The sequence below is a fragment of the Stenotrophomonas beteli genome, assembly GCF_001431665.1.
Lineage (GTDB): Bacteria > Pseudomonadota > Gammaproteobacteria > Xanthomonadales > Xanthomonadaceae > Stenotrophomonas > Stenotrophomonas beteli.
The window spans coordinates 1-114,706 of sequence record NZ_LLXV01000055.1 but is presented as its reverse complement, the minus strand read 5'-3'; the positions used below and the strand labels follow the sequence as shown (position 1 = coordinate 114,706).

Annotated in this window: 96 protein-coding genes and 1 riboswitch (1 of these 97 cut by a window edge); of the genes, 30 read left to right on the top strand and 66 right to left on the bottom strand. The window is 68.2% G+C overall.

Annotation, left to right across the window (positions count from 1 at the left end; all coding sequences use genetic code 11):
- On the top strand, positions 1-2,045 hold the 3' portion of the coding sequence (locus ARC23_RS14510; RefSeq protein WP_057497848.1) for a methyl-accepting chemotaxis protein. 76 nt of this gene lie to the left of the window's left edge; the window shows 2,045 of its 2,121 coding nt (coding positions 77-2,121); the start codon falls outside the window, past its left edge; its stop codon occupies positions 2,043-2,045.
- 85 nt (positions 2,046-2,130) lie between these two features.
- On the opposite strand, the gene ARC23_RS14505 is transcribed toward ARC23_RS14510, so the two are convergent.
- Positions 2,131-3,033, bottom strand: a complete 903-nt coding sequence (locus ARC23_RS14505) for a LysR family transcriptional regulator (protein WP_057497847.1) — start codon at positions 3,031-3,033, stop codon at positions 2,131-2,133.
- Between the two features lie 105 nt (positions 3,034-3,138).
- On the opposite strand from ARC23_RS14505, the gene ARC23_RS14500 reads away from it, so the two are divergent.
- Both ARC23_RS14500 and dkgB read left to right on the top strand, forming a co-directional pair.
- Positions 3,139-4,353: an MFS transporter gene (locus ARC23_RS14500; RefSeq protein WP_057497846.1), complete on the top strand. Its 1,215-nt coding sequence runs from the start codon at positions 3,139-3,141 to the stop codon at positions 4,351-4,353.
- A 103-nt stretch (positions 4,354-4,456) separates the two neighbouring features.
- Positions 4,457-5,266: a 2,5-didehydrogluconate reductase DkgB gene (gene dkgB / locus ARC23_RS14495; protein WP_057497845.1), complete on the top strand. Its 810-nt coding sequence runs from the start codon at positions 4,457-4,459 to the stop codon at positions 5,264-5,266.
- Between the two features lie 109 nt (positions 5,267-5,375).
- On the opposite strand, the gene ARC23_RS14490 is transcribed toward dkgB, so the two are convergent.
- A complete protein-coding gene (locus ARC23_RS14490; RefSeq protein ID WP_057497844.1) occupies positions 5,376-6,089 on the bottom strand; it encodes an alpha/beta fold hydrolase in 714 nt (237 codons plus the stop codon).
- A gap of 139 nt (positions 6,090-6,228) precedes the next feature.
- On the opposite strand from ARC23_RS14490, the gene ARC23_RS14485 reads away from it, so the two are divergent.
- Positions 6,229-6,609, top strand: a complete 381-nt coding sequence (locus ARC23_RS14485) for a YbjQ family protein (RefSeq protein WP_057497843.1) — start codon at positions 6,229-6,231, stop codon at positions 6,607-6,609.
- Between the two features lie 72 nt (positions 6,610-6,681).
- Here the strand turns inward: ARC23_RS14485 and ARC23_RS14480 are convergent, their stop codons facing one another.
- Together ARC23_RS14480 and mgtE are read right to left on the bottom strand one after the other, a co-directional pair.
- Complete coding sequence (locus tag ARC23_RS14480; protein ID WP_057497842.1) at positions 6,682-9,402, bottom strand: bifunctional acetate--CoA ligase family protein/GNAT family N-acetyltransferase; 2,721 nt, start codon at positions 9,400-9,402, stop codon at positions 6,682-6,684.
- Between the two features lie 143 nt (positions 9,403-9,545).
- Positions 9,546-10,916 (bottom strand): magnesium transporter, encoded by a 1,371-nt coding sequence (mgtE, locus tag ARC23_RS14475; RefSeq protein WP_057497841.1) that lies wholly within the window; start codon positions 10,914-10,916, stop codon positions 9,546-9,548.
- 334 nt (positions 10,917-11,250) lie between these two features.
- Between mgtE and ARC23_RS14470 the strand changes: the two genes are divergently transcribed.
- Positions 11,251-13,029 carry a monovalent cation:proton antiporter-2 (CPA2) family protein gene (locus tag ARC23_RS14470; RefSeq protein WP_057497840.1) on the top strand — a complete coding sequence of 593 codons (1,779 nt, stop codon included), beginning with the start codon at positions 11,251-11,253 and terminating at the stop codon, positions 13,027-13,029.
- A 120-nt stretch (positions 13,030-13,149) separates the two neighbouring features.
- Here the strand turns inward: ARC23_RS14470 and ARC23_RS14465 are convergent, their stop codons facing one another.
- The 26 genes from ARC23_RS14465 to ARC23_RS14340 form a co-directional block, all read right to left on the bottom strand.
- Entirely contained in the window at positions 13,150-16,488 is a 3,339-nt protein-coding gene (locus ARC23_RS14465) for an ankyrin repeat domain-containing protein (protein WP_057497839.1), read from the bottom strand.
- Positions 16,481-16,741, bottom strand: coding sequence for a YcgL domain-containing protein (locus ARC23_RS14460; RefSeq protein WP_057497838.1), 261 nt, complete (start codon positions 16,739-16,741; stop codon positions 16,481-16,483). The genes ARC23_RS14465 and ARC23_RS14460 overlap by 8 nt, the downstream gene beginning before the upstream one ends.
- Positions 16,742-16,901: 160 nt before the next feature.
- A complete protein-coding gene (locus ARC23_RS14455; RefSeq protein ID WP_057497837.1) occupies positions 16,902-17,342 on the bottom strand; it encodes a hypothetical protein in 441 nt (146 codons plus the stop codon).
- 62 nt (positions 17,343-17,404) lie between these two features.
- On the bottom strand, positions 17,405-18,643 hold the full coding sequence (locus ARC23_RS14450; protein ID WP_057497836.1) for a beta-ketoacyl-ACP synthase: 1,239 nt from the start codon (positions 18,641-18,643) through the stop codon (positions 17,405-17,407).
- Positions 18,643-19,374, bottom strand: a complete 732-nt coding sequence (locus ARC23_RS14445) for a 3-ketoacyl-ACP reductase FabG2 (protein ID WP_057497835.1) — start codon at positions 19,372-19,374, stop codon at positions 18,643-18,645. The genes ARC23_RS14450 and ARC23_RS14445 overlap by 1 nt, the downstream gene beginning before the upstream one ends.
- Entirely contained in the window at positions 19,371-19,826 is a 456-nt protein-coding gene (locus ARC23_RS14440; RefSeq protein WP_057497834.1) for an ApeP family dehydratase, read from the bottom strand. The genes ARC23_RS14445 and ARC23_RS14440 overlap by 4 nt, the downstream gene beginning before the upstream one ends.
- A complete protein-coding gene (locus tag ARC23_RS14435) occupies positions 19,823-21,007 on the bottom strand; it encodes a beta-ketoacyl-[acyl-carrier-protein] synthase family protein (protein ID WP_057497833.1) in 1,185 nt (394 codons plus the stop codon). The genes ARC23_RS14440 and ARC23_RS14435 overlap by 4 nt, the downstream gene beginning before the upstream one ends.
- Positions 21,004-21,561, bottom strand: coding sequence for a DUF3261 domain-containing protein (locus tag ARC23_RS14430; RefSeq protein ID WP_057497832.1), 558 nt, complete (start codon positions 21,559-21,561; stop codon positions 21,004-21,006). The genes ARC23_RS14435 and ARC23_RS14430 overlap by 4 nt, the downstream gene beginning before the upstream one ends.
- Positions 21,549-22,799: an NAD(P)/FAD-dependent oxidoreductase gene (locus tag ARC23_RS14425; RefSeq protein WP_057497831.1), complete on the bottom strand. Its 1,251-nt coding sequence runs from the start codon at positions 22,797-22,799 to the stop codon at positions 21,549-21,551. The genes ARC23_RS14430 and ARC23_RS14425 overlap by 13 nt, the downstream gene beginning before the upstream one ends.
- Positions 22,800-22,850: 51 nt before the next feature.
- Positions 22,851-25,205, bottom strand: a complete 2,355-nt coding sequence (locus ARC23_RS14420; RefSeq protein ID WP_057497830.1) for an MMPL family transporter — start codon at positions 25,203-25,205, stop codon at positions 22,851-22,853.
- Positions 25,198-25,827, bottom strand: a complete 630-nt coding sequence (locus tag ARC23_RS14415) for an outer membrane lipoprotein carrier protein LolA (protein ID WP_057497829.1) — start codon at positions 25,825-25,827, stop codon at positions 25,198-25,200. Before ARC23_RS14415 ends, ARC23_RS14420 begins: the two co-directional genes overlap by 8 nt.
- Complete coding sequence (locus ARC23_RS14410) at positions 25,824-26,255, bottom strand: acyl-CoA thioesterase (protein WP_057497974.1); 432 nt, start codon at positions 26,253-26,255, stop codon at positions 25,824-25,826. The genes ARC23_RS14415 and ARC23_RS14410 overlap by 4 nt, the downstream gene beginning before the upstream one ends.
- The gene (locus tag ARC23_RS14405; RefSeq protein ID WP_057497828.1) at positions 26,242-27,792 is read right to left on the bottom strand and encodes an HAL/PAL/TAL family ammonia-lyase; all 1,551 of its coding nucleotides are present in this window, start codon (positions 27,790-27,792) and stop codon (positions 26,242-26,244) included. Before ARC23_RS14405 ends, ARC23_RS14410 begins: the two co-directional genes overlap by 14 nt.
- Positions 27,782-28,723: an LpxL/LpxP family acyltransferase gene (locus ARC23_RS14400; protein WP_057497827.1), complete on the bottom strand. Its 942-nt coding sequence runs from the start codon at positions 28,721-28,723 to the stop codon at positions 27,782-27,784. The genes ARC23_RS14405 and ARC23_RS14400 overlap by 11 nt, the downstream gene beginning before the upstream one ends.
- Position 28,724: 1 nt before the next feature.
- On the bottom strand, positions 28,725-29,495 hold the full coding sequence (locus ARC23_RS14395; RefSeq protein WP_057497826.1) for a glycosyltransferase family 2 protein: 771 nt from the start codon (positions 29,493-29,495) through the stop codon (positions 28,725-28,727).
- A complete protein-coding gene (locus ARC23_RS14390) occupies positions 29,485-31,170 on the bottom strand; it encodes an AMP-binding protein (protein ID WP_057497825.1) in 1,686 nt (561 codons plus the stop codon). Before ARC23_RS14390 ends, ARC23_RS14395 begins: the two co-directional genes overlap by 11 nt.
- Positions 31,163-31,714: a COG4648 family protein gene (locus ARC23_RS14385; protein ID WP_057497824.1), complete on the bottom strand. Its 552-nt coding sequence runs from the start codon at positions 31,712-31,714 to the stop codon at positions 31,163-31,165. Before ARC23_RS14385 ends, ARC23_RS14390 begins: the two co-directional genes overlap by 8 nt.
- Before the next feature lie 22 nt (positions 31,715-31,736).
- A complete protein-coding gene (locus ARC23_RS14380; RefSeq protein WP_057497823.1) occupies positions 31,737-31,994 on the bottom strand; it encodes an acyl carrier protein in 258 nt (85 codons plus the stop codon).
- 17 nt (positions 31,995-32,011) lie between these two features.
- Positions 32,012-32,269: a phosphopantetheine-binding protein gene (locus tag ARC23_RS14375; protein WP_057497822.1), complete on the bottom strand. Its 258-nt coding sequence runs from the start codon at positions 32,267-32,269 to the stop codon at positions 32,012-32,014.
- Positions 32,256-33,053, bottom strand: coding sequence for a lysophospholipid acyltransferase family protein (locus ARC23_RS14370; protein ID WP_057497821.1), 798 nt, complete (start codon positions 33,051-33,053; stop codon positions 32,256-32,258). The genes ARC23_RS14375 and ARC23_RS14370 overlap by 14 nt, the downstream gene beginning before the upstream one ends.
- The gene (locus ARC23_RS14365; protein WP_057497820.1) at positions 33,046-33,789 is read right to left on the bottom strand and encodes a beta-ketoacyl synthase chain length factor; all 744 of its coding nucleotides are present in this window, start codon (positions 33,787-33,789) and stop codon (positions 33,046-33,048) included. Before ARC23_RS14365 ends, ARC23_RS14370 begins: the two co-directional genes overlap by 8 nt.
- Positions 33,790-34,005: 216 nt before the next feature.
- On the bottom strand, positions 34,006-35,019 hold the full coding sequence (cydB, locus tag ARC23_RS14360; RefSeq protein WP_057497819.1) for a cytochrome d ubiquinol oxidase subunit II: 1,014 nt from the start codon (positions 35,017-35,019) through the stop codon (positions 34,006-34,008).
- A gap of 1 nt (position 35,020) precedes the next feature.
- The gene (locus ARC23_RS14355; RefSeq protein ID WP_057497818.1) at positions 35,021-36,418 is read right to left on the bottom strand and encodes a cytochrome ubiquinol oxidase subunit I; all 1,398 of its coding nucleotides are present in this window, start codon (positions 36,416-36,418) and stop codon (positions 35,021-35,023) included.
- Between the two features lie 248 nt (positions 36,419-36,666).
- Positions 36,667-36,882 (bottom strand): hypothetical protein, encoded by a 216-nt coding sequence (locus ARC23_RS14350; RefSeq protein WP_057497817.1) that lies wholly within the window; start codon positions 36,880-36,882, stop codon positions 36,667-36,669.
- Entirely contained in the window at positions 36,879-37,523 is a 645-nt protein-coding gene (locus tag ARC23_RS14345) for an RNA polymerase sigma factor (protein ID WP_057497816.1), read from the bottom strand. Before ARC23_RS14345 ends, ARC23_RS14350 begins: the two co-directional genes overlap by 4 nt.
- Before the next feature lie 37 nt (positions 37,524-37,560).
- Positions 37,561-37,890, bottom strand: a complete 330-nt coding sequence (locus tag ARC23_RS14340) for a hypothetical protein (protein ID WP_005414880.1) — start codon at positions 37,888-37,890, stop codon at positions 37,561-37,563.
- A gap of 167 nt (positions 37,891-38,057) precedes the next feature.
- Here ARC23_RS14340 and ARC23_RS14335 point away from each other — a divergent pair, with 167 nt between their 5' ends.
- Genes ARC23_RS14335 through hemF form a run of 6 tightly spaced genes read left to right on the top strand, consistent with a single transcriptional unit; the run spans position 38,058 to position 44,545 of the window.
- Positions 38,058-40,427, top strand: coding sequence for a S9 family peptidase (locus tag ARC23_RS14335; RefSeq protein WP_057497815.1), 2,370 nt, complete (start codon positions 38,058-38,060; stop codon positions 40,425-40,427).
- The gene (locus ARC23_RS14330; RefSeq protein WP_057497814.1) at positions 40,424-40,843 is read left to right on the top strand and encodes an NUDIX hydrolase; all 420 of its coding nucleotides are present in this window, start codon (positions 40,424-40,426) and stop codon (positions 40,841-40,843) included. Before ARC23_RS14335 ends, ARC23_RS14330 begins: the two co-directional genes overlap by 4 nt.
- Positions 40,844-40,870: 27 nt before the next feature.
- Positions 40,871-41,431, top strand: coding sequence for a hypothetical protein (locus tag ARC23_RS14325; protein ID WP_057497813.1), 561 nt, complete (start codon positions 40,871-40,873; stop codon positions 41,429-41,431).
- Positions 41,432-41,463: 32 nt separating this feature from the next.
- Entirely contained in the window at positions 41,464-42,426 is a 963-nt protein-coding gene (locus ARC23_RS14320; protein ID WP_057497812.1) for a hypothetical protein, read from the top strand.
- A gap of 33 nt (positions 42,427-42,459) precedes the next feature.
- Positions 42,460-43,644: a hypothetical protein gene (locus tag ARC23_RS14315; RefSeq protein ID WP_057497811.1), complete on the top strand. Its 1,185-nt coding sequence runs from the start codon at positions 42,460-42,462 to the stop codon at positions 43,642-43,644.
- A gap of 4 nt (positions 43,645-43,648) precedes the next feature.
- The gene (gene hemF, locus ARC23_RS14310; protein ID WP_057497810.1) at positions 43,649-44,545 is read left to right on the top strand and encodes an oxygen-dependent coproporphyrinogen oxidase; all 897 of its coding nucleotides are present in this window, start codon (positions 43,649-43,651) and stop codon (positions 44,543-44,545) included.
- Positions 44,546-44,587: 42 nt separating this feature from the next.
- Here the strand turns inward: hemF and ARC23_RS14305 are convergent, their stop codons facing one another.
- Positions 44,588-45,067, bottom strand: coding sequence for a DUF421 domain-containing protein (locus ARC23_RS14305; RefSeq protein ID WP_057497809.1), 480 nt, complete (start codon positions 45,065-45,067; stop codon positions 44,588-44,590).
- A gap of 372 nt (positions 45,068-45,439) precedes the next feature.
- The gene (gene polA / locus ARC23_RS14300) at positions 45,440-48,214 is read right to left on the bottom strand and encodes a DNA polymerase I (protein ID WP_057497808.1); all 2,775 of its coding nucleotides are present in this window, start codon (positions 48,212-48,214) and stop codon (positions 45,440-45,442) included.
- A gap of 98 nt (positions 48,215-48,312) precedes the next feature.
- Between polA and ARC23_RS14295 the strand changes: the two genes are divergently transcribed.
- Positions 48,313-48,597 (top strand): DUF2782 domain-containing protein, encoded by a 285-nt coding sequence (locus ARC23_RS14295; RefSeq protein WP_014038952.1) that lies wholly within the window; start codon positions 48,313-48,315, stop codon positions 48,595-48,597.
- Between the two features lie 172 nt (positions 48,598-48,769).
- Here ARC23_RS14295 and ARC23_RS14290 read toward each other — a convergent pair whose 3' ends face one another.
- From ARC23_RS14290 to rpmB, 8 genes are all read right to left on the bottom strand, one after another.
- Positions 48,770-49,216, bottom strand: a complete 447-nt coding sequence (locus tag ARC23_RS14290) for a universal stress protein (protein ID WP_005420335.1) — start codon at positions 49,214-49,216, stop codon at positions 48,770-48,772.
- A gap of 222 nt (positions 49,217-49,438) precedes the next feature.
- Positions 49,439-49,993 (bottom strand): hypothetical protein, encoded by a 555-nt coding sequence (locus tag ARC23_RS14285; protein WP_057497807.1) that lies wholly within the window; start codon positions 49,991-49,993, stop codon positions 49,439-49,441.
- Between the two features lie 124 nt (positions 49,994-50,117).
- Entirely contained in the window at positions 50,118-52,310 is a 2,193-nt protein-coding gene (uvrD, locus tag ARC23_RS14280) for a DNA helicase II (protein ID WP_057497806.1), read from the bottom strand.
- A gap of 9 nt (positions 52,311-52,319) precedes the next feature.
- Positions 52,320-53,741, bottom strand: a complete 1,422-nt coding sequence (locus tag ARC23_RS14275) for an FAD/NAD(P)-binding protein (RefSeq protein WP_057497805.1) — start codon at positions 53,739-53,741, stop codon at positions 52,320-52,322.
- Between the two features lie 112 nt (positions 53,742-53,853).
- Complete coding sequence (cls, locus tag ARC23_RS14270; RefSeq protein WP_057497804.1) at positions 53,854-55,272, bottom strand: cardiolipin synthase; 1,419 nt, start codon at positions 55,270-55,272, stop codon at positions 53,854-53,856.
- A gap of 125 nt (positions 55,273-55,397) precedes the next feature.
- Complete coding sequence (locus ARC23_RS14265) at positions 55,398-55,646, bottom strand: hypothetical protein (protein ID WP_032960654.1); 249 nt, start codon at positions 55,644-55,646, stop codon at positions 55,398-55,400.
- Between the two features lie 451 nt (positions 55,647-56,097).
- Complete coding sequence (gene rpmG, locus ARC23_RS14260) at positions 56,098-56,265, bottom strand: 50S ribosomal protein L33 (protein ID WP_169411268.1); 168 nt, start codon at positions 56,263-56,265, stop codon at positions 56,098-56,100.
- Positions 56,266-56,275: 10 nt separating this feature from the next.
- The gene (gene rpmB, locus ARC23_RS14255; RefSeq protein ID WP_005411638.1) at positions 56,276-56,512 is read right to left on the bottom strand and encodes a 50S ribosomal protein L28; all 237 of its coding nucleotides are present in this window, start codon (positions 56,510-56,512) and stop codon (positions 56,276-56,278) included.
- Between the two features lie 278 nt (positions 56,513-56,790).
- Between rpmB and ARC23_RS14250 the strand changes: the two genes are divergently transcribed.
- Complete coding sequence (locus tag ARC23_RS14250; protein ID WP_057497803.1) at positions 56,791-58,005, top strand: glycosyltransferase; 1,215 nt, start codon at positions 56,791-56,793, stop codon at positions 58,003-58,005.
- Positions 58,006-58,018: 13 nt separating this feature from the next.
- Here ARC23_RS14250 and dnaQ read toward each other — a convergent pair whose 3' ends face one another.
- Positions 58,019-58,528, bottom strand: coding sequence for a DNA polymerase III subunit epsilon (dnaQ, locus tag ARC23_RS14245; RefSeq protein ID WP_014648871.1), 510 nt, complete (start codon positions 58,526-58,528; stop codon positions 58,019-58,021).
- Positions 58,529-58,674: 146 nt separating this feature from the next.
- Positions 58,675-59,568 carry a LysR family transcriptional regulator gene (locus tag ARC23_RS14240; RefSeq protein ID WP_057497802.1) on the bottom strand — a complete coding sequence of 298 codons (894 nt, stop codon included), beginning with the start codon at positions 59,566-59,568 and terminating at the stop codon, positions 58,675-58,677.
- Positions 59,569-59,676: 108 nt separating this feature from the next.
- On the opposite strand from ARC23_RS14240, the gene ARC23_RS14235 reads away from it, so the two are divergent.
- From ARC23_RS14235 to ARC23_RS14215, 5 genes are all read left to right on the top strand, one after another.
- Positions 59,677-60,066, top strand: coding sequence for a RidA family protein (locus tag ARC23_RS14235; RefSeq protein ID WP_057497801.1), 390 nt, complete (start codon positions 59,677-59,679; stop codon positions 60,064-60,066).
- Between the two features lie 291 nt (positions 60,067-60,357).
- Positions 60,358-60,690, top strand: a complete 333-nt coding sequence (locus tag ARC23_RS14230; protein ID WP_057497800.1) for a hypothetical protein — start codon at positions 60,358-60,360, stop codon at positions 60,688-60,690.
- Between the two features lie 56 nt (positions 60,691-60,746).
- Positions 60,747-62,000: a TolC family protein gene (locus ARC23_RS14225; protein ID WP_057497799.1), complete on the top strand. Its 1,254-nt coding sequence runs from the start codon at positions 60,747-60,749 to the stop codon at positions 61,998-62,000.
- On the top strand, positions 61,997-63,202 hold the full coding sequence (locus ARC23_RS14220) for an efflux RND transporter periplasmic adaptor subunit (RefSeq protein WP_057497798.1): 1,206 nt from the start codon (positions 61,997-61,999) through the stop codon (positions 63,200-63,202). The genes ARC23_RS14225 and ARC23_RS14220 overlap by 4 nt, the downstream gene beginning before the upstream one ends.
- A gap of 10 nt (positions 63,203-63,212) precedes the next feature.
- Positions 63,213-66,422, top strand: a complete 3,210-nt coding sequence (locus ARC23_RS14215) for an efflux RND transporter permease subunit (protein ID WP_057497797.1) — start codon at positions 63,213-63,215, stop codon at positions 66,420-66,422.
- Between the two features lie 95 nt (positions 66,423-66,517).
- Here the strand turns inward: ARC23_RS14215 and ARC23_RS14210 are convergent, their stop codons facing one another.
- The 8 genes from ARC23_RS14210 to ARC23_RS14175 form a co-directional block, all read right to left on the bottom strand.
- A complete protein-coding gene (locus ARC23_RS14210; protein ID WP_057497796.1) occupies positions 66,518-68,293 on the bottom strand; it encodes a DUF885 domain-containing protein in 1,776 nt (591 codons plus the stop codon).
- A gap of 325 nt (positions 68,294-68,618) precedes the next feature.
- Positions 68,619-68,966: a lipid-A-disaccharide synthase N-terminal domain-containing protein gene (locus ARC23_RS14205; protein WP_014648879.1), complete on the bottom strand. Its 348-nt coding sequence runs from the start codon at positions 68,964-68,966 to the stop codon at positions 68,619-68,621.
- Positions 68,966-69,688, bottom strand: coding sequence for a glycosyltransferase family 2 protein (locus ARC23_RS14200; RefSeq protein ID WP_005420380.1), 723 nt, complete (start codon positions 69,686-69,688; stop codon positions 68,966-68,968). Before ARC23_RS14200 ends, ARC23_RS14205 begins: the two co-directional genes overlap by 1 nt.
- 90 nt (positions 69,689-69,778) lie before the next feature.
- Complete coding sequence (locus tag ARC23_RS14195) at positions 69,779-70,744, bottom strand: NAD-dependent epimerase/dehydratase family protein (RefSeq protein WP_057497795.1); 966 nt, start codon at positions 70,742-70,744, stop codon at positions 69,779-69,781.
- A gap of 85 nt (positions 70,745-70,829) precedes the next feature.
- Positions 70,830-71,753, bottom strand: a complete 924-nt coding sequence (locus ARC23_RS14190) for a ParB/RepB/Spo0J family partition protein (RefSeq protein ID WP_005411652.1) — start codon at positions 71,751-71,753, stop codon at positions 70,830-70,832.
- Entirely contained in the window at positions 71,753-72,550 is a 798-nt protein-coding gene (locus tag ARC23_RS14185) for a ParA family protein (protein ID WP_057497794.1), read from the bottom strand. Before ARC23_RS14185 ends, ARC23_RS14190 begins: the two co-directional genes overlap by 1 nt.
- Positions 72,551-72,662: 112 nt before the next feature.
- Complete coding sequence (gene rsmG, locus ARC23_RS14180) at positions 72,663-73,301, bottom strand: 16S rRNA (guanine(527)-N(7))-methyltransferase RsmG (protein ID WP_005420388.1); 639 nt, start codon at positions 73,299-73,301, stop codon at positions 72,663-72,665.
- 39 nt (positions 73,302-73,340) lie between these two features.
- Positions 73,341-73,940 (bottom strand): 4'-phosphopantetheinyl transferase family protein, encoded by a 600-nt coding sequence (locus ARC23_RS14175; protein ID WP_057497793.1) that lies wholly within the window; start codon positions 73,938-73,940, stop codon positions 73,341-73,343.
- A gap of 84 nt (positions 73,941-74,024) precedes the next feature.
- Between ARC23_RS14175 and ARC23_RS14170 the strand changes: the two genes are divergently transcribed.
- The gene (locus ARC23_RS14170; protein WP_014648887.1) at positions 74,025-74,276 is read left to right on the top strand and encodes a GlsB/YeaQ/YmgE family stress response membrane protein; all 252 of its coding nucleotides are present in this window, start codon (positions 74,025-74,027) and stop codon (positions 74,274-74,276) included.
- A 71-nt stretch (positions 74,277-74,347) separates the two neighbouring features.
- On the opposite strand, the gene xth is transcribed toward ARC23_RS14170, so the two are convergent.
- The 4 genes from xth to ARC23_RS14150 all read right to left on the bottom strand — a co-directional run bounded on the left by xth (position 74,348) and on the right by ARC23_RS14150 (position 79,996).
- Entirely contained in the window at positions 74,348-75,115 is a 768-nt protein-coding gene (xth, locus tag ARC23_RS14165) for an exodeoxyribonuclease III (RefSeq protein WP_057497792.1), read from the bottom strand.
- A 130-nt stretch (positions 75,116-75,245) separates the two neighbouring features.
- The gene (locus ARC23_RS14160) at positions 75,246-76,655 is read right to left on the bottom strand and encodes a coniferyl aldehyde dehydrogenase (RefSeq protein WP_057497791.1); all 1,410 of its coding nucleotides are present in this window, start codon (positions 76,653-76,655) and stop codon (positions 75,246-75,248) included.
- Positions 76,656-76,796: 141 nt separating this feature from the next.
- Positions 76,797-78,458: an MFS transporter gene (locus ARC23_RS14155; protein ID WP_057497790.1), complete on the bottom strand. Its 1,662-nt coding sequence runs from the start codon at positions 78,456-78,458 to the stop codon at positions 76,797-76,799.
- A 110-nt stretch (positions 78,459-78,568) separates the two neighbouring features.
- On the bottom strand, positions 78,569-79,996 hold the full coding sequence (locus tag ARC23_RS14150) for a DcaP family trimeric outer membrane transporter (protein WP_057497789.1): 1,428 nt from the start codon (positions 79,994-79,996) through the stop codon (positions 78,569-78,571).
- A gap of 245 nt (positions 79,997-80,241) precedes the next feature.
- Here ARC23_RS14150 and acs point away from each other — a divergent pair, with 245 nt between their 5' ends.
- Together acs and ARC23_RS14140 are read left to right on the top strand one after the other, a co-directional pair.
- Positions 80,242-82,185: an acetate--CoA ligase gene (gene acs / locus ARC23_RS14145; RefSeq protein ID WP_057497788.1), complete on the top strand. Its 1,944-nt coding sequence runs from the start codon at positions 80,242-80,244 to the stop codon at positions 82,183-82,185.
- A 110-nt stretch (positions 82,186-82,295) separates the two neighbouring features.
- Positions 82,296-82,961 carry a response regulator transcription factor gene (locus ARC23_RS14140; protein WP_006477308.1) on the top strand — a complete coding sequence of 222 codons (666 nt, stop codon included), beginning with the start codon at positions 82,296-82,298 and terminating at the stop codon, positions 82,959-82,961.
- Positions 82,962-83,116: 155 nt separating this feature from the next.
- Here the strand turns inward: ARC23_RS14140 and ARC23_RS14135 are convergent, their stop codons facing one another.
- The 4 genes from ARC23_RS14135 to ARC23_RS14120 form a co-directional block, all read right to left on the bottom strand.
- Positions 83,117-83,572 carry an REP-associated tyrosine transposase gene (locus tag ARC23_RS14135; protein WP_057497787.1) on the bottom strand — a complete coding sequence of 152 codons (456 nt, stop codon included), beginning with the start codon at positions 83,570-83,572 and terminating at the stop codon, positions 83,117-83,119.
- 146 nt (positions 83,573-83,718) lie between these two features.
- Complete coding sequence (locus ARC23_RS14130) at positions 83,719-84,294, bottom strand: manganese efflux pump MntP (RefSeq protein ID WP_057497786.1); 576 nt, start codon at positions 84,292-84,294, stop codon at positions 83,719-83,721.
- A gap of 88 nt (positions 84,295-84,382) precedes the next feature.
- Positions 84,383-84,472: riboswitch (yybP-ykoY riboswitch) on the bottom strand.
- A 140-nt stretch (positions 84,473-84,612) separates the two neighbouring features.
- The gene (locus tag ARC23_RS14125) at positions 84,613-88,071 is read right to left on the bottom strand and encodes a hybrid sensor histidine kinase/response regulator (protein ID WP_057497785.1); all 3,459 of its coding nucleotides are present in this window, start codon (positions 88,069-88,071) and stop codon (positions 84,613-84,615) included.
- A gap of 135 nt (positions 88,072-88,206) precedes the next feature.
- The gene (locus tag ARC23_RS14120; RefSeq protein WP_057497784.1) at positions 88,207-90,354 is read right to left on the bottom strand and encodes a S46 family peptidase; all 2,148 of its coding nucleotides are present in this window, start codon (positions 90,352-90,354) and stop codon (positions 88,207-88,209) included.
- Between the two features lie 144 nt (positions 90,355-90,498).
- On the opposite strand from ARC23_RS14120, the gene ARC23_RS14115 reads away from it, so the two are divergent.
- The 3 genes from ARC23_RS14115 to ARC23_RS14105 are packed head-to-tail and all read left to right on the top strand — an operon-like array spanning position 90,499 to position 94,888.
- Positions 90,499-92,187: a molecular chaperone HscC gene (locus ARC23_RS14115; protein WP_057497783.1), complete on the top strand. Its 1,689-nt coding sequence runs from the start codon at positions 90,499-90,501 to the stop codon at positions 92,185-92,187.
- On the top strand, positions 92,184-93,569 hold the full coding sequence (locus tag ARC23_RS14110) for a J domain-containing protein (RefSeq protein WP_057497782.1): 1,386 nt from the start codon (positions 92,184-92,186) through the stop codon (positions 93,567-93,569). The genes ARC23_RS14115 and ARC23_RS14110 overlap by 4 nt, the downstream gene beginning before the upstream one ends.
- The gene (locus ARC23_RS14105) at positions 93,566-94,888 is read left to right on the top strand and encodes a J domain-containing protein (RefSeq protein ID WP_152985272.1); all 1,323 of its coding nucleotides are present in this window, start codon (positions 93,566-93,568) and stop codon (positions 94,886-94,888) included. The genes ARC23_RS14110 and ARC23_RS14105 overlap by 4 nt, the downstream gene beginning before the upstream one ends.
- Positions 94,889-94,944: 56 nt before the next feature.
- On the opposite strand, the gene ARC23_RS14100 is transcribed toward ARC23_RS14105, so the two are convergent.
- The 4 genes from ARC23_RS14100 to glyQ form a co-directional block, all read right to left on the bottom strand.
- The gene (locus tag ARC23_RS14100; RefSeq protein WP_057497780.1) at positions 94,945-98,805 is read right to left on the bottom strand and encodes a translocation/assembly module TamB domain-containing protein; all 3,861 of its coding nucleotides are present in this window, start codon (positions 98,803-98,805) and stop codon (positions 94,945-94,947) included.
- A complete protein-coding gene (locus tag ARC23_RS14095) occupies positions 98,802-100,598 on the bottom strand; it encodes an autotransporter assembly complex protein TamA (RefSeq protein ID WP_057497779.1) in 1,797 nt (598 codons plus the stop codon). Before ARC23_RS14095 ends, ARC23_RS14100 begins: the two co-directional genes overlap by 4 nt.
- Before the next feature lie 244 nt (positions 100,599-100,842).
- Positions 100,843-102,918 (bottom strand): glycine--tRNA ligase subunit beta, encoded by a 2,076-nt coding sequence (glyS, locus tag ARC23_RS14090; protein WP_057497778.1) that lies wholly within the window; start codon positions 102,916-102,918, stop codon positions 100,843-100,845.
- Between the two features lie 88 nt (positions 102,919-103,006).
- Positions 103,007-103,918, bottom strand: a complete 912-nt coding sequence (glyQ, locus tag ARC23_RS14085; RefSeq protein ID WP_057497777.1) for a glycine--tRNA ligase subunit alpha — start codon at positions 103,916-103,918, stop codon at positions 103,007-103,009.
- 83 nt (positions 103,919-104,001) lie between these two features.
- Here glyQ and ARC23_RS14080 point away from each other — a divergent pair, with 83 nt between their 5' ends.
- From ARC23_RS14080 to ARC23_RS14070, 3 genes are read left to right on the top strand one after another with little or no spacing between them, the layout of a single operon-like run.
- Positions 104,002-105,837 carry a GspE/PulE family protein gene (locus tag ARC23_RS14080; protein ID WP_057497776.1) on the top strand — a complete coding sequence of 612 codons (1,836 nt, stop codon included), beginning with the start codon at positions 104,002-104,004 and terminating at the stop codon, positions 105,835-105,837.
- Complete coding sequence (locus ARC23_RS14075) at positions 105,809-106,555, top strand: glutamine amidotransferase (protein ID WP_057497775.1); 747 nt, start codon at positions 105,809-105,811, stop codon at positions 106,553-106,555. The genes ARC23_RS14080 and ARC23_RS14075 overlap by 29 nt, the downstream gene beginning before the upstream one ends.
- 50 nt (positions 106,556-106,605) lie before the next feature.
- On the top strand, positions 106,606-107,517 hold the full coding sequence (locus ARC23_RS14070) for a BPSS1780 family membrane protein (RefSeq protein WP_057497774.1): 912 nt from the start codon (positions 106,606-106,608) through the stop codon (positions 107,515-107,517).
- Between the two features lie 74 nt (positions 107,518-107,591).
- On the opposite strand, the gene tatC is transcribed toward ARC23_RS14070, so the two are convergent.
- From tatC to ARC23_RS14050, 4 genes are all read right to left on the bottom strand, one after another.
- On the bottom strand, positions 107,592-108,341 hold the full coding sequence (gene tatC / locus ARC23_RS14065) for a twin-arginine translocase subunit TatC (protein ID WP_057497773.1): 750 nt from the start codon (positions 108,339-108,341) through the stop codon (positions 107,592-107,594).
- Positions 108,338-108,796 (bottom strand): Sec-independent protein translocase protein TatB, encoded by a 459-nt coding sequence (tatB, locus tag ARC23_RS14060; RefSeq protein WP_057497772.1) that lies wholly within the window; start codon positions 108,794-108,796, stop codon positions 108,338-108,340. Before tatB ends, tatC begins: the two co-directional genes overlap by 4 nt.
- A gap of 15 nt (positions 108,797-108,811) precedes the next feature.
- The gene (tatA, locus tag ARC23_RS14055) at positions 108,812-109,039 is read right to left on the bottom strand and encodes a Sec-independent protein translocase subunit TatA (protein ID WP_014648907.1); all 228 of its coding nucleotides are present in this window, start codon (positions 109,037-109,039) and stop codon (positions 108,812-108,814) included.
- 75 nt (positions 109,040-109,114) lie between these two features.
- Positions 109,115-109,999 (bottom strand): lipid-binding SYLF domain-containing protein, encoded by an 885-nt coding sequence (locus ARC23_RS14050; protein WP_057497771.1) that lies wholly within the window; start codon positions 109,997-109,999, stop codon positions 109,115-109,117.
- Between the two features lie 164 nt (positions 110,000-110,163).
- Between ARC23_RS14050 and hemH the strand changes: the two genes are divergently transcribed.
- The 3 genes from hemH (at position 110,164) to ARC23_RS14035 (ending at position 114,373) form a co-directional block, all read left to right on the top strand.
- The gene (gene hemH, locus ARC23_RS14045) at positions 110,164-111,126 is read left to right on the top strand and encodes a ferrochelatase (protein ID WP_057497770.1); all 963 of its coding nucleotides are present in this window, start codon (positions 110,164-110,166) and stop codon (positions 111,124-111,126) included.
- Positions 111,123-111,977, top strand: a complete 855-nt coding sequence (locus ARC23_RS14040; RefSeq protein WP_057497769.1) for an alpha/beta fold hydrolase — start codon at positions 111,123-111,125, stop codon at positions 111,975-111,977. Before hemH ends, ARC23_RS14040 begins: the two co-directional genes overlap by 4 nt.
- 290 nt (positions 111,978-112,267) lie before the next feature.
- Positions 112,268-114,373: a methyl-accepting chemotaxis protein gene (locus ARC23_RS14035; protein WP_057497768.1), complete on the top strand. Its 2,106-nt coding sequence runs from the start codon at positions 112,268-112,270 to the stop codon at positions 114,371-114,373.
- Positions 114,374-114,706 lie beyond the last annotated feature (333 nt).

The window sequence follows — 114,706 nt, the reverse complement described above, 5'->3', positions numbered from 1 at the left end:
TGCTGTGCGCCCTGGCCGGCCTGGCGTCTGCCTGGTTGAAACTGTCCACCGAGGTTCCGCCCGAAGTCGCGCACAGCCGCGACGCCGAACGCCTGCAGCGCGAGTTCCGCGGCCAGGTGCAGGAATGGAAGAATGTGCTGCTGCGCGGCCACGATGACGCGCTGCGCAAGCGGCACCTGGACGCCTTCGACAGCGAAGGCCGCCTGGTCCAGCAGTTGGCCAAGGGCCTGGCCAGCAGCCCCGATGCACGCACGCGAGAGCAGGCGCAGACGTTCGTCGGCCTGCATGCGCAGCTGCAGCAGGACTACCACGGCGCGCTGCAGGCCTTCGCCGAGGCCGGCTACGCGCCTGCCGCGGGCGACACCCTGGTGCGCGGCAAGGATCGCCCGGCGGCGTCGGCACTGGATGCGCTGAGCACGCACGCCGCGCAGGTGGCCGAAGCAGCCGTGGCCGCGCGTTCGCAACAGGCGCGGCAGACCCTGCTGCTGTGCGCGGCACTGACCGTACTGGCTGCGGTGCTGCTGCTGATGGGCCTGGCCTGGTGGCTGCGGCGTGCGGTGGTGCAGCCGGTGCTGGCGGTGGAAGCCGCTGCGCGCGCCGTGGCTGTCGGCGACCTGCAGCACGTGGTGCAGGTGCGCAGCCGCGACGAGATCGGCCGCCTCGCGCAGGCCATGCAGGCAGTGCAATCGACACTGCGCGGTGTGCTGGATGCCCAGGCCGCGATGGCACAGGCGCATGAAGCCGGCAGCATCAGCCACCGCATGGATGCCAGCGCCTTCCCCGGTGCGTTCGGCGCGATGGTGGCCGACAGCAATGCTCTGGTCGATGCGCATATCCAGGTCAAGATGCGCGCGATCGCGATCATGGGCCGCTATGCGATCGGCGACCTCAGCCAGGACATGGAACGCCTGCCCGGCGAGAAGGCAGTGATCACCGAGGCGCTGGACATGGCCAAGCGCAACCTCGGCATGATCAATGGTGAGATCCGCCGCCTGGCCGAAGCGGCCGCCGCCGGTGACTTCAGCCAGCGCGGCGACAGCGCGCGCTTCGAGCATGATTTCCGCGCGATGGTCGACGGTCTGAACCGTCTGATGCAGACCACCGAACTGAACCTTGGCGAGGTCTCCAGCATGTTGCGCGCAATTGCCGATGGCCGCCTCGGCGCGCGCATGCACGGCGATTTCCAGGGCGTGTTCGCACGTATTGCCGGCGACGCCAACACCACCGCCGCGCAACTGGCGACCATCGTCACTGACATCAAGCACGCCTCCGGCAGCATCCACAGCGCGGCGGCAGAGATTGCCGCAGGCAACAACGACCTGTCGCGCCGTACCGAGCAGCAGGCGGCCAACCTGGAAGAGACCGCCGCGTCGATGGAGGAACTGACCTCCACCGTGCGCCAGAACGCCGAACATGCGCGCCAGGCCAACCAGCTGGCGATCGGCGCGCATGCGGTCGCCTCGCAGGGCGGCAGCGTGGTCGGCCAGGTGGTGGCGACAATGGGCGCCATCGAGACCTCGTCGCGGCAGATCGCCGAGATCATCAGCGTGATCGATGGCATCGCCTTCCAGACCAACATCCTGGCATTGAACGCGGCGGTGGAAGCGGCACGCGCCGGCGAACAGGGCCGTGGCTTCGCGGTGGTCGCCAGTGAAGTGCGCACGCTGGCGCAGCGCTCGGCCGCAGCCGCCAAGGAGATCAAGGCGCTGATCGAAGCCTCGGTGGAACAGGTGGGGCACGGTGCACAGCGCGTGCGCGAGGCCGGTGACACCATGGCCGAGATCGTGGCGTCGGTGCAGCGCGTGACCGACATCATGGCCGAGATCTCCGCCGCCTCGCAGGAGCAGAGCGCGGGCATCGAACAGGTCAGCCAGACCGTGATCCAGATGGACGGCACCACCCAGCAGAATGCCGCGTTGGTGGAGGAAGCCAGCGCCGCCGCGCGCAGTCTGGAACAGCAGGCGAACCGGCTGATCGATGCGGTGGATGTGTTCGACCTGTCGACCACGGCGGCAGCGAGGGATGCGTTGGCGCGCGCGGCCTGATTGATCCGGTTGCCGGCGAGCGGCCGGCACTACCCTCGTGATGAACGGTAGTGCCGGCCGCTGGCCGGCAACCCGGCTGCAACCCTCAGCGCAGGTAATCGCTCTTCGCCATCGCATCACCCAGGTAATCCAGGAACGAGCTGATCCGCGCCGATACCGCGGTGTTGCGGTAATACACCGCATGGATCGGCTGGTACACATCCAGCGTCTGCGCCGCCAGCACCGGTACCAGGGTGCCCGCGGCACGGTCGCGATCGGTGACGAAATCGGACAGGCAGCTGATGCCCACGCCTTCCACCGCCAGCCGGCGCAGGGTTTCGCCGCTGGATACGGCGATATCCGGGCGTACCAGCAACTGACCCTCGGCATCGCCCGGCAACGGCCAGCGGTTCAGCGACTCCGGCTCATTGAAGCCCAGCAGGGTGTGCTGACCCAGCGCCGCCACGCTGGCTGGCTCACCGTGCGTGGCCAGATAGGCCGGGCTGGCGACCAGCTGCAGCCGGCAGCGTCCCAGCGAGCGCGCATGCAGCGTCGAGTCGGCCAGCGGACCGATGCGGATGGCCAGGTCCGTGCGCCGTTCCAGCAGGTCGATATAGCGTTCGGAGCTGTTCAACTCCAGCTGCACCTCCGGGTAGCGCGCGCGGTAGCCGGCCACCAGCGGTGCGATCACGTGCAGCACGAAGGGCATCGCCGCGTCCACGCGCAGGCGCCCGGCCGGGCGCTCGCGACGCGCCGCCATCTGTTCCTCGGCCGATTCCACCGCGTCGATGATCGCCCGCGCATGGCGCAGGTAGGCCTCACCCTCGGCGGTCAGGTGCAGGCGGCGCGTGGTGCGGGTCAGCAGGGTGGTGCCCAGCTTTTCCTCCAGCCGGCCCAGTGCGCGGCTGACGCCGGAGGGGGTCTGCCCCAGCTGTTCGGCGGCGGCGCTGATCGAGCCGCTGTCGATGACGGCCAGGAAGGCCTGCATTTCGTCGAGGGTGGTCTTCATGCCGCCATTATTGACCACCAGGCAAGAGTGATTGGCGTGAAGGCCGGTTTTTCGGCAAAGGTGCGCCGCGCACACTGCGCGCCTTCCTTCCCTTCGGAGCCTGCCATGATCCGTGGCATTCCCCTTGCACTGCTGGCCTTGACCCTGGGTGCTTTCGCCATCGGCACCACCGAGTTCGTCATCGTCGGCCTGATCCCGACCATTGCCGCCGACCTGCACGTCAGCCTGCCTTCGGCCGGCCTGCTGGTCTCGCTGTACGCGCTGGGCGTGGCTATCGGCGCGCCGGTACTGACCGCGCTGACCGGCCGCGTGCCGCGCAAGCAGCTGCTGGTGGCGCTGATGGTGCTGTTCACCGTCGGCAACGTCATCGCATTCATGGCGCCGGGTTACACCTCGCTGATCGCCGCGCGCATCCTCACCGGCCTCGCCCACGGCGTGTTCTTCTCGATCGGCTCGATCATCGCCACCGCGGTGGTGCCGAAGGAGAAGGCGGCCAGCGCGATCGCCATCATGTTCACCGGCCTGACCGTGGCGCTGGTGACCGGTGTGCCGCTGGGCACCTTCATCGGCCAGCACCTGGGCTGGCGCGCCACCTTCCTGGCCGTGGCCGCGCTGGGCCTGGTCGCACTGCTGGGAGCACTGCTGTTCGTGCCGCGCCACCTGCCGCAGAGCGTGCCGGCCAGTTTCCGCCAGCAGCTGGCCGTGCTGGCGCAGCCGCGCCTGTTGCTGGTCTATGCGATGACCGCGCTGGGCTACGGCGGCACGTTCCTGGCCTTCACCTACCTGGCGCCGATCCTGCAGGACGTCACCGGCTTCTCCGCCAATGCGGTCAGCCTGGTGCTGCTGGTGTACGGCGTGTCGGTGGCGATCGGCAACCTGTGGGGCGGCCGCCTGGCCGACCGGATGGGTCCGGTGCCGGCACTGAAGCGCATCTTCGCCCTGTTGGCCGTCGTGCTGTTCGTGCTCACCTTCACCGCCTACAACACCTGGCTGATGCTGCTGACGGTGCTGGCACTGGGTGCGGTGGCGTTCGGCAACGTGCCCGGCCTGCAGGTCTACGTGGTCAAGCAGGCCCAGCGCTATGCGCCGCAGGCCACCGACGTGGCCTCGGGCCTGAACATCGCCGCGTTCAACATCGGCATCGCGCTGGGCGCTTCGCTGGGTGGCCTGGTAGTGGAGCACATCGGCCTGATGCATACGCCCTGGCTGGGCGCGCTGGTGGTGGTGGGCGCCTACGCGCTGACCGTGCTCAGCGGCCGCCTGGACCGCCGCGATGGCATCGACGACCGAGCCGAGGGCATCGCCGCGGCGGGGCATTGAGCGGCGGTCGTGCCGGTCGCGCAATGCACCGTTGCCGGCATGCCGACATCGCCTGCCCTACCCTTTCCCTTCATCGCCTTTTCCTTCCCCAGTGGAGTCCCCCATGACTGTCCCCGCTTTTGGCCTCGGCACCTTCCGCCTGAAGGGCCAGACCGTGATCGACTCGGTGCGCGACGCGCTGGACGTCGGCTACCGCGCCATCGATACCGCGCAGATCTATGGCAACGAAGCCGAAGTCGGCCAGGCCATCGCCGAGTCCGGCGTAGCGCGTGATGATCTTTACCTGACCACCAAGGTGTGGATCACCGAGTTCAAGCGCGATGCGCTGCTGGCCAGCCTGCGTACCAGCCTGGAAAAGCTGCGCACCGACCGGGTCGACCTGGCACTGATCCACTGGCCCTCGCCGAACGACAAGGTCGACGTGCCGATGGAGGAGTACCTGCCGGCGCTGGCCGAGGCCAAGGCGCAGGGCTTGGCCCGCGAGATCGGCATCTCCAACTTCACCATCGCGCAGACCCGCAAGGTGATCGAGATCCTCGGTGCCGAGGCCATCGCCACCAACCAGATCGAGATCCACCCCTACCTGCAGAACCGCCTGCTGGTGAAGTTCCTGCAGGACAACGGCATCCACATCACCGCCTACATGAGCCTGGCCTATGGTGAGGTGATCAAGGACCCGGTGATCCAGGCCATCGCCGGCCGCCATCAGGCCACGCCGGCGCAGATCGCGCTGGCCTGGGCGCTGCAGCAGGGCTTCTCGGTCATTCCGTCTTCGACCCGGCGCGAGAACCTGGCCAGCAACCTGGAAGCGGCGGCCATCCGCCTGACTGACGAAGACATGGCGCAGATCGCCAAGCTGGATCGTGGGCACCGCCTGGCCAACCCGGAAGGCATCGCGCCGGCCTGGGATTGATTCCAACGACGGCGCGCAACTGCTCTGGTAGACGCCGACCTTGGTCGGCGCAGACGTCGGATAGATCGATGGAACACCGTGCCGACCAAGGTCGGCACCTACCGGACGGTCAGCGCGACCTCCCGCCCTGCAGCAACCACCCACGCATCGCCGCACTCACTTCGTCCGGTTTCTCCATCGGTGCCAGGTGCCCGCAGTCGGGCACTACCACCAGCTGCGAGTGCGGCACCATCGCGTGCATCTCCTCGCTCACCGCCAGCGGCGTGATGCGATCGTTGGCACCGCACACGATCAGCAGCGGATCGCGGTAACCGGCCAGCACGTCATGGCCGTCGCGGCGCTCCAGCGCACTCTGGCGCAGGAACACGTCTGCGCCCAGGCGAGCGGTCATGTCGCGCACGCGCTGCACCAGCACGTAGTCGTCCAGCCGCGAGGCATCGATGTAGCTGCGCATCAGCACATCGCCGAAGCCGTGGAATTTTCCTGGCAGGCGCACGCTGGCACGTTGGCTGCGGCGCTGCTCGGCACGTTCCGGCGAATCGGCATGGATCGAGGTGTCGATCAGCGCCAGCTGCAGCACGCGTTCCGGTGCGATGCGCAGGATCTGCTGCGCGACGAAACCGCCCAGCGAGAAACCGGCCAGGGCGAAGCGCTCCGGCGCCTGCGCCAGCACGTCCTCGGCCACCGCCTGCAGGGTCTCGCCACGGGTCTGGTCGCCCACCGTGCAATCGGCGATGTCGGCCAGGTCAGCCAGCTGCGCGCGCCAGAGCTCGGCATCGTTGAGCAGGCCGGGCAGCAGCAACAGGGGGATGCGATCGGTCATGGGGGTATTGTCGCGCCATCACGGTGACGGAGCCATGCCGCAACGGGTGGTTGCATTGTAGAGTCCAGCCATGCTCGACGGCTGCACAGCCCGTCGAGCATGGCTCGACTCTACAGAAGGCAGCGATACGGACGCGACCATGGCAGACCCCTACAACAGCGGCTCACCTTCCCCGCCCACACTGCGCTTCGACGACGCGCTGGTTACCACGGCCTTCGAGCTGCCCGGGCACCGCGTCGTGCGCAACCTGGGCGTGGTGCGCGGCATCACCGTGCGCTCGCGCTCGATCGTCGGCAACTTCCTCGGCGGCATCCAGACCCTCTTCGGCGGCAACATCACCATCTACACCGAGCTGTGCGAACAGGCCCGTGAGGAAACCTCCCGCGACATGGTCAAGCACGCGCGGCAGCTGGGCGCCAACGCGATCATCGGCATGCGCTACGACGCCACCGATGTGATGACCGGGCTGACCGAGGTGCTGTGCTATGGCACGGCGGTGGTGGTGGAACCGTTGCGGTGAGCTGTAGAGCCGAGCCCATGCTCGGCTCAGGCGTGCCCGTGTGATGCAGGGCAACCGAGCGTGGGCTCGGCTCTACAGAGGGGTTTCGGGCACCTCGACCTGCTGCACCGGCAGGGTCACCACCATTACCGTCGGATCGTCCGGGTCGAGCCGGGTCTTGAAGCCCAGGCTCTGGCACATCGCCAGCATGGTGCTGTTCTCGCGCAGCACCTGGCCTTCGACCACGTCCAGGCCCAGCCACTTGGCGTACTCGATCATGATCGCCATCAGCCGCCAGCCGATGCCGTGGCCCTTCAGGTCCGAGCGGATCAGGATGCCGTACTCGCCGCGGTGGTAATCGGCATCGGCGTGCAGGCGCACCGCGCCGAGCATTTCGCCGCTGCGTGGTTCGATCGCCACCAGTGCGATGGAGCGCGCGTAGTCGAGCTGGGTCAGGCGCGCGATGAACTCATGGCTGAAGTGCTTCACTGACTGGAAAAAGCGCAGGCGCAGATCCTCGTCGCTGACGCGGGCGAAGAACGCACGGAACAGCGCATCGTCTTCCGGCCGCACCGGGCGAACAAAGGCGCGGCCGCCATCGGACAGTTCGATCGTGCGCTCCCACTCCTTCGGGTACGGGAACACCGAGAAGCGCGGATGGCCACGGCCCTTGTGCAGGATGCGCGACGGCGCCACCGCCACGCGTGCGTCGAGGGCGAGGATGCCCTTGCCGTCGACCAGCAACGGATTGATGTCCAGCGTACGCACTTCGGGGATGTCGGCGGCCAGCTGTGCCAGCTTGACCAGCGCCAATGCCAGTGCGCGCTCGTCGGCGGCAGGCACATCCCCGTAGGCCTTGAGGATGCGCGAGGCACGGGTCTGGCCGATCAGCTCATGGGCCAGGCGCAGATCCAGCGGTGGCAGCGCCAGCGCCTTGTCGTTGATCACTTCGACCGCAGTACCACCGCGACCGACCACGATCACCGGGCCGAACGTTGCGTCGTCAGCGATGCCGACGATCAGTTCGCGCGCTTTCGGGCGGACGATGGTCGGCTGCACCAGCAGGCCATCGATGCGCGCGTCTGGACGCAGTTGGCGCGCGCGCGACAGGATCGCGTTGGCCGCACTCTGCACCGCCGGCAGCGTGGACAGGTTCAGGCGCACGCCGTCCACTTCGGACTTGTGCGGGATGTCCGGCGACAGGATCTTCAGCGCCACGCTGGCGCCACGCTCCAGCAGTGGCTGCGCCAGGTCCATCGCCTCGTGCGCATCGCGCGCATGCATCACCGGCGCGGACGGAATGCCATAGGCCTTGAGCAGTTCATGCGTGGCCAGCGGGTCCAGCCACTGCTGGCCGTTGGCCAGCGCGGCATCGACCAGCGCGCGTGCGGCCGCCGCGTCGACATTGAAGTCCTGCGGCAGGCTCGGTGGCGTTTCCATCAGCGCGTTCTGCGCTTCGCGGTAACGCACCATATGCTGGAAGCCACGTACCGCTTCGGCCTCGGTCGGGTAGGTCGGCACGCGTGCCGCGTTCAGCGTGGCGGTGGCCCGGTCATCGTTGCCCAGCCACACCGCGAACACCGGCTTGTCGCGGTGGTGACGCGGACGCAGGCCGAGCGTACGGGTCAGCGCCTGCGCAGCGTCTGCAGACGAGGTGAATGCGGTGGGCACATTGACCACCATCACCGCGTCGTTCTCGTTGTCGGCCAGCAGCGCCTCGATGGCCGCGGCGTAACGCTCGCCATCGGCATCGACCACGATGTCGACCGGATTGCTGCGCGACCAGCCCTGCGGCAGCACCTTGTCCAGGGTTTCCACGGTGCTGTCGGAGAGCTGTGCCAGGGTGCCGCGCAACGCCACCAGCTGGTCGACGGCCAGCCGGCCGACACCACCACCATTGCTGAGAATGGCCAGGCGGCGGCCAGGGAACGTCCCCAACCGGCCCAGCGATTCGGCAGCAGTGAACAGCTCGTCCAGCGCGCCCACGCGCAGCAGGCCGGCACGGTTGAACGCGGCGCCATACACGTCGTCGGCGCGCGCCAACGCCTGCACATGGGTATCACGGCTGCCCGGCTGCACCCGCTCGGCGCGGCCGGATTTCACCACTACCACCGGCTTGGCGCGCGCGGCGGCACGCGCGGCCGACATGAACTTGCGCGCGTCCTTGATCTGCTCGACATAGAGCAGGATGGCGCGGGTGCGGTAGTCGGTGGCGAAGTAATCGAGCAGGTCACCGAAGTCGACATCCATCGTGTCGCCCAGCGAGACCACTGCCGAGAAGCCCACCGAACGGGCCACGCCCCACTCCACCAGCGCAGCGGCAATGGCCGAGGATTCGGAGATCAGCGCGAGGTCGCCGGCCTGCGGGAAATGCGCGGCGATGCTGGCGTTGAGCCGCGCATGCGGCGCGATCACGCCCAGGCAGTGCGGGCCGAGGATGCGCAGGCCATGCTTGCGTGCCACCGCTTCCACCTGCGCCGACAGCGAGCCCGGGCCTTCGCCCAGGTGCGCGGTGAGGATGATCGCGGCCTGCACACCACGCTCGGCGGCGGTGCGCACCACCTGCGGCACGATTGCCGCTGGTGCCGTGACCACCACCAGGTCAGGCACCCAGTCCAGGTCCTTCAGCCGCTTGACCGTGCGGATGCCGTCGATCTCGGCGTGCCGCGGATTGATCCACGCCACCTTGCCGGGGAAGCCGGTGCCGCGCAGGTTGCGCATCACCGCACGGCCGGCCGATCGCTCACGCGGGCTGCCGCCGATCACCGCGACCGACTGCGGACGGAACACGGACTGCAGGTGGTAGGTACTCATGCGCCTACGGTACCCAAAAAAGGGGACGGAGGGGATCAAGTCGTTTCCACCTCATGTGCCTTAAACGGCTTAATCCCCTCCGTCCCCTTTTTGTTCTGCGTGCCGACCAAGGTCGGCACCTACCGGAGCACGATGGTTCCGGCTTACAGCAAGGTGCCGTGCAGGATCAGCGCGGCGATGCTGAAATAGATCACCAGTCCGGTCACGTCCACCAGGGTAGCCACGAACGGGGCGGAGGCGCTGGCCGGATCGAAGCCGAGGCGCTTGAGTATGAACGGCAGCATCGAGCCGGACAGCGAACCGAAGGTGACGATGCCCACCAGGGCGGCGCCGATGGTGAGCGCCAGCAGGATCCAGTGCTCACCGTAGTCATGCAGGCCGCCCAGCTGCCAGATCACGATGCGCACGATCGCCAGGCAGCCGAGGATGGCGCCCAGCACCATGCCGGTGGGGATCTCGCGGATGGCCACCTTCCACCAGTCGCGCAGGCGCAGTTCGCGCAGCGCCAGGCTGCGGATCAGCAGCGAGGTGGCCTGCGAGCCGGAGTTGCCGCCCGAACTCATGATCAACGGGATGAACAGGGTCAGCACCACCGCGCGTGCCAGCTCATCCTCGTAGTGCTGCATCGCGCTGGCGGTCAGCATCTCGCCCACGAACAGCACGCTCAGCCAGCCGGCACGCTTGCGCAGCATCTCGAAGAAGCCGATCTGCATGTACGGCTTGTCCAGCGCTTCCATGCCGCCGAACTTGTGCGCGTCTTCGGTGGATTCCTCGATCAGTGCATCGAGCACGTCGTCGACGGTGACGATGCCGAGCATCTGCTGCTGCGCATCGACCACCGGAATCGCCAGCAGGTCGTGGCGGCGGATCAGCCGCGCCACTTCTTCCTGGTCCATCAGCGCATCCACCGTCACCGGTGGGTTGACCTGGGCCACGTCCAGGATCGATTCCTCCGGCAGGCCGGTGATCAGCCGGCGCATGGTCACCACCTGCTGCAGCTGCTGGCTGGCCGGCTCCAGCACGTAGATCGCGTACACCGTTTCGCGCGTGCGCTCGACCTGGCGGATGTGCTGCAGGGTCTGCGCCACCGTCCAGCTGGCGGGCACCGCCACGTATTCGGTGGTCATCAGCGCGCCGGCGGTGTTGGGCGGGTAGCTGAGCAGCTTCTGGATGGCCTGGCGGGCATCGGTGCCCAGCAGCGGAATCAGCCGCGCGCGCTCTTCCTCGTCCAGTTCGTGGACGATATCGGTGGCGCGGTCGTCGGCCATCAGCCCGAGCAGGGCAGCGGCGCGGGCCGGCGGCAGCGCCGCCACCAGCTCGCCGCTGCGCTGCAGTTCGGGCGCTTCGAGCATCTTCACCGCGCGCGGCAACGGCAGCGCCGCCAGCGTTTCCGCGGCGCGGGTCAGTTCCAGCGTGTTGAGGAACTCAACCGCATCGGCCGTGTTGTAGTTCGCCAGTGGCGCGGCCAGTGCGGCGGCATCTGCCACCGGGCGCAGCAATTGCTTCTGGTTCATCGGTTCTGCCTTGTGGGGTGCGACCTCGCGCAACGCCAACGCAGGCGAACCATCCCGATGTCAGGCGGTGGCCATCGCTGGCGTCGAACGAGGTCGACTTCTACTGTCGCTGGACATGGGTTGGGGACTCCGGGATGCGTGTACTGGCGGACGCGCCGCCAGCGGCGGGCAGTCTGGACCTGCGCGCCATGCAGGTCAACCCGGGGGAGCCTGGTGCCCGGCGGGTTGTTCTCGTCCGTACACGGGGCGGCGCGCATAATGGCGCGGTGGCGTCCGCCACGCCTTCCCCTCCGGATCGACACACGACGGGCTTCAGCCATGACCAGGTATTCCCATGCATAGCGGTGGTCTGGAACTGGCGCTGGTGCTGCTGCTGGCGGCGGTCATCGCCGTGCCGGTGTTCAAGAAGTTCGGCTTCGGCGCGGTGCTGGGCTACCTGGCCGCCGGCGTGGTGCTCGGGCCGGACGGGCTGGGCTTCGTGCAGGACGCCGACCGCATCCTCGGCGCCGCCGAGATCGGCGTGGTGATGCTGCTGTTCGTGATCGGCCTGGAACTGTCGCCGGCACGCCTGAAGGTGATGCGGCGCTCGGTGTTCGGTGCCGGCGCGGCGCAGGTAGCGCTGTCCGGGCTGGTGCTGGGCGGCCTGCTGCTGCTCGACCATTTCCAGTGGAAAAGCGCGCTGGTGGTGGGCGTGGCGCTGGCGCTGTCATCCACGGCCGTCGGCCTGCAGCTGCTGTCCGAGCACAAGGCGATCAACAGCGACCATGGCCGGCTGGGCTTTGCCATCCTGCTGTTCCAGGACCTGATCGCGATTCCGCTGCTGGCCGCCATCCCCCTGCTGGGCGGGGTGAAGAACGAGACCCTGCGCTGGGAGGACGCGGCGGTGGCGCTGGGCGCGCTGGCGGTGGTGATCCTGTGCGGGCGGCCGGTACTGCGCCGGGTGTTCAGCACCATCGCGCGTACCCGCAGCCCCGAAGTGTTCACCGCCACTGCGCTGCTGGTGGTGCTGGGCACCGCCTGGTTCATGCAGGAGGCCGGCCTCAGCCCCAGCCTGGGCGCCTTCCTGGCCGGCGTGCTGCTGTCCGATTCGGAGTTCCGGCACGAGCTGGAATCGCAGATCGAGCCGTTCAAGGGCCTGCTGCTCGGCCTGTTCTTCATTGCGGTGGGGATGGGCATCGATCTGGACCGCATCGCCGCCGAACCGTGGATGATCGCCGGCGGCGTCGGCATCCTGCTGGTGGTCAAGTTCAGCCTGCTGTACGCGGTCGGTCGTATCGCCAGGCTCAGTTCGCGGCAGTCATTGCTGCTGGGCAGCGTGCTGTGGCTGGGCGGCGAGTTCGCCTTCGTGGTCTTCAACGAGGCGCAGCGCGCGCACCTGCTGGGCAACGCCAACCACGACCGGCTGGTGGCGATCGTCGGCCTGTCGATGGCGATCACCCCCCTGCTGATGATCGCGCTGCTGAAGCTGCTCGGGCAGGAAAAGGCCGCGCCGCGCGAGGCCGCCGACGCCGACAAGGTGGCACCGGACAACCGGCCGAAGGTGCTGATTGCCGGCATGGGCCGCTTCGGCCAGGTGATCGCGCGCCTGCTGACCGCGCAGAAGGTGCCGTTCGTGGCGTTGGAGGCGAACCCGGACACCGTGGCCGACCTGCGCCGATTCGGCAACCAGCTGTACTACGGCGACCCGACCCGGCCGGAGATGCTGCGCGCGGCCGGCGGCGAGCACATCGATGTGTTCGTGATCACCGTCGATGACCCGGAAACCAACCTGCGCGCGGTACGCATGGTGCGCCGGCTGTACCCGGACGCGACGGTACTGGCGCGTGCGCGCAACCGCCAGCATGCGTGGCGGTTGATGGACATGTCGGCCGAACCGTTCCGTGAAGTATTCGGCACCAGCCTGGAGATGAGCGGGCGCGTGCTGACCGCACTGGGCGTGGCGGCGAGCGTGGCCGAACGCCACGTGCAGCGCTTCCGCGAGCATGACGAACAGCTGCTGCGCGACCAGTACCTGGTCTACGACGACGAGGCCGCCGTGATCCAGACCTCGCGTGATGCACGCAACGATCTGATGCACCTGTTCGAAGCTGACGCGGAAAGCGACGGCGAGTAGGCGTGCCGACCACGGATTGCGGTAGAGCCGGCCGCTGGCAGGCACCACCCACTGCAGAATCCGGCAGCGCGGTGTTGGGGTCAGAGCCCTTTCCTTCGGAAAGGGATCCGACCCCGACTCTCAGCCGTTGTCGCGCAGGAACCGTGCCATCGACGAGACGCCCGGCACGCGGGGTTCGAACTCGCCAGCCACATCGATGAAGCCGCGCATCACTGCGATCTCGCGCGGGCTGCGGTTGAGGCTGTCACGCGCCTCCGGATCGGCACCGGCGCGCAACAGGCGCTGCACCAGCAACGGCAGGCCATGCAGCGCGGCCAGGTGCAGCGGGCCGAAGCCGCGCGGGTCACGCACCTCCAGGCTCACCTCTTCATCGAGCAGGCGCTCCACCGCCGCCATCACCACCTGCTCATCGCAGGCGGTGCCCGGTTCGGCGCGCGCGCCCAGCAGCAGCAGCAGCGGCGTGACCGAACCGGCCGCAGCCTGGTCCGGTTCGGCACCGGCCAGCAGCAGGGTGTCGAGCAGGGCCAGCAGGCGCGAGCGGTCACGCGCACTGAAGCCGTACAGCGCGGCACAATGCAGCGGCCCCAGCTGCTGCGCGTCACCGGCATGGACGTCGGCACCGGCGGTCAGCAGGCGCGCCACGATGTCCGGCAGGCCGAGCGCCGAGGCCAGCATCAGCACGGTCACCCCGCCCGGCAGGCGATGTTCCAGCTTGGCGCCGGCATCCAGCAGGGCCGAGACGATATCCACCTGGCGCATGCTGACCGCCGCCGACAGCGGCGTGGCACCACTGGCCGCCGCGTGCTGCGGATCGGCACCGCGCGCCAGCAGCAGGTCGGTCACCGCCAGATGGCCACCACCAGCCGCGCGCAACAGCGCGGTGCAGCCCTGCGCATCGACGGCATCGACGGCGAAGCCCAGATCGATCAGGCGGCGTACCGCATCCACGTCACCGGCCATTGCGGCGGCCGGCAGATCGGCCTCGCGCAGCGTACGGCGCGGCAACGGCCACACCCGCCAATCGAGCCAGTCGGCCAGATCGCGGCGGCCGATCGACAACGCCACGCCCAGTGGTGTCTGGCCATCGGCGGCGCGTGCTTCCGGCGAGGCGCCGTGCTGCACCAGCAGCTTCAGCGCGCCTTCGCGGGCCAGCGCGGTGGCCAGGTGCAACGCGGTCATGCCGTGGCTGTCGCGCGCTTCGCGATCGACGCCCGCTTTTAGCAGGGCCTGCTGCAGGCGCAGCCAGCCCAGGCGCACCGCCAGCGACAGCGGCGGATCACCGGCCGGGGACGCGGCGAACGGGTCGGCGCCGCGTTCCAGCAGTTCCAGCGCCAGCTGCTCCAGGCCACGGGCGGCCTGGTCGTGCTGCGCACAGGCGGCCAGGAAGCGTGCCAGCCCACCGCGACCGGCGGGCGACAGGCCCCGCTGCAGCATCACCTGCAGCGCCGGTACCGCATCGATGCCGCGCGACAGCAGCGCGAACATCGGCGTGTCCGCGCAGGCATCACGTACGTAGGGATCAGCGCCGTGCGCCAGCAGCCAATCGACCGCGTCCGGCTCAAGCGCAAGTTCCGGATCGAGCAGCAGGCTGCCCAGTTCTTCGGGCTGGCACAGCCTGGCCAGTGCCGCCATGCCGTCGGTGTTGCCGAAGCCCAGCGCTTCGCGCAGCAGGGTCAGCGGCGGGCGATCCGGCAGCAGGCCGCTGGCCGCGGCCGCTTCGCCGCGCTCGGCCAGGCCGTCGCTGACCGCAGCCGGCAACGGATAGGACGGATCCAGCAGCGCCACGATCGCCCAGCGGCCGGCTTCGGCAGCGTAATCCACCGCCCGGCGACCCAGCGGATCGGTCGCGTCGGCGGCGATGCCCAGTTCCACCAGGCGCTTGATCAGCAACGGCGAGACATCCTCGGCCATCACCGCCAGCTGCACCGCGTTGCGGCCTTCGCCGTCAACGGCAACCAGGTCTGGCTTGTGCGGCAGCAGGTGTTCGACCACGGCGGCGCGGCCGGCGCGGGCGGCTTCCAGCCAGGGCGTGCGGCCCAGTGCATCGCGTGCTTCCAGGTTGGCACCGGCAGCCAGCAGCACGCCGATGATTTCAACGTGGCCGGCCAGCGCCGCCTCGTGCAGCGCGCTGCGGCGCTGGCGATCACGCGCGTCGGCGCGCGCCTTGTGCTTGAGCAGCAGCTGCACGCCAGCCGGGTCGTCGTCTTCGGTGGCGGCGGCGGCGAGCAGCACCGGGGTGCCCTCGGCCGGTTCGCTGCGTGCACCGCGTTCGAGCAGGAAGCGGGCCAGGCGCCAGTTGCCGACCTGGCAGGCCACGGCCAGGGGTGACCAGCCCTCGTTGTTCAACGCGTCGACTTCGGCGGCGGCGTCGCGCAGCAGCGCCGCCACGCCCGGGTCGGAACTGCGCGCGGCATGGTGCAGCGGGGTGTTGCCATCGCTGTCGGTCGCACGCGAATCAGCACCGTTGGCGAGCAGGGTCATCACCGCTTCGGGGCGGCCATGCCAGCTGTCGCGGGTCGCTGCCAGCAGCGGCGTCATGCCGCGATGCGGCGCATTCACGTCGACGCCACGGGCAATCAGTTCGCGCAGCAGGCGCAGGTCCGGCAGCACCGCAGCCAGCACCGCCAGGCTGCGCTGGTCGCGCCAGTTCGGGTCGGGCAGCGCGTAAGGATCGGCACCGGCCTGCAGCAGCTGCAGGCCGCGATCGATGCGGCCGTGGCGGGCGGCTTCATACAGCGCCGGTGTCAGCTCCTGCGGTGCCAGTGCTTCCAGCGGCGCCGCTTCGGCTGCTGCGGTGAACAGCGGCTCCTGCTCGTTGCTGGCTGAGGCCAGCGCGCCCGGGCGCAGCGAGACCAGCGGCGCAGGCGCCACCCGCTGCAACAGCAGATGGAGCAGCGGCGACAGCAGCACCACCGCCAGCGTGGCCGGCCAACGCGCGCCTTCCGGCAGCAGGCCCGGCCAGGCCGGCAGCACCACCAGCGCGGCCAGCGTGATCACCAGCGCCGCCACACCGAGGCCGCGCCAGGCCGTCAGGTCGCGCCCGGCCAGCGCCTGCCAATGCTGGCCCAGGCTGCCATCCAGGCGTTCAACATCGTTCCACAGCGGCCAGGTGCGCCAGGCTGCCAGCAGGCCGGCGCTGACCAGCACGCTCAGGCCCAGCACCGCCGCCAGGCTGCCGCTGTCACGCAGCGCCGCCAGCGGCCAGGCCAGCAGCAGTGCCAGCAGCGACGGTGCCGCCGCCCACAACGCCAGCAACGCCGGCAGGTCCTGGCGTGCCACCACCTTCAGCGGCAGCAGCGCGCGGCTGCGCCGCCACCACGACACGCCCAGCGCGAACGCCGGTTGCGCCAGGGCGGCGAGGATGGCACCGGCAACGCCGCCCACGGCAGCACCCAGCGCCAGCACGGCGCCCACCGCGAAGGCGATCGACAGGGCGCGCGGACGGGAGGCGTCAGTCATAGTGGCGCGGCATCAGGCTGGCCACCGACGGCGGCACCTGCAGATAGAACCCGCGCTCGCTCATTTCGCTGCGGACCTTGTCCGGATCGGCCTGGGCCAGGCGGCGCTGGGCATCCAGGGCCACGTCCAGGACGAAAGTGAGCGCCCCCAGCGATTTGAGCAGCGGCGCAGGCAGCGCGCTGAAATCTTCGCGTCGGGGAACGTAGACGTAGGTGTCCGGCTTGAGTTGGCTTTTATAGACGTAGGCGTGCATGTCCGCGGGACAATAACCCGGGAAGAGCCATGATTGTGTCGGAAAGCCGACACCGGGGAAAGCCGTCAGCCGACGATGGCGGCGCGATCGACGGTGTTTCCCCGGTAGGGTTCAGCAATGTGGCGGCGGCGTTCAGGCAACGGCCGCCGCTACCGGTGACTCACTTGACCTTGGCGTAGGTGCCCTTCAACGCCACACCGGCGACGAAGGTGCCGGCCCAGCACTCATAGTTGGTGCTGCTCTTGAATTCGTTCTTCTTGTAGTAGCTGACGATGTCGACCACGGCGTTGGCCCCGCGCGACCGCGCACCATCCTGCAGCGCGCGCAGCGCCGACAGCGCGACCCAGCGGCAGGCCTCGGCGTCGCTCTTGTTGGCGGCATTGGTCTTCTTGTTGGTCACATCCTCACCCAGGCGCTGCTGCACGCTGACCGGCTGGCCGGCCAGGTAGAAGCGCACGCTGCCGTCGATGCCGGCGTCCTTGGCGGCCTGCGAACTGACCAGTTCCTGCAGGGACTGCTCGACGCGGGTATCGCGCGCGGAGGCGGTGGAACTCAGGGCCAGCAGCGTGGTGGCAGCGGCGATCATCAGGGTACGGCGCATCGAAACATCTCCTTGTCGAGGGTGCGGGTAGGTTGCGGGAACAACGGCGGTGGGGCGGTGGATCATTCGCGCCAGCGGCGGAACACCAGCGAGGTGTTGATGCCGCCGAAGGCGAAATTGTTGCTCATCACGTACTCGGCCTGCAGTTCGCGGCCCTGCCCGGTGATGAAGTCCAGCTGGCCGCAGCGCGGGTCGACCTCGGCCAGGTTCAGCGTCGGCGCGAACCAGCCGGCCCGCATCATCTCGATGCTCAGCCAAGCCTCGAACGCACCGCAGGCGCCGAGCATGTGGCCGACATAGCTCTTCAGCGAGCTGATCGGCACACGGCTGCCGAACACCTGCGCGGTGGCCTGGGTCTCTGCGATGTCGCCGTGGTCGGTGGCGGTACCGTGGGCGTTGACGTAGTCGATCTGCGCCGCGTCCAGGCCGGCATCCTCCAGCGCCAGGCGCATGGCCTGGGCCATGGTATCGGCGCTGGGCTGGGTGACGTGCTGGCCGTCGCTGTTGGTGCCGTAGCCGACCACCTCGGCGAGGATGGTGGCGCCACGCGCCTGCGCGTGTTCCAGGTCTTCCAGGATCAGCGTGCAGGCACCTTCGCCCAGCACCAGGCCATCGCGGCCGGCATCGAACGGGCGCGGCGTGCTCTGCGGCGCATCGTTGCGCACGCTGGTGGCGAACAGGGTGTCGAACACCGCTGCGGCGGTGGCATCGAGCTGCTCGGCGCCACCGGCCACCATCACTGTCTGCTTGCCGCTGCGGATCGCTTCATAGGCTGCGCCCACGCCCTGGCTGCCCGAAGTGCAGGCGCTGGAGGTGGTGTAGACGCGCCCGGACAAGCCGAAGAACACGCCGATGTTGACCGGCGCGGTATGGCTCATCATCTTCAGGTAGGTGGTGGCGCTGATGCCCTCGGTGGTGAATTCGTTGAGCATGCGTCCGAATTCGCCGGTGGCCTCGTGGCTGCCGGACGAGGACCCGTAGGCCACGCCCGTCCGTCCGCTGCGCAGCACCGGGTGTTCATGCAGGCCGGCTTCGCGCAGCGCCACTTCGGTGGCGCGCACCGACATGATCGCGACCTTGCCCATCGAGCGGGTGGTCTTGCGGTTGTAGTTCGGCGGCAGCTCGAAGTCCTGCGCCGGCGCGGCCAGCTTGGTGTTCAGTCCGGCGTAGACATCCCACTCGGGCATCCCGCGCACCGCGTTGCGGCAGCTGCGCAGGTGCGCCTCGATGGTCGGCCAGTCATGGCCGAGCGGACTGATCGCGGCCGCACCGGTGACCACCACGCGACGATCGGCGGCCATCAGAGCATGCCTCCGTTGACCGAGATCACCTGGCGGGTGATGTAGCCGGCCGGTTCGGACAGCAGGAAGGCCACGGTGGCCGCCACTTCGTCGGGACGGCCGACACGCCCGGCGGGAATCAGCTTGAGCGCGTGTTCGATCACTTCGTCGTTGAGCATTTCGGTCTCGATCAGGCCCGGGGCCACGCAGTTGACGGTGATCTGGCGGCTGGCCAGTTCCAGCGCCAGCGCCTTGGTGGCACCGATGATGCCGGCCTTGGCGGCGCTGTAGTTGACCTGCCCGCGGTTGCCGGCCAGGCCGGACACCGACGACAGGGTGACGATGCGGCCGGGCTTGCGCCGCCGCACCATCGGCATGATCAGCGGATGCAGCACGTTGTAGAAGCCATCCAGGTTGGTGTGGATGACCTGGTCCCAATCCTCCGCCGACAGTGCCGGGAAGGCGCCATCACGGGCGATGCCGGCATTGCAGACCACGCCGTAGTACGCGCCGTGCGCTTCGACATCGGCCTCCAGCGCGGCGCGTGCGGCCTCGCGGTCGGCCACGTCGAACGCCAGCACGCGGGCCTGCTGGCCCAAGGCCTGGATCTCGGCCACCACGGCCTGTGCTTCTTCCAGGCGGCTGCGGCAATGCACCACCACGTCGAAGCCATCACGCGCGATGCGCAGCGCGATGGCCCGGCCAATGCCCCGGCTGGCGCCGGTCACCAGCACGCTTCGATTTCCTGTCATGCCTGTCCACTCTCCAGATAGGCCATCGCGTCGGTCGGTTCGAACACCGAGACGTTGGCTGTCGCCCATTCGTCCTCGCCTGCCAGGATGCGGCAGGCGAACATCCCCAATCCATTGTCGCCCAACAGCTCGCAGCGCGCCTGTACGCGCAGGCGGGTGCCACTGGGGAAGCCACTGCGCGGACTGCTGTAGCGACGGCTGCCGAGCAGGAAGCCCAGCTGCGGTGGCTTGCCGGCCGCGCGCGCGCGGCAGCCGGCCCACGCGGCGATGGCCTGCGCCATGTATTCGATGCCGACCCAGGCCGGCACCTGGCCGTTGTCGACGAACAGGCCGGCCTCGGGCACCACCAGTTCGGCCTCGACGGTATCCTGGTCCCAGCGGGTGATGCGCTCCAGCAGGCACATGTCCTGGCGGTGCGGCACCACTTCTTCGATCGCGTACAGCGTGTTCATCGACGCTCCAGCGCCAGCACGGCATTGCTGCCGCCGAAGGCGAACGAGTTGCTCAGCACCCGCCGCGCTGGCTGCGCCAGGCGGGTGCCCGGCGCCACCAGCGGCAGCACCGGCAGCGCCGGATCGGCCACGCCATCCCACCAGTGCGGCGGCAGCTGCTGCTGCGGATTCTCGGCCAGCAGGATCCAGCACAACGCGGCCTCGATTGCGCCAGACGCGCCCAGCGTGTGACCGGTCAGCGGCTTGGTCGAGCTGGCCGGCACGCCATGGCCCAGTACCTGCGAGACCGCCAGGCTTTCCATCGCATCGTTGTGCCCGGTCGCGGTGCCGTGCAGATTCACGTAATCCACTTCATCGGCGGCCCAGCCGGCGCGCTGCAGCGCCTGCTGCAGGGCCTCGATGGCGCCCAGCCCCTGCGGGTCGGGGGCGGACATGTGGTGAGCGTCGGCCGATTCGCCCCACCCGGCCAGGCATACCGGGCCGGGCTCGCGGGTGAGCAGGAACAGCGCGGCACCTTCGCCGATGTTGATGCCGGCGCGATGCTGCGAAAACGGGTTGCAGCGCGACGCCGACACCGATTCGAGCGCGCTGAAACCGGCCACGGTGAAGCGGCACAGCGAATCGGCGCCACCGGCGATCACCGCATCGACAATGCCGGCGCGCAGCATGCGCGCGGCCGACATCAGCGCCTTGGCGCTGGATGAGCAGGCAGTGGACAGCGTCCAGGCCGGGCCCTGGGCGCCGCTGCGCTGGCGCACGAACTGCGCGGCGGTGCCCATTTCCTGCTGGGCGTAGTCGAAGCCCTGCGGCCACTGGCCCTGTTCGGCGTGGCTGCGCAGCGCCTGTTCGGATTCACCAATGCCCGAGGTGCTGGTGCCCAGCACCACCGCCACGCGCTCGGCACCGTGGCGGGCGATGGTGGCAGCCACCGCCGGTGCGATCTGCGCCAGTGCCACCTCCAGCAGCGCATTGTTGCGCCCGCGCAGGGCGACCGGCAGGTTCTCCAGCGCTGGCAGTGGCGTGCGCACTTCGCCCAGCGCCAGGGTGCGCCCCGGCAGCAGGCGATCATTGTCGCTGAGCCCACCCGGCGCATCGGCAAACAACGCCGACGCCACTGCGGCACGGCCCTCGCCGAGCGCGCAGACCACGCCGAGGTCGTTCAGGTAGATCGGTGCACTCATCGGTCCTGCCCGGCCATGTCGATCGACTCAATGCGCAGCGCATAGCCTTCGGCGCGGTTTTCCAGCTGCACGCTGCCGTCGTCCAGGCGCTGCAGCTGCAGCCACACCACGCCATCGCGCGACAGGCGGCGCTGCTGGCCATCATCGCTGACCTGCCAGCCGGCTGGCAGCGCCGCGGCGATCGCAGCGGTCGGCCATAGTGCGAACTGCAGGTCATCCAGCACGCGCTCGGCGCGCACCTGCGGCGGCAGCCACGGCGCACGCTGCTGGGTCAGCTGCTGGCCATCCCACTGCAGGCGTACGCCGGTCTGGCCCATCGCCTGCACGGCCAGCTGCACCCGCTGTGCGTCGGCTTCCAGCAGCGCATCGAGGTCGCGCTCATGGCTGCCGAAACGGAAATGCAGCTGCTGCTGCAACGCCAGCGGCGCCGGCAGGCTGGCCGGCGACAGGCGCAGCGGCGGCAGTTCCACCTGCGGCTTCGGCATGCGGCCGGCGCAGGCCGTCACCAGCACGCACAGCAGCAGCGCCGCGATCGGGGCAATCAGACGCTGCACAATTCCTCCAGCACGCGCATGCGGCGGCCACTTTCGTCAGCCACATACGGGTTGTTGGTGTCCCAGGCGTATCCGGCCAGGATGGAACTGATCATGTTGCGCACTTCCGGCTGCTGCTGCGGGTGGTAGATGATCTTCTGGAAGCCGCCCTGGTACCAGCTTTCCACGAAACGACGGAAGGTCTTCACGCCGGCGCGCAGCGGAATCGAGAATTCAGCTTCCCAGTCGACGGTTTCACCGGCATAGCGGCGCGCCAGGCACTCGCTGGCCAGCTGCGCGGACTTGAAGGCGATGGTGACGCCGGAGGAGAACACCGGGTCGAGGAACTCGCCAGCGTTGCCCAGCAGGGCGTAGCCCGGGCCCCACAACGAACTGACATTGGCCGAGTAGCCGGTGATGCGGCGCACCGGCAGCACCGCCCATTCGGCATTGGCCAGCAGCGCGGTCAGGTTCGGGTCCTCGCCGACGATGGCCTGCAGCTTCTGCAGGTCGTCGCCCTCGTAGCGTTCGAAGAACGACGGTTCGGCCACCACGCCCAGCGAGCAGCAGCCGTTGGAGAACGGGATCGTCCAGTACCAGACGTCGATGTGCTCGGGGTGGGTGGTGATCAGGATCTTGTTGCGGTCGAAGTCCGCTTCGGCCGGAATGTTGTCGCGCACGTGGCAGAAGATCGCACCACGCACCGGGAAGTTGGACGGCGATTCCAGCTGCAGCAGGCGCGGCAGCAGGCGCGCGAAGCCGGAGGCATCAAGGATGAAGTCAGCTTCGATGCGGTAGTGGCTGCCGTCCGGGCGGCGCACGTTCACCGCCGGCTGTTCACCGGGTTCGACCGACAGTACTTCGTCGCCGAAGCGCAGCGTGGCGCCCATGCGCTCGGCGCCGCGTGCCAGTACGTTGTCGAAGTCGGCACGCTGCACCTGGTAGGTGGTGCCCCAGCCCGGAGAGAACTTCTCCCTGAAATCGAACGCGGTGCGTGCCTCGCCGTGCACGAAGGCAGCACCGTTCTTGTACTGGAATCCGGCCTCGACCACGTCCTGCAACAGCCCCGCCGCCTCGATGTACTCCATGCTCTGCGGCAGCAGGCTTTCGCCGATGGAGAAGCGCGGGAACTGCTGGCGCTCCAGCATCAGCACCTGGCGGCCCTGCTGGCGCAGCATCGCCGCGGCCACCGAGCCGGCCGGACCGGCGCCGATGATCAGGATTTCAGTGCGTTCGACAGCATCCACAGCAGTAGTCATCGGTGCGTCCTTGTTGCTCGATCAGGTGGAAAGAAGAAACCGGAAGATGGGTCAGGCCGGTGGCACGTCATGCGGCGGTGGCCGGAACAGCGGCGAGATCAGCCAGACCAGGCCGATACCGAACAGCAGGGTCAGGCCGAAGGCGCGCAGCGCCGGGGTCTGCGACAGCCCCAGCAGGCCGAACGACAGCCAGGTGCTGGCCGCCCCCACGCACACCGCCAGCCACGCGCTGGCATCACCACGGTGCTCGATCAGGAAGATGCCGTAGTCGATGCCCATGCCCAGCAGCAGCATCAGCGCCAGCACGTTGAACAGCTGCAATGGCTGGCCGAACAGGCCCAGCAGGCCCAGGGTCAGCGCACCGGCGATCAGGGTCGGGGCGAACACGCGCCAGGCCTGGCGGCGGTAGCGCAGCCACAGCGCGCCGAACACCAGGGCAATGCCGACCAGCAGCAGCCCGCCCATCAGCTTGCGATAGTGGCCCAGCAGCTTGGAGAAATCGGAGGTACGGTCTACCCAACGCACGCCGGGCAGGCCTTCGGCGGCACCTTCCAGCGTGGCCAGCGCATCGGCGCGTGACAGGTCATCGACCATCACCACGCTGATCATCTGCCCGCCCACGGCCCCCACCCACAGATGGCGGAACGGCTGCGATGCCGGCGAGGCCAGGAACGCCTCGGCGGTCAGCGGCGTGGTGGCGAAGTGCGGGCGCTGCAGTGGCTCGCCCACCGCCTCGGACACGGCCGCCAGCACGCCGGGCTCCACCTTCGCGGTCAACGCCGCATCGGCCTGCTGGCGTGCCGGCGACGGCAACCAGTCGCTGATCGCGCGGTAGCCGCCAATGCGCTTGTCATCAGCCAGCGCGCGCAGTCGTTCGGTCAACGCCTCTTCGCGTTGCAGCAGCTGTGCGGCGTCGCTGCCCTGCACCAGGTAGAACTGCGCCGGGCTGGGCATGCCCAGCAGCTGGCTCAGGCGGATCTGCTGGGCCATCAAGGCCGGCGGTGAAGACTGCAGGCTGCGCAGATCGTCGTTGCTCTGCAGGCGCGCGATGCCGATGGCCGACAGCGCCACTGTGGCCACGATGAACATGCTGATCGCGCGCGTCCCGTGCAGCCGCGGGAAACGCTCCAGCGTGTTGCCCAGCCACTGCGAGAAGCGGGTCGGGCGGATCTCGCCACCATCCAGCCACGGGAACCAGAAGATCACCGTGAGGAACGCGGCCGCCAGGCCGACCACCGAGAACAGCGCCATCTGGCGCAGGCCCGGGAACGGAGCCAGGCCCAGGGCCAGGTAGGCCAGCGCGCTGGTCAGCAGGGCCAGCCACAGGCCCGGCAGCAGATGACGCAGCAGTTTCCAGCGGCGATCGGCCGGCTCGGCCTGGCGCGAGGCGAACCAGTGGATGCCGTAATCCTCGGCCACGCCCACCAGCGATGCGCCGAACACCAGGGTCAGCACGTGCACCTTGCCGAATACCAGCACGGTCACCGCCAGCGCCACGCCGCAACCGATCAGCAGCGACGCGGCGACCAGCAGGATCGGGCGCAACGAACGGAATGCCAGCCACACCAGCAGCAGCACCGCCGCCAGCGAGCCCCAGCCGATGGTGTTGATCTCCCGGTTGGCCTGTACGGCAGCGGCTTCAGCATGCAGCGGCACGCCGGCATGCAGGATTTCCAGCTCCGGCGCTGCCGCCCTGGCGGCCTGCCCGGCACGTTCCAGCAGGCCATCAAGATGGCGCTCGCCATCGAGCTGGAATGCCGAGCCGGGGGTATCGAACTGCAGCGCCGCCCAATGCCTGCCCTCGGCTTCGAGCAGGCCATCATCACCCAGCCGCAAGCCCGAACCCTGCGCCTGCTGCTGCCACCATTGCGGCCACAGCGACAACGGGTCCTGCCGCCAGTCGGTCAGGCGCGGGGCGCCCATCGGGCCGTACAGCGCGGCCAGCGCCTGCTCGGCCAGCGCGCCCGGTTCGCTGCCCTGCAGCTGCTCGCGCTGGGCCGGCGTCAGCAGGCGGTCGCGGTACGGCGCGTAGAACGCACGCGCCTGATCGAACCAGCCCTCGATGGACCCGCTGGGTACCAGCAACGCATGGTCAGCGTCGTTGGCCATGGCCGCAGCGAACGCCACCTGCGCGCGCTTGGCGGCGGCGCCATCCTTGCTGCCCAGCAACACCACCACCTGCCGCGAACTGCCATCGGCAATACGCCGAGTCACATCGCTCAACAGACGGTCATGGGCGTCCTGCGGCAGCAGCGCAAGGATGTCGGTGTCGATCCGCGACTGCTGGCTCCACAAGTGCCATTGCTGCGCACCCAACGCCAGCAGCAGCACCAACCAGGCAATGCCCAGCCAATGCCACCAGCGCTGCAACCGGTCCGGTGCGTTCGATGCCACGGCCTCACTCAAGGCGGCGGGCCTCGTCGGCGTTGAGCGCGGCCGGTGCCTCGCTCAACGCGCTGAACTGGATCTGCGTGCGGTCCTTGTTGGCCTCGACGATCTCGACCTGGCGCACGTAACGGTCACCCTGCAGGGTCAGCGATTCGAAGGCCTTGGCCAGCATTGCCGACTTCGGTGTCAGGCGCAGGCGCCAGCCCTGCCCTTCACGGCTGGCGGCAACGTTGAACTGGCTGGACAGCGCCTGCACGTCGCCACTCATCAGCGCGAACATGATCGCGTTGACCGAACGCATCGCCGGCTGCTGCCGCGCGTCGAGCTCGACGCGGGTGCTGCCATCACGCTGGCGGCTGAGGATGCGGTCGGCGGTGACCACCACCTCGGAGGGGAACGGCTTGAGCGTGGTCCAGATCACGCCGTGCTGGCGTGCGACCACGAACCGGCCCTGCGAGCGCAGCGGGTTCTTGAAGCCGCTGACCTGCTTTTCCTGGCTGAACTGGCCGCGCAGCACCTCCGGACGCGCCACCGCCTGGGTGATCGCATCGATGGCGGGGTCGGCCGCCTGTACACGCGGTACGGCCACCAGCAGCAGCGCGCACAGCAGCACGCTCGAAACACGGGCAAGCAGGCTCATGGCGCGGGCACTCCCAGTCGTTCCCACAGTACCGGCGGGCACTGGTACTGCATTTCCTTGCTGGCCGCGTCCACCGCGACCTGGATGGTCATCGCGCGCGTCAGCACCTGGCCGCTTTCCGCATCAAGAATCTCGTACTCGATCTTCAGCCGGTTCTCCCATTCCACGATGCGCGCGACCACGCGCAGGGCCTGGTTGAACAGCAGCGGCCGCACGTACTTCACCCGCGCATCGACCACCGGCCAGAGGTAGCCCGATTCGAGCATCTGCGGATAGTCGTAGTCGTAGCGCCCGAGCAGCGCGCAGCGCGCGATCTCGAAGTACTTGAAGTAGTGGCCATGCCAGACCACGTTCATCGGATCGCAGTCATGGAAGGCGGGGGTCAGCGTGATCTCGCCGACCCGTTCGAGGGCCTCATTCACCGGCATACAGCTCCCAACGTTGCGCGCGGATCTCCACCAGCAGTTCCCGCAGTTCGCGATCCAGCGCGCGGTCTTCTTCGACCAGGGCGATGCGCTGCCCCAGGTCGGCGTACATGCCGGCCAGACTGCCATGCAGCTGCGCATTCATGCCAACCCGCTCGCGCAGCGCCAGGCCCTGGCGTGCGGCGATCAGCATCGCGGCCACCACCTGTTCGGTCAGCTCGATCACGCGCAGGCAGTCGCGCGCGGCGATGGTGCCCATGCTGACCTTGTCCTGGTTGTGGCATTCGGTTGAGCGCGAGAACACCGAGGCCGGCATGGTCTGCTTCAGTGCTTCGGCGGTCCAGGCCGAAACGCTGATCTGCAGCGCCTTCAGGCCGTGGTTGATCGCCGCGCGCGGACCGGTGGCCGCCGACAGGTTGGCCGGCAGGCCGTGGTTGTAGCGGGCATCGACCACCAATGCCAGCTGCCGGTCGAGCAGGTCGGCGACGTTGGCCACGGTGTTTTTCAGGGTGTCCATCGCCAGCGCGATGTGGCCCCCGTAGAAATGGCCGCCGTGCAGGATGCGCTCGCCGTCGGCATCGATCAGCGGATTGTCGTTGGCGCTGTTCAGCTCGGTTTCGATCAGCTGGCGCAGGAACGGCAGGCTGTCCTCCAGCACGCCGATCACGTGCGGTGCGCAGCGCAGCGAGTAGCGGTCCTGCAGGCGCTGCTCATTGCGCGGCGGGCGTTCGCTGTGCAGGTCGCTGCGCAGGCGCGCGGCGATGCGGCCCTGGCCCGGGTGCGGCTTGGCCGCGAACAGGGTTTCGTCGAAGTGGTGCGCGTTGCCGTCGCTGGCGAGCACGTTGAATGCGGTCAGGCGCGTGGCCATGCGGGCCAGGTAGTCGGCGCGCTGCCAGGCCAGGCAGGCCAGGCCGGTCATCACCGCGGTGCCGTTCATGATCGCCAGGCCTTCCTTCGGCCGCAGCTTCAGCGGGGTCATGCCGATCTTCGCCAGCACTTCGGCCGCCGGCTGCACGCGGCCGTCGTGCAGCACCTCGCGCTCGCCGCACAGCACCGCCGCCACGTACGACAGCGGGGTCAGGTCGCCGCTGGCACCGACCGAGCCTTCGGCCGGGATCATCGGCAGCACGTCGTGCTGCAGCAGCGTGGCCAGGCCTTCCAGCAGCGGCACGCTGACGCCGGACATGCCGCGCACCAGCGACGCCAGGCGCGCGGCCAGCACCGCGCGGGTCTCGACCGGGTCCAGGTAACGGCCCAGGCCGCAGCCGTGGTAGGTGTACAGGTGGTGCGGCAGTTCCGCCACCAGCACCGGCGGGATGTTCACCGTGCACGAGTCGCCGTAGCCGGTGGTCACGCCGTAGATCACGCCGTCCTCGCGCAGCAGGCGGTCGAGGAAGTCGGCACCACGCTGGATGTGCGCGCGGAACGCCGGCGCGTCGCTCAGTGCGGCCTCGCACTGGCGCTGGGCCAGGGCAACCACATCTTCGATGGTCAACGGTGCCTCGCCAAAGCGGCACACGGGTACGGCGTCAGTCGTCATGCGGAGCCTGATCCCAGAAGGGGAAGAAATTGAACCAGTCCAACGGCGACTGGATGACCTGGAGTTCGAGCCAGCGCGCGAAGCGCTGGGCCTGTTCGGCCAGTGCGGCATCGCGTGAACCGCGAGGCAGCACGATGCGCTCGGCGAACTGTTCAAACGCCACGCGGTAGCCCTCGCCCTGGTGCAGGCAGGCCATGGTATAGACCGGGCAGGCCAGCGCGGCGGCCAGCACATAGGCGCCGATCGGGAACGGCGCGCGATGGCCGAGGAAGTCGGCGGTGACGCTGCGCCCGCCCTGTACCGGCGTGCGGTCGCCAACGATGGCGACGAAGCCACCGGCCGCCACGCGCTCGGCCAGCATCATTGCGGTGGCCGGGCCCATTTCGGTGACCTGCACCAGCTCCACCGCCGCCAGCGGGTCAAGACGCTGCAGCAGGCGGTTGAAGCGCTGCGCGTGGGCGGTGTGCACCAGCACGGTGATGTGGAACCCCGGCACCTGCTCGGCCAGCACCTGGCACAGCTCCAGGCAGCCGATATGCGCGGTCAGGATCAACCCGCCTTCGCGGCGCGCGATCTTCTGCAGCACCAGGTCGCGGTGCAGGTGGATGCGCTCGGGCGGGTAGCGCCCGCCCAGGCCGAGGATCTTGTCCAGCATCGTGTCGGCGAAGGCGAAGAAGTGGCGCAGGCTGTCGCGCCGGGTCGGTACGCGGCCGAGCACGCCACTGTGCGCCTGCAGGCGTTGCAGGTACTGCATCGAGGCCTGGCGGCCGACGCGGTTGCCGAGCCAGTGGCAGGTCACCACTGGCCATACGCACAGGCGGAACGGCCAGCGCCCGAACCAGCGGTGCACCCAGCACAGGAACAGCACGCCGGCCACCGAGGTGGATTCGCCGATGTCGGCCCAGTGCGGGGCGTGCGGTGCGTCTGCCATCTCAGCCCTGTCCGCGCAGGCGGCGCCACAGCAGGCGCGGTGCGCGCCAGAGCATGCCGAAGAACAGGCGGGTGTGCATGCGGCTGATGCGCACGTTGTCGCGCCACACATCGAAGTGCGACACCCCATCGGACGGATAGGTCACGCGCGTGGCCAGGTGCTCGACCGGCAACTGCCGCCAGTACAGGCGCACCATGATCTCGGTGTCGAAATCCATGCGCCGGCCGATGGTCTCTTCGCCGATCAGGTGCAGCACCGGTGGCAGCGGATACACGCGGAAGCCACACATGGTGTCGCGCAGGTGCAGCGACAGCGTGTTGATCCAGACCCAGATGTGGGTGGCGTAACGGCCGTACAGGCGCGCCTTCGGCACGCTGGCGTCGTAGGCCGGAATGCCGCAGATCACCGCCTCGGGATGGGCGCGCGCGGCTTCGATGAAGCGCGGCAGGTCGGCAGTATCGTGCTGGCCGTCGGCATCGATCTGCAGCACATGGCTGTAGCCACGCGCACCGGCCTCGGCGAATCCGGCCAGCATCGCCCCGCCCTTGCCCTGGTTGATGTCCAGGCGCAGCAGGTCGACGCCCTGGCGCTGTGCCAATGCACGCAGCGCTGCCGCGCAGGACGCGTGCGAGCCGTCATCGACCAGCAGGCACGGCAGGCCGGCGGCCTGCACGCCATCGACCACCGCGGCAATGGCGTGCTCGTGGTCGTAGACGGGAATCACCACCAGTGGCGCGAATGCGGCACCGGCAACAGCCGGGTCAGTCCACATCGGCGAACACCACCTTGCCGCTGGCATGCACACCGTGGCGGGAGGTATAGCGGAAGGCGAGCACGCCGCGCGCAGCATCCCAGTCCAGCTGCAGGGTCAGCTCATCACCCGGACGCGCCACGTGCTGGAACTTCACCGCGTCCATGCGCAGGAATCCCGCCGGCATCGCGAACGCCTGGCGGCCGAAGCGCACCGCCCAGTCCAGCTGGGCCACGCCGGGCAGGATCGCCGCCTGTGGAAAGTGGCCCTGGAACGGCCGCAGCGCCGGGTCGAGCGTCATGCGCAGGGTAGCGCTGTCCGCGCTGCGCTGGTCCCAGACCGGTTCGGGCATCAACGGCTGGAACAGCGCTGCCAGGGCGGCCTGGGTGACCTTGCCCTGCGCGTTGATCGGCAAGGCCTGCACCAGGCGCCAGCGGCGCGGCCGGGTGACCGCGTCGTGGGCGGAGGCCAGGCGCGCGCCCAGGCGCTGGCCCAGCGCGCGGCGCGCCGTATCGCCGCCCTCCAGCAGCGCGCGGTCGGCTGGCACCACCACCGCAGCCAGCTGCTCGCGCTGGCCCGGCAGCACCAGCACGCGCACGTCATCGACCTCGGCGTCTTCGCGCAGCGCGCGCTCCAGCGCATCCAGCGATACTCGGCGCTCTTCGATCTTGACGATGCGGTCGGCGCGGCCCAGCAGGCGGAAACGGCCATCGGCCAATGCTTCCACGCGATCCTGGGTGCGCCACCAGCCGGCGTCCTGCAGATGCGCCGAGGCCACCGCCAGGCAGCCATCGTCGATCCGCCACTGCACGCCCGGCAGCGGCTGCCAGGGCGGCAGATCGGTGTCCCAGCGGCGCCAGGCGATGCCGCCGGTCTCGCTGCTGCCGTACACCTCGGTAGGGGCCACGCCCAGCCACTGGCGCACCTGCCGCGCGGCCTCTTCCGGCAGCGGGCCACCGGAGGAAAACACCGCGCGCAGGCGGCCGTGCAGGCTGGCCCAGTCGAGCTGTCCGGGCAGGCGCTTGAGATGGGCCGGGGTGGCCACCAGCACCGTATCGGTGGCGGCCAGCGCGCCCACCAGGTCTTCGTGGAAGAACCGGCGCGGGTGGATCAGGCGGCCCGCGGCCAGCGGCCACAGCACGCGGAACAGCAGGCCGTAGATGTGCTGGTGGGAGACCGTGCCATGCACCTGCGCGCCGTCCAGCTGCGCGCCGAAGGCGGCCTGCAGCGCGTCCACTTCGCGCGCCAGCTGGTCCATGCGCTTGCTGATCGCGCTGGGCTGGCCGGTGCTGCCGGAGGTGAACACGCACAGTTCGCAGGCGCGCTCGTCCAGCGCCTGCAGTTCGCCGTCCACGCCAACGGTGGGGGCAACCAGCGGCCGGTAGTCGGTGGAAACATCACCGGCGAAACCGCTCACCTGCGGCTGCAGCGCCTGCAGCGTGGCCGGCAGGTTGTCGGCGGCCAGGAACACCCGCTTGCCGGCATGCCAGGCGCCGAACAGCGCCGCCGCAAAGGCCACCGCGTCATCGAAGTACAGGGCCCAGTCGCGGCCATCGGCTGCGGCAAAGGCCGCGCGCCAGGCCAGCACCCGCTGGCGGAAACGAGCGTGATCGATCACCTCGCCCTCGCAGAGGCCGATGCTGCGTTGCGGCTGCGGGTCCACCAGCAGCCGGTCCAGGGCGATCCACTCAGCCATGCGCGTGCGCTGCCTTGACCCGCCGCCGCACCAGCCACTCACCTGCAAACAACACGCCCATCATCACGTACGCCAACAATCCGTTGTAGAGCATCCAGACCCGGTCCGACGCGTACAGCGCAGTCAGCAGGGCCAGGCTGCCATTGAGAACGAAGAAGCCGCACCACACCTGGGTGACGCGGCGGGTATAGGCCACCGCGAACGGTGGCAGGTCCGGCTCCTGCAGGCGCGCCAGGCGTTCCACCAGCGGCGGGCCGAAGCGCAGGCTGGTGCTGAACACCGCCAGCATCACCACGTTGACCAGCGCCGGGTACAGCTTCAGCGGCAGGGCCTGGTTGAGCACGGTGGCCAGCACCGCCAGCAGGCCGGTGCCCGCTGCGGCGGCCCACCACAGTGGCTGGCGCGTGCTCAGGGCACGCAGCAGGGCCAGGGTGAACAGCAGCAGCGACAGCCAGCGCGGCTCGAAACGGCCCATCGCCAGGTACACCAGCAGCGGGTAGGCCAGCGAAATCGCGGCCACCACGACGGTGCGTGCGCGTGCCATGGCGAAGCCGCCGGCGCTGCGGTCAGGCGGCTGCCTGGTCCGGCAACAGCCCGTGCACGACATCGACGATGTCCTGCACGGTGCGCACGGCCTTGAACGCTTCCGGCTGCAGGTTGCGGCCGAGCAGCGGCTTGAGCTGCACGATCAGGTCCACCGCATCGATGCTGTCGATGTCCAGGTCGTCGTACAGGCGCGCCTCGGGGGTGATCCGCGCAGGCTCGATCTCGAAGCTGTCGGTCAGGATGCTGACGATGCGTTCAAACAGTTCATTCTTGGTCATGGCAGTTCCTGGCGCCGTTACGACTGGCGGGCGGCGACGAACTCGCCGAGCGCGCGCACGCTGGAGAAATGGCGACGGGTTTCGTCCGAATCGGCCGAGAGGCTGACACCGTACTTCTTCTGCAGCGCCAGGCCCAGCTCCAGCGCATCGATCGAATCCAGGCCGAGGCCTTCGACGAACAACGGCGCGGTCGGATCGATGTCCTCCGGCGTGATGTCCTCCAGCGAAAGGGAGGAAATGATCAGTTCCTTGATCTCGTGCTCAAGTGCTTGCACGGGGCGGCTCTCCAGACAGGTCGAAATAACGAGAAAGGTGCTCGGTAACGCGGCGTGCCGCCAAGGCATCCCCCCTTGGCGAGTCGTCTTCGGCCAGGAAAGGCGCGATCGGGATATCTTCGCCGATCTGCAGCCGAACGTGAAAGCGACGTGAGGGTACACGATACCACTTCTGTCCCTTGGTCAGCGTTGGGGGGGTACAGGTGATCCGCACCGGGGTGATGTCCAGCCGGCCGCGCACGGCGATGTTGGCCGCGCCCCGCTGCAACCGCGGCGGCTGCCCGGGCACGCTGCGGGTGCCCTCGGGGAAGATGACCAGGGTGCCGCCGGCGCGCACCGCCGCGACGCAGTCGTCCACCAGCCCGGCGCCATCATCGTTGGAGATGTAGCCGGCCGCCCGCACCGGGCCGCGCATGAACGGGTTGCAGGCCACGGCCCGCTTGACCACGCAATCGGCGTTGGGCAGCAGCGCGATCAGGCAGACCACGTCGATCAGGGTCGGATGATTGGCCAGAACCAGCAGGCCGTCGCGCTGCAGGCGCTCGCGGCCCTCGATCTGGAGGGTCATTACCCCCAGCCGGCACATCAGCCGGACATGGCTGGCAAAGGCCACCTGCACCACCCGGCGGGCCCGGCGACGGCGGGCCATCGGGTCACGCATCAGCATCAGCACCGGCATCACCAGCAGGCCCAGCAGCAGGCCGCCCACGCCGAACGCGGCAAAGCTCAGGCCGGTGCCGACCACCCGCCAGGCATGGTCCAGGCGTCGCCGCAGCTCAGCCACGGCGCCCCCAGCGCCACTGCTGGCCCTGGGTCACGTGCTCCAGCGCCGGCGCACCGGACAGCAGGAAGCGGTGCAGGTCCAGCGCGTGCGGCAGCGTGCCCGGCGCGGTGTTGGCCTGGCCTTCGGCCGGTTGCCACTGCAACGACAGGGTCGGATGGCCGGCCGCAGGGGCCGTGAGCCGCCAGCACCAGGCAAAGAACGGGTCGGGTTCGTCGGCGAACGTCGCGTAAACTTCAGGAAGTGGCGATTCATACACCACCACCCGCACCTCGCGCGCGCCGTCGGCCAGCAGTCCGGCGGCCTCCAGGCAGGCGGCCTCGACGGTGGACTGCCCTGCGGCCAGTGCCAGGTAGTTGCCGCGATGACCACGGGCGATCGAGTACAGCGCGGCGATCGCGTTGTGCACCGACAGGCCGAAGCCGGTGGGCGACAACGGTTGTTCGCCGATCAGCGCGGACAGCAGGTCCATGGATCGGGCGACGTCGCCGTGGCGGCTGGCGAACACCAGCGGCACCTGGCTGTCAGCGCCCTGCCCGTCCTCGCACCAGCACGCGGCCTGGATCGCCATCCGGCCCAGCCGCTCGATGCGGCGGCGCTGCATTGCCGGGATCTCGGCCAGCGCCGGGGTGTCCTCGCCCTGCGGCAGGTACGGCGCATCGGCCCAGCGCAGCCACTGGCTGCGCTCGCTCAGGCCGGGCGCCCAGGCGGCCCAGTCGACGATGGAGAATTCGATCATTTAGCGGTGGTGCTTCAATGGGAGAACGATAGGCACGAGCCATTACGGCGACGCGCGGCGGCCCCCCATTCCTGCAGCCGTGCGTCCGTCCAGGACGTCGCCGGCTGCCCCCCTGGCCGCCGGAAAGGAGCGCACGCTAGCACGTCCTGCACGGGGTGTGCAGGTTTCACATTCCCCAACGCGGGCCCGCCACCGCCGGGTCCGCGCTTGGATCGATCAGTGGTAACCGGTATCGGCGTGCACCTTGCCGCGGAATACCCGGTACGACCACGCGGTATAGCCGAGGATGACCGGCAGCAGAACGACCAGCCCGACCAGGGTGAAGCCCAGCGACGACGCTGGCGCGGCAGCCTGCCATAGCGTCATCGACGGTGGCAGCAGGTACGGCCACATGCCCAGCACCAGGCCGAGGAAGCCGAGCACGAACAGCGCCAGGCTGAGCAGGAACGGCGGCAGGTCGCGGCGCGGATGGGTGGCGCTGCGCCACAGCGCGGCCGCCACCGCCAGGGTCAGCAGCGGCACCGGTGACAGCCACCAGAAGTTGCCATCGCTGAACCAGCGTTCCATCAACCGCGAATCGAGGAACGGCAGCCAGCTGCTGACCAGGCCCATCGCCGCGATCACCGCCACCACCAGCGGGCGGGTCATCTGCCGCGCCAGCGCCTGCACGCGCCCTTCGGTCTTCAGGATCAGCCAGGTGCTGCCCAGCAACGCGTAACCGGCCACCAGCGCCGCACCGGTCAGCATCGCAAACGGGCTGAACCAGGCGAACGCACCGCCCTGGTACGCACCGTCCACCAGCGGGATGCCCTGCACCAGGGTGCCCAGGATCACGCCTTGGGCAAAGGTCGCCAGCAGCGAGCCGAGGCCGAACGCCACGCTCCACAGCCGGCGCGACCGGTGCGCCTTGAAGCGGAACTCGAAGGCCACGCCGCGGAACACCAGTGCCACCACCAGCAGCAGCACCGGCAGGTACAGCGCCGACAGCAGCACCGCATAGGCCTTGGGGAACGCCGCCAGCAGGCCGGCGCCGCCCAGCACCAGCCAGGTCTCGTTGCCGTCCCAGATCGGCGCGGCCGTGTTCATCATCAGGTCCAGCTGCTCCTCGTCCTCGGCGAACGGGGCGAGGATGCCGATACCGAGCACGAAGCCGTCCAGCACCACGTACATCAGCACGCCGAAGCCGATCACCGCGAACCACGCCACCGGCAGCCAGGTCATCAGGTCCATGTCAGCGCTCCTCCAGCGGTTCGTCGGCCGCCGACAGCGGGCGTGCCGGGGTGTGGCTGCCGTGGTCCAGCGACGGCCCTTCGGCGTAGGGCTGCGGCCCGTGGCGCAGGATCTTCACCAGGTACCAGATGCCCCAGCCGAACACGAAGGCGTAGCCGACCACGTACACGCCCAGCGACAGCGCGGTCATCCACGCACTCTGCGGGCCCACGGCATCGGCGGTGCGCAGCAGGCCATACACCACCCACGGCTGGCGGCCCATCTCGGTGACGAACCAGCCCGACAGCAGCGCGATGAAGCCGCTGGGCAGCATCCAGTTCCAGCCGCGCAGCAGCCACGGCGAATCCAGCAGCTTCCTGCGCCACAGCTGGAACGCTGACACCCAGGCCAGCAGCAGCATCAGCGTGCCCAGCCCGACCATGATGCGGAAGGCGAAGAACACCGGCGTCACCGGCGGCCGCTCGCTGGCCGGCACCGAGGTCAGCGGATCGAAGGTGCCGTCCAGGCTGTGGGTGAGGATCACGCTGCCCAGCTTCGGGATGGCCACTTCGAAGTCGTTGCGTTCTTCCTTTTCGTTGGGCAGCGCGAACACCACCAGCGGTACGCCCTCGCCCTCCTTCGTTTCATGCCAGTGCGCTTCCATCGCCGCGATCTTCATCGGCTGGTGCTTGAGCGTGTTCAGGCCATGCATGTCGCCGACGAAGATCTGCACCGGCACGGTCAGTGCGGCGAACGCCACCGCCGCGATCAGCATGCGCCGGCCCGCTTCCACGTGCGTGCCCTTGCGCAGGTACCACGCGCCGACGCCACCGATCACGAAGCAGGTGGTGATGAACGAGCCCAGCGCCATGTGCGCCAGGCGGTACGGGAACGAGGGGTTGAACACCACCTGCCACCAGTCCACCGGATGCACCACGCCGTTGACCATCTCGTAGCCGGCCGGGGTATGCAGCCAGCTGTTGGACGACAGGATCCAGAACGTGGAGAACAGCGTGCCCAGCGCCACCATGCAGGTGGACAGGAAATGCAGGCGCGGCGAGACCCGGCCCCAGCCGAACATCATCACGCCGAGGAAGCTGGCTTCCAGGAAGAACGCGGTCAGCACTTCGTAGGTCAGCAGCGGGCCGATGACCGTGCCGGCCACCTCGCTCAGCCGCGGCCAGTTGGTTCCGAACTGGAAGGCCATGACGATGCCGCTGACCACGCCCATGCCGAACGACACCGCGAAGATCTTCTGCCAGAAGAAATACAGCTCGCGCCACACAGGCAACTTCGTGCGCAGCCAGCGCCACTCGATGAAGGCCAGCCAGCTGGCCGTACCGATGGTGAAGGCGGGGAACAGCACGTGGAAACTGATGACGAATCCGAACTGGATCCGGGACAACAACAACGCGTCCAAGGGACGCCTCCTGCCTGCGACCGGTGGGATACCGGACCACTTTAGGAGGATTTCGTTAAGGCGGGATGCGACCGGGTGACGCGCTGCTTCACTTTGTCGCAGGGCGGCGTGAAGGCCGCAGGGCATCGCCCGGCGCTACCGATTGACCGCTCTGGTAGCTGCCAACCTTGGTTGGCACACACCCGGGCGCCGACCAGGGTCGGCCTCTACCCACAGCGATTGGCGCGGCCCATCACCCGGCGGGTGCTTCAGTGCCAGAAATACCAGGCCGCTGCAGCCAGCAGTGCGCCAAACAACAGCACCTGCACCACCACATAGCCCACGCCACTGTCGCGCGACTCGGCGTTGATGCGCTGCTGCAGCGCCTCACTCACATCCGGCGTTTCTTCCCGCTGCACCTGCTCACGCAACGCCTGTGCCAGCGCGCGCGCTTCCGCATCGCGGGGGTCGGTCGGTGGGTTCACAGCAGTTCTCCGGCGGTGGCGTGCCGCGTCAGTTCCTGTTTCAGGACCTGGCGCGCGCGGAACAGGTGGCTCTTGATGGTACCGCGTGCCAGCCCGGTCACCTGTTCGATCTCGGCCAGATCGAAGTCTTCCAGATAATGCAGCCCGACCATCAAGCGCTGCGGCGGGCTCAGCCGTTCCAGCGCCGCGCCGAGCTGGCGCCCGGCCTGCAGCGCCTCGCTCAACTCCACCGGGCCCGGGCCTTCATCGCCGACACCCAGTTCCTCCGGCACCTCCACCGCCACCATCCATTGCGCCTCCAGCCGCCGCCGGCGCAGGTGCTGCAGCGCCGTGGTGTAAGCGACCCGGGAAACCCAGGTGCGCAGCGAGGATTCAAAACGAAACCGGTGCAGCTGGCGGAACGCCGCCAGGAAGGTCTCCTGCAGCAGATCGGGCACTTGGTCGCGGTCGCCGACCATGCGCCCGATCACATGCGCGCAGGTGCGCTGGTGGGTTTCAACCAATTGCGCGAAGGCCGGTTGCGAGCCATCGATGATCGCGCTGACCAGCGCGCGGTCGTCGTCCACGGCCGGTGCGGGCTCGACCGGCACGTCGCGGCGACGCCCCCGCAATGCGGCCAGTGCTCCGCCCAGCAGGCTCATGCGCGGGGCGCCCCCTGTGCCCGCGGCATGTTCCGGCTCAGCCCTTGCGTGCCGCAGGGCGGGTGAAGTGCCAGGCCAGCAGCTGGCCGAGGCCGGCACTACCGACCAGCGCGGCAGCGGCACCAAAGGTCAGGTCACGGGCACCGATGGCTTCCAGCAGGGCCATGGCCAGGGCCAGGCAGACCAGGCTGATGCCCCAGCGCAGCGCACCCTGGCGGCGGCGCTCTTCTTCCAGCACGGCCAGCGAGCGGATCACTTCCTCCGGCACGTGTGGCGCCACCAGCTTGCTGCGGGCGCGGGCATCGGCAATGGCATGGATCGCATAGGCGATGCAGATGAAGAGGGTGATCGGGATCAGTTCCTGCATGGTCGGGCTCCTGTTCGGTGGATGATGCGGGTTCAGGAGAATGGATGCGCGGCCACGGCAACCGGTTGCACCACTTTGCCAATCCCGCTGCCATGACCTGTGGCCCCTGCCCCGGGCCGGGGCGGCTGGTACCCTTGGCCGGTTTCCTCTTCTGGTGCCGTCCGCCCATGTCCCGAGTGCTGCCCCTGTCCCTCCTGCTGTCGGCCGTGCTGGCCGCACCGGCTGCGCATGCTGCGCCGACGCCGATCACCATCGAACAGGCCATGGCCGACCCGGACTGGATCGGTCCGCCGGTCGAAAAGGCCTGGTGGTCGTGGAACAGCCAGCAGGTGGAGTACCAGCTCAAGCGCAACGGCAGTCCGGTACGCGATACCTTCCGCCAGCCGGTGGCCGGTGGCGTGGCCGCGCAGGTGGCCGATGACCAGCGCGGCACCCTGGATGTGGCCGAGCCGGTCTATGACCGCAGCCGCAGCCGCAGCGCCTTCGTCCGCAATGGCGATGTGTTCGTGCGCGACCTGCGCAGCGGCGCACTGACCCAGCTGACCCGCAGCAACGAGCGCGCGGGCAACGTGAACTTCGCTGCCGACAATGGCGTGATCTGGCGCGTCGGCCAGAACTGGTTCCACTGGACCGCCGCCAGCGGCGTGCAGCAGGTGGCCAGCCTGAAGGCCGAGAAGGACCCGCGCACGCCGCCCAAGGCCGACGTGCTGCGCGACCAGCAGCTGCGCACGCTGGAAACCCTGCGCCGCGACCGCGAGCAGCGCGAGGCATTGAAGGACCAGGACCAGCGCTGGCGCCAGGCCGATCCGACCCGCGCACCGGGCCCGGTGTACCTGGGCGCCGACGTCGAGATCGGTGACAGCGTGCTGTCGCCGGACCTGACCCACCTGATCGTGGTGACCAAGCCGAAGGACTTCGACGACGGCCGTACCAGCAAGATGCCGTTGTACGTGACCGAATCGGGTTACGAGGAAACCGAAGACACCCGCACCCGCGTCGGCCGCAACGGCTTCGAACCGCACACCCTGTGGTACGTGGACGTGCGCACCGGCAAGGCTGAAAAGGTCTCGCTGGCCAGCCTGCCGGGCATCAGCACCGACCCGCTGGCCGAACTGCGCCGCAAGGCCGGCAAGGACGCGCTGAAGGGCGAGCGCAGCGTGCAGGTGATGAGCGACTTCATGGGCGGCGGCATCCGCTGGAGCGCCGACGGCCAGCAGGCCGCGGTGATGCTGCGTGCCAACGACAACAAGGACCGCTGGATCATCAGCGTCAACGCCGCCGACGGCCGCGTGCAGAACCGCCACCGCCTGACCGACAACGCCTGGATCAACTGGGGCTTCAACGATTTCGGCTGGATGGCCGATGGCCGCACGCTGTGGCTGCTGTCCGAGGAGTCGGGCTTCTCGCACCTGTACACCCAGGCCGGCACCGCCAAGCCACAGGCGCTGACCAGCGGCAAGTGGGAAACCTCGGCGCCGGTGCCGTCGGCCGATGGCAAGGGCTTCTACTTCCTGTGCAACCCGCAGGCGCCGCATGACTACGAAGTCTGCGCGGTCGACACCGGCAGCCGCCAGGTGCGCGAGCTGACCAGCCTCAACGGCGTGGAGGATTTCTCGCTGTCGCCCGATGGCCAGCAGCTGCTGGTGCGCTACTCCGGTGCCTACCTGCCGCCGCAGCTGGCGGTGCTGCCCAGTGCCGGTGGCCAGGCACGCGTGCTGACCGACACCCGCACCGCCGACTACAAGGCCCGCCAGTGGATCCAGCCGAAGCTGGTCGCGGTACCGTCCAGGCACGGTGCCGGCGTGGTCTGGGCCAAGTACTACGAGCCGGAAAACAAGGAACCGGGGAAGAAGTACCCGATCGTGATGTTCGTGCACGGCGCCGGCTACCTGCAGAACGTGCACCAGCGCTACCCGGCCTACTTCCGCGAGCAGATGTTCCACAACCTGCTGGTGCAGAAGGGCTACATCGTGCTGGACATGGATTACCGCGGCAGCGAGGGCTACGGCCGCGACTGGCGCACGGCGATCTACCGCAACATGGGCCATCCGGAACTGGAAGACTACAAGGACGGCCTGGACTGGCTGGTCGACACCCAGCAGGGCGACCGTGACCACGCAGGTATCTACGGTGGTTCCTACGGCGGTTTCATGACCTTCATGGCGCTGTTCCGTGCACCGGGCACGTTCAAGGCCGGCGCCGCGCTGCGCCCGGTGGTCGACTGGCACAACTACAACCACGGCTACACCAGCAACATCCTCAACACGCCGGACATCGACCCGGAGGCGTACCGCGTGTCCTCGCCGATCGAGTACGCGCAGAACCTGCAGGACAACCTGCTGATCGCCCACGGCATGATGGATGACAACGTGTTCTTCCAGGACTCGGTGAACCTGACCCAGCGCCTGATCGAGCTGCACAAGGACAACTGGTCGATCGCACCGTACCCGCTGGAGCGCCACGGCTACGTGCGTGCCGATTCGTGGCTGGACCAGTACAAGCGCATCCTCAAGCTGTTCGAGCAGAACCTGAAGTGAGCAACGCCGCGGCCACGATCCGGATCGTGGCCGCGGTCATCCTGGATGACCGCGGCCGGGCGCTGGTGGTGCGCAAGCACGGCGCCACCCGCTTCATCCAGCCGGGCGGCAAGCCCGAGCCCGGTGAAGCACCGCTGCAGGCGCTGGCCCGCGAGCTGGACGAAGAACTGGGCGTGCAGCTGCGCGCCGATGCCGCCATCGCGCTGGGCACGTTCGAAGACTGGGCAGTGAACGAGCCCGGCCATCGCGTGCAGGCCCAGGCGTGGTGGGTGCAGGTGGACGGTACACCGCAGCCGCGCGCCGAGATCGCCGAACTGGCCTGGGTGCCGCTGCAACCGCCGCATGGGCGGCCCTTGGCACCCCTGAGCGAACACCATATCCTGCCGGCGGTCGCCACCCGGGTGACGGCCCGCTGATCACCCCACTGCTGCCCAGGACATCGGATGTCGCTTCAATCGCCCCAAGGCCGGCCTCACAGCGCAGTCGCAGCCCAGGATTTCATCCGGCCGCTGGGCTTGGCGTCGCTGCTGGTCTGCGCAGGTTTCTGCGTACTCATTGCACTTCAAGCGGTGTTGCTTGGGTGGCTGGCTGACAGTCCGCTCTGGCAGGGAATGACCCTGACAGCCACTGAGCAGGGGTTTCCACGCAGCGTGCTGTGGATGCTGAAGGCCCCGGTCGCCGCCACTTTGTGGCTGGCGCTACCCTGGATCCCTGCCGTGCTTTCAAGCTGGGGCTTCTACCGGCAGCGTCGCTGGGGCCTCTGGAGCTATGTGGTGTTTCTGTGGTTGTCCGCCGTGGCTAATTTCGCATTCGTGTGGTGGCTGGACAGCATTTTCGCTGACCTCATGACGCATATCGTCGATCCACAGACGCTGCGCGAAGCCCAGGTCCAGCGAGTCCTGGTGTCACTGACCTTGTTCGGGGGCGCTGTGGCCATACTCGTTGCACAGGGCTGGCTGGCCTGGCGCCTGCTGCGGCCGGACATCCGCGCGCGGTTCCACTAGGCCCCCCACTTCCGCACGACAGGGACTGTCGCATGCGCCTGCTGACGCTGCTCCCCGCGCTGCTGTTGTTTGCCGCGCTGCCTGCCACTGCCGCCGCCGATGCACCGCGCTGCGGTGAGTATCGCAGCGCCGATGGCGGCATCACGCTGGTGTTTGAATCACCCACTCGCGGTTATCGGACCCTGGAAGGTCAGGAACGCGCACCGCTGCGCATCGACCGCAGCGCCGGCGACCTGCAGCTGGTGTTGCTCGACGACGGCGTAGCCACCGCCATCGGCGTGGCTGCCGACGGGACGCATGTCGACGACAGTGTGGCCAGCTACACGCTGCATCGTCCCCAGGCCTGCCAGCGCACCCCCACCGGCCGCACCGATGGCTGCCTGGCACACCCTGCGCGGTGCATTGCGCGGCTCGCTGGGGCGCCTCCGGAACAGGCGCAGCGCGCGTGCGAGGAAGGCGTCGGCGCCGGCTGCTCGGCACTGCTGCGTCATTTCCTCGCCGCAGCCGCCAGCGGGGCCGTGCAGCAGGAGGCGCCCTTGCCGGCCACACAGCGCGCCATCCTGCAGCGCCTTTGCCTGCAACAGCGTAGTGGCCGCTTCTGCACCGGGGTGGCCGAACAGCAGCTGATCGCACTGGAGCCTGCGCTGGCGGTACAGGCCCTGCAGGTGGTCTGCGATGCGGGCCGCGCCAGTGCCTGCGAGCGCACGGCACCCTTGCTTGAGCTCGGCGCGGATCTGCGCCTGGTGCCGGCCCGGCGGCTCCCGTGTGGCCGCTACCGGGCGGATGGGGGCGTTGTCGACACGCTCGACTTCGGTGATGGCGCGCAGGCCGGTCTGCATGAAGGCGCCATCCACCTGCAGCAGAACGGCCAAACCCTTGTCCTGCGGCAGCTGGGTAACGGCGATCTGCTCGGCATGGACACGCAGACCGGCTACCAGCGATATCGGCCCTTTTCCAACGCACGATGCCGGACTGCGCCCGGCCATGATCACTGACCTTTCCGCTTTCGTTCTGCCAGGAGCTGCCGCATGCCCTCCGTCACCGTCATCCGCCGCCTGTCACGAGGGTGGGCGGCTGCGCTTCTGTTGCTGCTGAGCCCGGTCGTGTCCGCGCAGTCCCTGCTGTGCGGCACCTTCAAGGACGCCGGCAGCGGCGCCCGCCTGCAGGTGGAAAGCCCTGTACAGGGCCGCCTGCTCGCGCCCGGCGTGGCGCCGGAGCCTTACAACCTGGAGCGGCTGGGCGAGTCGCTGGTGATGGCCAGCCTGGCCACCGGCAACGTCAGTGCACTGCAGATCGCCAGCGACGGCCGCATTCTGGCCAGCGAGGACCATCACTACACGCTGGAAAGCGCTGCCGAGTGCCGCCCACCGCCGGTGTTCGCCGCAGGAAGTTGCCGCGCGGACATCGCCCAATGCATCGATGACATGGCACTCGCCGGTCCCGATCGCTGGCGGCAATGGTGCCGCGAAGATGTTCCCTTCGCCTGCAATCTGCTGATCGAAGACTACCGCAGCGATGCCCGCAACGACCTGCTGGTCGAGATGGCCCTTGCCAGCGACCGCCAAGCGCCACCCACGCCAGCAGCCTGTGAACAAGGCACCGCCAGCTACGACCAGGCCGCGTGCGAGCAGGCCGAGATGGCCAGCCGTGCACGCGATATCGGCTGGGCGTTCTCACTGGCAGGCAGTACGCCGCATCAGGTGCCGCTGCCCGCTGCGCAGCTGGACGAGGTCAGCACCTTGTGCCGCGAACATCCCAGCGCCAGCTTCTGCCATGCAACCGCCGTTGCGTTGTGGGCCTCCAAGCGCCTGCTGCCCGCACGCGACGCGCTGCAACTGGCGTGCAGGGTCGGCCAGGATCCGCAGGCCTGCAGCGCGGCCACGCCGCTGGCGTCGCTGTCACCGGCCGACATGGCCGTAGCGCCTCTGGATGCGCTGCCCTGTGGTCGCTTCCAGGCGCAGGCCGGCGACCTGGTGTTCGGCGAGGATGGCCGGGTCCGGATGGCCGGGCAGGAGCCGCAACCTGCCGCCCTGCGCGAGGGAGCCGTACACGTTCGCAGCGGGAAAGGCGAGGACCGGGTGTTCTGGCAGCTGGCCAACGGCGATCTGGTGGCCAACGACCGCGACAACCGCTTTACCCGTTACCTCCGCGATGGGTCGGCATCCCACTGCGCCGCGCGCGCGGGTACCGGCACGGGCCCTGCGGTAAAGTAGCGCCATGAACGAATTCGAGCGCGTGCGTGCCTACCTCACCGAGCTGCAGGACCGTATCTGTGCGGCGATCGAGGCCGTCGATGGCCAGGCCCGCTTCCAGGAAGACCTGTGGCAGCGTGCCGAGGGCGGTGGCGGGCGCACGCGCGTGCTGCGCGACGGCGCGGTGTTCGAGCAGGCCGGCATCGGCTTCTCCGACGTGGCCGGCAGCCGCCTGCCGCCGTCGGCCTCGGCCAACCGCCCGGAGCTGGCCGGCGCCTCCTGGCGCGCCACCGGCGTGTCGCTGGTGTTCCACCCGCTCAATCCCTACGTGCCGACCACCCATGCCAACGTGCGCTTCTTCCAGGCGCAGCGCGACGGCGAAGTGGTGGCCAGCTGGTTCGGCGGCGGCTTCGACCTGACCCCGTTCTATCCGTTCGACGAGGACGTGCAGCACTGGCACCGGGTCGCACGCGACCTGTGCACACCGTTCGGCGAAGAACGCTATGCCGCGCACAAGCGCTGGTGCGACGAATACTTCTTCCTGCGCCACCGCAATGAAACGCGCGGCGTCGGCGGCCTGTTCTTCGATGACCTGCACGGCGACTTCGAGCGCGATTTCGATTACCTGCGTGCGGTCGGCGATGGCTTCCTCGATGCGTACCTGCCGATCGTGCAGCAGCGCAAGGACGCCGCCTACGGCGAGCGCGAACGCGAGTTCCAGCTGTACCGCCGCGGCCGCTACGTGGAATTCAACCTGGTCTACGACCGCGGCACCCTGTTCGGGCTGCAGAGCGGTGGCCGCAGCGAAAGCATCCTGATGAGCCTGCCGCCACGGGTGCGCTGGGAGTACGGCTTCTCGCCTGAACCCGGCAGCGCAGAATCGCGACTGGCCGACTACCTGGTGCCGCGCGACTGGCTCTGAGGGGCGGCCTGGTCGCGCCGGGCCTGGGCTCGGTGCTGCACGTCAGGTGCCCTTCCGCGCGATGATCGTGATGTGCCCGGTCGTCTCCAGCAGCGCGATCTGCACGTCCTCGATCCGCAGACTGCCCTGCTGGCGCAGTGCGGCGTCGAAGTCGGCCCGGCTGATCAGTTCACGGCGGAGAACGCCCTCCAACAGCCGGCCATCGCGCGCGATCACGGTGGGCTCTCCTTCGATCATCCGTTCCATGCGCCGATTCCGGGTGGTCAGCCAGCCCACCCCGTAGTTCAGCACGATCAGGGTGGCCGCCAGCAACAGGCCCCCGCCGAGCGAGGTGTCGGTGCCCAGCAGCGCGTTCTGCACTGCGTTGCCCAGCAGCACGATCAGCAGCACGTCGAAGGGCGTGATCTGCCCCAGAGCCCGCTTGCCGCCCAGCCGGACCATGCCCAGCACCACGACGTAGACCACCACCGCGCGCAGGATGAACTCCCACCACGGCATCGCCAGTGCGAACAGGTCGGGCATGGTCTTCCCCTGCGGAGCGATGGCCCAGCCTAGCATCCGGATGGGGTCAGATCCCTTTGCCCGACGGGCAAAGGGATCTGACCCCATCCGAGGTTCCGGCGGCGCAAATAAAAAGCCCCGCTGACCAGGGGGAGGTCAACGGGGCCGGGGAACGGGCACTTGGGGAGGAGTCCCCGTTCCGAGATCTGCTCCAGGGGATGGGAGAGATCCACAACAGGCGTTGCGCCTGTCGGGAGTTATAGAAGCACTCCGAACACTAACGGTTCGTGAAGGGGCCCAATTTAATGAACGTCAATCAGGGACACATTCATGGACGAGTCAGAAACACCTGACATCTGAACCAATTCACGTCGTTTTCGGCCTGAAACTCCGTCAGTGCGCTTCGTCCCAGTTGTTGCCAACGCCGGTATCGACCACCAGCGGCACCCGCAATTGGGCCGCTTGCGACATACGTTCCACCACCTGCAAACGCAAGTCGTCGACGAAACTGCTTTCGGTTTCGAAGACCAGTTCGTCGTGCACCTGCAGGATCATCCGTGCCGGTGCACCGCTGTCGCGCAGCCACTGATCCACGTCCACCATCGCCCGCTTGATGATGTCGGCGGCAGTGCCCTGCATCGGCGCGTTGATCGCGGCACGCTCGGCACCGGCGCGCAGGCCCTGGTTGCGCGCATGAATGTCGTTCAGGTACAGGCGGCGGCCGAACAGGGTCTCCACGTAGCCCTGGTCGCGGGCCTGCTGGCGCATGCGTTCCATGAAGTCGCGCACGCCGGGGTAGCGGCTGAAATACAGCGCCACGTAGTCCTGTGCCTGGCCCCGGTCGATGCCCAGGTTGCGGGCCAGGCCGAAGGCGCTCATGCCGTACATCAGGCCGAAGTTGATGGCCTTGGCGGCACGACGCTCGTTCGGGGTCACCTCCTCCAGCGTGCGCCCGAACACCTCGGCGGCGGTGGCACGGTGCACGTCGGCGCCCTGCTCGAAGGCGCGCACCAGGCCCGGATCCTCGGACAGGTGGGCCATGATCCGCAGTTCGATCTGCGAATAGTCGGCGGCCAGCAGCTGGAAGCCTTCCGGGGCGATGAACGCGCGGCGGATGCGGCGGCCGTCCTCGGTGCGGATCGGGATGTTCTGCAGGTTCGGGTCCGACGAGGACAGGCGGCCGGTGGCGGCACCGGACTGGTGGTAGCTGGTATGCACCCGGCCGGTATCCGGGTTGACCATCTCCGGCAGCTTGTCGGTGTAGGTGCTGCGCAGCTTGGCCAACCCACGGTAGTCCAGGATCACCCGCGGCAGCTCATGCTGGTCGGCAATCGCCTCCAGCGCCTCTTCATTGGTGCTGGGCTGGCCCTTCGGGGTCTTCACCACCGCCGGCAGCTTCAGCTCGTCGAACAGCACCGCCTGCAGCTGCTTGGGCGAATCCAGGTTGAAGCTGCGCCCGGCCAGCCCGGTGGCCTTCTGCTGCGCGGCCAGCATGCGCGAGGACAGGTCCTGGCTCTGCCGGCGCAGTTCGTCGGTGTCGATCCGAACGCCATTGGCTTCAATGCTGGCCAGCACCGGCACCAGCGGCATCTCGATGGTGCGGTACACACTGTCCAGCGCCGGCTCGGCCAGCAGCTGCGGCTGCAAGGCATGGTGCAGGCGCAGGGTGACGTCGGCGTCTTCGGCGGCGTAGCGGCTGGCTTCGTCGATGCCCACCTGCGAGAACGGGATCTGCTTGGCGCCCTTGCCGGCCACGTCCTCGAACTTGATGGTGCTGTAGCCCAGGTAACGCAGGGCCAGCGAATCCATGTCGTGGCGGGTGGCGGTGGAGTTGAGCACGAAGCTCTCGAGCATGGTGTCGTCGTGGTAACCCTGCACCGCCACGCCGTGGCGGCGCAGCACGTGCAGGTCGTACTTGCCATGCTGGCCCAGCTTCTTCTTCGCCGGGTCCTGCAACACCGGGCGCAGTGCGTCCAGCACCTGCTGCATCGGCAGCTGGGCCGGTGCACCCGGGTAATCGTGGCCGACCGGAATGTACGCCGCCCTGCCCGGCTCGACGGCCAGGCTGATGCCCACCAGGCGCGCGCGCATCGCGTCCAGTGCATCGGTCTCGGTATCGAAGCTGATCAGGTCGGCCTGCTGCAGGCGTTCGACCCAGGCCTGCAGCTGCTCGGCGGTCAGCACGGTCTCGTATTCACCCGGCGCGGACAGTGCCGGATCCAGCGTGCCGGCGGCGGGCGCCTCGATGCTGCCACGCGCGAAGCCGGCCGCAGTGCCACGCAGGCTCGGGGTCGCCTCGCTGGCGGCCACCGGTGCCGGCACCGGCGCGCCCAGCTCCTTCAGCGCCTGGGTGAAGCCATAGCGCGTATACAGCTCGGTCAGCTCCGGCACATCCTGCTCGCGCAGGGCCAGCGTGGTCGGGCTGGCGTCCAGTTCCACGTCGGTACGGATGGTCACCAGCTCGCGGTTCAGCGGCAGCCGCTCCAGGGCGGCACGCAGGTTCTCGCCGATCTTGCCCTTCATGGCCGGCGCGGCCGCCATCACGCCGTCAAGGTGCTGGTACTCGGCCAGCCACTTGGCGGCGGTCTTCGGGCCGCACTTCTCCACGCCCGGCACGTTGTCGACCGCGTCGCCCATCAGCGCCAGCAGGTCGATGATCTGGTCGGCGCGCACGCCGAACTTCTCCATCACCGCCGCGTCCGAATCCATGCGGCTGCCGGTCATGGTGTTGACCAGCTCGATGCCCGGGCGCACCAGCTGGGCGAAGTCCTTGTCGCCGGTGGAAATGGTCACCTTCAGGTCCTGCGCCACGCCCTGCAGGGCCAGCGTGCCGATCACATCGTCGGCTTCCACGCCGGGAATGCGCAGGATGCTGATGCCCAGCGCCTCGACGATGCGGCACATCGGCTCGACCTGGCTGCGCAGCTCATCGGGCATCGGCGGGCGGTTGGCCTTGTACTGGTCGTACAGGTCGTCACGGAAGGTCTTGCCCGGTGCGTCGACCACGAACGCGACGTAGGCCGGGCGCTCCTTCAGCGTCGAACGCAGCATGTTGACCACGCCGAACAGCGCGCCGGTGGGTTCACCCTGTGCATTGGACAGGGGCGGCAGCGCGTGGAACGCGCGGTACAGGTAACTGGACCCGTCGATCAGGACTAATCTGCTCATGCGCCGATTCTACGCGCCCGTGCCTGCACCGCGGCGACACGGCCCGTACACCGCGATGGGGCATAATCAGGGTTCTTTCCAGGCAAAGGCCCCCGCCGATGAAGACCCTGATGCTGGCTTCCCTGCTCCTGCTCGCTGGCTGCGCCAGCATGGGTGGCGCGGGCGCTCCCCCGGTGGACGTCAAGGGCGCGGATGTATCCAAGCGCACCATGGACAACGGTGACACCATCGAGGAATACCGGGTGTCCGGCCAGCTGCGCATGGTCAAGGTGACCCCGTCGCGCGGTGCCCCGTTCTACATGTATGACAAGAACGGCGACGGCCGCATGGACAACGACAAGGACGGCGTCTCGCCGGTGTACTGGAAGCTGTACAGCTGGTGATGTGACCGGGGACGTGACCGGGGTCGGATCCCTTTCCACAGGAAAGGGCTCTGACCCCCTCAAAGCCATCGGCACGGCCCGCAATCCCCCCACAAAAAACAACGCCGGCGCGCATCCTGCGCACCGGCGTCGGGCCCCCTCCCCGGGGAACGCTTGAATCAGCGGGTATGGATCAGCGGATGACCAGCACCGGCAGCGTGCTGCGCGCCAGTACCTCGGCGGTCTGGCTGCCCAGCAGTACACGGGTCACGCCACGGCGGCCATGCGAGGTCATCACGATCAGGTCGCTGTTGCGCTCGGCCGCCGTCTCGATGATGCCGTCGGCCGCGTAGCGGTCGAGCACGTGCACCGGGTTGGCGGTGATGCCCTGCTCGGCGGCCTTGGCCAGCGCCGGCTGCAACACCTTCTGCGCGCCCTCCTCGCGGTCAGCCTTGTATTCCGGGCTGTTCATGTAGCCCACGCTCCAGCCCATGGCGTCGTACATGCCGACGGCCCACGGCTCGGACACGGTCACGATATCGACCTCGGCATTGAGGTCCTTGGCCAGTTCCAGGCCCTTGGCCAGGCCCTTGTCGGCCAGCTCGGACCCGTCGGTGGCAATCAGGATGCGCTTGTACATGGTGGGGCTCCGTGGCGGTCTGCCAGATGGGAACAACACCATTGCACACCGGATGTGCAGGCCGCGCCTTGAGCAGGATCAATCCGGCGCCGCGCATTGGCCCGTGCGCATCGTCACGTGTTACCGGGGACAGGCTCCGCCCGCCCTCTTCTGTAGAGCCGAGCCCATGCTCGGCTTCGGATGCATGAGCCGAGCATGGGCTCGGCCCTACAACAATGTCGCTCAGGCGATCTGCACCACGCGTGCGTTCTGGCACAGCGGGTAGCTGGCTACGAATCCGGCAATCGCATCACGCATCGCCTCGAACGATTCGCCGTACATGTACAGCGCGGTCTCGCTCGGGCCCTGCCACCAGCTGCAGATCTCGCCCAGGCCTTCGATGCGCTCGGACAGCTGCTCGAACACGTGGTTGGAATCGCACTGCTCGTAGACTTCATCCGGCAGGTTCAGGCCATCCAGGTAGATGCCCAGGCCCTCGGTCACGCCGAAGTGGCGATCAGCCTCGCCCGCGCCCTGCAGCTGCGAGCCCTTCGGCGCACCCAGCTGCTCCAGCAGGTCGATCAGCTTGGGCACGCCGGCGGCGTCCACCAGTGCAACCTCGATGTCGCCGTACAGGACCTCGCCCTCGTCGGAGGTCGCGGTGCCACCGCCGACGATCTCGCCGATCCCGGCGGCCTGCATCAACGCGTCGAGCGGATCCTCGAACAGTTCATGACGATGCGCGGGCTGCAGCTTGGCGTTCAACGTCACGGTAACGTGCAGGGTCGGTTCGGTCATCGGGGGCGTTCCTGGTGGATGTGACCGCTATTGTAGAGCCGAGCCTGTGCTCGGCTGATTTCCCCGCCAACAGCAGCCGAGCGTGGGCTCGGCTCTACAGCAATTCCCGATCCCTCGATGGTGATCAGATCACCGTCAGGTTGGCGTACGCCATCACCAGCCACTTGCTGCCGGCATCAGCAAACTCGACCTGCACGCGGGCGTGGGCGCCGCTGCCTTCGTAGTCGGTCACCATGCCTTCGCCGAACTTGGGATGGGTAACCAGCGCGCCGAGCTTGACTGGCGGCGCCTCGATCGAGGCATGGCCCATCACCCGGCTGGCACCCATCGAGGCCGGCCGCGAGACCTGCACCTTCGGGCGCACTTCGTGCAGCAGCTCGCGCGGGATCTCGCGCAGGAAGCGCGACGGCAGGCTGTAGTTGTCCTGCCCATGGATGCGGCGCGATTCGGCGTAGCTCAGCACCAGCTTCTGGCGCGCGCGGGTGATGCCGACGTAGGCCAGGCGGCGCTCTTCCTCCAGCCGCCCGCTTTCTTCCAGCGAACGTGCGCTGGGGAACAGGCCGTCTTCCATGCCCGCCAGGAACACCAGCGGGAATTCCAGGCCCTTGGCCGAATGCAGGGTCATCAGCTGCACGCCGTCCTCGCCGGCCTGCGCCTGGCCTTCACCGGCCTCCAGCGCGGCATAGGCCAGGAACGCGACCAGCTCGTCCATGTCCTCGCCCACTTCCTCAATGTCGTCGGCCCGGCGCACGAAGCGCGAGGCGACCGAGACCAGTTCGTCGAGGTTGTCGGTGCGCGATTCCGAATCCAGCGAATTGCGGCTTTCCTTGCTCCAGTGCTCGCGCAGCTGCGAGCGGGCCAGCACGTGGTCCACGCGCTCGGCCAGGGTCATGTGCACGGTCTGCGCCTGCAGCTCGTTGACCAGCCCCAGGAAGCCGGCCAGTGCATTGCGCGCACGTGCGGCCAGCGCACTGCCCTGGGTGACCAGCATGGTCGCTTCCCACAACGAGATGCCCTGCGCGCGTGCCTCGCGGCGCACTTCGTCCAGCGTGCGGTCGCCGATGCCCCGGGTGGGCGTGTTGACCGCTCGCTCGAAGGCGGCGTCATCGTTGCGGTTGGACAGCAGGCGCAGGTAGGCCAGCGCGTCCTTGATTTCGGCACGCTCGAAGAAGCGCATGCCGCCATACACGCGGTAGGGCACCTGCTCGCTCAGCAGCGCTTCTTCCAGCGCGCGCGACTGCGCGTTGCTGCGGTAGAGCACGGCCACTTCGGTGTAGCTGCCACCATCGCGCACCCACTGGCGGGCACGCTCGACGATGTAGCGCGCCTCGTCCATCTCGTTGTACGCCGCGTACAGGTCGATCGGTTCACCGTCGCCACTGTCGGTCCACAGCTGCTTGCCGATGCGGTCCGGGTTGTGCGCGATCACCGCATTGGCGGCGCCGAGGATGTTGGCGGTGGAGCGGTAGTTCTGCTCCAGGCGGATGGTCTGCGCGCCGGGGAAATCGCGCAGGAAGCCCTGCACGTTCTCGACCTTGGCACCACGCCAGCCATAGATGGCCTGGTCATCGTCGCCGACCACGAACACGTGGCCGGAATCACCGGCCAGCACGCGCACGAAGGCGTACTGGATGGCGTTGGTGTCCTGGAACTCGTCCACCAGGATCTCGCGGAAGCGGGCGCGGTAGTGCGCCAGCAGCGCCGGGTTGTCGCGGAGCAGTTCATGCGCGCGCAGCAGCAGCTCGGCGAAGTCGACCAGGCCGGCGCGGTCGCAGCGCGCCTGGTATTCGATGTAGGCCTGGCGCATGGTTTCCAGCCACGCGTCGTGCGGTTCGGGCTGGATGTGCTGCGGGCGGCGGCCTTCGTCCTTCTGTTCGTTGATCCACCACGCGATCTGCTTGGGCGGGTACTTGCCGTCGTCCAGTTCCAGCGCCTGCACCACGCGCTTGACCAGCCGCAGCTGGTCGTCCGAATCCATCACCTGGAAGCCTTCGGGCAGCTTCGCATCCTGCCAGTGCAGGCGCAGCAGGCGGTTGGCCAGGCCGTGGAAGGTACCGATCCACATGCCACGGCTGCCATGGGGCAGCTGGGCATCGATGCGGTGGCGCATTTCGCCGGCCGCCTTGTTGGTGAAGGTCACCGCGAAAATGCCGTGGGTCGGCACGCCGTCGACTTCATGCAGCCAGGCGATGCGGTGGGTGAGTACGCGGGTCTTGCCGGAACCGGCACCGGCCAGCACCAGGTGGTGGCCGGGGGGAGCGGAGACGGCTTCGCGCTGGGCCGGGTTCAGGCCATCAAGCAGGTGGGAGACATCCATGCCCCCATTTTACGGCATCACCGTCGCGGCTCCTGCGACCACCTGGGTGGCCAGCGCCTGCGCTTGCTGACGCAGTTCAGGCACCGCCAGGCTTTCCCACAGGCTGCCGATGCGCAGGCTGCCGAGTACGCCCAGCCGTGCCTGCGGCTGGCCTCCCTCGGTGCGCAGGCGGTCGCCCGGCACCGTGCTGTCCAGGCCCAGCCCATGCGGGCCGGGGCGGGCCAGGCCATCGGCCTGCAACTGCTGCAGCAACGGATTGCGCAGCGCGCTGGCACGGGTTTCCACGCCGGTGGCGTTGATCACCCCGCCAATCGTCCACTGCTGTTCATTGCCGGTGGCATCGTGGCCAGAGAGCCGCAGGGCATCGCCTTCGCGGCCGATGCGTTGCAGGCGCGACCGGTGAATACGCAGTTGGCCGCTTTCGATCAGCGCCTGCAGCTGTGCGTCGACCTCTTCGGCGATGCGGTGGCGATGCACATCCCAGTAGCGCACCACATGGCGCAGGAAGCGGCGCTGGTCGGCCGCGTCGAGGCTGCACCACAGCGCCTGCCCGTGCGGACGGATGCGGTCCATCACACCCTGCCACGGCAGGCCGTCGGCCTGCGCCTGGCGCGCGAACCCGCGCAATGCGCGCAGGCGCTGGCGCAGGCTCATCGGCAGCAGCGTGGCCGGGTCGAACGTGGGCAGGCCGCCATGCGCATGCGGCAGCGGCAGCAGGCCGTGGCGCGAGATCACATGCAGCGGGCCGGTGTGGCCGGCCGCAACCAGCGCCAGCACGGTGTCGGCCATGCTCAGGCCGGAGCCGACGATGGCCACGGCCTGCTCACCGGCCAGGGTGCGTACGCCGTCGTAGTCCCAGGCCTCGATCACGTCATCGGCAGGCAGCGCCTCGGCACCGGCTACCGGCAGCGGCCGCATGCTGTTGCCGGTGGCCAGCACGGCCTGTGCGGCGTGCAGCGTCTGGCCATCGCCGAGTGTCAGCTGGTAGCCGTGGTCATCCGGCTGCAGGCCCAGCACCGGCTGCGCGATCACCTGCAGCTGCGCCGGGCTGGCCGCGGCGGCCTCCTGCAGGCGCTGCTGCAGGTACGCTGCAAAGTAGTGGCGGCACACGTAGCGCTCGCCCAGCACCTCGCGCGCCTCGCCCGGGTAGGCATTGGCGGCCATCAGGTAGTCGAGGAAATCGCCGGGCTGGTCGGCAAACGCACTCATCTTCGCCGCCGGCACGTTCAGCAGGTGCTCCGGCCACGGCGTGGCATAGGCGATGCCCTGGGCCAGCTGCGAGGCCGGTTCGAAAATGGCCAGCGCCAGCGGCGCCTGGGCCTGGCGCAACACCTGGATCGCCACCAGCACCCCGGCCGCACCACCACCGATGATTGCCAGGTCCAGTTCGCCATTACGCGGTGAATCAGTCATGCGCCGATTGTAGGCCATCGGCGATGACGGGAATGACGGGGTAGAGTCGACTGTTAGTCGACTATCGCGCGCAGCGCGGGATTTTTTATCGCAAGAGCAGTCGACTGACAGTCGACTCTACCCCGCCGTTTCACATCAACGCATCGGCCAGCCGTGCGATGCCTTCGCGGCTGCGCCGCCACGTGGGACGGCTGCGCCACTGCTGCAGGTCCAGCTGCCGCGACTCGCGCAGGTAGCCATCCTCGATCGCGCACAGCTGCTGCACCAGCGCACGGTCGTAGCAGATCAGGCCGATTTCGGCATTCAGCGCGAACGAGCGGATATCCATGTTGATCGAGCCCAGCACGGCGATGTCCTCGTCCACGCTCATGTGCTTGGCGTGCAGGAACTGCGGTTCATACAGCGCGATCCGCACGCCACAACGCAGCAGCTCGTCGTAGTAGGCCTCCTGCGCCCACGAGGTCAGCCGCTGGTTGTTGCTGGCCGAGAGGATCAGCTGCACCTGCACGCCGGACAACGCCGCAATGCGCAAGGCGCTGAGCGTGGCTTCGTCGGGCACGAAGTACGGGGTGACCATCACCAGCCGTCGTCGCGCCAGATGGATCAGCGCCGCCACCGCGTCGCGTGCGTTGCTGTACGGATAAGCCGGGCCGCTGGGCAGCAGCTGGGTGGCGATGTCGTCGCTGCACTCGGGCACATCGGCGATCACGTCCAGGCGCTGGCCGGTTTCCATGTACCAGTCGCTGGCGAACACCGCTTCCAGATGCGCCACCGCCGGGCCACGCACGCGCGCCACCAGCTCGCGGTTCGGGTGGCCGGGCACGAACTGCGGGCCGGCCAGGTTCTGCGAACCGACATAGGCCACTTCGTTGTCGATCACCGCGATCTTGCGATGGTTGCGCAGGTCCATGCGGCCGCTGCGGCGCCAGCGCAGGCCACCGGGCAGCATCGCGCGCACCTCGATGTCGCGCGCTTCCAGGCGCTTGCGATAGGCGCGCAGGCCGCGCTTGGCGCCTACTGCGTCGAGCAGCACGCGGCACTGCACGCCACGCGCAGCCGCACGCTGCAGGGCCTCGACGATCGCCTCGCCCACCGCGTCGTCGAACATCAGGTAGTACAGCAGGTGCACGCGGTCTTCGGCCTGGTCGATGTCGGCGATCAGCGCCTGCAGCGATTCGTCGTAGTCGGTCAGCAGTTCGACCGCGTTGCCGTGCACCGGCATGAAATCGCCCTGGCGCTGCACCAGCGGCACGATCTCGGCGCTGGCGGTGTCGGGCTGTGGGGTCCAGCGCAGGCGATGCTGCAGCGCCTGCTCCTCACGGATCACCTGCGAGGCCTCGGCCTGGCGGCGGATGCGCTCGCGCGACAGCCACGGGTGGCCGAACAGCAGGTACAGCGGCAGGCCCAGCAGCGGCACGAAGCCGACCAGCAGCAGCCAGCTGCGCGCCGCCCCCGGCGTGGTGCGGGTGGGAATCCAGCACAGCGCGACCAGCCGGATCAGCCAGTCGATCAGCAGCAGGTACGAACCCAGCAACCACTCGAACAGCATCGTGTCGCCCGTCGGGAGGTGATGGGCCATTCTGCCCACCGGCCCTTGTAGAGTCGAGCCGCGCTCGACTGCCTTTCGGTCCGGCGGCAGAGCAGCCGAGCGTGGGCTCGGCTCTACAGGATGGATCAATGCCGCACCGGCACCTCGCACAGCTGCCGCACCGCGTCGGCATGGCGGCGGCCGTTGAGCGCCATGCAGGCAATGGCCTGTGCGGCCCGCTCCAGCTGCGCCTCCGGCAGCGGCGACGGCGCGCCGTTGGCCAGTGCCAGATGGTGGTCGCACAGCAGCAGCGCCATGCCCTCGATGCCTTGCAGCATGCGCTGCAGGCGCAGCCAGCCCAGTTCCAGGTCCTGCCGGTGTGATGGGGTGTTCATGCAACCTCCTTCAACGGATCTGGCCACCGGTGAAGGTGGCGGACGATGCGTGGTTGCAATACCGGGAAGCAATCAATCAGCAAACGAACCGGCGGGCGCAAGGCCCCCTCGCACCGTCCGCCATAGAGGCGGATAGGTCACCAACCGTCGCCGGAGGGATCTCCGGCGACGGCGGGCGAGTCTACTGATTGATTGACTTCACGGGATTGCAAGCCCGACCGCTGCAACCGCAGCGGCTCGCCATCATGGGCGCGGCCACGCCTGTGATTCCAATTGATTTGGAGCGCGCGAAGAGCCGGAACCGGTAGGAACAATCACTTATCGCATTCGGCCCATCATTCCGCGCAGGGCGTCATTGGCGACAGTGTGCGCAGGGAGTAGGGAAATGCCAGGCATGAAAAAACCCGCCACAAGGGCGGGTTTCTTCGCGGGGACCAGCAATCCTTGCGGATTACTTGATCTTGCCTTCCTTGTACAGGACGTGCTTGCGCACGACCGGATCGTACTTCAGGAATTCCATCTTCCCCGGGGTGTTCTTCTTGTTCTTGTCGGTCGTGTAGAAGTGGCCGGTACCGGCCGAGGAAATCATACGGACCTTATCGCGCTTGCCTGCCATGATGCTTTACTCCTCAGACCTTTTCGCCGCGCGCACGCAGCTCAGCCAGAACGGAATCGATGCCGTTCTTGTCGATGGTGCGCAGTGCATGCGCGGAAACACGAAGCTTGACCCAGCGGTTCTCGCTGGCCACCCAGAAACGGCGCTCGTGCAGATTCGGCAGGAAACGACGACGGGTCTTGTTGTTGGCGTGCGAGACGTTGTTACCCGTCTGCACTCGCTTGCCGGAAACCTGGCATACGCGGGACATTGCGCACCTCGATAGTAGTAGTTGTCAGCCCGTAGCCCGGGCGACGGCGGCCTCGATGGTTGCCCACCACACGTCAAGAGAATCAAAGGGTTACGCTGGCGTTGGGCGGCCGGGGACGTGCTCCCGGGGGCGCCGCCCGGTAGAAAACCGGACACAGCGAGCCGCGCATTATGCACGTGTTCAAGCACTTGCGCAAGTTACCCACAGGCGGGGACTGAACCGGCAGGGCCGGGCACCCGGCAACCGGCATACTGGCCCGGATCACTGCGGAGCTTTCCATGCGGCTGCTGGCCCTGACCTACGGAACTGAAGGCGATACGCGTCCGCTGGCCATGCTTTGCCATGGGCTGATCGGCGCAGGCCACGCGGTGACACTGCTGGCCGATGGCGGCACCCTGGGCAGCGCGCAGGCCCTGGATGTGCCCCACGCGGCCCTTGAGGGTGACATCCATGGCGAAGTGGTCGCCCTGGTGTCGCGTGGGAACGGTGTTGCCGCCGCCAGTTCCGGTCTGGCACGGATGGCGCTGCAGCATGTCAGCGGCTGGATGCGCCAGGCCGATGCCGCTGCCGAAGGCTGCGATGCGATTCTGACCGGTGGCCTGGCGGCCTTCGTCGGCATGAGCGTGGGCGAGCGCCGGGGTCTGCCGGTCATCGGCACCGGCATGATTCCGCTGACCCCGACGCGAGCCTTCCGCTCTCCGTTCCTGCCGCCCGGACGCTCGCCGGGCTGGTTGAACCGGGCCAGCTACGGGTGGGTCAACGGCCTGATCTGGCGCCAGTTCCGCCGGCCGATCAACGCGGCACGCCAGCAACTGGGGCAATCGCCGCGTCGCGCGCTGTGGTCCGGCCTGCCGATGCTCTATGGCATCTCGCCGCAGCTGCTGCCGCCACCGGCGGACTGGCCGGCCGACCACATCGCCTGTGGCCAATGGCGGCTTCCTGATGCGCCCTGGACGCCGCCAGCGGATCTGCAGGCCTTCCTCGATGCCGGACCGCCGCCGGTCTATCTGGGCTTTGGCAGCATGACCGGATTCGATCGCGAGCGCGTACTGTCGGCCCTGCTGCAGGCGCTGGCACCGCGCCGGGTGCTGCTGTTTCCAGGCTGGGCCGGGCTGCCGACGGGTGCGCTGCCAGCAGATGTGTTCGTGCTCGGCCCGACGCCACACGAAGCACTGTTCCCGCATTGCGCACTCGCCATCCACCATGGTGGCAGCGGCACCACGCATTCGGCCTGCCGCGCCGGCATTCCCTCGCTGGTGATGCCGTTCGCCGCGGATCAGTTCTTCTGGGCCGATCGCCTGTATCGGTTGGGCGTGGCACCGGCACCGTTGTCACCGAAGCGACTGGATGCAGCAACGCTGGCGGCAGCCATCACTTTCGTTGAAACCGGCGCAACACGCGCACGCGCGGCGGCCCTGGGCGCGGCGATGAGCCATGAGGACGGGGTGGCCTGTGGCGTGGCAATGATCGAGCGCTGGTTGCGGCCGGTGTAACCGCGGCCAGGCCTCAGCGCAGGTGCGGAATCACCTGCGCCAGCAGGTGCGCATCCTTGAGCGCGCCGTGCAGGCCGCGCTGGCTGGGAATGCGCAGGCGCTGCAGCACATCATCCAGCTTGTTGCCTTGGCCCGGCCAGCGTCCCCGCGCAAGCTTCAGGCTGCAGGTGATGCGGCAGTGCTGGGCCAGCGTGCCGGGAATACCGGACAGACGCAGCTCGTTGTCCAGGAAGCCCACATCGAAGGTGGCGTTGTGCGCGACCATCTCGCTGCCGCGCAGGAAGTCCAGCAGTTCGGCGGCCTTGCTGGAAAACAGTGGCTTGCCCACCAGCATCGCGTCGCTGATGCCGTGCACGCGCTGTGCGCCCCAGTCGACCCTGCGCTGCGGCTGCAGGTAGGTGTGGAACTGGCGGCCGGTGAGCTGGCCATCGATCAGTTCGACGGCACCGATTTCGATCACCCGATGCCCCAGGCGGTGGGAGATGCCTGTGGTTTCGGTATCCAGTGCGACGATGCGACTCATGCGTGAGGCTGTTTCCTGTTACGTGCTGTGGTGATTTTCGCATGCCGGTAGAGCCAGGCCCACGCTCGGCTGGCGCGCGTAGCGCGGGCTTGGTGATATCGGAAGCAGCCGAGCGTGGGCTCGGCTCTACAGATGCGCGCGCGCGATCAGCCCAGCGCTTCCACCACCCAATCGATGAACACCCGCAGCCGCTGGCTCATGTGCCGGTTCGGCGGGAACATCACGTGCATCGGCATCGGCGGCAGCTGCCAGTCCTCCAGTACCGGCAGCAGCTCGCCACGTGCTACATGCGATTCGGCCATGTAGCTGGGCAGCGCCACCACGCCCAGGCCCGCCAGCGCTGCGGCCAGATAGGCATTGCCGTCGTCGAAACCGACCGTGTAGCGGCCCTGCACTTCGATGCGCTCATCGCCGCGCTGTGCAACGAACACGCGTGCGCGGCCACTGCGCGGGCTGAGGAAGCCGACCATGTGGTGATCAGGGCCTTCCAGCGCGCGCGGATCGGTCGGCAGGCCGAAACGCTGCACATAGCCGGGGCTGGCGTGGAAGCCGATCGGCAGCGCCGCCAGCGGCCGCGCTACCAGCGCCGGGTCGGCCGGGGGGCCACCCCGGATCACACAGTCGACGTTGTCGGCGATGACATCGACTTCGCGGTCGCTGACGCCGATGTCCAGCTGGATGTCCGGATAGCGCGCCTGGAAGTCCGGCAGCGCCGGCACCAGCCGCAGCCGTGCGTACGGCCCGGGCACATCCACGCGCAGGCGGCCGCGCGGTTGGCTGGCCGCGTCACCCAGCCCGCCCTCCACCTCTTCCAGCTCGGCCAGCAGGCGGGCGATGCGCGGGTAGTAGGCCGCGCCGTCGGCGGTGACGCTGACCCGGCGCGTGGTGCGGTTGAGCAGGCGCAGCCGCAGGTGTGCCTCCAGCTGCTGCACCAGCTGGGTGACCGTGGTGCGGCTGATCTGCAGCGTGTGCGCGGCGCGGGTGAAGCTGCCGGTTTCCACCACGCGGGCAAACGCCCGCATCGCCTCGAAACGGTCCATGGCGGGCCATGATTGTTTGGAATTGACAATCAATCTAGGCCGATCATCGCGGTTTATCCAGACAGCGCTGGCGCGGAGGATGGCGCTCTCTCCCACGGGATCTTCCCCATGTCACAGCGCGATGTCGTTTTCCCCGCCGGCCGCCAGGCCCTGTACGAGCGCAACCGCTACTCGCCGGCGATCCGATCCAACGGTTTCCTGTTCGTCTCCGGCCAGGTCGGCAGCCGCGAGGACGGCTCACCCGAACCGGACTTCGAAACCCAGGTGCGCCGCGCCTTCGAGAATCTCAATGCGGTGTTGGCTGCTGCCGGCTGCACGTTCGATGACGTGATCGACGTGATCGTGTTCCTGGTCGATCCGGAAACCAACTTCGAAAAGGCCTGGGCGATCGTGCCCGAGTACTGGGGCGAGGCACCGCACCCGACCCTGACCGGTATCGGCGTGACCTGGTTGTATGGCTTCCAGTTCGAGATCAAGGTGATCGCGAGGCTGCCATAACCTTCGCTGTAGAGCCGAGCCCACGCTCGGCTGAGCGCGCAAGAGCAGCCGAGCGTCGGCTCGGCTCTACAGAAGCGCAGCCCGGTGAGCCCAAAGGCCTGTCGACCAAGGTCGACACCTACCAGAGCACATGTGCGCGGCGCTCCCGAACGATGTGGTGGGGTCAGAGCCCTTTCCGGAGGAAAGGGATCCGACCCCGCGCCCGGCCCAGCTGAACGGGAGATTCCGACGAATTCCCGAAGCGTCCATTGATATTGTATCCGGCGAAAACCGCTTGCTAGCCTCCCGTCCATGCGCTGGATCACCCGCCACCTCCGTTCGACCCTGCTGATGCTGCTGATGGCGGCATTCGTGGTCGTGCCGGTGGCCGACGCGCTGGCCTGCACGGTGGAACCGCATGCCAGCACGGTGCATGTGGAGTCCGCACCGGATGCCGATGGCGATACCGACGGCAAGCATGTCGGTGCGTGTGGTCACAACCACTGCCACCACTCCAATCTGAGCCTTCCGGCCAGCACCCTCGCCGCCTTTGGTGCGCCACTGCCGGCGCGCTGGATGAATGCCGGCGACGCGGCGACCTATGCGGTCGCCCAGGATGAATTGACGCGTCCCCCCCGGGCGTGAGTTGAGCGCGTCCCGCGATTGCGGGCTCCCGTTTCACTTACAACCGGAAACCCCCTATGTCGATCCTGACACCTCGGTCGCTGCGTGCGGCCGGGCGGGTCGTCGCCGTGTTGCTGGGCCTGGCCCCGGCGGCATCGGTGATGGCGCAAGCCGCCCCTTCCTACGACACCCTGCTTGAACGCCTGGACCAGCTGCCCGGCACCCGCGTCGGCACGGCGCTGGCCGAGGCCGCCGACGCGCGCGCCGACCAGGCCCGTGCGTTGCCCAACCCTTCCCTCTCTTACTCCGCCGAAAACGCCTGGGGCACCGGCTCCTATGGCGGCATGGGCAGGGCCGATACCGTGCTCACCCTGTCCCAGCCGCTGGAGGTCTGGGGCCAGCGTAGCGCGCGCGTCCGTGCCGCCCGCGCCGAGGCACAGGCGGCCAACCTGCGTGGCGCGCAGAGCCGCAGCGAGGTGGCCAGCCAGCTGGCGGTGGTCTACGCACAGGCGGAAAGTGCACTGCGCCGCTACACCCTGGCCGAAGAGGCACTGAGCCTCACCCGTGATGACGCCAACGCGGTCAACGCCTTGGTCAAGCAGGGCCGCGAACCACAGCTGCGCGCGGTGCAGGCGCAGAGCGAGGTGGCCAACGCCAGCGCGGCGCTGGATGAAGCGCAGGCGTTCCGCGATGCCGCGCTGGCACGCCTGGCTGGCACTGCGCTGCTGGATGCGCCGGTGCAGTCGATCGACGACAGCCTGCTCGACCGTGCGCCGCCGTTACCACGCGGCGCCACCGATACCGCGCTGGCGGTGCGCATCGCCGAAGCCGAAGCGGATGCGGCGGGCAAGCGGGTCGACGTGGAGCGCAAGCGCGCCCTGCCCGACCTCAGTGTCACCGCCGCGCAGACCCGCTTCCGCGAAGGCGGCGAGCGTGCCTACAACCTCGGGGTCAGCCTCAGCATCCCGCTGTTCGACCGCAACCGCGGCGGCATCCGCGCGGCCAATGCCGACCAGCGCGCGGCCGAAGCACGCCTGGACCAGCAGCGCCGCGACAGCGAGGCGGCACGCCTCTCCGCCGTAGCAGGACTGAAAGCCGCCGGCAGCCGTACCCGCGCCGCCGATGAAAGCGTGATCGCCGCCGAAGAGGCGTATCGCCTGGCCCGCATCGGCTTCGACGCCGGACGCATCTCGCAGCTGGAACTGCGCAGCACGCGCAGCGCCCTCATCACCGCCCGCGGCACCGCCGTGGATGCGCGCCTGTCGCGCGTCGCTGCGGAAATCGATCTTGCCCGCCTAGAAGGGCGCGTACCCTTTGTGGAGGCCCCATGACTCTCTCCCGTACTTTCCCGCTGATCGGCGGCGTGCTGCTGGCCGTGCTGCTGGCCGGCTGCGCTGGCAATGCGCAGACGCCTGCAAATGAAGACCCGGCTGCGGCCAAGGCCGGCACCGACGACGGCCATGGCCACGCGTCCGACAGCAAGGAAGCCAGGGCCGAATCCGCAAAGGCGCCCGCCGATGCCGATGAGGGTGTCGTGCAGCTGACCCCTGAGCAGATCAAGGCGTCCGGTATCGAAGTGGTCGCGATCGGTCGCGGTGGCGGTGGCTCCACGCGCCTGTCCGGCCGCGTCGAACCGTCGGTCGGTGCACGCGCCTCGGTGGCCTCGACCGTGACCGGCCGCGTCGAACGCGTGCTGGTCGCACCGGGCACCGCGGTGAAGCAGAACCAGGCGCTGGCCATCGTGGTCAGTGGCGAAGCGGCGGTGTTCCGCGCCAATGCGCTGGCCGCATCCGCCGAAGCCGAGGCCGCGCGCCTGGCCTATGGTCGCGACAAGGCGCTGGTCGACCAGGGCGTGGTCGCCCGCCAGGAGATGGAAGCCTCGCGTGCTCGTTCGCTGGCGGCACAGGCCCAGGCCGCTGCCGCGCAGGCCCAGGCCGCCGCCAACGGTGCGCCCGATGCCAGTGGCCGCGTGCGCATCACCAGTCCGGTGGCCGGCATCGTCGGCAACGTGCAGGTCACGCCGGGCGGTGTGGTCGCCGCCGGCAGCGCGGTGGCCGACGTCGCCGACCCGTCGATGAACGAGCTGGTGTTCATCGCACCGCCGGCGCTGGCGGCACAGGTCACGCCCGGCATGACGCTGGAAGTGAGCGTGCCGGGTGGCAGCTTCACCGCCACCGTCACCGGTTCGGCCGCCGATGTGCGGCAGCAGGGCGGCGTCGCGGTGATCCGCGCCACGCCGGTGGATGCGTCGCTGCCGCCGGCCGGTTCGCCGGTGTCGGCCGTGGTCGTCACCGAAAGCCAGGACGGCTCGCTCAGCGTGCCGGCCGATGCGGTGCAGAACGTCGATGGCAGCAGCGCGGTATTCGTCGCTGTCGAAGGTGGCTTCAAGGCGCAACCGGTGTTGGCCGGGCGCCGTGCCGGTGACCGCGTCGAGATCCTCGGTGGCTTGACCGGCAGCGAGCGCATCGTCGGTGCCAATGCCTTCCTGCTCAAGGCCGAACTGGCCAAGGGCGAAGCCGAGCACGGCCACTGAGGAGGCGACCATGTTCAAGCTGATCATTGAAACAGCGGTGCGCCACCGCTGGCTGGTGGTGTTCATGGCCGCGCTGATCGCCGCGGTGGGCCTGTTCCAGCTGGGCAAGCTGCCGATCGACGCGGTGCCGGACATCACCAACCGCCAGGTGCAGATCAACACGGTGGCACCGGCGCTGACACCGGAGCAGATCGAGCGGCAGGTGACCTATCCGCTGGAAACCGCGCTGGCCGGCATTCCCGGCCTGACCACCACGCGTTCGCTGTCGCGCAATGGCTTCTCGCAGGTCACCGCGATCTTCACCGATGCCACCGACATCTACTTCGCCCGCCAGCAGGTGGCCGAGCGCATGCGCGAGGCGTCCGAAGACCTGCCCGACGGTGCATCGCCGATGCTGTCGCCGGTCACCACCGGGCTTGGCGAGGTGCTGATGTGGACGGTGGACTTCACCGCGTTCGACCCGGCCAAGCTGGCCAAGCCCGGTGAAGCGGGCTGGCAGGCCGGCGAGGTCTACCGCACGCCGGAAGGCAACCTGCTGCGTACGCCCGAAGAACGTGCGACCTACCTGCGCACCGTGCAGGACTGGATCATCGCGCCGCAGATGCGTTCCAGCCCGGGGCTGGCCGGCGTCGATACGGTTGGCGGCTACGTCAAGGAGTACGGCGTGCATCCGGACAGCGCCAAACTGGCCGCGCATGGCCTCGGCCTGGCCGACCTGGTCACTGCCCTGCAGCGTTCCAACGTGCAGGCCGGTGCCGGCTTCGTACAGCGTGCCGGCGAGGGCCTGGTGGTACGTGCAGACGGCCTGGCGCTGACCACCGACGACCTGGCACAGGCCCCGGTGGCGACCCGCAACGGCGTGGTGGTACGCGTAGCCGATGTGGCCACGGTGGAACTGAGCCGCGCGCCGCGGCTGGGTGCGGCCAGCCGCAACGGCCATGAAGCCGTGCTGGGCACCGCGCTGATGATTGCCGGTGGCAACAGCCGCACCGTGGCCCAGGCAGCGGCCGCGCGCCTGGAACAGGTAAACACGTCGCTGCCGGCCGACATCGTGGCGGCACCGGTGCTGGACCGCAGCGTGCTGGTCAATTCCACCATCAAGACCGTGGCCCGGAACCTCACCGAGGGCGCGCTGCTGGTGGTGGTGGTGCTGTTCCTGCTGCTGGGCAACCTGCGTGCGGCCACCATCACCGCGCTGGTGATTCCGCTGTCGTTCCTGTTCGCAGTGATCGGCATGAACCGCTTCGGCATCAGCGGCAACCTGATGAGCCTGGGTGCGCTGGACTTCGGCATCCTGGTGGACGGTGCGGTGATCGTGGTCGAGTCGACACTGCTGATGCTGGGCCAGCGCCGTGCCGAACTGGGCCGTGCGCTGACCGCGATGGAGCGCCTGCGCGTGGCCGCCGATTCAGCCATGAAGATGGCGCGACCGGCGGCGTTCGGACAGCTGATCATCCTGCTGGTGTTCGCGCCGATCCTCACGCTGGAGGGCGTGGAGGGCAAGACGTTCCACCCGATGGCGGCCACGTTCATGCTGGCCCTGGTCGGTGCCTTCCTGTTCTCCTTCACCTTCGTGCCGGCGATGGCCGCGCTGCTGGTCCGCGAGCCCAAGGTGAAGGACGGCGATGCACATGCGCACGACGGCGAGCACGAAACCAGGCTGATCCGCGTGCTGCGTGCGCGCATCGAACCGGTGGTGCGCAAGGCCGTGGCACATCCGCGCACGGTGCTGGCCGGTGCGGTGATGATGGTGGTGGTGGGCATCGGCGCGTTCTCGCTGCTGGGCCGCGAGTTCATGCCGACGCTGGACGAAGGCAACGTGGCGATGCAGGCCCTGCGCGTGCCGTCGACCTCGCTGGAGCAGTCGCTGGCGATGCAGCTGGCACTGGAAAAAGCGATCGCCAAGCAGCCGGAAGTGGAAACCGTTTTCTCGCGCACCGGTACCGCCGAGGCGGCGATCGACCCGATGCCGACCAACATTTCCGACAGCGTGATCGTGCTGAAACCGCGCAAGGACTGGCCCGATCCGACGCTGGCCAAGGACGCACTGGTGGCCCGCTTCGAAAAGCTGGCCGGGCAGCAGCTGGGCAACAGCTTCGAGTTCAGCCAGCCGATCGAGCTGCGCTTCAACGAACTGATTTCCGGCGTGCGTACCGACTTGGCCGTAATGATCTTCGGCGATGACTTCAGCCAGCTGCGGAAGGTGGCCGACCAGGTGGCGCTGAAGCTGCGTGCGGTGGATGGCGCGGCCGACGTGCGGGTGGAGCAGATCTCCGGCCTGCCCACGCTCAACGTGGCGATCGACCACGTGGCCGCGGCGCAGTACGGGCTGACCGCGGCGGACGTGAGCGATGCACTGTCCACTGGTATTGGCGGTACCGCGGCGGGCAAGATCTTCGAAGGCGACCGCCGCTTCGACGTGGTGGTGCGCCTGGACGATGCCTCACGCAACGATCCGGACCAGCTGGCCTCACTGCCGATCGCCACGCCGTCGGGGCTGGTGATTCCGCTGTCGTCGGTGGCCCGCATCACCGTGAGCGAAGGGCCGAACCAGATCAGCCGCAACAATGGCAGCCGCCGCGTGGTGGTGCAGGCCAACGTGCGCGGTCGCGACCTGGGCGGCTTCGTCGGCGAAGCGCAGGCCGCGGTGGCCGACGTGGCGCTGCCGCCGGGTGCCTACCTGACCTGGGGCGGTCAGTTCGAGAACCTGCAGCGCGCGGAGAAGCGGCTGGCGACGGTGGTACCCGTTGTGTTCCTGCTGATCGGCAGCCTGCTGTTCATGGCGCTGCGCAGCGGCAAGGAAGCCATTCTGGTATTCAGCTGCGTGCCGTTGGCACTGGTCGGCGGCATCCTTGCGCTGCTGCTGCGGGGCATGCCGTTCTCGGTGTCGGCGGCGGTCGGCTTCATCGCCGTCTCCGGCGTGGCGACCTTGAACGGCCTGGTGCTGATGCAGGCGATCCGCGAACGCCTGGATGCCGGTGACCTGCCGTTGCAGGCGGCGATCAATGGTGCCTCCAGCCGCATCCGCGCGGTGCTGACCACGGCGCTGGTAGCGATCGTCGGCTTCATTCCGATGGCGATTGCCAGCGGTTCCGGTGCGGAGGTGCAGAAGCCGCTGGCGACGGTGGTGATCGGTGGCCTGATCACCGCCACCGTGCTGACCCTGCTGGTGCTGCCGACCTTTGCGGCGCGGGTAGCCAAGCCGCGGGCGGTGGGGTGAGCTGAGAGGGGGTCGGAGCCCTTTCCGCGGGAAAGGGATCCGACCCCGTGACCGGGTCGGATGGCCGGCCAGCGGCCGGCACTACCCGGTAACGGTCAGGCCTTCTTGCGTTCGGCGATGTAGGCCTGGATCTGCTGTTCCAGCACCGGCAGCGGCACCGAGCCCTGCTTGAGCAGGGTGTCGTGGAAGCCCTTGATGTCGAACTTGTCGCCCAGCTCCTTCTCGGCCTGCGCACGCAGGCGCACGATGGCGATCTCGCCCAGCTTGTAGCTCAGCGCCTGGCCCGGCCAGGAAATGTAGCGGTCCACTTCGGTAGTCACTTCATGCTCGCTCAGCGCGGTGTGGTCGCGCAGGTAGGCCAGCGCCTGCTCGCGGCTCCAGCCCTTGCTGTGCACGCCGGTGTCGATCACCAGGCGCGCGGCACGCCACATTTCGTAGGTCAGGCGGCCGAAATCCTCGTACGGGGTTTCGTAGATGCCCATTTCCACGCCCAGCTTTTCGCAGTACAGCGCCCAGCCTTCGCCATAGGCGGAGATGTAGGCGTTGCGGCGGAACTCGGGCAGGTTTTTCTGCTCGGCGGCGATCGCGCCCTGCAGCGCATGGCCCGGATCGGATTCATGCAGGGTCAGCGCCGGCAGGTTGTACAGCGGGCGCGACGGCAGGTTGTAGGTGTTGAGCCAGTAGGTGCCCATGCCACCGCGGCCGGCGGTCCAGAACGGCGCGATATCCGGCGGCACCGGCACGATGGTGAAACGCGCGCGCGGCAGCGTCATGTACTTGCCCAGCTGGCCATCGGCGCGCTTGGAGATCCACGCGGCGCGTGACAGCAGCTCTTCCGGGGTCTTGGCGTAGAACTGCGGGTCGGTGCGCAGGAAGGCCAGGAACTCGGCAAAGCTGCCCTTGAACTTCACCTGCTTGATGATGTCGTTCATTTCCTTCTGGATGCGCGCGACCTCATCCAGGCCGATGCGGTGGATCTCGTCCGGCGACAGGTCCAGCGTGGTGTATTCGTGGATCTGCTGCTTGTAGTACGCCTTGCCATCGGGCATCGCTTCGGCGGCCAGGGTGGTACGCGCCTGCGGCACGTACTCGTTGACGAAGAAGGTGCGCAGCTGCTGGAACGCCGGCACCACCTTGCCGCTGATTGCTTCGCGCGCCTGCGCCTGCAACCTGGCCTGCTCGGCGGCCGGGATGCTGTTGGGCAGTTTCTTGAATGGCGCGTACAGCGGCGATTCGGTCGGGTCCTTCAGTTCGGCAACGGTGGCGATGGACACCTCGCGACCATCGAGCACCGCACGCGGCACGCTGAAGCCACGCTTCAGGCCGGCGCGCATGTTCTCGGTCTGCTGGCCGAAGTAGCGCGGCACATCATTCAGGCGTGCGATGTAGTTCTGGTAGTCCTGCGCGGTCTTCATCTCGCGCCGGGCCATGAAGGAGAGGTTGGACCAGAACGAGGAGTCGGCGTTGAACGGCATCTCGTAGCCGCGCAGGCGCGTCTCTTCGGCCAGGTTGAACACCTGGTCGTGGTAGATCGCATAGTTGACCTGGTTGTCGGGCGACAGGGTCTTCGGGTCGATCTTCTTCAGCGCGGCGAGGGTCTCGTCCCACACCTTCAGGCGTGCCTGCTGCGCGGCGGGGCCGATGTCGGGCATGCGGGTGGCATTGGCCGGGGCGTCTTCGTCCTCGCTGGCCTCGCCACCGCCCTGCTGGCGCCACTTCCATTCCTTCTCGTACAGCGCGCGGAAGGCGGCATCGGCGGGCGATTCAGTGGCCACGCTGGCCGGCGCGGCGGTGGCGGGCGGCGCGGCGGCCAGGGCCACGGTGGGGGCGGACAGGGCGAGCAGCAGGGCTACAGCAAGACGGGTTTTCACGAGCACAGGTTCCCGGGAAGGCAGAGCCCGATCATGGCACCCCCCATCGCCCGTGGCATGGGACGAAGGTCCTGCCTGCAGCGCCGGAGGCGCGTGGTAGAGCCGACTGTTAGTCGGCTGCTCTTCCGCCAGATGCGGCAAAGTCCGCGCTCCGCGCGAAAGTCGACTGACAGTCGTCGACGCTACCCACGGCAGGCAGGGCCGGGAGCCGGCCGCCGAACATGCAGTAGATCCACGTCATGCGTGGATGCGCCGCAGATCCGGACGGGGTGATCCGGACGGGGTCAGAGCCCTTTCCTGCGGAAAGGGATCCGACCCTGGGGCCTCAGTGGCTGGCCTTGTCGCGCTTCCAGCCGCGGTGCTTGATGTCCAGGTGCAGGCTGTACAGCGCGGTGAACGCCGGGAACAGGTTCTGCAGCACGCCCACCGAGTCCTGCTTGGCCGAGAACAGGAAGTAGCTCAGCGTCATCAGGCTGCCGAGCACGCTCATGTACCAGAACAGGCGCGGGATCACCGGCTTGCCGGCGCGCTTGGACGCGACGAACTGGACCAGCCAGCGGCCGCCGAACATCAGCGCGCCGGTATAGCCGATCAGCTTCCAGCCGGTCACGTGCAGGCCGGTCCAGTACAGCCAGGTCAGCGGCTGGTCCAGCCAATGCAGCTCCAGGTCCATCAACGCTCCTCCACCGCGGTGCGCTTGCTGCGGGTGATCAGCCAGGCCACGCCACGCAGGTCGCGGATGCCGACCAGCGCGCGGCCGAGGTTGTTGTACTTGGACACGCCAGCGGTACGGTGGCGGTGGTTGACCGGCACGCTGGTGGTCTTCCAGCCGGCGCGCTGCATCAGCGCAGGCAGGTAGCGGTGCATGTGGTCGAAGTACGGCAGGTCGAGGAACGCGCTGCGTTCGAACAGCTTGATGCCGCAGCCGGTATCGGGCGTATCGTCGCGCAGCATGCGTGCACGGATGGCGTTGGCCCATTTGCTGGCCCAGCGCTTGCTGCCGCTGTCCTGGCGGTTGACGCGCCAGCCGGCGAACAGCTTCACCTGCGCCTCGGCGGCGTCGCGTGCGGCGAGCAGCTTGGGAATATCGGCCGGATCGTTCTGGCCATCGCCGTCCAGGGTGGCGATCCACGGCGCGCGCGCGTGCTTGACGCCGGTGCGAACCGCGGTGCTCTGCCCGCTCTGGTTCACATGGTGCAGCACGCGCAGTTCCGGGGTGGTTGCCTTCAGCCCCTGCAGCACCGCCAGGGTGTCATCGCGCGAGTGATCGTCGATGTAGACGATCTCGAACGGCAGCCGGCCACGCAGCGCAGCAGTGATTTCGGCGACCAGCGGGGCGACATTGTCGCGCTCGTTGAATACCGGGACGACAACGGAAAGCTCGGGTTGGCTCATAAGGCACTCGGCCAAAGGGGGGACAAAGACCGCGCATTCTCCGAAACCGAGGTTATCCGAAGATGAACCCCGTGGCGTGAGGATCCGTCCTCAGGCGCGATCACCAAAATACTCGCGGCACCACTGCACGACGGGCGGCAGGCCCTGTTCGATCGGGGTCACCGCATCGAAGCCGAAAGCGTCATGTGCGCGCCGGGTATCGGCCATCGTGCGCACCATGTCGCCGGGCTGCATGGGCTTGTAGACCTTCTGCGCAGGACGGCCGGCAGCCTGCTCGATCACGCCGATGAAGCGCTCCAGCTCGACCGGCGTATGGTTGCCGAGGTTGAACACCCGGTGCGGCACCGGGCCGTCGGCCGGATGCGCGAGGGCGCCGAGGATACCGGCCACGATGTCGGAGACATGTGTGAAATCGCGCTGCATGCGGCCTTCGTTGAACACGTCGATCGGTCGCCCGGCCAGCACCGCGCGGGAGAACAGCAGCGGTGCCATGTCCGGACGGCCCCACGGGCCATACACGGTGAAGAAGCGCAGGCCGGTGGCATGCAGGCCGTACAGCTGCGCGTAGGTGTAGGCCATCAGCTCATTGGCGGCCTTGGTCGCGGCGTACAGCGAGCGCGGCTGGTCCACGCGCTGGTCCTCGGAGAACGGCGGCGTGGCCGAATCGCCGTAGACCGAACTGCTGGAGGCATACACCAGGTGCTGCACGCCACGGTGGCGGCACAGCTCGAGCATGTTGACGAAGCCCACCAGGTTGCTGTCGACGTAGGCGTGCGGGTTTTCCAGCGAGTAGCGCACGCCGGCCTGCGCGGCCAGGTGGATCACCGCGGTCGGTTTCACCTCGTCGAACAGCGCGGCCAGGCCGTCGCGGTCGGTCAGGTCCAGCGTGCGCAGGTCCAGCGCCGGGCACAGCGCGGCCACGCGGTCACGCTTGATCTGCGGGTCGTAGTAGTCGTTGAAGTTGTCCAGGCCGACCACGGCCTGGCCGGCCTCCAGCAGCGCGCGGGCGGTGTAGGCACCGATGAAGCCGGCAGCGCCGGTAAGCAGGATGGTCATCGCGGGTCTCGATCAAAGCACCCCGCTGCCATCGGCGTGGACGACGTCGCGGGGATGCGTCGGCCGGCGTGATGTGGCGCCGGGCTCAGCCCTGGCGCGTACGCAGCTTTTCCAGCACGCCGTCCAGGGTGTCCAGGTCGGTGTAGTGGATGATCAGCTTGCCCTTGCCGCCACGGCCGTGGTTGATCGCCACCTTGGCGCCGAGCGCTTCGGACAGCTCGGTTTCCAGCGAGGCGATGTCGGCCTGCTGCACCTTCGGCGTGGCCACCGGGCGGTTGCTCGGCACCTTGCCGGCGGCAAACGCCTGCGCGCGGCGCTCGACCTCGCGCACCGACCAGCCTTCATCGGCCGCTTCCTGTGCCAGCTTGCCGGCCAGCTCGGGGGCGAGGGTCAGCAGCGCACGGGCGTGGCCCATTTCCAGGCGGCGGGTTTCCAGCAGCAGGCGGATCGCCACCGGCAGCTCCAGCAGGCGCAGCAGGTTGGACACCGCCGCGCGCGAGCGGCCGACGGCCTCGGCGGCCTCGGCATGGGTCAGGGTGAATTCGCTGATCAGCCGCTGCAGCGCCTCGGCTTCTTCCAGCGGGTTGAGGTCTTCGCGCTGGATGTTCTCGATCAGCGCCATCGCGATGACGGTGCGGTCTTCCAGCTCGCGCACCACCACCGGCACTTCGTCCAGCCCGGCCAGCTGCGATGCGCGCCAGCGGCGTTCACCGGCGACGATTTCGTAGTTGCCCGCCGGCAGCTGGCGCACCAGGATCGGCTGGATCACGCCCTGCGACTTGATCGAGTCGGCCAGCTCGGACAGCTTGCCCTCGTCCATCTCGCGGCGCGGCTGGTACTTGCCCGGCTGCAGCTGGCCGACCGGCAACTTGCGCAGCACTTCACCCGGCAGCGGCTCGATCACCGCGGTGGTGGCCTGCACCTGGCTGACCGCGCCTTTCGGGCCCAGCAGCGCATCCAGGCCACGGCCGAGGCCTCGCTTCTTGGCTGCCGGCTTGCTGCTGGTCATCAGACGATCTCCACGGCCTTGCTGGCCTTGTTGCGTTCGTTGTTGCGGCGGATGATCTCGCCGGCCAGGCCCAGGTAGGCCACGCCACCGCGCGAGGCGCGGTCATAGCCAACGATGCTCTGGCCATGGCTGGGCGCCTCGGCCAGGCGCACGTTGCGCGGCACGATGGTGCGGAACACGCGGTCGCCGAAGTGCTCGGTGAGCTCGGCCGAGACCGCGTTGGCCAGGTTGTTGCGCACATCGAACATGGTGCGCAGCACGCCTTCGATCTCCAGCGCGGGGTTCAGGCTGGTGCGCAGCGCTTCGATGGTTTCCACCAGCGCGCTCAGGCCTTCCAGCGCGTAGTACTCGCACTGCATCGGCACGATCACCGAATCGGCGGCGGCCAGCGCGTTGAGCGTCAGCAGCGACAGCGCCGGCGGGCAGTCGATCAGGATGTAGTCGTACTCGTCGCGGATCGGTGCCAGCGCGCGCTTCAGCCGCTGCTCGCGCTCGCTCTGCGCCATCAGCTGGATCTCGGCGGCGGTCAGGTCGATGTTGCCGGGCAGCAGGTCGTAGCCTTCGGCCGTCTGCACGCGCACGTCGGCGGCGCTGTTCTCGCCCAGCAGCAGGTCACAGGTGGAGGCGGCCAGCTCGCGTTTGTCCACGCCACTGCCCATGGTCGCGTTGCCCTGCGAATCCAGGTCGACCAACAGCACGCGCTTGGGTGCGTTGGCCAGGGAAGCGGCCAGGTTGACGGCGGTCGTGGTCTTGCCGACGCCACCCTTCTGGTTGGCGATGGCGATGATGCGGGCCATGCGGGTGTGCCTCGTCGACGTGTGCTGGGACCGGTCATTATGCGTACAACCGGCCCCTTGCGGAAATCGTGGATCGCCAACCCGTTGTTGCACAAGGGGCTGGCGGCGGGAATCAGGGGCCTGTAACGGTGACCAGGTGGCGTTCGCCGGCCAGGCCGGGCACGCTCAGCGGGGTCACCTCACGCACCTGCCAGCCCGCCGGCAGGTCGGCGATCTCCTCATGCGGGTAGACGCCCTTCATGGCCAGCAACACGCCGCCGGGGCGCAGCAGGTGGCCACCGACGCGGACGATGCCGGCCAGGGTGTCCATCGCGCGCGCGGTCAGCTGGTCGTAGCGGCCGGCCTCGTCCAGCGCCTCGGCGCGCGACTCGGCCACGCGAGCGTTGCCCAGGCCGAGCTGGCGCACGGCTTCGCGCATGAAGCGCGCCTTCTTGCCGTTGCTCTCGACCAGGGTGACCTGCAGGCCCGGGCAGGCGATCGCCAGCGGGATGCCGGGCAACCCGGGGCCGGTGCCGAGGTCGGCCAGGCTGCCATCGGCCACGAACGGCTGCATCGCCAGCGAGTCGAGCAGGTGGCGGGTGACCATCTCCTGCGGGTCGCGGATGGCGGTGAGGTTGTAGGTGCCGTTCCAGCGGTGCAGCAGGGCCAGATAGCGCAGCAGCGGCGGCGCCAGCGCGGCGTCCAGGCCCATGCTGGCCAGGCCCTGTTCCAGCGTGGCGGCCACGCTGGCGGGAAGTGGGTGTTCGCTCATGCCGGCATTATCGCCGGTTTTGCACGCCGACTCCCCGCTTCAATGCGGATACCAGGCCAATGCCGCGCGGAACTGGCCGCTGGCCTGCCACTCGTGCAGGTGCCAGCGCGCGGCCTCGCCCAGTTCCGGGTCGCACCAGCGCAGATGCAGGGCGCCATCGGCCCCGGGCGCCAGCTGCAGGCGGTGCAGGCCGAACGAGATGCCCTGCCCATGCGCCTTCAGGATGGCCTCCTTGATGCACCACACGCGGAAGAACCAGTGCTCGCGGCCGGCCTCGTCCAGGCTTTCCAGCCAAGCCACCTCCTCGGGGTGGAAGAAGCGCTGCACGATCTCCAGCAGGCGGGCCCGCGGCCGCAGCAGCTCCAGGTCCACGCCCAGGCGGACGCCCTCGCCCAGGGCCACCAGCAGCACCTCGCCGCTGTGGCTCCAGCCGGTGCCGTAGTGGGCCAACGGGCCGCTCAGCTCCGGCCGGCCCTTGTCATCGCGGACCAGCGGCAGCGTCTCCGGGTCGGCGCCCAGCGCCTGCGCCAGCACCTGCCGCGCCTGCGGCTCGCCGCGCTGGCCGGGCACGTGCGGGCGCCGCCAGACCGTCACCGGGCCGAAGCGCCAGGGGCCGTCGAGGGTCGCTGGCAGGCTCATCCGCACGCGCCCATCACGCAATTGCACGACGGGTTCACGGCGGTGCGCGTCAACTGGTCACAGTTTCCCACCGGAGGTTCGATCATGGGCATCATCATCTGGCTGATCGTCGGCGGCATCGTAGGCTGGCTGGCCAGCATCATCATGAAGCGCGATGCCCAGCAGGGCATCATCCTCAACATCGTGGTCGGCATCGTCGGCGCGCTGATTTCCGGTTGGCTGTTCGGCGGCGGCATCAACGAAGCGATCACCCTCCGCACCTTCCTGTTCTCGCTGATCGGTGCGGTGATCCTGCTGGCGATCGTCAACCTGTTCACCCGCAAGAGCATACGGTGATCTGAGGGTAGTGCCGGCCGCTGGCCGCAGATGGTTCAGAACGGGCCCGGCAATCGTCGGGCCCTGTTCGTTCAACCGATCTGCACCCAGGCCGGCGCATGGTCGCTCGGGCGTTCCCAGGTGCGCGGTTCGCGGTCGATGCCCGAGGCCACCGCACTGCCCCTCAGCGCTTCGGAGACCAGGGTCAGGTCGATGCGCAGGCCCAGGTTGCGGCGGAAGCCGGCGGCGCGGTAATCCCACCAGCTGAAGGTGCCCGCCTCGTCGTTATGCAGGCGGAAGCCATCGTGCAGGCCCAGCTGCAGCAGCTTGTTCAATGCGCCACGCTCGGCGGTGGAGGTCAGGATGTGGTTGTCGTTCCAGACCTCCGGGTCGTGCACATCGCGCGCGTCCGGGGCGATGTTGAAGTCGCCCATCACGATCAGCTTCGGGTGCCGCTGCAGTTCTCCGGCGATCCAGGCATGCACCGCGTCCAGCCAGCGCAGCTTGTAGTCGTACTTGTCGGTGCCGATGTCCTGGCCGTTGACCACGTACAGGTTGATCACCCGCAGGTCGCCGAAGGTACCGGCGATGGCGCGTTTCTGCTCGTCCTCGAAGCCGGGAATGCCGATCTGCACGTCCTGCGCCGGCTCACGCGACAGCAGCGCCACGCCGTTGTAGGTCTTCTGGCCGGCGAACACGCTGCGGTAGCCCGCGGCGATCAGCGCCGAATCGGGGAACTTGTGGTCCTCCAGCTTGGTTTCCTGGATGCCGACGATGTCCGGGCTGAAGTCCTTGAGCCACTGCTCCAGGTGCGGCAGGCGGACATTGAGCGAATTGACGTTCCACGAGGCGATTTTCATGCGGGCATTCTACCCGGCCCTGCTTTGGTAGGCGCCAACCTTGGTTGGCGCGGGTCGGCCCCCGCGTGCCAACCAAGGTTGGCACCTACCAGAATCCGGTCCCGTCAGTAGAGCCACGCCATGCGTGGCTTCACCGCAGCAGCAATCTCAACAACCCCGCAATCTTCGAATACGGCGGCCGCAGCCGGTCGCTGGCGGCCCAGCGCGACTGCCACAGCACCGGCAGCCGCTTGCTCATCGCATCGAACCCGGCGCGGCCGTGGTACGCGCCCATGCCGCTGGCCCCTACCCCGCCAAACGGCAGGCCATCGGCGGCGAAGTGCAGCAGCGTGTCATTCACCGTCACGCCGCCGGCCACCACCCGGCCGAGGATGCGCTCCACCGTCGCCGTGTCGTGGCTGAAGGGGTACAGCGCCAGCGGCCGGTCACGGGACAGCACGTCGGCCAGCGCCGCCTCCAGGTCCGGATAGGCCCGCACCGGCAGGATCGGCCCGAAGATCTCCTCGCGCATCAGGTCCAGGTCGTCCGGTGGGTCCAGCACCACGGTCGGCACCAGCAGGCGCTCGCGGTCGGCGCGCACCTCATCCACCTGCGCCAACGGAATCACCGGCACCCCGCGTTGCCGCGCCTGTGCCAGATAGCCCTGCAGGCGCTGGTACTGGCCTTCATTGATGATGCGGGTGTAGTCGTCGGCATCGCTGAAGTCGCCATAGCGCTCGCGTACCTGCTGCTGCAGCGCCTGCACGAACTCGCGCTGGCGCACGGTGTCGATCAGCACGTAATCCGGCGCGATACAGGTCTGGCCCGCGTTGAACCACTTGCCGGTGGCCAGCCGCGCAGCGGCCTTTTCCAGCGGGAAATCGCGGCAGACGATGGCCGGCGACTTCCCGCCCAGTTCCAGCGTGACCGGCACCAGATGCTCGGCGGCGGCGGCCATCACCTTGCGGCCAACCGCCGTCGAGCCAGTGAACAGCAGGTGGTCCAGCGGCAGCGAGGACACCGCCGCGGCCACGTCCGCCCCACCCTGCACCACCGCCACCCGATCAGGCGGGAACACGCTGGCCAGCAGGTCGGCGAGGAACGCGCTGGTGCGCGGCGTGTGTTCGGAGGGCTTGAGCAGCACGTGGTTGCCGGCGGCAATCGCAGTGGCCAACGGCACGAGTGCCAGGGTGACCGGGTAGTTCCAGGGCGAGATCACCCCCACCACGCCCAGCGGCGTCGGCCGCAGCTGCGCGCGCGCCGGCCACAGCCGCCAGCCGGCCCCCACGCGTTGCGGCTTCGACCAGCGCCGCAGGTGGCGGCGCAGGTGGTCGATGGCCGACAGCACACTCATGCCATCGGCCAGCTTCGATTCAACGTGGGCGCGGTGGCCGAAGTCTTCGGCGATGGCCGTGGCCATTTCGTCCAGGCGTGGCTTCAGCGCTTCGCGCAGGCGGCGCAGGTCGGCTTCGCGCTGGTCCAGCGTGGGGCGCTGCGACTGCCAGGCGCTGCGCAGGGTGTGCAGGAGGGCGGGGAGTTCGGCCCGGGAGGTGGTGGTCATGGGCCGACTATACGGGGTGTGGCACGTCTCGATGGGGTCAGATCCCTTTCGCAAGCGAAAGGGATCTGACCCCAAAAACAGGGAAACAGAAAGGCCGCGGTCTGCACCGCGGCCTTTCCTTCACTGCATGGAACCCACCGCTTACTTGGTGATATCCACGTCCTTTGTCTCGCGCAGGAACAGGCCGCCGATCACCACCGACATCAGCGCGATGATGATCGGGTACCACAGGCCGTAGTACAGGTTGCCGGTACCGGCCACCAGCGCGAACGAGATCGCCGGCAGGAAGCCACCGAACCAGCCGTTGCCGATGTGGTACGGCAGCGACATCGAGGTGTAGCGGATGCGGGTCGGGAACAGTTCGACCAGGTAGGCGGCGATCGGGCCGTAGACCATGGTCACGTACAGCACCAGCAGCCACAGCATGAAGATGGTCCCGGCGATGTTGATGCGGGCGCCATCGGCCTTGGCCGGGTAGCCGGCAGAGGTCAGGGCGGCCTTCAGTTCCGCACCGAACGCATCGGCCTTGGCCTTGGCTTCTTCCTTGGTCAGGCCGGCGGCCTCATACGAGGTGACGCTGGCACTGCCCACGTTCACCATCGCCAGCGAACCGGCGGCGGCGGGCTGCACGTCGTACGGCACACCGGCCTTGGTCAGCGCGGCGGTGGCCACGTCGCAGGAGCTGGTGAACTTGCGCAGGCCCACCGGATCGAACTGGAACGAGCAGGTGGCCGGGTCGGCGACGACCAGGGCCGGCGAGCTGCTGCGGGCTTCTTCGATGGCCGGGTTGGCGAAGTGGGTCAGGCCCTTGAAGATCGGGATGTAGGTGACAGCGGCCAGCAGGCAGCCGGCCAGGATGATCTTCTTGCGGCCGATACGGTCGGACAGCCAGCCGAAGAAGATGAAGAACGGTACGCCCAACGCCAGCGCGGCCGCGATCAGCAGGTAGGAGGTGGTGGCATCGACCTTCAGCATGCTGCTGAGGAAGAACAGCGCGTAGAACTGGCCGCCATACCAGACCACCGCCTGGCCCGCCGCCGCACCGAGCAGGACCAGCAGCATCAGCTTCAGGTTGCCGCCCTTCAGGCTGTCACGGAACGGGGTCTTGGAACCCTTGCCCTCGGACTTCATCTGCTGGAACAGCGGCGACTCGCTCAGCTGCAGGCGGATCCACACTGAGACACCCAGCAGCAGGATCGAGACCAGGAACGGAATGCGCCAGCCCCAGGCTTCGAAGGCTTCATTGCCCAGGAAGTAACGGCAGGCCAGGATGATCAGCAGCGACATGAACAGGCCGAGCGTGGCCGTGCACTGGATGAAGCTGGTGTACAGGCCACGTTTGTCGTCCGGCGCGTGCTCGGCCACGTAGGTGGCGGCACCGCCGTACTCGCCGCCCATCGCCAGGCCCTGGGCCAGGCGCAGGATGATCAGGATCACCGGCGCGGCGAAACCGATCGAAGCGTAGTTGGGCAGCACGCCGACCAGGAAGGTCGAGATGCCCATGATCAGGATGGTGACCAGGAAGGTGTACTTGCGGCCGATGCGGTCGCCGAGGCTGCCGAAGAAGGCCGCGCCGAACGGACGCACGAAGAAGCCGGCGGCAAACGCCAGCAGGGCGAAGATCATGCCTGTGGTTTCATTGACGCCACTGAAGAACTGCTTGGCGATGATGGCCGCGAGCGAGCCGTACAGGAAGAAGTCGTACCACTCGAACACCGTGCCGAGGCTCGAGGCGAAGATGACCTTCTTGTGACCCTTGGTCAGGGTGCCCGCTTTGTGTGCGGTACTGGGTGTGCTGGACATGGGGCGTTTTCCCTCGGTAGATGCCGACCTTGGTCGGCACTCAATTCGGTAGGTACCGGCCGCTGGCCGGCACGCAATCTCTCTAGGTGCCGACCTTGGTCGGCACTCCTTTAGAAGCTGTACTTCGTGGTGAACTGCAATCGGGTGATGTCACCCTTGTTGCCGTTCTCCACTTCGCGACGGCCGTACATCAGCTCCGCACCGATATCGACCTTGGGCAGCGGCGAATAGAAGATGTTGCCGCGGATGCTCTGCACGCTCTTGGTTACCAGCGGGCCGAGGATGCTGTCGTTGTCGTAGTCGCTGCGCGCGTAGATCAGGTTGGTGCGCAACTTCGGCGAGAACGCATGCCGCCAGCCCACGTAGCCGGCAAGCACGCCGGTCGGGTTGAGTTCGTCGCGGGCCACGTCATAGGCACTGTCGGCGGTGATGCCCAGGCCGATGTAGCGGGCGATGCCTTCGCCGCCGGTCAGCTGGTAGTGCAGCGAATCGCTGTCACCCATCACCCATTTGCCGCCCAGGGTCAGGCCACCGGCCACCTTGTCGGCCTTGGCGCCGGTGGCCTGGTTGTCGACCTTCAGCTGGCGGACGATGCCGCCGACACCGAAGGTGCCCCAATCACCCTTCCAGCCATAGCGCAGGGTCAGATCGGGCAGGCTGCCACGGTCGGAGTTGGCGCTGGCGTTGGTCCATGCCCCGGTGACCGGGTTGCGGGTACCGGTGAGGGTGGTGGTTTCCGGGTTTTCCAGCGCGACGCTGAAGCCACCCTGGGTGTAACGCACCTGGGCCTGGCGCACGAAGATCACGCCATCGGTGGGGCCGACGAAGTCGACCGCCTCGGGCAGTGCGGCCGCGTCCATGAAGTTGGACCAGGTCTGGCCGGCCATCCAGTTGTTCCAGTACATGTAGGCGTGGCGCAGGGTCACGCCGTAGGTATTGGTGGCGGTCTGGTTGCCCAGCGAGTTGCCGAAGAAGTCCATCTCGAAGAACGCACCGGCCTTGTTGCCCGATTCGCTCACGTTGTCGATGCCCAGGTTGAAGCGCGAGAACTTGGCGTGGGCATTGAAGTCGGTGCCCGAACGCTTGCCGCTGCCGCCGGCGCCTTCCACCGGGGTCTGGCCCGGCAGGTACAGTGAGCGGCCGGTGGCGTCGTCGGCCAGCTGGCCGTCGCTGGTCTGGGTGGCCAGGAAATCGGCCTTGATGAAGCCACCGATCTTGACCGTGGTGCCCGGCGCCGCGCCCGGGGTGATGGTGGTGACCTGGATCGGCTGCTTGCCGGCCGGCACCTGTGCGACCGGCTTCTGCCCGGCCTGCACCGTGCGGACTTCGGTCACAGCCTGCTGGGTCTGGCTGATCTGGGTCTGTTGTTGTTGCTGCGAAGACAGCAGCAGCTGGACCTGGCGTTCCAGTTCGGCAACGCGTGCTTCCAGCGCCTTCTCTTTGGCGGTCTCTGCGAACGCCATGCCCGGTGCGACCAGGGCGACCAACAGGCAGGCCGCCAAAGGTGTGCGCACGGCTTTCAACGTACGGTGGCTCATGTTGCCCTCTCTCCCAAGTGGCAAGGTGATGCCGCGCGTGGGGCACGGTCGAGCCGAGACTGCGGGGCGAATATGTATAGCGGCTATTCGCCATTGGTCGAACCCGGCCCTGCTGGGCGCTCACTTTCGACCATGGTCTAACCAAGGTGGTGACGCGGCCGGGGGTGGATGGGGCAAACTGAGGGGGATCGGTCGCTGCGATGCTGCGACCGCACATACAAAGTCAACGTGCAAGTGAGGGTGCCATGGCTGATATCTACCCCGTCGATCCGCAGTTCGCCGCCAAGGCACGCATCGACAGGACGTCCTACCAACAGCAGTACCAGGCTTCGGTGAACGACCCGGACGGTTTCTGGGGCAGGGCCGCCGCACGACTGGACTGGATGCGCAAGCCGACGAAGATCAAGAACGTCAGCTACGACCTGTCCGATTTCCACATCAAGTGGTTCGAGGATGGCGAACTCAACGCCAGCGTGAACTGCCTGGATCGCCAGTTGGAAACGCGCGCCGACAAGACCGCCCTGCTGTTCGAACCGGACAGCCCGGATGCGCCGGCCCAGCACGTGACCTATCGCGAGCTGTACGAGCGCACCTGCCGCCTCGGCAACGCGCTGCGCAACCTCGGCGTCAAGAAGGGCGACCGGGTCACCATCTACCTGCCGATGATCGTCGACGCCGCGGTGGCCATGCTGGCCTGCGCGCGCATCGGTGCGATCCATTCGGTGGTGTTCGGTGGCTTTGCGCCGAACTCGATCGCCGACCGTGTCAGCGACTGCCAGAGCAAGCTGATCATCACCGCCGACGAAGGCCTGCGCGGCGGCCGCAGGATTCCGCTGAAGGCCAACGTTGATGCCGCGCTGAAGCTGCCGGGCACCAATACGGTTGAAACCGTGCTGGTGGTGCGCCACACCGGCGGCGCGGTGGACATGCAGGCCCCGCGCGACCGCTGGTTCCACGATGTGGTGGACAGCCAGCCGTCCACCTGCGAACCGGAACGCATGAACGCCGAAGACCCGCTGTTCATCCTCTACACCTCCGGTTCCACCGGCAAGCCCAAGGGCGTGCTGCACACCACCGGCGGCTACCTGCTGTACGCGGCCTACACCCATGAAGCGGTGTTCGACCTGCGCGAGGACGACATCTACTGGTGCACCGCCGATGTCGGCTGGGTCACCGGCCACAGCTACATCGTGTACGGGCCGCTGGCCAACGGCGCGACCTCGCTGATGTTCGAAGGCGTGCCGAACTACCCGGACACCTCGCGCTTCTGGAACGTCATCGACAAGCACAAGGTGAGCATCTTCTACACCGCCCCGACCGCCATCCGTGCGCTGATGCGCGAGGGCGAGGAGCCGGTGAAGAAGACCTCGCGCGCGTCGCTGCGCCTGCTCGGCAGCGTCGGCGAACCGATCAACCCGGAAGCGTGGCGCTGGTACTACGAGGTGGTCGGCGACAGCCGCTGCCCGATCGTCGATACCTGGTGGCAGACCGAGACCGGCGGCATCCTGATCTCGCCGCTGGCCGGTGCGATGGATCTGAAGCCGGGTTCGGCCACCCTGCCCTTCTTCGGCGTGCAGCCGGCGCTGGTCAATGCTGATGGCGAGATCCAGGACGGCCCGACCGAGGGCAACCTGATCATCCGTGATTCCTGGCCGGGCCAGATGCGCACGGTGTATGGCGACCACCAGCGCTTCATCGATACCTATTTCCGCACCTATCCGGGCAGCTACTTCACCGGCGACGGTTGCCGCCGCGACGAAGACGGCTATTACTGGATCACCGGCCGCGTCGACGACGTGATCAACGTGTCCGGCCACCGCATCGGCACCGCTGAGGTGGAAAGCGCGCTGGTTTCGCACCCGAAGGTGGCCGAGGCGGCCGTGGTCGGCTTCCCGCACGACGTGAAGGGCCAGGGCATCTACGCCTACGTCACCCTGGTGGCCGAAGAGGCACCGAGCGATGAACTGCAGAAGGAACTGGTCGCCTGGGTGCGCAAGGAGATCGGCCCGATCGCCACGCCGGACCACCTGCAGTGGGCGCCGGGCCTGCCGAAGACCCGCTCGGGCAAGATCATGCGCCGCATCCTGCGCAAGATCGCCGAGAACGCGCCGGACCAGCTCGGCGACACCTCGACCCTGGCCGACCCGTCGGTGGTGGCCTCGCTGGTGGACGAGCGCAAGGTGCGCTGACGTGCGACCCGGGGCCGGATCCCGGGGTCGGACCCCGTTCCGCCAGGAACGGGCTCTGACCGCCGCAGGATCTGGCCCCATGCAGTTTCCCCCCACGGTTCCCCCCGACCATGACCACCCTCCTGATTGCCGATGACCACCCGCTGTTCCGCGAAGCCCTGCGTGGGGCCGTGCAGCGGGTCATCCCCGGCGTGCAGCTGTTCGAGGCCGACAGCGTGGAAGCGCTGTATGCACTGGCCGACCAGCACAACGACGCCGACCTGGTCCTGATGGACCTCAACATGCCCGGCGCGCAGGGTTTCAACGCGCTGGTGCACATGCGCTCGCTGCATCCGCACCTGCCGGTGGTGGTGGTGTCCGCGCGCGAAGAAGCCACGGTGATGCGCCGCGCGCTCGATCATGGCGCGCTGGGCTTCATTCCGAAGTCTGCGGATTCGGACACCATCGGCCATGCACTGGGCACCATCCTCGATGGCGAGACCTGGGCACCGCCGGAAGCGCACAACGTGCCGCCTACCGGCAGCGAAGAACGCGAAGTGGGCCAGCGCCTGCGCGAACTGACCCCACAGCAGTTCCGCGTGCTGCAGATGCTGGGCGCCGGGCGCTTGAACAAGCAGATCGCCTACGACCTCAACGTCTCCGAAGCGACGATCAAGGCCCACGTCACCGCCATCCTGCGCAAGCTGGGCGTGACCAACCGCACCCAGGCCGTGCTGATGGCCGGTAAGCTGGCGATCGACGACGACGCCATCGTGCTGCCGCCGGAAGAAGACTGAGACCTCCGCTGTAGAGCCGAGCCCATGCTCGGCTGCTGTTCGCCTGAAGCCCGCGCTACGCGCGTGAGCCGAGCGCAGGCTCGGCTCTACAGGACCCCACAGCACCTGCCTTTGTAGAGCCGAGCCCGCGCTCGGCTGCTCCTTGCCTCTACCCATCACCCCCAAAGGGGCCATCGACTCCACACATAGGGGTATTCCCCGATGCGCGTGGCCAGCCCAGCACGCACGGGATTGGCCGCGATGTACATCGCCTGCGTGCGCAGGCACTCATCGCTGCGCAGCGCATGATCGTAGTATCCCGGCTGCCAGATCGGCGCGTTGGCATCAGCGCGCCTGCCAATGGAACGCCCGCTCCGTGACTTGAGGATCTGCATGCAGCCGGCAAGCGTGCCGGTACGGAGTTCGAACAGCCAATGTAGATGATCCGGCATCACCACCCAGGCGAGGGAGGAGGTCCGCCCCGTTCGCTCTACGGTGCGCAGCGCTTCGATCAGTAGATCGACGTTGGCCTTGTCGTCGAACCAAGGACGACGTGCGCGTGTCACAGCCGTGATCGCGTAGACATTGCCGGTCTGCGACCAGCGACCAAGGCGGAGTGCGGGACTGGCCATGCGAAGAGGCTATGGCACGCATGACAGCCCTTCCATCAGTTCAACACCGCAATGCTTGTCAGCCAATACCCTGAGGTAGAGCCGAGCCCATGCTCGGCTGCCGCTCGAAGCAGCCGAGCATGGGCTCGGCTCTACAGGGGCAGGTGTTACCCCACGCCGTGCAGGTGTTCGTACAGGATCGTCGCGCCGATGATCACCAGGATCACGCCACCGATGATCTCGGCGCGCTTGCCGACCATGCTGCCCAGCGCGCGGCCAAGCATGATGCCGACAGTGACCATGGTCAGCGTGCACAGGCCGATCACCGCGGCCATTACGCCGATATGCACATCCATGAAGGCCAGGCCGATGCCCACCGCCATCGCGTCGATGCTGGTCGCAAAACCGGTCAGCGCCAGCTTCCAGAAGCCATGGTGCTGCGAAGGGTCTTCGTCGTCCTCGGCACTGTCCGCGCGCAGGCCGTTGTAGATCATGTGGATGCCCAGCGCACCGAGCAGGCCGAACGCGATCCAGTGGTCGAAGGCTTCCACGTACTGCAGGGCGGCACGGCCGAGCAGCCAACCGATGATGGGCGTGATCGCCTCGATGACGCCGAAGATGATGCCGGCACGCAGTGCGTCGCGGAACACCGGCTTGCGCATGGCCGCCCCCTTGCCGATTGCAGCGGCGAAAGCATCGGTGGACATGGCAAAGCCGATCAGGAGGATCGAAATGGGAGACATGGACAGCGGCTGAGGTCGGGCAAGGACGGACGCACGGCTCGCGCTCGCGCCCAACCTGACGTTGCGCGCGCGGGCCGCTGGTCTCGCCAACCATCATGGTTGTCCACGCCACGGCGCACTGGCCGAGTATGTTGACGTGGACGATTCCTGCGAAGGAATCCGGCTACTCCCCAAGGGGACGCGAAGCTTAGCATCGCGATCCGCGCATGGCGCATTTCCATCGAAACGCGCAGGCAGGGCTGGTTTGTATAGCGATGGCTATATCGGCGCCGTGCAGCGCGCGGAAGCCGAGCATGGGCTCGGCTCTACAGTTGCCAATCAGGCATCGCTGTTGCCTGCATCGCGCAGCGCGCCGAGGAAGGCGCGCAGCGAGGCTGGCTTGATCGGCTTGGTCAGCACGCGGTAGCCACGGTCGCGTGCCATCCGCTTCAACTCGTCACGCCCATCGGCGGTCAGCAGCGCACCCGGCAGCGGGTAACCGGCCGCCTCGCGCAGCGCCACCAGCGCATCCAGGCCATCCATGCGATCGTGCAGGTGGTAGTCCACCAGCATCACCTGCGGCCGCTCGGCGATCTTCTCCAGGGCCTGGTCAACGGTGGCAGCAGTGATCACCTGCACCTGCCAACGGCCGAGCAGCGCGCGCATGCCGTCGAGGATCTCCTCGTCGTTGTCCACGCACAGCACCCGCAGGCCCGCCAGCGAATCGCTGCGCACCGGTGTGGCCACGGCCTGGGTCGCCTTGGCAGGCTCGGTGTAGCCGGGCAAGGGCGCAACCCGTGGCAGGATGATCGAGAACATCGAGCCGCTGCCAACCCGGCTGCGTGCATTGAGGCGATGGTCGAGCAGGCGCGAGATGCGCTGGCAAATCGACAGGCCCAGGCCCAACCCCTGCTCGCCCCAGTCGAACGGCTGCTGGTAACGGTGGAACTCGTCGAAGATCTGCCGCATGTGGTGTTCGGGAATGCCGGGGCCGGTATCCCACACCTGCAGTTCCACCTCGTCGCCGCGCTGGCGCACGGCCAGCACGATGCGGCCCTGGCGGGTATAGCGCAGTGCATTGGCCAGGAAGTTCTGCAGTACGCGGCGCAGCAGGCGGCGATCGCTGCGCACCCAGGCCGGGCGCGCGAACAGGTCCAGGCGCAGTCCGCGACCCGCGGCAACCGGCGTGTACTGCGCGGCCAGTTCACGCATCAGCGCGCTCACATCGAACTCGCCGATCACCGGGTGCAGGCCACCGGCATCCAGCCGCGAAACGTCCAGCAGGCCATCAAGCAGTTCTTCGGCCGCGCGCAGCGATGCATCCACGCGCTCGGCCAGGTGCTTCTGCTCGTCGCTCACGTGATCGCTGTCGCGCAGCGCCGAAGCAAACAGGCGCGCCGCATTCAATGGCTGCAGCACGTCGTGGCTGATCGCGGCCAGGAAGCGCGTCTTCGACTGCTGCGCGACCTCGGCCTCATGCGAGCGTTCGGCCACGCGCTGTTCCAGCGTCTCGTTGGCTTCCAGCAGGGCTTTTTCCGCGTGCTTGTAGTCGGTGATGTCGTTGTAGCTGGTCACGTAACCGCCGCCGGGCAGCGCCTGGCCGCGCATCTCGATCACCTTGCCGTCGCTGCGGGTGCGCTCGAACACGTGCGGCGAACCGGCGCGCATGTAACCGATGCGACGGTTGATCTGCACTTCGATATCGCCCTCGCCCAGCTCGCCGCGCTCGGCGTTGTAGCGGATCAGGTCGGCCACCGGGCGGCCCACGTAGAGCATGCCGTCGGGGTAGCCGAACATGTCCTGGTAACGGCGGTTCCAAGCGGTCAGGCGCATGTCAGGATCGACCACGCTGACCCCGGCGCTGATGTTCTCCAGCGTGGTCGACAGGATCTCGCGGTTGAAGCGCAGTTCCTGCCCGGCTTCGTCCAGCACCGCCACCACTTCGCCCAGGTCCATGCCCGAACCCCGCAGCAGGCTGGTCAGCAGCAGGCGTGCGGAAGCCGCGCCGATCGAGGCGGCCAGCAGGCGCTCTGTGAACTGCACCCACGGCCGGTCGGCGGGCGCGGAGGATTGCAGCTCGCGACCCAGCGACTGCGCCTGCTCGAAGAACGAACGCCGCGCATGGCGTTCGCCGACCACGCGCGAGGCCAGCGCCAGCAGGTCGCCCACATGTACGTGGCCGGGCCAGCCACCGGCCACCGACGGGCGCTCGGCATAGGGATCGAGGAACGGCGCGGCACGCAGGCGTTCGTCCACGCCGGGCCGCCAGCGCGCAGACACCAGCATCATCGTCGCCGCGTTGACCAGCAGCGACCAGAACGTGCCATGGGTCAGCGGATCCCAGCCGGTCATGCCGAACAGCTGCTGCGGGCGCAGCCACTCGATGCCGAACGGCCCGTGCTGCACCCAGCCGGCGTCCACCCAGCCGGCCATGGTCATCGCCGGCAGCAACAGGGTGTACAGCCAGGTGGCAAAGCCCAGCAGCATGCCTACCTCGACGCCGCGACGACTGGCACCGCGCCAGTACAGGCCGCCGATCAGGCCGGGCGCGAACTGCGCTACCGCCGCGAACGCCATCAGGCCATACGAGGCCAGCGTGCTGTCGTTGCTGCTGGTGCGGTAGTAGCTGTAGGCCATCAGCGCCAGCAGCAGGATCGCCAGGCGGCGGATCCACAGCACGCGCGAGGCGACGTCGGCCGCCTCCTGGTGGTCGCCGCTCCGGCGCAGCAGCACCGGCATCACCAGATCGTTGCTGACCATGGTCGCCAGCGCGATGGACGACACGATGACCATGCCGGTGGCCGCCGAGAAGCCGCCCACATAGGCAATCAGCGCCAGCGCATTGCGGCCTTCGGCCAGCGGCAGGGCCAGCACCATCGAATCGTCAGCGACGCTGCCGCCGGTGCCGAACAGGGTCACGCCCGCGGTGGCGATCGGCAACACCATGGCCGAGATCAGCACCAGGTAACCACCGAACATCCAGCGCGCGCGGCGCACGTCGCGCACATCACCGCATTCGACCACGGCCACGTGGAACTGGCGCGGCAGGCAGATGATGGCGAGGAAACTGAGCAGCGTCTGCGAGATGAAGCCCACCGGCGGCAGGCCGGTGAACAGCGTATGCACCGACTGGACCACCGCATCGGTGCGGTTGCTCAGCCACAGGTAGGCGAACACGCCCACGGCCAGCATCGCCAGCAGCTTGATCACCGATTCGAAGGCAATGGCCAGCATCATGCCGTGGTGGTGCTCGGTGGCATCGACCTGGCGAGTACCGAACAGGGTGGCAAACAGCGCCATCAGCAGCGCCACGTACAGCGCCGGATCGGTGAAGAAGCCTGTCGGGCCGGTGTTGCCGGTCAGCACCTGCAGGCTCATCGCCACTGCCTTGTACTGCAGCGCCAGGTACGGAATGATGCCGATCAGCGCGATGATCGCCACCAGCGCCGCCAGCCGCCGCGAGCGGCCGAAGCGCGAGGAGATGAAGTCGGCGATTGAGACCACGTTCTGGCTGCGCGCGATGAGCGCCAGGCGCTCGATGATGCGCCAGCCAAACAGCAGCAGCAGCAACGGGCCGATGTAGATCGGCAGGTAGCCCACGCCGTTGCGCACGGCGGTACCGACCGCGCCGTAGAAGGTCCACGACGAACAGTACACGGCCAGTGCCAGGCTGTAGACCACCGGCCGCAGCCACGGCCGGTCGGGGTACATCGGCCGGCGGTCGCCCCACCACGCCACGCCGAACAGCAGCGCGGCATAGGCAACCGAGACCAGCAGCAGGATCCAGCTGGAGACCACGCGTGCGTTTCCGTCGGAAGAACCCGCAGTGTAGGCCAGGCGTGGCCGGCGGTGCGGGCTCGTTGGGGGCAACCACCCCCACCAAGGTGGGGGCCTACGCGGTGCGGGCCACGACCGTGGGTCGTGGCCGGCTTCTTACTGGGCCGGCACGCCCATTTCCTTCAGCAGTTCCGGCGCCGGGTAGACCTTGGCCAGCAGCCAGCGCAGGTAGCGCATGTCCACGTGCACGGCACGCTTGTAGCGCGGGTCGAACCACCAGCTGGCGCTGACCGACTCCCAGTTGCTGTCGAAGTTCAGGCCGATCAGTTCGCCCTTGGCGTTGAGCACCGGCGAACCCGAGTTGCCGCCGGTGGTGTCCAGGTTGGTCAGGAAGTTGACCGTCTGGGTCTTCAGCGCCGGGTCGGCGGTGCTGCCGAAGTCACCCTTGGCGATGGCTGCCAGCAGCGGCTTGGGCGCATCGAACGGGTAGGCGTTGGTGTTCTTCTCGACGATGCCGGCCACGGTGGTCACCGGCGAGTAGGTCACGCCATCGCGCGGGTGCAGTGCCTCGACCTTGCCATAGCTGATGCGCAGGGTGCGGTTGGCATCCGGGTACACCGCGCGGCCCTGCTTGGCGCGCCAGGCGAACAGCGCCTGCATGTAGGCCGGGCGCAGGCGCAGCTGCTCGCCTTCGCGGGTCTTGCTCTCGTTCTCGATGCGCAGCTGCGCGGCCACCAGCGGGCCGGCCACGGCGATCAGCGGGTCGGCGGCCAGTGCCTTGCCTTCGCGCGCGGCGGCGAAACGGGACAGGCGCTGCGACTCGTCGCCCAGCTGGGTGCCGGCGTACAGGGTGTCCAGCGCCTTGGCCAGCTGGACCGGGGTGCGGCCGAAGGCGGCGTCGAACTCGGCCACGCGCTGCGCGTCCGGCAGCTGCTGGTAACGGCTCAGCAGGGTGGTCAGCAGGGCCTTCTCGACCTCCGGCGCGTAGCGGCGCTGCACCTGCTTGAGCACGCCTTCGATCATCGCCTGGTCGCGCTGCTGGTAGCCGCTCTCGCGCTGTGCGTCCGGCTTGGCCGATTCGATGCGCAGGCGCTCCAGCAGCAGGGCCGAGCGCAGCAACTGGGTCTGCGCGGCCATCTGCTCCAGCAGCAGGTCACGCTCGCCCACCGCCGCGCCCTGCGACAGGTTGGCCAGCAACGCCTTGATGTCGCCCTGGTATTTGCGTTCGGTGGCGGCCAGCATCGCCGTCTCGTCGGCGGCACGCTGCGCCTTGGCATCGCTGCGCAGCAGGCCCTCCAGCTCACCGGCGGCGCGCTTGCGGTTGTTCTTCAGCGACTGCAGCTGCGAGGCGTAGCGGGTGCGCGCCTGCGCATCCTTGGCGCTGGCGGCCTCGATGGTGTCGATCATCTGCTGGAACACCGACACCCGGCGCGGCAGCACGCTATCGATCTGGCCGGCGAATTCGGCCGCGGTGCGGTGGCGGTAGGTGATGCCCGGGTAACCGGCCAGCATCGCGTAGTCGCCTTCCTTCGGGCCTTCCACCGACATCTGCAGGTGCGCCGGCGCCTGGTAGGGCACGTTGTCCTTGCTGTAGGCGGCCGGCTTGCCGTCCTTGCCGACGTAGGCGCGCAGCAGGGTGAAGTCGCCGGTGTGGCGCGGCCACATGAAGTTGTCGATCTCATCGCCGTAGTTGCCGATCGCACGCGGCGGCGCATACACCAGGCGCACGTCGCTCAGTTCCAGCTGGGCGATACGGTAGAAATCGGTGCCGTAGTACATGTTGGCCACCGAGCAGCGCACGCTGCCGTCCTTCTCGCACTCGGCCACGATCTGCTTGCTGGCCGCATCCACCGCATCGAAGTAGGCACGGCCGGTCTTGCCACGCGCCTGTGCCAGCACCTGGTCGGTCACCTTGTCGAAGCCGACGGTGACCAGCACACGGAAATCCGGGTTGGCCGGGCGTTCGTCGGCGCGGCCATTGGCGATGAAGCCGTTGTCGATCAGGTTGTGCTCGGGCGAGCTGTTGTACTGGATCACGCCCATCGCCACGTGGTGGTTGGTCAGCAGCAGGCCGTCGGCGGACACAAAGGAGCCGGTGCCGCCACCGGCACGCACCACCGCGCTCAGCGGCGGCGCGGTGACGTTGGCCAGGTCGGCCGGATTGCCCTTGAAGCCCGCCGCCTGCAGCGGCTTGGCCAGCTGCGGCAGCTGGGTCGGCATCCACATGCCTTCATCGGCGTGGGCGCCGGCGGCGAGGGTCAGGCCCAGGGCCAGGGCGGCAGGAAGGGTTTTACGGGCAGACATCGGCGTTTCCGGCAGTACAGAACAGCCCGGGACCATAGCCGCTGGGGACCGATGGGGCAACGGCCGATGGTTGGGGTGGCGCGTTCATCGGCCGGGTTGTCGGCCTACAATCGCCGTTCCATCACATGCAGTCAGGGAAGCAGCATGATCGTCGGCATCGACCTGGGCACCACCCATTCGCTGGTGGGCATCTACGAGTCCGGCGGCGGTCGACTGTTCCCCAATGCACACGGCGAGCTGCTGACGCCCTCGGTGGTCAGCCTGGCCGATGGCGCGGTGCTGGTCGGGCAGCCGGCGCGCGACCGCCTGGTCAGCCATCCGGCGCACAGCGTGGCGAACTTCAAGCGCTGGATGGGCACCGACCGGCAGACCCGCCTGGGCGACCGCAGCTTCCGTCCCGAGGAACTGTCGGCGCTGGTGCTGCGCTCGTTGCTGGCCGACGCCGAGGCCGCCCTGGGGCAGAAGGTGGAAGAAGCGGTGATCAGCGTGCCGGCGTACTTCTCCGATGCGCAACGCAAGGCCACGCGCACCGCCGGCGAACTGGCCGGCATCCGCGTGGAGCGCCTGATCAACGAACCCACCGCCGCCGCGCTGGCCTATGGCCTGCAGCAGCGCGAGGGCGAAGGCCGGGTCCTGGTGCTGGACCTGGGCGGTGGCACCTTCGATGTGTCGATTCTGGAGCTGTTCGACGGCGTGATCGAAGTGCATGCCAGTGCCGGCGACAATTTCCTTGGCGGCGAGGATTTCTCGCGCGTGCTGCTGGATGCCCTGCTGGCCGACCAGCGCCTGGACCTGTCCACCCTGGCCGACAGCGAGAAGGCGCAGCTGCTGCGCCAGCTGGAACGCTTCAAGCGCGAGCTGAGCCACAACGGCAGCAGTACGCTGGAACTGACCCTGGGCGAGCGCAGGCTGCGCTGGGAACTGGACGAGGCCGGATTTGCCCGGCTGTGCGATCCCCTGCTGCAGCGCATGCGCGGCCCGATCGAGCGGGCAATCCGCGATGCGCGGCTGCAGCCGGACGCCCTGGACGACATCGTGCTGGTAGGCGGTGCGGTGCGCATGCCCATGGTCAGCCGCCTGGCCACCCGCATGTTCGGCCGGCTGCCGCTGCGCCATGTCCACCCGGACCATGCCATCGCCCTGGGCGCCACCGTCGCTGCCGGCCTGAAGGGACGCAACCAGGCCCTGCGCGAAGTGGTGCTGACCGACGTCTGTCCCTACACACTGGGTACCCAGGTATCGCGCCGCACCGCCGACGGGCAGTCGCGCAGCGGCTATTTCCATCCCATCATCCAGCGCAACAGCGTGGTGCCGGTCAGCCGCGAGGATCAGTTCTTCCCGATCCACGAGAGCCAGCGCGAAGTCGTGATCGACATCTACCAGGGCGAAAGCCCGACCGTGGACCGCAACATCAAGCTGGGCGAGCTGCGCGTGCCGCTGACCCGTCGTGCGCCGATGGAACAACGCGGCATCACCACCCGCTTCACCTACGACATCAACGGCCTGCTGCAGGTGGAGGTCACCGAGGATGCCACGGGCCTGCGCCACGAGCTGATCCTGGAACAGAACCCGGGCCTGCTGTCGCCCGAGGAGATCCAGCAGCGCCTCCAGGCCCTGCAGGACCTGAAGATCCATCCGCGCGACGCCCAGCAGAACCTGGCCGTGGTGGCCCGCGCCGAACGCCTGTACGAGGAGTTCATTGATCAACGCGACACGCTGCAGGGCTGGCTGCTGCAGTTCCGCCACGCGCTGGAGGGCCAGGACCTGCACCACATCGAGCAGCAGCGCCGCGAGCTGTCGCAGGCGCTGGACAGGCTGGAGCGCGATGCATGAGCTGGGGCCTGGACGCGCTGGCGCTGGACCGGGATGCCGACGAACGTGCGATCAAGCGGGCCTACGCGCAGCGCCTGCGGGTGACCCGCCCGGAGGACGATCTGGTCGCCTTCCAGCAGCTGCACGAGGCCTACCAGGCCGCGCTGGCATGGGCGAGAGGGCGCACCGCCGAGGAGGCCCCCGGGCCCGGCAGCGGACCGGAAGCGCCGCTGCCGCCGACGGTGCTGGCCATTGAGGATGCCGGTCCGCAGGTGGATGACCAGGTGCAGTCCGGCCAGCGCGTGGACGTGGAGGCCATCGCTGGCCGCATCCTGACCGAGGCCGTGCAGCAGGAACCGGAAGCGCTGCAGGCCTGGCTGGCGCAGCAGCCGGAACTGTGGCCGCTGCAGTGGAAGGCGTGGATCGGTGACGCGCTGCTGGATGCGCTGTTCACCGGCACCGAGCCGGTTCAGGCCGACAACCTCGATGTGCTGGCCGAATTGTTCGGCTGGGACGAGATCGGCAGCAGCGTGGATCCCTATGCACTGGATGCGCAGCGCTTGCAGATGCACCGCCACTGGGTGGTGCAGCCGGGCAACCACCACCGCCTGGCCGAACTGCTGCAGCGCTGCGGATTACCGAGCCCACCCGCTGCGGCCCGCGAGCACATGGCTTGGCTGTCGCGTCCCTGGAATCACTGGCAAGCGCTGCTCACCTCCTTGTCGCCCCAGCGCGGGCGCGACCTCAACCAGACCCTGGATGCACTGGGCATCGATGACGGCACATCAGTGCCGGCACCGCTGCAGGCCCGCCAGATCGCGTTCTGGCGCGACATCGGCGCGATGCACCGCCTGAACCGCGAGCGCTGGCTGCAGGGACTGCTGCGCGGTGTCGCGTGCGCGCTGATCGCAGCGTTGCTGGTGCTGTCCGTAGGCGTGTTGGGCCAGATGGCCATAGCCCACAGTGTTGCCGGCATCCATCCGTTGGCCACCTACGCACGGGTCGCGCTGTTCGCCGCGCTGGCGCTGGTGCTGCTGGGCGCGCTTGCCCCTGCGGTGCAGACTTTCCTGCACTGGCAGGTGCAGCAGGAACAGCCGCATCGATCGGCGCTCGCGGCACTGCTGCCGATTCCGCTGCTGGCGATCGTGGCCATCGTGCTGATCCACGGCCTGGAGCTGCGCACTGCCGGCACCCTGCTCGCCTGGCCGGTCCTGGGCCTGTCCGTGTGGCGCTGGTGGCGGCGCAGCCAGCTGCAGATCCAGTTCAATGGATGGCTGCTGCTATCGGTGGTGCCGTTCCTGAAGCTGCTCATCCTGGGCATGACCTACGCCGAACTGCCGGTCGCACTCGCAGTGGCATTGTGGGCGCGCGATGCCTGGACCCAGGTGTGGCGCCGGCCATGAGCGATTGGATGACGCTGCTGGGGCTGGAGGCCGACGCCGACGAACGCGCCATCAAGCGCGCATATGCGCGGCGGCTGCGGGTCACCCGGCCCGAAGATGACCCGGTGGCGTTTCAGCGGCTTTACCAGGCCTACCAGGCGGCGCTGGCGCAACAGGGCGGGGATGCAGCGCCGCCTGCGGCAAACCTCCCGACGCAGGCACCGACGGATACAGTGGACGCCGAGGCCGTCGCCGCGCAGCTGCTCGCGCTGGCCTGCCAGGGCAACGCGGCTCTGCTGCAGCAGTCGCTGCAGCAGCAGCCGGAGCTCTGGTCCCTGCACGGCAAGCAGCGCATCGGCCACGCCGTGCTGCAGCGGCTGGTGGCGGACGAACCGGCTCTGCCGCGCAGCACCTTCGACGCGCTCAGCGAGTGTTTCGGCTGGGATGACCCGGTGCGGCACTGGGACATGCAACGGCTGGAGGCGGTGGCGCGCCGCTGCGAGCAACACTGGTTGCTGTCACCGGCCGGTGCGGAGGCGCTGGCGATCCGCTATTCGGGCATCAGCGACAGCCTGCTGGTGCCTGGAAGCGATGTGCTTCCCAGCCTGCGCGAGGCGCGCCCGGCCTGGCGCAACCTGCTGAGCACCCTGCAGCCGTCGCGCGCACACCAGGCGCTCAGCCTGCTGGCGGCGCTGGGCTACTGGCATGACCTGCGCCTCCCGCCCGGCCTGGATGCAGGGCAGGTCGCGTTCTGGTCACGTTTCGGTCGCGAGAGCGATGCCATCCATTGGCAGTCCGGCGCCCTGCGCGCCCTGCTGGCCGCGATGGTCCTCGGGCTGATCTGCACCTGGGCCGTGGTCGCCAGCTGGCCGCTGCCGGCTTCGGCCGATGGCACGCTGGACGGCGGCCAGCGCGCGGCGCTGATCATCGCCGCTGCCGTGCTGCTGGTTCCGGGGCTGTGGTTTGCGTCCCACGCCACGCGCGCGATCATCCGCTGGCAGTCACTGCCGGAGCATGCCACCACCGTCCTGCCGGGGCTGCGCATCCTGACCATTCCGCTGGCGGTCGCTGCGGGGATGGGAGCGCTCCACCTGGCACTGCGTTTCACGACCGGGGTTCCGGTCGGTCCGCTGGTCCTGTTGATCATCGCCAGCGGTGCCGTGCTGCGGATCGCCCGCCAGCGCTTCCTGCGACGGTGCAGCCCAATGGAACAGGACGCGCCATCCTGCGGCGTGGTGGTGGCGATTGTGCTGATCGTGCCCGCGCTGGTCATCGCCCTGGTCTACTGGGTGAAGGACCTGCACGAACACCGCGACGAGCTGCGCTGGTTCAACCGCTAGCCGCGGCTGGCGATGGGGTCGGCCATCTTTCAACGAAAGGGCCGACCCCGAGCGGGTCACTTCTCCCGACGCCAGTTGATCGAGCCACGGTTTTCCACCGTGCTCGATTCCACTTCCACGTCGAAGCCGCGGCGCAGCAGGTACTTCAGCGTGATCACCGAACCGGCGCCGACCAGCGACACGCCGTAACCCACGTACAGCTTGGGCGAGATGTACTTGCCCACGCCGATCACCGAGCCGCCCAGCGCGCGTGACTGGCTCACGCCGGCGTCGTCCAGGCCCAGCTTGGCACCCAGCTGCGAGGCCAGCAGCCCGCTACCGGCCGAGAGGGCTGCCGAGGCCGCGTTGACCTGCTGCGCCTGGTCGCTGCTGGCACCGGTCAGGCTGCGGCCGAGCACCAGGTAGGCCAGGGCCTCGGACTGCGACATCGCCGGATCGGACCACACGTCCGCGCGCGGCTGCTGCGCACGCCCGGTCACATCGATGCCGGCAGTGACATCGCCGATCCGGCGCTCGGCACGGATGTTGATGCGCGGGTCGGACACCGCGTTGTAGTTCCAGGTGAGGTTGCCGCGGGTGATGGTCAGGTCCTGCCCGTACGCCTTGTAGCGCCCGCTCACTTCCAGGCCGCCGTTGGCGGTCATCTCGCGGCCGGGCTTGGCCCACACCTGCATCTTGCCGGTCAGCGCACCCTTCAGGCCGAAACCGCTCATCTTCACCTTGTCGCCGAGGCTTACCGTCAGGTCCATGTCCAGCGGCGAGGTGCGCGATTCTTCCGGATCGACCGGGTCGAGCACCACCACGTCTTCAGACACCGAGGTACCGCGGTCCAGGCGTTCGAGATCGATGTCGGCCTCGGGCACATGCACGGTTCCACGCAGCTCCATCGCTGCCTTGGCCAGGGTGAAGTCGAGATTGGGGTTGGCGACGATGCGCAGTTCGCTGGTGTTGGACAGCAGCACATTCTCGCCATGGATCTTCAGCTGCAGCGGCTGGGCATCGCCGAACCACGACAGGCCCCCATCCACATACAGCGTGCCCTGGCCGGAGTTGGCCTGTGCGGTGATCTTGGCCGAACCATCCGGCTGGGCCACGAAGCTGCCCTTGCCCTGGTCGAAGGTCAGGCCCAGCGCCGGGAACTCGCCCTTGAAGTTGCTCAGCTGCGCATCACCGCCCAGCGATGGCTGGCCGCGCGTGCCGCGCAGGCTGACGTGGCCTTCGATCAGGCCGGTCGGGCGCACGATGTCCGGCGAGAACAGCTCCAGCCAGTACAGCCGCGACATGTTGAGGTAAAGCTCGCCATTCAACGGCGCGCTGGCTTCCCAGCCGGTCTGCATCTTCGCGTCGACGAAGCCATTGCCCTGGAAGCCCATGCCCAGGTAGCCCTTGATGCTGGCCGGGGTCATGTCCAGCTTCAACGAGAACTGGTCATAGCGCACCAGCTCGCCACGGGTGGTATCACCGACCGTGACGCGGCTCTCGCCGAGGCGGATGCCGCCTTCCTTCGAGCGCACTTCCACATGGCCTTCCCAGGCGTTGCCGCGCGGGCGGATCTGCGCGTCCAGGCTGATCTCACCGCGCAGGTTGATGCGGCGGCCGGACTGCGGCGGCAGCCACGGTTGCACCAGCGCCAGCGGCAACGCGTCACTGCGCACCACCAGGCCCTCGCGCGGCCAGTTCGCCTGTGCGCACAACGCGCCGCTGCTGGCGGCGGCCAGGCAGGCTTCGGACAGGGTGTAGGTGCTGCCATTGATCGCGAACGCCGCCGGGGCACGTAATGACCAGGCATCGCCCTTCACCGGTGCGATGCGCAGCGACGCCAGCTCGCCGCGCCACTGCGTGCCCTGCTGGCGCACGCTGCCCTGCAGCTCGATCGCGCCCATTTCATTGCGGGTCTGCGCGGCCAGCCGCAGGTTGGACACGCTGCCCTGCGCATCGATGTTGAGTCGTTCCAGCAGCATGCCGGCATTGACCTGTTGGCCCTGCACCGCCAGCGTGCCGCTGTCGCCGCGCCACGGCAGATGGCCCTTGATGCTCACGCTCTCGGCGCCGTAGCCATCCCAGTTGAGGTTGTTGCCGACCAGGTCGGCGGTGATGTCCGGCGCGTCACGCGGCCCCTTCACCTGCACCCGGCCACGCAGGCCGCCATCGGCGCCCGGCAGCAGATCACTCAGCTGCAACGGTTCGAATCGCGCATCGATGTCGAGGCGGTCGCCGACCTTGCCCGATGCGGTCACCCGGCTGCTGCCCAGCGCCAGTTTCAGCTCACCCTGGCCCTGCGCGCCCTGCAGCGCGAACTTGCCCTGGGCGTCGAGGTTGCGCTGGCGCAGGATGCCCTTCAGCGACGGCAGATCGACCGTGGCCTCCAGCGTGCCGGCGGTTCCCGGCGGCGCATTGGCCGGCGGCGGCAGCTGGCGGCCCTTGGACGCCAGGTTGCCGGACAGGCGGCCGTTCCAGCCCGGCACGAAATAGCCGGGATCGAAGTCCTTCAGCGTGGCCTTGGCGTCCCAATCCAGCTGCGGCGCCCACGCCACCTGGCCCTCCACCTGCAGCTGGCCGCCCGGCGTCTGCGCCTGCAACTGGTGGATCGACGCCGCCTGGTCGTTGCCACGCACGTCGAAGCGCAGCTGCGCCTTCTGTGCATCACGTTCGACATCGGCGCGACCGATCGCCGCCCACGCCTTGAGAGTACCGGCCAGGCCGAAGCGCGCTTCCTTCAGCGTCACCGGCACCGGCGCGCTGCCGGCGGTATTCGGGTCGGGCGCCGGCACGTAGGTCAGATCGTGCGCCACCACCGAGAAATCGAGCGTCTGCTGGTCTTCCTTGCTGAAATCGGCGGTGCCTTCCAGGCGTGCTTCGCCCCCCAGGCCCTTCACCACCAACGGCGATACCTTCAGCACCTGGTCCTGCAGCGACACCACCGATGGCGCCAGCTCCAGTTCCTGCTCACCCTGCTTCACCCTGCCGTGCAGGTTGGCGTTACCGCCCTTGCCGGACGCGGTGAAATCCAACGCCAGCGGCGCGATCGCCGAGCTCGCCAGCGCCGGCGACAGCAGCGCCAGGTCCAGCTCATCGCTACGCACGCTGGCGTTCCAGGTCGGATCGGTACGCCCGTCGAACACCAGCATCGCGTGCAACGGCCTGGGCGCACGCCCAGCCAGGGCCACTTCCATGTGCGCAAGGTCGCCGCGCGCCACCAGCCCAAGCGTGGCCGCAGTCCGCCCGCGCGGAGCGGGCAGCACCGCGGTGACGGTTACATCGGTGTCATAGTCGTTGGCCGGGATGTAACGGCCCTGGGCAGTGAAGTTGCCCATGTCGCTGTCCACCACCAGCTTGCGCGCCTGGAATTCACCGTTGGCGATCTCGATGCCACCACGCACGCGGCTGATGTCGATCACCGGTTCGTTGGCCTGGCTGATGCGGAACCCGTCGATGGCGATGACATCGGCCTGGATGGCCAGCGGCATCTCGATCTGCGGCAGCGACTCGGGCCACGACGGCAATTTGAACGGCTCATCGCTCTTGGCCAGGTTCAAGGTCGCGTTGGTCAGCTCCAGCTTGTCCAGCAGCAGCTTGCGGCCCAGCAGCGGGCGCAGGTCCGGCTCCAGGTGCGCACGCTCGGCGTGGAAATGGATGTCGTCATAACGGAAGTCGACGTTGTACAGGGTCAGCGGCCCGGCCACCGGGCCCTCCACCTTGTCCCAGGTGAAGCTGGCGCCGACCGGCAGGCGCGCCACCACCTGCGCCAGCAGCACGTCACGACCGGCTACGGTCTGCAGCAGCCAGTACACCGCCAGCAACGCCAGCAGCACCAGGCCGATCACACCCACGCCTGACCAGGCCCAGAAGCGCCGGCGGCGGTAGAAGCGCACGCGTGGCGGCGTATTCGGGTTGGGGCTCGGTGCGGGCGTGCTCACAGGTCCGCTCCGATGTTCAGGTACAGCTGGAACTGCGAATCCGGGTTGTTCAGGCCGTGCGCCACGTCGATGCGCACCGGGCCCACCGGCGATTTCCAGCGTACGCCGAAGCCGACGCCGGTGTGCAGATCAATCGTGTTATCGAAGGCACTGCCGGTATCGACGAACACCGCCGCACCCCAGGGGCCACCGTTGAAGTAGTGCTCGTACTCGGCCGAGCCGATCACCAGGTTCTTGGCACCCAGCGCGTACTTGTCCGGCTTCGGGGTACGCGGGCCGACCTCACGGTAGGCGTAGCCGCGGATGCTGCGGTCACCACCGGCGAAGTAGCGCAGGCTCGGCGGCATCGCCACCAGGTCGCTGGTCCAGGTGGTGCCGCCTTCGCCGCGCAGGATCAGGCGGTTGCTCTCACCCACCGGGATGTACCAGCGCAGCACGGCGTTGGCCTGCACGAAGCTGGTATCGGATCCGGCGCCCTCGACGCCGGCGCGCATCGTTGCGGTTCCACTGATGCCCTTGCGCGGGAACATCTCGTCGTCGACGTTGACGTAGTCGGCGACCATCTGCGGATACACCAGTGTCGAGGTGTTGTAGACCGCATCGGTGAACTCGGTGCCGGACGCATAGCGCCAGCGCTCGCGCAGCGCGTTGATCGAGGCGATCGCGGTCCAGTGCTCGTTGATCTCGCCGCTGCGGCTGGCAATCAGCTTGAAGTTGCGCAGGTCGATGTAGTCGGTCTGTTCGTCGTAGGCGCTGGCGGCGAAGGTATACCACCCGTCCAGCCAGTTGAAGGCGGGGATGCGGTAGCTGGTGACCAGGCTCTTGCGCTTCTGCGCATAGTCCAGCTGCGTGTTCATCTTGTGCCCGCGGTTGTTCAGGAAGCGCCGCTCGATGCCACCGCGCACACCCGGGCCGCTCTCGCTGCCGTAGCTCAGGCCGGCGGTGTAGATGGTGCGCTTGGCGCGCGTCAGCTTCACGTCCACCGGCACTTCGCCGTTCTCGTCGGCCTGGTCCGGGCGCGGCTGGATGTCGATCACGCTGAAGTAGTCCAGCTTGGTCAGCGACTCGCGCAGCCGGTCCAGCTTGCCCTCGTGGTAGTAGCTGCCCTGGTCCCAGTACACCAGTGGATCGAACAGCTTGTCGACGAAGTAGTCCTGCTGGAAGCGCACCGGGCCCATGTTGTAGCGGCGGCCGCTGTCCCAGGTCAGGTCGATGTCGGCGGCATTGTCGGCGCGGGTGATCTGCACCTGGCGCTGGGTGTAGTCGGCGTCGAAGTAGCCACGCTCGGCCAGGCGCCGGGTGATGGTGATCTTGCTGGCTTCGTACTGGGTGTGCTCGAAGCGCTGGCCCTTGCGCGGCTTGAACGCGGCCAGGTCATCCTGCAGGTACTGGTCGTACATCGCCGGGCCGGTGATGTCGATGTGCTCGCGGCGCACGGTCACCGGGGTGCCCTTGTCGACATGGATCAGCACGCGCACGTGTTCGTCCTCGCGCGGTGCCTCGACCTTGATCACCGGGTTGTAGTACCCGAACGGTTCCAGTGCCTGGCGGGTCTGCCGCTCGGCCTGCGACAGCAGGTATTCCAGGCGTGATTCGCCCTGCTCCTTGCCGATCGTGTCGTACAGCGACAGCGATTCCTGGATGTTCTCGATGATTGCGGCGTCGTCGCCCTTGTCCAGTCCCTTGATGTCCACCTTGTCGATGGTGCCGCGCGCGTGGGCCACGGAGGTGGCCGCCAGCGACAGGACCATCAGCGGCAGGGCGTAGTTCTTTGGCTGCATGCGGCACAGCATACCGACCGGAGGTGACGATGCGAAATGCACCACGTCATTGGGGATCGGTTGTTAAGTGGCGGTCAAAATACGCCGCAAGGTGTCGATTGTCTCAATCGACCAATCAGGATGCCGGCATCGTGCACGATGTCGGCAATGACCCCGATAGACATCGCCGGCGATGTTCCGGTAGTGCCGGCCGCTGGCCGGCAACCCACAGATCGGTGGCAATGCCGGCCAGCGGCCGGCACTACCGATACGGGCATCAGCTCGACAGATGTTCGATCGCCGCGACCTTGCCCAGGCGCTCGCCCAGCAGCGTCAGCAGCGCCAGGCGGTTGCCACGCAGCGCCGGATCCTCGGCGTTGACCATCACGCCGTCGAAGAACGCGTCGACCTGCGGGCGCAGGCGCGCCAGGCGCGCCAGCACCGCGACGTAATCCTTGTGCTGCAGGCTGGCGCCGGTATCGTCGATGGCCGCGGTAACCGCTTCGGCCAGCGCGCGCTCGGCGTCTTCCTGCAGCAGCGCCGGATCGATCTGGGCCGGAATATCGCCCTCGGCCTTGCGCAGGATGTTGCGGATGCGCTTGTTGGCCGCGGCCAGTGCCTCGGCTTCCGGCAGCGTGGCGAAGGTGCCGATGGCATCCAGGCGGCGATCGAAGTCGTACAGCGAGGCCGGCTTCAGCTCGGCCACGGCGTTGAAGTGCGTGGCCGGCACGCCCTTGTCAGCGTAGTAGCCCTTCAGGCGGTCGAGGATGAAGTCGTACAGCTCGCCGACATCGGCCTGCACGTTGCGTGCGGCCAGGCCGGCGTTGGCGCTGGCCAGCAGCGCGCGCAGGTCCAGCTCGAAGCCGCTTTCGATGATCGTGCGGGCCAGGCCCAGCGCATTGCGGCGCAGGGCGAACGGGTCCTTGTTGCCGGTCGGCTTCAGGCCCGCGGCGAAACCACCGGCCAAGGTGTCCACGCGCTCGGCAATGGCCAGCACCTTGCCCAGCGCCGACAGCGCGATGTCATCGCCACCGAAGCGCGGCTGGTAGGCCTCGTCGATGGCCAGCGCCACGTCGCCTGCTTCACCACCGGCCACCGCGTAGTGGCGACCGGCGATGCCCTGCAGTTCCGGGAACTCGTTGACCATGCGCGATTGCAGGTCGTTCTTGGCCAATTCGGCAGCCCGCCTGGCCTGCGCGGCGTCGGCGCCGACCTGCGCTGCGATCACCTCGGCCAAGGTGGCCACGCGCGCCACCTTGTCGGCCACGCTGCCCAGCTTGGCCTGGTAGGTCACCGTCTTCAGGCCTTCGCCCATCGATACCAGACCCTGCTTCAGGTCCTCGTCGAAGAAGAACTTGGCATCGGCGAAGCGCGGGCGGATCACGCGTTCGTAGCCCTTGGCCACTTCGGCCACGTCCTTCGATTCGATGTTGGCGATGCCGATGAACTTCTCGGTCAGCGTGCCTGCGGCATCCAGCACCGGGAAGAACTTCTGGTTGATCTCCATCGTCTCGATCAGCGCTTCCTGCGGTACCGCCAGGAACGCACGTTCGAAGCTGCACAGCACCGCCGACGGCCACTCGACCAGGTTCACCACCTGCCCCAGGTTGTCCTCGCTGATGCGGGCGCTGCCACCGGCCTTGCCTGCGGCGGCCTCGACCTCGGCGACGATGCGCGCACGGCGCTCGCTCGGGTCGACCAGCACGAAGGCGGCGCGCAGGGCTTCAACATAGTCCTGCGGCTGCGCCAGCGACACGGGCTGGTCGTGGTGGAAGCGATGGCCACGGCTGACACGGCCGGCCTGCAGGCCGAACAGTTCGGCCTCCACCACCTCGGTACCGTGCAGCAGCACCAGCCAGTGCGCCGGGCGCGCGAAGCCCCAGGTGTGGTCGCCCCAGCGCATCGGCTTGGGAATCGGCATCGCTGCAATCGCCTCGCGCAGGATCTCCGGCAACAGGCTGGCGGTGCGTGCGCCCGGGGTCACCGCGCGGTGCACGAAGCGCTCACCCTTGTTGTCGGTGGTCTTCTCCAGCGCGGTCCAGTCGATCCCGGCCTTGGCGGCGAAGCCCTGCAGGGCCTTGGTCGGCTGGCCTTCGGCGTCCAGCGCGATGTTCAGGTACGGGCCCAGCACTTCGCTGCGCTGTTCCGGCTGTTCCAGGCCCACGCCGGGCAGCAGCACGGCCAGCCGGCGCGGGGTCGACAGCGGGCGCGCATCGCCCAGTTCCAGCGCGACGCCGCGCGTGCGCAGGCCTTCGACAACACCGTCGAAGAAGGCCTGGGCCAGGCCCGGCAGCGCCTTGACCGGCAGCTCCTCGGTGCCCAGTTCGATCAGCAGGGGGGACAGTTGGCTCATCGGTTCGATCCTGTGATGGGGGCGCAGCGCGCAACGCGTCCGGCGCCCCGGGGTAATGGATGAAAAGCGGGTCGGTACGGGAGGGCGGTCAGGCCTTCTTCGCGCCCGGGAAGCCCAGCTTCTCGCGCTGCTCGTAGTACGCCCTGGCCACCGCCTGGGCCAGCGCGCGCACGCGCAGGATGTAGCGCTGGCGCTCGGTCACGCTGATCGCGCGGCGTGCATCGAGCAGGTTGAAGGTGTGGCTGGCCTTCATCACCTGTTCGTAGGCCGGCAGCGGCAGGTTCACTTCCACCAGCTTCTGCGCTTCACGCTCGCAGGCATCGAAGCGGTGGAACAGTTCTTCCACGTCGGCATGTTCAAAGTTGTACGTGCTCTGCTCCACCTCGTTCTGGTGGTAGACGTCGCCGTAGGTCACCGGCTGGCCGTCCGGGCCATAGGTCCAGACCAGGTCGTAGACGTTGTCGCAGTTCTGCAGGTACATGCACAGGCGTTCGAGACCGTAGGTGATCTCGCCCAGCACCGGGCGGCACTCCAGGCCACCGGCCTGCTGGAAGTAGGTGAACTGGGTCACTTCCATGCCGTTGAGCCAGACTTCCCAGCCCAGGCCCCAGGCGCCCAGCGTCGGCGATTCCCAGTTGTCCTCGACGAAACGCAGGTCATGCACCAGCGGGTCGATGCCCAGTGCCTTCAGCGAATCCAGGTACAGCTGCTGGATGTTGTCCGGCGCCGGCTTCATCGCCACCTGGTACTGGTAGTAGCGTTGCAGGCGGTTCGGGTTCTCGCCGTAGCGGCCGTCGGTCGGGCGGCGCGAGGGCTGCACGTAGGCCGCGTTCCAGCCTTCCGGACCGATCGCACGCAGGAAGGTGGCCGGGTGGAAGGTACCGGCGCCCACCTCCAGGTCGAGCGGCTGGATGAGCACGCAGCCCTGCTGGGCCCAGAACTGGTTCAGGGTCTGGATCAGGCCCTGGAAGGTGATCGGAACGGTCGGGGTCGCGGACATTCGGGCGATTCTTGGCCGGCAAGGGGGTGCGCTAGTATAACGGCCGACCTGCGGGGCATTCCGTACCCGGGAGGAGCAGGCAGATGGAACATCGGCTGCCGGTGGGCACGCCCGGCGAAGCTGGCGGCGTACCGCTGCCGTGGGGACGCCTGCAGTTCGAGCAGGTGGCCGCGGCCCTGATCGCCGACGGCCTGGTGGCCGAACAGGAACAGGAGCGCATGCGGTTTTCGGCGCAGGGCGCGCGCAACGCCAGTGAAGTGCACCCGCTGGTACTGCTGTCCAACCTCAAGCTGGCTGCCCGCGACGGCGGCGAGTTGACCCTGGAGCGCCTCACCGAATGGCTGGCCCGGCGCACCGACAGCCGCTACCTGCGGATCGACCCGACCCGGGTAGACGTGGCCACGATCACCGCGCTGGTGTCCCACGCCTATGCCCGCCGCCATCGCTTCCTGCCGCTGGCGGTGGATGCCGAACGCGTGCTGGTGGCCACCAGTGAGCCGCTGGTGCAGGAATGGCGCCGTGACCTGCAGCATCTCACCCGCCGCCGGGTCGAGCTGGCGGTGGTCAATCCGTTGGACCTGCACCGCTACACCATGGAGTTCTATGGGGTGACCCGTTCGGTGCGCGGCGCGCGCGGCGACGTGCGCGGCGAGGTCAACACCACCCTGCCCAGCTTCGAACAGCTGGTCGAGCTGGGCCGCACCGGCGATGTCAACGCCGATGACCAGCACATCGTGCACATCGTCGACTGGCTGCTGCAGTACGCCTACGAGCAGCGCGCCTCGGACATCCACCTGGAACCGCGCCGCGAGATGGGGCGCATGCGTTTCCGCATCGACGGCGTGCTGCACAAGGTGTTCGAGGTGCCGCCGGCGGTGATGACCGCCGTGGTCAGCCGCATCAAGGTGCTCGGCCGCATGGACCTGGCCGAGCGCCGGCGCCCGCAGGACGGCCGCATCAAGACCCGCTCGCCGGGCGGCCGCGAGGTCGAAATGCGCCTGTCGACCATGCCCACCGCGTTCGGCGAGAAGTGCGTCATGCGCATCTTCGACCCGGATGCCGCTTTCAAGAGCATCGACCAGCTCGGTTTCAGCCCGCAGGAGGCGGCCGGCTGGAACGCCTTGGTCGAGCGCCCGCACGGCATCGTGCTGGTCACCGGGCCGACCGGCTCAGGCAAGACCACCACCCTGTATTCCACGCTGAAGCGACTGGCCACGCCGGACGTGAACGTGTGCACGGTGGAAGATCCGATCGAGATGATCGCGCCCGAGTTCAACCAGATGCAGGTGCAGGCCAACATCGACCTGGACTTCGCCAGCGGCGTGCGCACCCTGCTGCGGCAGGACCCGGACATCATCATGATCGGCGAGATCCGCGACCTGGAAACCGCGCAGATGGCAGTGCAGGCTTCGTTGACCGGGCATCTGGTGCTGTCCACCCTGCATACCAACGATGCACCCTCCGCGGTCACCCGCCTGCTCGACCTGGGCGTGCCGCATTACCTGCTGGCCAGCACCCTCAACGGCATCCTCGCCCAACGCCTGGTGCGCACGCTGTGCCCGCACTGCAAGCAGCCGCACAGCCTTGGCACGGCCGATTGGGCGGTCCTGGCTGATAGCCAGGATGCATATCCAGATGACGCCACACCCTGTCGGCCGGTTGGTTGCCTGGAGTGCCGACGCACCGGATTCCTCGGCCGCGTCGGCCTGTATGAGCTGCTGCCATTGAGCTCGCGGCTGCGCGGGCAGATCCGTGCCGACATGGATCTGGCCGGTTTCAGCCGCGCTGCGCGGGCTGAAGGGCTGCGAACCCTGCGCCAGGCTGGGCTTGAAAAGGTGGCACAGGGGCTGACTACAATCGAGGAAGTCCTGTCAGTGCTGCCGCCCCCGGATGAACCCAGCTCCCTTCCTGATCCTTGAAACCGGCCGCCCGGTGCCGTCGCTGCGCCGCTACGGGCGCTTCCCGCACTGGATCCGCGTGGCTGCCGGGCTGGAAGAACACGAAACCGTGGTGGTCGATGTCGAACATGGCGACGCATTGCCCGACCCGCGCGCCTTCGCCGGCGTACTGGTGACCGGCTCGGCAGCATTCGTCACCGACCACGCCGACTGGAGCGAGCGCAGCGCCGCATGGCTGCGCCAGGCCGCCCACGACGACCGCCCGCTGTTTGGCATCTGCTACGGCCATCAGCTGCTGGCGCACGCGCTGGGTGGCGAAGTGGCCTACAACCCGGCCGGCCGCGAGTCGGGCACCATCGAGCTGGAGCTGCAGCCACAGGCCGCGCAGGACCCGCTGTTCCAGGGGCTGCCGCAGCATTTCGCCGCCCATGCCACCCATCTGCAGACCGTGCTGCGGGCGCCCGACGGGGCCGAGGTGCTGGCCCGTTCGCCGCTGGACGGCTGCCACGCCTTCCGCTGGGGGCGCCAGGCCTGGGGCGTGCAGTTCCATCCGGAATTCGCCACCCACCACATGCGTGGCTACGTGCGCGCCCGCGCTGACTGCATCGGCCGTCATGGCGGCTGTGCCCGCAGCATCGAGCGCGCGGTGAGCGCCGCACCGCTGGCGCGCCAGCTGCTGCGCCGCTTCGTCCGCCAGGCGCGGCTGTCTTCAGCCCAGCCGGTGGCAAAACAGGGATAATCGGCGCCACGGGCAGCCGCCCGGCCCCCTCCTGTCCTTCCCGGATGTCCATGAAAGAGATTCGCAAGCTGCCGGCTTCGGCGGGCGCCCAGTGGTTGCTGGATACGTTCTCGCTGTACCGGCGTGCGCCGCTGCAGCTGGCCCGGATCGGCCTGACCTGGCTGCTGGTGAGCTGGGTGGTCACCCTGTTGTCGACGCTGATTCCCGGTGCCGCCGGCCTGGCCGTACAGCTGATGACCCTGGCCATCTCGCCGATCATGTTCGGCGGCATGCTGTACGCCGTGGGTGAGATCGACGAAGGCCGCCCGGGCCTGGCCTCGCACCTGCTGCAGCCGATCCGCGACCATCGCGTCAGCCACCTGCTGGTGCCGCTGGCGATCCAGGTGCTGGCGGTGCTGCTGCTGGGCGCACTGTTGTTCCTGATGATCGGCCGCGAGGGCTTCACCGCCTTCAGCGAGGTCATGACCAAGATGGAGGAGATCAGCCGCAGCGGCCAGCAGATCAGCCCGGACGATGCGGCGGCGCTGGTCGCCAACCTGCCGGCCAAGCGCATTGCGCTGTGGATGCTGCTGGTGTTCCTGAGCGCGGTGGCGCTGTCGCTGGCAATGTTCACCCAGCCGGCACTGGTGGTGTTCGACAAGCAGAGCGGCATGCACGCGCTGCGCCTGAGCCTGCAGGGCTGCATCGAGAACATCGGCGCGATGATCGTGTTCGCCGTGCTCGGCCTGATCGCCGCGTTCTGCATGTACATCCTGTTCGTGATCGTGATCCAGATCGCGATGCTGATCGGTGGCCCGCTGGCCGCGGCCTTCATTGCCCAGCTGGTGCTGACCACGGTGCTGATGCCGCTGTATGTCGGCGCGGTCTATGCCGCGTGGAAGCAGATGTTCGTACACCGCGGCAGCCGCGCGGCACCGCCGATCCCGACCACCCCGACCTCAAGCGACATCTTCCACGCCTGATGAAAAAAGGGGACGGAGGGGATTAAGTCGTTTGTGCCTTTAACGACTTAATCCCCTCCGTCCCCTTTTTTCTTTCAGGCGGCGGGCTTCTTGACTGCCGACGACGGCACCAGCCAGCGTGCGGCGTGGATGCCCAGCTCGTAAAGCAGGCACATCGGAATCGCCAGCATCAGCTGCGACACCACGTCCGGAGGGGTCAGCACAGCGGCCAGCACAAAGATGCCGACGATCGCGTAGCCGCGGCCTTCCTTGAACTGCTGCGGCGTCACCCAGCCCAGCAGCACCAGGATCACCATCGCCACCGGCAGCTCGAAGCTGCCGCCGAAGGCGAAGAAGATCGCCAGCACGAAGTCCAGATAGGCATTCGCGTCCGGGGTGATCGCGATCACGTCCGGGCTGAAGGTGGTCAGGAAGTGGAACACCGCCGGCAACACCAGGAAGTAGGCGAACGCACAGCCGGTGTAGAACAGCAGCACCGACGACACCAGCAGCGGCACCGCCAGGCGTTTCTCGCGTGCGTACAGGCCGGGCGCAACGAACGCCCACAGCTGGTACAGCAGCCACGGTACCGCCACGAACAGGGCCACGAAGAAGGTCAGCTTCAATGGTGCGAAGAAGGCGCCGGCCGGATTGGTGGCGATCATCGTCTGCCCATTGGGCAACTGCGACACCAGCGGTTCGGCCAGGGCGTTGTACAGCCGCTGGGTGAACGGCAGCAGCCCCAGCAGCACCACGCCCAGGCCCAGCAGCGCGCGCACCAGGCGCCCGCGCAGTTCCACCAGATGCTCCACCAGCGAGCTTTCGCCGAAGTCCTGTTCGCTCATGGATGGCGCTCCGGGCTCTGCGTCGGCGTCGCACCGGTGTCGACGGCCGTGTCAGCCGTGGCGGGAACCGCGGCGCCCTCCTGCGCCACAGCGCCGGCTGCTGCAGGCTCGCTCAGATGCGGCGGAACGTCCGCCGCCGCCGGCGCGCGCATTTCCTGAGCCAAGGCATCCCCTTGCTGCTGCGCCTCCTGCGCTTCGCGACGGATCGCTTCGCCGCTGGCACGCAGCTGGTTCTCGGTATCCTGCATGCCCTGGCGCACGTCCTGCATCTGCCGCTTGATCTCCTCGGCCTGCAGTTCGCGCTCCAGTTCCTGTTTCACCGAATCCCATTGCGTACGGGCGCGGCGCACCCACAGGCCGGCGAAGCGGGCCGCCTTGGGCAGGCGCTCGGGACCGAGCACCACCAGGGCGACCACGGCAATCACCAGCAGTTCGCTGAAGCCGATATCAAACACCGCGACCGCTCCGGATCAGCGAGGGGTGCGGTCGTGCTCGTCCTGCGCGGTGCGCGAGGCGTCCTGGCTGCGCGACTCGTCGCCCAGCTGCGCGTTCGGCTTGTCGTCGTCGCGCATGCCCTTCTTGAATTCCTTGACCGCCGAACCGAGATCCTTGGCGCCGCTGGTCAGGCGCTTGGTGCCGAACACCAGCAGGACGATGGCCAGCACGACCAACCAATGCCAGATGCTGAAACTGCCCATAAAGACGCTCGTTACGTTAGTGATCAGGCTGTCGAGCATAGCGCACCGGGTGTTAGCCGGCGCGCGTGACGAAAGTCAGTTTCCGCCCAGCGTTTCGGTGCGGATTTCGCCGTCGTTGACCGGCTGGAAGCCCTGCTGCTGCGGCGGCGGGGTCTGCGGCACGTTCTGCAGCGGCGCGGTGGTGGCCTCGGCCGGAGCTGCGGGTGCTGCCTGAACAGGCGCCGGGGCCGGGGCCGCCGCGCGCGGTGCGTTGCCGCCGTTGCCAGCGCGGTTGTTGCGCGCAGCATAGGTGGCTTCCTCCAGACGGTCGCGGAAGGCGACCACATCCATCGACGGCGCACCGGTGGCGCGACCCTCGAAGATCATCCGCGGCGTCGTGTTGCTGCCATAGGCGTCCAGGTTCGCGGCATCGTCAATCTGCAGCACCGCACCATCCAGGGCAACACCGGCAAACAGACCACGGGCACGCGACCACGACCAGATCTCGGCCTTCAGCTGGCCGTCGGTGGCAGCGGCGGCATTGCGGCCGACCGGGCCGGCGGCAACACCGGCATCGGCGCCCAGGGTGAACTTGCCGTTCACCAGGTTGTCCAGGCTGCGGTCGTTGCGGAACACCAGCACCACGTCCGAGGACTGCACGCCGGCCTGGAAGCCGATGCTGCCGCCGGTCAGCTTGACGAATACCGGGCTGGACCAGGCGCCATTGGGCATGCGCACCGACATCAGGCCATGGCCGCGGCGTCCGCCGATGACCAGGCCGGCCTTGATCGTGTCAGGAATGACGATGACCGCGCGGCCTTCGTCGAGCAATTTGTCCGGAATGCCCTGTTCAGGGATTTCCTGGATTTCAGCCAGCACGCGCACCGCGTTGCGGGCGCGCTGGTCTTCCTGCGGTCCGGCCATGGCCTGGCTGGACAGCAGGCTGGCGGCGATCAGCAGGGCTTGGATCGGGCGACGCATGGCAGGCTCCAGAAGTCAGTCCATAGGAAGATATAGCAAGTGACTGAAATTAGTAGTGTTGTCATGAATCTCCAATGAGCGTTCCCTGCTCACATTGATGCGCGCCATGCCTGCGATCTGAATCCTGCATGCCGACGCGACGCCGGATCGGCGACAATGAGCCCATGCTCGACGCACCCGATACCGCCGTGCTGGCGGTCAACCTAGGCACGCCCGAGACGCCGACGGCTCCCGCCGTACGCCGTTACCTGGCTGAATTCCTGTCCGACCCCCGTGTGGTCTCGATCCCGGCGCTGCTGTGGCAACCGTTGCTGCGCGGGTTGATCCTGCCGCTGCGCAGCGGCCGTTCCGCCGCCAAGTACGCCCAGGTCTGGCTGCCCGAGGGTTCTCCGTTGATGGTGCATACGCGTCAGCTGGCGCAGGCCATGCAGGGCCTGCTGCCGGCGCTGACGGTGCGCCACGCCATGCGGTATGGCGAGCCTGCGCTGACCCGCGAACTTGACCGCCTGGCGGCCGAAGGCGCGCGCCGCATCGTGGTGCTGCCGCTGTACCCGCAGTACTCGACCACCACCACCGCCTCGGTCCAGGACAAGGTCGATGCCTGGCAGCGCCGCAATCCTGCGGTGGCCGTCAGCCTGGTGCACGACTACGCCGTCGATCCGGACTGGGTCGAGGCAGTGGCCGGATCGATCCGCCGCTACTGGGAACAGCACGGACGCGGCCAGAAACTGATGTTCTCCTTCCATGGCATTCCGCAGCGCCTGGCTGACGCGGGCGATCCCTATCCGCAACGCTGCGAAGCCAGCGCCCAGGCCATCGCCGGTGCGCTGGGCCTGGGCAGCGACGCGTGGCAGATGGGCTACCAGTCGCGCTTCGGCCGCGAACGCTGGTTGCAGCCGTACGCCGAGCCCAGCCTGTGGGCGCTGGCCGAGTCCGGGGTGAAGCAGATCGACGTGGTCTGCCCGGGCTTTGCCACCGATTGCCTGGAGACGCTGGAAGAAGTGGCGATGGGCTTCACCGAAACGCTGGCCGAGCGTGGCGCGACGATGCGCTACATCCCGTGCCTCAACGCCGATCCGGAGCACGCCCGCGCCTTGGCACGGCTGGCCGTAGCCGCGCTGGCATGAGTCTGCAACCGTTTGAACTGGAGGTCGCTGGCGCGCGCGTTGCCGGCCTGCGCAATGGCGGTGACGGCCCGCGCGTGCTGGCCCTGCATGGTTGGCTCGACAACGCCGCCAGCTTCGTGCCGCTGGCCCCTCACCTGCCGTCGCTGCAGCTGGTGGCCATCGACCTGCCCGGGCATGGCCACAGCGCGCACCTGCCGGCCGGTGCGAGCTACACCACCGCCGCCGCGATCTGCCACGTGCTCGATGTGGCCGATGCGCTGGGCTGGGACCGCTTCAGCCTGCTCGGTCATTCGATGGGCGCAGGCATCGCCAGCCTCACCGCATCGGTCAGCGACCGCGTGGAGCGCCTGGTGGCGATCGAAGCCCTCGGAGGCCTGCGAGGCCCCGAGGAAGACACCGCCCATCGCCTGCGCGAGCATGTGAATGCCACGCGTGGGCTGGCCCGCAAGCAGCTGCGCGTATTCCCCGATCTTGCCGCGCCGATCCGCGCGCGGATGATGGCCAACCAGCTCAGCGAGCCGTGTGCGCGCCTGCTGGTCGAACGTGGCGTGGAAGCGGTCGAGGGTGGCTACCGCTGGTGCAGCGACCCGCGCCTCATGCTGCCCACCGCGATCCGGCTCAGCGAAGGCCAGATCGACAACCTGCTGCAGGCCATCGCCTGCCCGACGCAGGTCATCTACGCCACGCCGGCACAGCCCTACTATCCCGAGCCGATGCGCAGCGACCGCCTGCGCCACCTGCGTGATGGGCGGCTGGCGCTGTTCGCCGGCAACCATCACCTGCACATGGAAACACCGGCGCAGATCGCCGAGGTGATCCTGCACTTCCTCGGCATCGACAACGCCGGCTGAGTCGCAGCGTCCGCTGCACTTCACTCTGCGCGTTTGCGGCCGATACATCAGTTGCGGGCCCCTGCGCCCGCGGCACGCAGGTCCGGTCGGGCCTGCGGCGTGTGTCAGGTCCCGCAAGGAAGTCCGCATGCCCGCTCTGCTGCACCGTCACCCACAGGATGTGGCCACGGTGTCCCGTCTCCGCGTCGCTGTCCGCGTCGCATTCCCTGAATTCCGGTCCATGCCCTGCGCGCGCCCTGCTGCGTGTGCTGTGGTGTGGCCGTTGCCGTCTGCTGATCCAGGAGTCGCCGATGTCCGTTGCATCCTCCCGTCCCCCCGATACCGCCCGCCTGCCGCACCTGCAGCAGCTCGCGCACCGCGCTGACCGCCGTCTGCTGATCGGCAGCGTGGTGCTGGCCCTGGCTGGCCTGGTGCTGGCCCTGCGCGGCCCGCAGGTGCAGGCCGCCGCGTTGGCGGCCGCCGCCGTACTGCCAGCCGCGTGGTTGGGCGGCTCCCAGGCGGGCCGGGCCGTCGCTCGCAACGGTCTGGCGTTGCTGTTGTCGCTGCAGCTGGCCGTGTTGTGCGCGATCATCAGCCTGTCACCGGCATCGCCGATTGCCGTGCTGCTGGGCGTGCTGCTGGGCCACCGCGATCGCCTTCCAGTGTGGCTGGCGGGGGCTGTCGGCACGCTGGCCCTGCTGGTTCCGCTGATGCACGGCGCCGCGCCAGGGCCGGCGCTGCTGCAGGCCGGAGTATTCGCCGGGCTCACCGTGCTGCTCGGCCAGGTCGCGCAGCGCCTGCGCGAGCAGACCGAGGCACTGGGCCATGGTCCGCGCCGGTTGGCCGCGCTGGCGCGCGACATTGCCACCGGCGCCGATCTCGGCAGGCACGCCGACAGCAGCGCCTACGCGCCCGGCTCGCTGGCCCACGCGCTGGCCGATACCGCACGGCACGTGCAGGCGCAGCGCAGCCGCGAGGCCGCCGCGAATGCCGAGAACGCACAGATCCGCCAGGCGCTGGATGCCTCGCGCACCGCGATGATGATCGCCGACAACGACCATGTGATCCGCTATGTGAACCGCTCGGTGGTCGCGCTGCTGCGCAACCAGCAGGCGACGCTGCGCCAGGCCTTCCCCGATTTCGACGCCGAGCGCCTGGTCGGCAGCAGCATTCACCGCTTCCACGCCAACCCGGACCGCATCCGCGGCATCCTCAACGGACTGCAGGTCGCACACAACGGCAAGGTGCGGATCGGGCCGGTCCACTTCGCCCAGGTGGTCACACCGGTGTTCGACGCACAGGGCATACGCCTCGGCTTTGCGGTGGAATGGCATGACCGGACCCACGAGCTCGCCCTGGAGAACGCCGTCGCGGGGATCGTCGCCGCCGCCGCCGCCGGCGATCTGGAGCAGCGCCTGCGGGCCACCGAAGGTGCCAGCTTCCTTGACGGCCTCACCGGTGGCATCAATCAGCTGCTCGACACGCTGGGCAGCACGGTCGACGAGGTGCGGCAGATGCTTTCGGCACTCGCCCAGGGCGATCTCGACCGCCGCATGCAGGGTGAATACCACGGAGCCTTCGCTGCGATCCAACGCGACGCAAACACCACCGCTGCACAGCTGGCGCGCATGGTCGGCCACATCCAGCAGTGCGCCGCGACGATCAGTACCGCAGCCAGCGAGATCGCGGCCGGCAACGGCGCCTTGTCCGAACGCAGTGAGCGCCAGGCGGCCCATCTGCAGGAAACCGCGGCGTCAATGGAAGAACTGACCGCCACCGTGCGCCAGAACGCCGCCCATGCGCGTCAGGCCAGTGAGCTGGCAGCGTCCACGCAGAGCGCAGCCAGCAACGGCAATGCCGCCATGCAGCGGGTGGTCGACACCATGCAGGCGATTGAGACTGCCTCGGTGCGTATCGGTGACATCACTGGCGTCATCGATGGCATCGCCTTCCAGACCAACATCCTGGCATTGAACGCGGCGGTGGAAGCGGCACGTGCCGGCGAGCAGGGCCGCGGTTTCGCCGTGGTCGCCAGCGAGGTGCGCGTGCTGGCGCAGCGTTCGGCGGCGGCGGCGCAGGAGATCAGGAAGCTGATCGACGAGGCGGGGCGCCAGGTGGGCGAAGGGGCCCAGCTGGTGGCCGACGCGGGCCAGCGCATGCAGGGCATTGTCGGTGGCGTGGAGAACGTCAGCCACCTGATGCGCCAGATATCGGCCGCCTCGCAGGAACAGTCGGTCGGCATCGAGCAGATCAACCAGACGGTGGTGCAGATGGACCAGGCGACGCAGCAGAATGCGGCGCTGGTAGAGGAAGCCACCGCTGCGGCGCGCGAACTGCAATCGCAGGCCGGGGCGCTCACCGAAGCGGTCTCGGTGTTCCGCCAGCAGGAACCGCACGAGGTCTCGCAGGCCGCCTGACCCGGGCTTTCAGTTCGATCCTGATCAAGACGGCGCCCTCAGGGCGCCGTCTTTTTTGTGCGTGTCCTGCGTGATGGGTCACGCAGAGAGCATCCCTGCATGGCGCGGATCTACGGGTAGTACCGGCCGCTGGCCGGCAAACGATTGGTAGCTGCCAACCTTGGTTGGCGCATTGGCTCCTCGCGGAGGGCATCCACGCAGGGCGTGGATCTACCGGGCGATGTAACGCCATCGGGTTGCCGGCCAGCGGCCGGCACGACCCGCATTTCCTGCGGACAAAGAAAAACCCCGCTGCGCAAGCAGCGGGGTTTTGGGTGTAAACCCTGGCGATGA

What these genes read in the sequence shown, in the direction of transcription:
- ARC23_RS14505 (WP_057497847.1), bottom strand. Translation starts at nt 3,033, where the DNA reads ATGAAGACCACCCTCGACGAAATGCAGGCCTTCCTGGCCGTCATCGAC.
- ARC23_RS14500 (WP_057497846.1), top strand. Translation starts at nt 3,139, where the DNA reads ATGATCCGTGGCATTCCCCTTGCACTGCTGGCCTTGACCCTGGGTGCT.
- dkgB (WP_057497845.1), top strand. Translation starts at nt 4,457, where the DNA reads ATGACTGTCCCCGCTTTTGGCCTCGGCACCTTCCGCCTGAAGGGCCAG.
- ARC23_RS14490 (WP_057497844.1), bottom strand. Translation starts at nt 6,089, where the DNA reads ATGACCGATCGCATCCCCCTGTTGCTGCTGCCCGGCCTGCTCAACGAT.
- ARC23_RS14485 (WP_057497843.1), top strand. Translation starts at nt 6,229, where the DNA reads ATGGCAGACCCCTACAACAGCGGCTCACCTTCCCCGCCCACACTGCGC.
- ARC23_RS14480 (WP_057497842.1), bottom strand. Translation starts at nt 9,402, where the DNA reads ATGAGTACCTACCACCTGCAGTCCGTGTTCCGTCCGCAGTCGGTCGCG.
- mgtE (WP_057497841.1), bottom strand. Translation starts at nt 10,916, where the DNA reads ATGAACCAGAAGCAATTGCTGCGCCCGGTGGCAGATGCCGCCGCACTG.
- ARC23_RS14470 (WP_057497840.1), top strand. Translation starts at nt 11,251, where the DNA reads ATGCATAGCGGTGGTCTGGAACTGGCGCTGGTGCTGCTGCTGGCGGCG.
- ARC23_RS14465 (WP_057497839.1), bottom strand. Translation starts at nt 16,488, where the DNA reads ATGACTGACGCCTCCCGTCCGCGCGCCCTGTCGATCGCCTTCGCGGTG.
- ARC23_RS14460 (WP_057497838.1), bottom strand. Translation starts at nt 16,741, where the DNA reads ATGCACGCCTACGTCTATAAAAGCCAACTCAAGCCGGACACCTACGTC.
- ARC23_RS14455 (WP_057497837.1), bottom strand. Translation starts at nt 17,342, where the DNA reads ATGCGCCGTACCCTGATGATCGCCGCTGCCACCACGCTGCTGGCCCTG.
- ARC23_RS14450 (WP_057497836.1), bottom strand. Translation starts at nt 18,643, where the DNA reads ATGGCCGCCGATCGTCGCGTGGTGGTCACCGGTGCGGCCGCGATCAGT.
- ARC23_RS14445 (WP_057497835.1), bottom strand. Translation starts at nt 19,374, where the DNA reads ATGACAGGAAATCGAAGCGTGCTGGTGACCGGCGCCAGCCGGGGCATT.
- ARC23_RS14440 (WP_057497834.1), bottom strand. Translation starts at nt 19,826, where the DNA reads ATGAACACGCTGTACGCGATCGAAGAAGTGGTGCCGCACCGCCAGGAC.
- ARC23_RS14435 (WP_057497833.1), bottom strand. Translation starts at nt 21,007, where the DNA reads ATGAGTGCACCGATCTACCTGAACGACCTCGGCGTGGTCTGCGCGCTC.
- ARC23_RS14425 (WP_057497831.1), bottom strand. Translation starts at nt 22,799, where the DNA reads ATGACTACTGCTGTGGATGCTGTCGAACGCACTGAAATCCTGATCATC.
- ARC23_RS14415 (WP_057497829.1), bottom strand. Translation starts at nt 25,827, where the DNA reads ATGAGCCTGCTTGCCCGTGTTTCGAGCGTGCTGCTGTGCGCGCTGCTG.
- ARC23_RS14410 (WP_057497974.1), bottom strand. Translation starts at nt 26,255, where the DNA reads ATGCCGGTGAATGAGGCCCTCGAACGGGTCGGCGAGATCACGCTGACC.
- ARC23_RS14405 (WP_057497828.1), bottom strand. Translation starts at nt 27,792, where the DNA reads ATGACGACTGACGCCGTACCCGTGTGCCGCTTTGGCGAGGCACCGTTG.
- ARC23_RS14400 (WP_057497827.1), bottom strand. Translation starts at nt 28,723, where the DNA reads ATGGCAGACGCACCGCACGCCCCGCACTGGGCCGACATCGGCGAATCC.
- ARC23_RS14395 (WP_057497826.1), bottom strand. Translation starts at nt 29,495, where the DNA reads ATGTGGACTGACCCGGCTGTTGCCGGTGCCGCATTCGCGCCACTGGTG.
- ARC23_RS14390 (WP_057497825.1), bottom strand. Translation starts at nt 31,170, where the DNA reads ATGGCTGAGTGGATCGCCCTGGACCGGCTGCTGGTGGACCCGCAGCCG.
- ARC23_RS14385 (WP_057497824.1), bottom strand. Translation starts at nt 31,714, where the DNA reads ATGGCACGCGCACGCACCGTCGTGGTGGCCGCGATTTCGCTGGCCTAC.
- ARC23_RS14380 (WP_057497823.1), bottom strand. Translation starts at nt 31,994, where the DNA reads ATGACCAAGAATGAACTGTTTGAACGCATCGTCAGCATCCTGACCGAC.
- ARC23_RS14365 (WP_057497820.1), bottom strand. Translation starts at nt 33,789, where the DNA reads ATGATCGAATTCTCCATCGTCGACTGGGCCGCCTGGGCGCCCGGCCTG.
- cydB (WP_057497819.1), bottom strand. Translation starts at nt 35,019, where the DNA reads ATGGACCTGATGACCTGGCTGCCGGTGGCGTGGTTCGCGGTGATCGGC.
- ARC23_RS14345 (WP_057497816.1), bottom strand. Translation starts at nt 37,523, where the DNA reads ATGAGCCTGCTGGGCGGAGCACTGGCCGCATTGCGGGGGCGTCGCCGC.
- ARC23_RS14340 (WP_005414880.1), bottom strand. Translation starts at nt 37,890, where the DNA reads ATGCAGGAACTGATCCCGATCACCCTCTTCATCTGCATCGCCTATGCG.
- ARC23_RS14335 (WP_057497815.1), top strand. Translation starts at nt 38,058, where the DNA reads ATGTCCCGAGTGCTGCCCCTGTCCCTCCTGCTGTCGGCCGTGCTGGCC.
- ARC23_RS14325 (WP_057497813.1), top strand. Translation starts at nt 40,871, where the DNA reads ATGTCGCTTCAATCGCCCCAAGGCCGGCCTCACAGCGCAGTCGCAGCC.
- ARC23_RS14320 (WP_057497812.1), top strand. Translation starts at nt 41,464, where the DNA reads ATGCGCCTGCTGACGCTGCTCCCCGCGCTGCTGTTGTTTGCCGCGCTG.
- ARC23_RS14315 (WP_057497811.1), top strand. Translation starts at nt 42,460, where the DNA reads ATGCCCTCCGTCACCGTCATCCGCCGCCTGTCACGAGGGTGGGCGGCT.
- hemF (WP_057497810.1), top strand. Translation starts at nt 43,649, where the DNA reads ATGAACGAATTCGAGCGCGTGCGTGCCTACCTCACCGAGCTGCAGGAC.
- ARC23_RS14305 (WP_057497809.1), bottom strand. Translation starts at nt 45,067, where the DNA reads ATGCCCGACCTGTTCGCACTGGCGATGCCGTGGTGGGAGTTCATCCTG.
- polA (WP_057497808.1), bottom strand. Translation starts at nt 48,214, where the DNA reads ATGAGCAGATTAGTCCTGATCGACGGGTCCAGTTACCTGTACCGCGCG.
- ARC23_RS14295 (WP_014038952.1), top strand. Translation starts at nt 48,313, where the DNA reads ATGAAGACCCTGATGCTGGCTTCCCTGCTCCTGCTCGCTGGCTGCGCC.
- ARC23_RS14290 (WP_005420335.1), bottom strand. Translation starts at nt 49,216, where the DNA reads ATGTACAAGCGCATCCTGATTGCCACCGACGGGTCCGAGCTGGCCGAC.
- ARC23_RS14285 (WP_057497807.1), bottom strand. Translation starts at nt 49,993, where the DNA reads ATGACCGAACCGACCCTGCACGTTACCGTGACGTTGAACGCCAAGCTG.
- uvrD (WP_057497806.1), bottom strand. Translation starts at nt 52,310, where the DNA reads ATGGATGTCTCCCACCTGCTTGATGGCCTGAACCCGGCCCAGCGCGAA.
- ARC23_RS14275 (WP_057497805.1), bottom strand. Translation starts at nt 53,741, where the DNA reads ATGGCCTACAATCGGCGCATGACTGATTCACCGCGTAATGGCGAACTG.
- cls (WP_057497804.1), bottom strand. Translation starts at nt 55,272, where the DNA reads ATGCTGTTCGAGTGGTTGCTGGGTTCGTACCTGCTGCTGATCGACTGG.
- ARC23_RS14265 (WP_032960654.1), bottom strand. Translation starts at nt 55,646, where the DNA reads ATGAACACCCCATCACACCGGCAGGACCTGGAACTGGGCTGGCTGCGC.
- rpmB (WP_005411638.1), bottom strand. Translation starts at nt 56,512, where the DNA reads ATGTCCCGCGTATGCCAGGTTTCCGGCAAGCGAGTGCAGACGGGTAAC.
- ARC23_RS14250 (WP_057497803.1), top strand. Translation starts at nt 56,791, where the DNA reads ATGCGGCTGCTGGCCCTGACCTACGGAACTGAAGGCGATACGCGTCCG.
- dnaQ (WP_014648871.1), bottom strand. Translation starts at nt 58,528, where the DNA reads ATGAGTCGCATCGTCGCACTGGATACCGAAACCACAGGCATCTCCCAC.
- ARC23_RS14240 (WP_057497802.1), bottom strand. Translation starts at nt 59,568, where the DNA reads ATGGACCGTTTCGAGGCGATGCGGGCGTTTGCCCGCGTGGTGGAAACC.
- ARC23_RS14235 (WP_057497801.1), top strand. Translation starts at nt 59,677, where the DNA reads ATGTCACAGCGCGATGTCGTTTTCCCCGCCGGCCGCCAGGCCCTGTAC.
- ARC23_RS14230 (WP_057497800.1), top strand. Translation starts at nt 60,358, where the DNA reads ATGCGCTGGATCACCCGCCACCTCCGTTCGACCCTGCTGATGCTGCTG.
- ARC23_RS14225 (WP_057497799.1), top strand. Translation starts at nt 60,747, where the DNA reads ATGTCGATCCTGACACCTCGGTCGCTGCGTGCGGCCGGGCGGGTCGTC.
- ARC23_RS14220 (WP_057497798.1), top strand. Translation starts at nt 61,997, where the DNA reads ATGACTCTCTCCCGTACTTTCCCGCTGATCGGCGGCGTGCTGCTGGCC.
- ARC23_RS14215 (WP_057497797.1), top strand. Translation starts at nt 63,213, where the DNA reads ATGTTCAAGCTGATCATTGAAACAGCGGTGCGCCACCGCTGGCTGGTG.
- ARC23_RS14205 (WP_014648879.1), bottom strand. Translation starts at nt 68,966, where the DNA reads ATGGACCTGGAGCTGCATTGGCTGGACCAGCCGCTGACCTGGCTGTAC.
- ARC23_RS14200 (WP_005420380.1), bottom strand. Translation starts at nt 69,688, where the DNA reads ATGAGCCAACCCGAGCTTTCCGTTGTCGTCCCGGTATTCAACGAGCGC.
- ARC23_RS14195 (WP_057497795.1), bottom strand. Translation starts at nt 70,744, where the DNA reads ATGACCATCCTGCTTACCGGCGCTGCCGGCTTCATCGGTGCCTACACC.
- ARC23_RS14190 (WP_005411652.1), bottom strand. Translation starts at nt 71,753, where the DNA reads ATGACCAGCAGCAAGCCGGCAGCCAAGAAGCGAGGCCTCGGCCGTGGC.
- ARC23_RS14185 (WP_057497794.1), bottom strand. Translation starts at nt 72,550, where the DNA reads ATGGCCCGCATCATCGCCATCGCCAACCAGAAGGGTGGCGTCGGCAAG.
- rsmG (WP_005420388.1), bottom strand. Translation starts at nt 73,301, where the DNA reads ATGAGCGAACACCCACTTCCCGCCAGCGTGGCCGCCACGCTGGAACAG.
- ARC23_RS14175 (WP_057497793.1), bottom strand. Translation starts at nt 73,940, where the DNA reads ATGAGCCTGCCAGCGACCCTCGACGGCCCCTGGCGCTTCGGCCCGGTG.
- ARC23_RS14170 (WP_014648887.1), top strand. Translation starts at nt 74,025, where the DNA reads ATGGGCATCATCATCTGGCTGATCGTCGGCGGCATCGTAGGCTGGCTG.
- xth (WP_057497792.1), bottom strand. Translation starts at nt 75,115, where the DNA reads ATGAAAATCGCCTCGTGGAACGTCAATTCGCTCAATGTCCGCCTGCCG.
- ARC23_RS14160 (WP_057497791.1), bottom strand. Translation starts at nt 76,655, where the DNA reads ATGACCACCACCTCCCGGGCCGAACTCCCCGCCCTCCTGCACACCCTG.
- ARC23_RS14155 (WP_057497790.1), bottom strand. Translation starts at nt 78,458, where the DNA reads ATGTCCAGCACACCCAGTACCGCACACAAAGCGGGCACCCTGACCAAG.
- ARC23_RS14150 (WP_057497789.1), bottom strand. Translation starts at nt 79,996, where the DNA reads ATGAGCCACCGTACGTTGAAAGCCGTGCGCACACCTTTGGCGGCCTGC.
- acs (WP_057497788.1), top strand. Translation starts at nt 80,242, where the DNA reads ATGGCTGATATCTACCCCGTCGATCCGCAGTTCGCCGCCAAGGCACGC.
- ARC23_RS14140 (WP_006477308.1), top strand. Translation starts at nt 82,296, where the DNA reads ATGACCACCCTCCTGATTGCCGATGACCACCCGCTGTTCCGCGAAGCC.
- ARC23_RS14135 (WP_057497787.1), bottom strand. Translation starts at nt 83,572, where the DNA reads ATGGCCAGTCCCGCACTCCGCCTTGGTCGCTGGTCGCAGACCGGCAAT.
- ARC23_RS14130 (WP_057497786.1), bottom strand. Translation starts at nt 84,294, where the DNA reads ATGTCTCCCATTTCGATCCTCCTGATCGGCTTTGCCATGTCCACCGAT.
- ARC23_RS14120 (WP_057497784.1), bottom strand. Translation starts at nt 90,354, where the DNA reads ATGTCTGCCCGTAAAACCCTTCCTGCCGCCCTGGCCCTGGGCCTGACC.
- ARC23_RS14115 (WP_057497783.1), top strand. Translation starts at nt 90,499, where the DNA reads ATGATCGTCGGCATCGACCTGGGCACCACCCATTCGCTGGTGGGCATC.
- ARC23_RS14110 (WP_057497782.1), top strand. Translation starts at nt 92,184, where the DNA reads ATGAGCTGGGGCCTGGACGCGCTGGCGCTGGACCGGGATGCCGACGAA.
- ARC23_RS14105 (WP_152985272.1), top strand. Translation starts at nt 93,566, where the DNA reads ATGAGCGATTGGATGACGCTGCTGGGGCTGGAGGCCGACGCCGACGAA.
- ARC23_RS14095 (WP_057497779.1), bottom strand. Translation starts at nt 100,598, where the DNA reads ATGCTGTGCCGCATGCAGCCAAAGAACTACGCCCTGCCGCTGATGGTC.
- glyS (WP_057497778.1), bottom strand. Translation starts at nt 102,918, where the DNA reads ATGAGCCAACTGTCCCCCCTGCTGATCGAACTGGGCACCGAGGAGCTG.
- glyQ (WP_057497777.1), bottom strand. Translation starts at nt 103,918, where the DNA reads ATGTCCGCGACCCCGACCGTTCCGATCACCTTCCAGGGCCTGATCCAG.
- ARC23_RS14080 (WP_057497776.1), top strand. Translation starts at nt 104,002, where the DNA reads ATGGAACATCGGCTGCCGGTGGGCACGCCCGGCGAAGCTGGCGGCGTA.
- ARC23_RS14075 (WP_057497775.1), top strand. Translation starts at nt 105,809, where the DNA reads ATGAACCCAGCTCCCTTCCTGATCCTTGAAACCGGCCGCCCGGTGCCG.
- ARC23_RS14070 (WP_057497774.1), top strand. Translation starts at nt 106,606, where the DNA reads ATGAAAGAGATTCGCAAGCTGCCGGCTTCGGCGGGCGCCCAGTGGTTG.
- tatC (WP_057497773.1), bottom strand. Translation starts at nt 108,341, where the DNA reads ATGAGCGAACAGGACTTCGGCGAAAGCTCGCTGGTGGAGCATCTGGTG.
- tatA (WP_014648907.1), bottom strand. Translation starts at nt 109,039, where the DNA reads ATGGGCAGTTTCAGCATCTGGCATTGGTTGGTCGTGCTGGCCATCGTC.
- ARC23_RS14050 (WP_057497771.1), bottom strand. Translation starts at nt 109,999, where the DNA reads ATGCGTCGCCCGATCCAAGCCCTGCTGATCGCCGCCAGCCTGCTGTCC.
- hemH (WP_057497770.1), top strand. Translation starts at nt 110,164, where the DNA reads ATGCTCGACGCACCCGATACCGCCGTGCTGGCGGTCAACCTAGGCACG.
- ARC23_RS14040 (WP_057497769.1), top strand. Translation starts at nt 111,123, where the DNA reads ATGAGTCTGCAACCGTTTGAACTGGAGGTCGCTGGCGCGCGCGTTGCC.
- ARC23_RS14035 (WP_057497768.1), top strand. Translation starts at nt 112,268, where the DNA reads ATGTCCGTTGCATCCTCCCGTCCCCCCGATACCGCCCGCCTGCCGCAC.